The sequence below is a fragment of the Dyadobacter sp. genome, assembly GCF_039919315.1.
In the GTDB taxonomy this organism is placed as follows: domain Bacteria; phylum Bacteroidota; class Bacteroidia; order Cytophagales; family Spirosomataceae; genus Dyadobacter.
Genome location: NZ_JBDSFX010000001.1, coordinates 1 through 115,343 on the forward strand (window position 1 = coordinate 1; position 115,343 = coordinate 115,343).

Annotated in this window: 112 protein-coding genes (1 of these 112 running past the window's edge); 41 read left to right on the plus strand and 71 right to left on the minus strand. The window is 45.3% G+C overall.

The genetic code is table 11. The annotated features are described in order from the left end of the window. The 5 genes from tsf to ABIO93_RS00025 form a co-directional block, all read right to left on the minus strand. On the minus strand, positions 1-688 hold a 688-nt coding region (gene tsf, locus ABIO93_RS00005; RefSeq protein WP_348063387.1), incomplete at its 3' end, for a translation elongation factor Ts. A gap of 187 nt (positions 689-875) precedes the next feature. Beyond that, a complete protein-coding gene (rpsB, locus tag ABIO93_RS00010) occupies positions 876-1,709 on the minus strand; it encodes a 30S ribosomal protein S2 (protein WP_348063388.1) in 834 nt (277 codons plus the stop codon). Positions 1,710-1,901: 192 nt separating this feature from the next. Beyond that, positions 1,902-2,288: a 30S ribosomal protein S9 gene (rpsI, locus tag ABIO93_RS00015; RefSeq protein ID WP_026631735.1), complete on the minus strand. Its 387-nt coding sequence runs from the start codon at positions 2,286-2,288 to the stop codon at positions 1,902-1,904. Between the two features lie 3 nt (positions 2,289-2,291). Further along, on the minus strand, positions 2,292-2,735 hold the full coding sequence (gene rplM / locus ABIO93_RS00020; RefSeq protein WP_348063389.1) for a 50S ribosomal protein L13: 444 nt from the start codon (positions 2,733-2,735) through the stop codon (positions 2,292-2,294). Between the two features lie 125 nt (positions 2,736-2,860). Further along, positions 2,861-3,562 carry a hypothetical protein gene (locus ABIO93_RS00025; RefSeq protein WP_348063390.1) on the minus strand — a complete coding sequence of 234 codons (702 nt, stop codon included), beginning with the start codon at positions 3,560-3,562 and terminating at the stop codon, positions 2,861-2,863. A gap of 16 nt (positions 3,563-3,578) precedes the next feature. Between ABIO93_RS00025 and ABIO93_RS00030 the strand changes: the two genes are divergently transcribed. From ABIO93_RS00030 to ABIO93_RS00045, 4 genes are all read left to right on the plus strand, one after another. Continuing rightward, complete coding sequence (locus ABIO93_RS00030; RefSeq protein ID WP_348063391.1) at positions 3,579-4,361, plus strand: DUF1080 domain-containing protein; 783 nt, start codon at positions 3,579-3,581, stop codon at positions 4,359-4,361. A 55-nt stretch (positions 4,362-4,416) separates the two neighbouring features. Next, on the plus strand, positions 4,417-5,220 hold the full coding sequence (locus ABIO93_RS00035; RefSeq protein ID WP_348063392.1) for a Rossmann-like and DUF2520 domain-containing protein: 804 nt from the start codon (positions 4,417-4,419) through the stop codon (positions 5,218-5,220). Between the two features lie 64 nt (positions 5,221-5,284). Further along, the gene (locus ABIO93_RS00040; protein WP_348063393.1) at positions 5,285-5,806 is read left to right on the plus strand and encodes an HAD hydrolase family protein; all 522 of its coding nucleotides are present in this window, start codon (positions 5,285-5,287) and stop codon (positions 5,804-5,806) included. Positions 5,807-5,839: 33 nt separating this feature from the next. Further along, positions 5,840-6,955 (plus strand): acyltransferase, encoded by a 1,116-nt coding sequence (locus ABIO93_RS00045; protein WP_348063394.1) that lies wholly within the window; start codon positions 5,840-5,842, stop codon positions 6,953-6,955. Positions 6,956-6,967: 12 nt separating this feature from the next. Here ABIO93_RS00045 and ABIO93_RS00050 read toward each other — a convergent pair whose 3' ends face one another. Continuing rightward, a complete protein-coding gene (locus tag ABIO93_RS00050; RefSeq protein ID WP_348063395.1) occupies positions 6,968-7,792 on the minus strand; it encodes a polysaccharide deacetylase family protein in 825 nt (274 codons plus the stop codon). Between the two features lie 45 nt (positions 7,793-7,837). On the opposite strand from ABIO93_RS00050, the gene sbcD reads away from it, so the two are divergent. Next, positions 7,838-9,064: an exonuclease subunit SbcD gene (gene sbcD / locus ABIO93_RS00055; protein ID WP_348063396.1), complete on the plus strand. Its 1,227-nt coding sequence runs from the start codon at positions 7,838-7,840 to the stop codon at positions 9,062-9,064. Positions 9,065-9,176: 112 nt separating this feature from the next. On the opposite strand, the gene ABIO93_RS00060 is transcribed toward sbcD, so the two are convergent. From ABIO93_RS00060 to ABIO93_RS00080, 5 genes are all read right to left on the minus strand, one after another. After that, positions 9,177-9,563, minus strand: coding sequence for a TraR/DksA C4-type zinc finger protein (locus ABIO93_RS00060; RefSeq protein ID WP_234606066.1), 387 nt, complete (start codon positions 9,561-9,563; stop codon positions 9,177-9,179). 199 nt (positions 9,564-9,762) lie between these two features. Next, on the minus strand, positions 9,763-10,743 hold the full coding sequence (locus tag ABIO93_RS00065) for a pyruvate dehydrogenase complex E1 component subunit beta (RefSeq protein WP_348063397.1): 981 nt from the start codon (positions 10,741-10,743) through the stop codon (positions 9,763-9,765). 199 nt (positions 10,744-10,942) lie between these two features. Next, positions 10,943-11,818 (minus strand): transglutaminase family protein, encoded by an 876-nt coding sequence (locus ABIO93_RS00070; RefSeq protein ID WP_348063398.1) that lies wholly within the window; start codon positions 11,816-11,818, stop codon positions 10,943-10,945. After that, positions 11,808-14,345, minus strand: coding sequence for a circularly permuted type 2 ATP-grasp protein (locus tag ABIO93_RS00075; RefSeq protein WP_348063399.1), 2,538 nt, complete (start codon positions 14,343-14,345; stop codon positions 11,808-11,810). The genes ABIO93_RS00070 and ABIO93_RS00075 overlap by 11 nt, the downstream gene beginning before the upstream one ends. Before the next feature lie 46 nt (positions 14,346-14,391). Continuing rightward, entirely contained in the window at positions 14,392-17,814 is a 3,423-nt protein-coding gene (locus ABIO93_RS00080) for a transglutaminase family protein (RefSeq protein ID WP_348063400.1), read from the minus strand. Positions 17,815-18,168: 354 nt separating this feature from the next. On the opposite strand from ABIO93_RS00080, the gene ABIO93_RS00085 reads away from it, so the two are divergent. The 3 genes from ABIO93_RS00085 (at position 18,169) to proC (ending at position 20,964) form a co-directional block, all read left to right on the plus strand. Further along, positions 18,169-18,696, plus strand: coding sequence for a hypothetical protein (locus ABIO93_RS00085; RefSeq protein WP_348063401.1), 528 nt, complete (start codon positions 18,169-18,171; stop codon positions 18,694-18,696). Between the two features lie 23 nt (positions 18,697-18,719). Further along, entirely contained in the window at positions 18,720-20,081 is a 1,362-nt protein-coding gene (locus tag ABIO93_RS00090; protein WP_348063402.1) for a hypothetical protein, read from the plus strand. Positions 20,082-20,160: 79 nt separating this feature from the next. Beyond that, complete coding sequence (proC, locus tag ABIO93_RS00095) at positions 20,161-20,964, plus strand: pyrroline-5-carboxylate reductase (protein ID WP_348063403.1); 804 nt, start codon at positions 20,161-20,163, stop codon at positions 20,962-20,964. Between the two features lie 30 nt (positions 20,965-20,994). On the opposite strand, the gene ABIO93_RS00100 is transcribed toward proC, so the two are convergent. Continuing rightward, the gene (locus tag ABIO93_RS00100) at positions 20,995-23,178 is read right to left on the minus strand and encodes a DUF2231 domain-containing protein (RefSeq protein ID WP_348063404.1); all 2,184 of its coding nucleotides are present in this window, start codon (positions 23,176-23,178) and stop codon (positions 20,995-20,997) included. A 173-nt stretch (positions 23,179-23,351) separates the two neighbouring features. Here ABIO93_RS00100 and ABIO93_RS00105 point away from each other — a divergent pair, with 173 nt between their 5' ends. Further along, positions 23,352-24,263 (plus strand): DUF1338 domain-containing protein, encoded by a 912-nt coding sequence (locus ABIO93_RS00105; RefSeq protein WP_348063405.1) that lies wholly within the window; start codon positions 23,352-23,354, stop codon positions 24,261-24,263. On the opposite strand, the gene ABIO93_RS00110 is transcribed toward ABIO93_RS00105, so the two are convergent. The 3 genes from ABIO93_RS00110 to ABIO93_RS00120 all read right to left on the minus strand — a co-directional run bounded on the left by ABIO93_RS00110 (position 24,264) and on the right by ABIO93_RS00120 (position 27,089). Then, positions 24,264-24,587: a hypothetical protein gene (locus ABIO93_RS00110; protein ID WP_348063406.1), complete on the minus strand. Its 324-nt coding sequence runs from the start codon at positions 24,585-24,587 to the stop codon at positions 24,264-24,266. A gap of 267 nt (positions 24,588-24,854) precedes the next feature. Then, positions 24,855-25,094: a hypothetical protein gene (locus ABIO93_RS00115; protein ID WP_348063407.1), complete on the minus strand. Its 240-nt coding sequence runs from the start codon at positions 25,092-25,094 to the stop codon at positions 24,855-24,857. A 57-nt stretch (positions 25,095-25,151) separates the two neighbouring features. After that, entirely contained in the window at positions 25,152-27,089 is a 1,938-nt protein-coding gene (locus ABIO93_RS00120) for an SGNH/GDSL hydrolase family protein (protein WP_348063408.1), read from the minus strand. 97 nt (positions 27,090-27,186) lie between these two features. Here ABIO93_RS00120 and ABIO93_RS00125 point away from each other — a divergent pair, with 97 nt between their 5' ends. Then, positions 27,187-27,474 (plus strand): hypothetical protein, encoded by a 288-nt coding sequence (locus ABIO93_RS00125; protein ID WP_348063409.1) that lies wholly within the window; start codon positions 27,187-27,189, stop codon positions 27,472-27,474. Positions 27,475-27,552: 78 nt separating this feature from the next. On the opposite strand, the gene ABIO93_RS00130 is transcribed toward ABIO93_RS00125, so the two are convergent. The 4 genes from ABIO93_RS00130 to ABIO93_RS00145 form a co-directional block, all read right to left on the minus strand. Continuing rightward, entirely contained in the window at positions 27,553-28,431 is an 879-nt protein-coding gene (locus tag ABIO93_RS00130; RefSeq protein WP_348063410.1) for an NAD(P)-dependent oxidoreductase, read from the minus strand. 27 nt (positions 28,432-28,458) lie between these two features. After that, complete coding sequence (locus ABIO93_RS00135; protein WP_348063411.1) at positions 28,459-30,072, minus strand: acyl-CoA carboxylase subunit beta; 1,614 nt, start codon at positions 30,070-30,072, stop codon at positions 28,459-28,461. Between the two features lie 130 nt (positions 30,073-30,202). Further along, the gene (locus tag ABIO93_RS00140) at positions 30,203-31,168 is read right to left on the minus strand and encodes an MlaD family protein (RefSeq protein WP_348063412.1); all 966 of its coding nucleotides are present in this window, start codon (positions 31,166-31,168) and stop codon (positions 30,203-30,205) included. 148 nt (positions 31,169-31,316) lie between these two features. Next, positions 31,317-32,114: an N-acetylmuramoyl-L-alanine amidase gene (locus tag ABIO93_RS00145; protein WP_348063413.1), complete on the minus strand. Its 798-nt coding sequence runs from the start codon at positions 32,112-32,114 to the stop codon at positions 31,317-31,319. 75 nt (positions 32,115-32,189) lie between these two features. Between ABIO93_RS00145 and ABIO93_RS00150 the strand changes: the two genes are divergently transcribed. Beyond that, positions 32,190-35,093 carry a putative LPS assembly protein LptD gene (locus tag ABIO93_RS00150; RefSeq protein WP_348063414.1) on the plus strand — a complete coding sequence of 968 codons (2,904 nt, stop codon included), beginning with the start codon at positions 32,190-32,192 and terminating at the stop codon, positions 35,091-35,093. Positions 35,094-35,158: 65 nt separating this feature from the next. On the opposite strand, the gene ABIO93_RS00155 is transcribed toward ABIO93_RS00150, so the two are convergent. Further along, entirely contained in the window at positions 35,159-35,560 is a 402-nt protein-coding gene (locus ABIO93_RS00155; RefSeq protein ID WP_348063415.1) for a DUF1573 domain-containing protein, read from the minus strand. A gap of 207 nt (positions 35,561-35,767) precedes the next feature. Between ABIO93_RS00155 and ABIO93_RS00160 the strand changes: the two genes are divergently transcribed. Genes ABIO93_RS00160 through ABIO93_RS00175 form a run of 4 tightly spaced genes read left to right on the plus strand, consistent with a single transcriptional unit; the run spans position 35,768 to position 40,504 of the window. Next, the gene (locus tag ABIO93_RS00160; RefSeq protein ID WP_348063416.1) at positions 35,768-38,176 is read left to right on the plus strand and encodes a thiamine pyrophosphate-dependent enzyme; all 2,409 of its coding nucleotides are present in this window, start codon (positions 35,768-35,770) and stop codon (positions 38,174-38,176) included. 12 nt (positions 38,177-38,188) lie between these two features. Further along, positions 38,189-38,788 carry a sugar transferase gene (locus tag ABIO93_RS00165; protein ID WP_348063417.1) on the plus strand — a complete coding sequence of 200 codons (600 nt, stop codon included), beginning with the start codon at positions 38,189-38,191 and terminating at the stop codon, positions 38,786-38,788. Further along, positions 38,785-39,378 carry an acetyltransferase gene (locus tag ABIO93_RS00170; RefSeq protein ID WP_348063418.1) on the plus strand — a complete coding sequence of 198 codons (594 nt, stop codon included), beginning with the start codon at positions 38,785-38,787 and terminating at the stop codon, positions 39,376-39,378. The genes ABIO93_RS00165 and ABIO93_RS00170 overlap by 4 nt, the downstream gene beginning before the upstream one ends. A 7-nt stretch (positions 39,379-39,385) precedes the next feature. Then, positions 39,386-40,504, plus strand: coding sequence for an aminotransferase class I/II-fold pyridoxal phosphate-dependent enzyme (locus ABIO93_RS00175; RefSeq protein ID WP_348063419.1), 1,119 nt, complete (start codon positions 39,386-39,388; stop codon positions 40,502-40,504). 62 nt (positions 40,505-40,566) lie between these two features. Here the strand turns inward: ABIO93_RS00175 and ABIO93_RS00180 are convergent, their stop codons facing one another. The 4 genes from ABIO93_RS00180 to ABIO93_RS00195 form a co-directional block, all read right to left on the minus strand. Continuing rightward, on the minus strand, positions 40,567-41,421 hold the full coding sequence (locus tag ABIO93_RS00180; RefSeq protein ID WP_348063420.1) for an FKBP-type peptidyl-prolyl cis-trans isomerase: 855 nt from the start codon (positions 41,419-41,421) through the stop codon (positions 40,567-40,569). Positions 41,422-41,495: 74 nt separating this feature from the next. Further along, positions 41,496-42,158, minus strand: coding sequence for an endonuclease III (gene nth, locus ABIO93_RS00185; RefSeq protein WP_348063421.1), 663 nt, complete (start codon positions 42,156-42,158; stop codon positions 41,496-41,498). Between the two features lie 140 nt (positions 42,159-42,298). Continuing rightward, positions 42,299-42,547 carry a hypothetical protein gene (locus ABIO93_RS00190; protein WP_348063422.1) on the minus strand — a complete coding sequence of 83 codons (249 nt, stop codon included), beginning with the start codon at positions 42,545-42,547 and terminating at the stop codon, positions 42,299-42,301. Beyond that, positions 42,522-43,121 (minus strand): RNA polymerase sigma factor, encoded by a 600-nt coding sequence (locus tag ABIO93_RS00195; RefSeq protein ID WP_348063423.1) that lies wholly within the window; start codon positions 43,119-43,121, stop codon positions 42,522-42,524. The genes ABIO93_RS00190 and ABIO93_RS00195 overlap by 26 nt, the downstream gene beginning before the upstream one ends. A gap of 383 nt (positions 43,122-43,504) precedes the next feature. Between ABIO93_RS00195 and ABIO93_RS00200 the strand changes: the two genes are divergently transcribed. Next, the gene (locus ABIO93_RS00200) at positions 43,505-44,200 is read left to right on the plus strand and encodes a YjjG family noncanonical pyrimidine nucleotidase (protein WP_348063424.1); all 696 of its coding nucleotides are present in this window, start codon (positions 43,505-43,507) and stop codon (positions 44,198-44,200) included. Positions 44,201-44,216: 16 nt separating this feature from the next. Here ABIO93_RS00200 and ABIO93_RS00205 read toward each other — a convergent pair whose 3' ends face one another. From ABIO93_RS00205 to ABIO93_RS00225, 5 genes are read right to left on the minus strand one after another with little or no spacing between them, the layout of a single operon-like run. Further along, positions 44,217-45,041, minus strand: a complete 825-nt coding sequence (locus ABIO93_RS00205) for a phytanoyl-CoA dioxygenase family protein (protein ID WP_348063425.1) — start codon at positions 45,039-45,041, stop codon at positions 44,217-44,219. 52 nt (positions 45,042-45,093) lie between these two features. After that, positions 45,094-45,981: a trypsin-like peptidase domain-containing protein gene (locus ABIO93_RS00210; protein ID WP_348063426.1), complete on the minus strand. Its 888-nt coding sequence runs from the start codon at positions 45,979-45,981 to the stop codon at positions 45,094-45,096. A 30-nt stretch (positions 45,982-46,011) separates the two neighbouring features. Next, on the minus strand, positions 46,012-46,554 hold the full coding sequence (locus ABIO93_RS00215; RefSeq protein ID WP_348063427.1) for a DUF2911 domain-containing protein: 543 nt from the start codon (positions 46,552-46,554) through the stop codon (positions 46,012-46,014). Positions 46,555-46,559: 5 nt separating this feature from the next. After that, positions 46,560-47,240 carry a DUF6089 family protein gene (locus ABIO93_RS00220; RefSeq protein WP_348063428.1) on the minus strand — a complete coding sequence of 227 codons (681 nt, stop codon included), beginning with the start codon at positions 47,238-47,240 and terminating at the stop codon, positions 46,560-46,562. Between the two features lie 33 nt (positions 47,241-47,273). After that, positions 47,274-48,284, minus strand: a complete 1,011-nt coding sequence (locus tag ABIO93_RS00225; RefSeq protein ID WP_348063429.1) for a DUF6089 family protein — start codon at positions 48,282-48,284, stop codon at positions 47,274-47,276. 164 nt (positions 48,285-48,448) lie between these two features. Here ABIO93_RS00225 and ABIO93_RS00230 point away from each other — a divergent pair, with 164 nt between their 5' ends. The 3 genes from ABIO93_RS00230 to ABIO93_RS00240 are packed head-to-tail and all read left to right on the plus strand — an operon-like array spanning position 48,449 to position 50,843. Beyond that, on the plus strand, positions 48,449-49,075 hold the full coding sequence (locus tag ABIO93_RS00230) for an ATP-binding cassette domain-containing protein (protein WP_348063430.1): 627 nt from the start codon (positions 48,449-48,451) through the stop codon (positions 49,073-49,075). Between the two features lie 13 nt (positions 49,076-49,088). After that, positions 49,089-50,330 carry an FtsX-like permease family protein gene (locus tag ABIO93_RS00235; RefSeq protein WP_348063431.1) on the plus strand — a complete coding sequence of 414 codons (1,242 nt, stop codon included), beginning with the start codon at positions 49,089-49,091 and terminating at the stop codon, positions 50,328-50,330. Between the two features lie 60 nt (positions 50,331-50,390). Next, positions 50,391-50,843, plus strand: a complete 453-nt coding sequence (locus tag ABIO93_RS00240) for a DUF3299 domain-containing protein (RefSeq protein ID WP_348063432.1) — start codon at positions 50,391-50,393, stop codon at positions 50,841-50,843. 24 nt (positions 50,844-50,867) lie between these two features. Here ABIO93_RS00240 and ABIO93_RS00245 read toward each other — a convergent pair whose 3' ends face one another. Next, positions 50,868-51,953 (minus strand): complex I subunit 1 family protein, encoded by a 1,086-nt coding sequence (locus ABIO93_RS00245; protein WP_348063433.1) that lies wholly within the window; start codon positions 51,951-51,953, stop codon positions 50,868-50,870. A 48-nt stretch (positions 51,954-52,001) separates the two neighbouring features. Then, positions 52,002-53,012 (minus strand): gliding motility protein, encoded by a 1,011-nt coding sequence (locus ABIO93_RS00250; RefSeq protein WP_348063434.1) that lies wholly within the window; start codon positions 53,010-53,012, stop codon positions 52,002-52,004. 19 nt (positions 53,013-53,031) lie between these two features. On the opposite strand from ABIO93_RS00250, the gene ABIO93_RS00255 reads away from it, so the two are divergent. Then, on the plus strand, positions 53,032-53,910 hold the full coding sequence (locus tag ABIO93_RS00255; protein ID WP_348063435.1) for an NAD-dependent dehydratase: 879 nt from the start codon (positions 53,032-53,034) through the stop codon (positions 53,908-53,910). A 69-nt stretch (positions 53,911-53,979) separates the two neighbouring features. On the opposite strand, the gene ABIO93_RS00260 is transcribed toward ABIO93_RS00255, so the two are convergent. The 3 genes from ABIO93_RS00260 to ABIO93_RS00270 form a co-directional block, all read right to left on the minus strand. Continuing rightward, positions 53,980-55,071, minus strand: coding sequence for a TlpA disulfide reductase family protein (locus ABIO93_RS00260; RefSeq protein ID WP_348063436.1), 1,092 nt, complete (start codon positions 55,069-55,071; stop codon positions 53,980-53,982). Positions 55,072-55,167: 96 nt separating this feature from the next. Beyond that, positions 55,168-56,664, minus strand: a complete 1,497-nt coding sequence (gene gatB / locus ABIO93_RS00265) for an Asp-tRNA(Asn)/Glu-tRNA(Gln) amidotransferase subunit GatB (protein ID WP_348063437.1) — start codon at positions 56,662-56,664, stop codon at positions 55,168-55,170. A gap of 91 nt (positions 56,665-56,755) precedes the next feature. After that, complete coding sequence (locus tag ABIO93_RS00270) at positions 56,756-57,307, minus strand: hypothetical protein (protein ID WP_348063438.1); 552 nt, start codon at positions 57,305-57,307, stop codon at positions 56,756-56,758. A gap of 276 nt (positions 57,308-57,583) precedes the next feature. Between ABIO93_RS00270 and rpmG the strand changes: the two genes are divergently transcribed. The 6 genes from rpmG to ABIO93_RS00300 all read left to right on the plus strand — a co-directional run bounded on the left by rpmG (position 57,584) and on the right by ABIO93_RS00300 (position 61,782). Further along, positions 57,584-57,766 carry a 50S ribosomal protein L33 gene (rpmG, locus tag ABIO93_RS00275; RefSeq protein WP_026632037.1) on the plus strand — a complete coding sequence of 61 codons (183 nt, stop codon included), beginning with the start codon at positions 57,584-57,586 and terminating at the stop codon, positions 57,764-57,766. A gap of 104 nt (positions 57,767-57,870) precedes the next feature. Further along, a complete protein-coding gene (locus ABIO93_RS00280; RefSeq protein WP_149639761.1) occupies positions 57,871-58,023 on the plus strand; it encodes a DUF4295 domain-containing protein in 153 nt (50 codons plus the stop codon). A gap of 90 nt (positions 58,024-58,113) precedes the next feature. Next, positions 58,114-59,076 (plus strand): signal recognition particle-docking protein FtsY, encoded by a 963-nt coding sequence (ftsY, locus tag ABIO93_RS00285; protein WP_348063439.1) that lies wholly within the window; start codon positions 58,114-58,116, stop codon positions 59,074-59,076. 100 nt (positions 59,077-59,176) lie between these two features. Further along, positions 59,177-59,785: a hypothetical protein gene (locus ABIO93_RS00290; protein ID WP_348063440.1), complete on the plus strand. Its 609-nt coding sequence runs from the start codon at positions 59,177-59,179 to the stop codon at positions 59,783-59,785. Between the two features lie 136 nt (positions 59,786-59,921). After that, the gene (rimO, locus tag ABIO93_RS00295) at positions 59,922-61,232 is read left to right on the plus strand and encodes a 30S ribosomal protein S12 methylthiotransferase RimO (protein ID WP_348063441.1); all 1,311 of its coding nucleotides are present in this window, start codon (positions 59,922-59,924) and stop codon (positions 61,230-61,232) included. A 73-nt stretch (positions 61,233-61,305) separates the two neighbouring features. Beyond that, the gene (locus ABIO93_RS00300; RefSeq protein ID WP_348063442.1) at positions 61,306-61,782 is read left to right on the plus strand and encodes a DUF4293 domain-containing protein; all 477 of its coding nucleotides are present in this window, start codon (positions 61,306-61,308) and stop codon (positions 61,780-61,782) included. 143 nt (positions 61,783-61,925) lie between these two features. On the opposite strand, the gene ABIO93_RS00305 is transcribed toward ABIO93_RS00300, so the two are convergent. Further along, on the minus strand, positions 61,926-62,900 hold the full coding sequence (locus ABIO93_RS00305) for a KpsF/GutQ family sugar-phosphate isomerase (RefSeq protein ID WP_348063443.1): 975 nt from the start codon (positions 62,898-62,900) through the stop codon (positions 61,926-61,928). Between the two features lie 93 nt (positions 62,901-62,993). Here ABIO93_RS00305 and recQ point away from each other — a divergent pair, with 93 nt between their 5' ends. The 9 genes from recQ to ABIO93_RS00350 all read left to right on the plus strand — a co-directional run bounded on the left by recQ (position 62,994) and on the right by ABIO93_RS00350 (position 71,824). Further along, entirely contained in the window at positions 62,994-65,207 is a 2,214-nt protein-coding gene (gene recQ / locus ABIO93_RS00310) for a DNA helicase RecQ (protein ID WP_348063444.1), read from the plus strand. Positions 65,208-65,261: 54 nt separating this feature from the next. Then, complete coding sequence (gene purD / locus ABIO93_RS00315; RefSeq protein ID WP_348063445.1) at positions 65,262-66,551, plus strand: phosphoribosylamine--glycine ligase; 1,290 nt, start codon at positions 65,262-65,264, stop codon at positions 66,549-66,551. A 114-nt stretch (positions 66,552-66,665) separates the two neighbouring features. Beyond that, entirely contained in the window at positions 66,666-67,757 is a 1,092-nt protein-coding gene (gene ricT, locus ABIO93_RS00320; RefSeq protein WP_348063446.1) for a regulatory iron-sulfur-containing complex subunit RicT, read from the plus strand. Positions 67,758-67,834: 77 nt separating this feature from the next. After that, the gene (locus tag ABIO93_RS00325; RefSeq protein ID WP_348063447.1) at positions 67,835-69,028 is read left to right on the plus strand and encodes an anhydro-N-acetylmuramic acid kinase; all 1,194 of its coding nucleotides are present in this window, start codon (positions 67,835-67,837) and stop codon (positions 69,026-69,028) included. Positions 69,029-69,117: 89 nt separating this feature from the next. Then, complete coding sequence (gene lhgO, locus ABIO93_RS00330) at positions 69,118-70,317, plus strand: L-2-hydroxyglutarate oxidase (protein ID WP_348063448.1); 1,200 nt, start codon at positions 69,118-69,120, stop codon at positions 70,315-70,317. A gap of 128 nt (positions 70,318-70,445) precedes the next feature. Continuing rightward, positions 70,446-70,628: a hypothetical protein gene (locus ABIO93_RS00335; RefSeq protein WP_348063449.1), complete on the plus strand. Its 183-nt coding sequence runs from the start codon at positions 70,446-70,448 to the stop codon at positions 70,626-70,628. Beyond that, positions 70,594-71,166, plus strand: coding sequence for a DUF6169 family protein (locus ABIO93_RS00340; RefSeq protein WP_348063450.1), 573 nt, complete (start codon positions 70,594-70,596; stop codon positions 71,164-71,166). Before ABIO93_RS00335 ends, ABIO93_RS00340 begins: the two co-directional genes overlap by 35 nt. A 52-nt stretch (positions 71,167-71,218) precedes the next feature. Then, complete coding sequence (locus ABIO93_RS00345) at positions 71,219-71,428, plus strand: hypothetical protein (protein ID WP_244822503.1); 210 nt, start codon at positions 71,219-71,221, stop codon at positions 71,426-71,428. A gap of 174 nt (positions 71,429-71,602) precedes the next feature. Next, positions 71,603-71,824, plus strand: coding sequence for a hypothetical protein (locus ABIO93_RS00350; protein WP_348063451.1), 222 nt, complete (start codon positions 71,603-71,605; stop codon positions 71,822-71,824). A gap of 119 nt (positions 71,825-71,943) precedes the next feature. On the opposite strand, the gene ABIO93_RS00355 is transcribed toward ABIO93_RS00350, so the two are convergent. The 6 genes from ABIO93_RS00355 to ABIO93_RS00380 form a co-directional block, all read right to left on the minus strand. Beyond that, positions 71,944-73,401, minus strand: a complete 1,458-nt coding sequence (locus ABIO93_RS00355) for an amino acid permease (RefSeq protein WP_348063452.1) — start codon at positions 73,399-73,401, stop codon at positions 71,944-71,946. A gap of 122 nt (positions 73,402-73,523) precedes the next feature. Continuing rightward, on the minus strand, positions 73,524-76,496 hold the full coding sequence (secDF, locus tag ABIO93_RS00360; protein WP_348063453.1) for a protein translocase subunit SecDF: 2,973 nt from the start codon (positions 76,494-76,496) through the stop codon (positions 73,524-73,526). A gap of 111 nt (positions 76,497-76,607) precedes the next feature. Continuing rightward, on the minus strand, positions 76,608-77,000 hold the full coding sequence (locus ABIO93_RS00365) for a hypothetical protein (protein WP_348063454.1): 393 nt from the start codon (positions 76,998-77,000) through the stop codon (positions 76,608-76,610). A 185-nt stretch (positions 77,001-77,185) separates the two neighbouring features. After that, on the minus strand, positions 77,186-78,091 hold the full coding sequence (locus tag ABIO93_RS00370) for a type VI secretion system baseplate subunit TssG (protein WP_348063455.1): 906 nt from the start codon (positions 78,089-78,091) through the stop codon (positions 77,186-77,188). A gap of 7 nt (positions 78,092-78,098) precedes the next feature. After that, positions 78,099-79,886, minus strand: a complete 1,788-nt coding sequence (locus tag ABIO93_RS00375; RefSeq protein WP_348063456.1) for a hypothetical protein — start codon at positions 79,884-79,886, stop codon at positions 78,099-78,101. A gap of 126 nt (positions 79,887-80,012) precedes the next feature. Further along, positions 80,013-80,441, minus strand: a complete 429-nt coding sequence (locus tag ABIO93_RS00380; RefSeq protein WP_348063457.1) for a GPW/gp25 family protein — start codon at positions 80,439-80,441, stop codon at positions 80,013-80,015. Positions 80,442-80,521: 80 nt separating this feature from the next. Between ABIO93_RS00380 and ABIO93_RS00385 the strand changes: the two genes are divergently transcribed. Continuing rightward, positions 80,522-81,289 carry a TssN family type VI secretion system protein gene (locus ABIO93_RS00385; RefSeq protein WP_348063458.1) on the plus strand — a complete coding sequence of 256 codons (768 nt, stop codon included), beginning with the start codon at positions 80,522-80,524 and terminating at the stop codon, positions 81,287-81,289. Positions 81,290-81,305: 16 nt separating this feature from the next. Here ABIO93_RS00385 and ABIO93_RS00390 read toward each other — a convergent pair whose 3' ends face one another. From ABIO93_RS00390 to ABIO93_RS00530, 29 genes are all read right to left on the minus strand, one after another. Next, positions 81,306-82,025, minus strand: coding sequence for a hypothetical protein (locus ABIO93_RS00390; protein ID WP_348063459.1), 720 nt, complete (start codon positions 82,023-82,025; stop codon positions 81,306-81,308). Positions 82,026-82,058: 33 nt separating this feature from the next. Then, positions 82,059-82,949, minus strand: coding sequence for a hypothetical protein (locus ABIO93_RS00395; protein WP_348063460.1), 891 nt, complete (start codon positions 82,947-82,949; stop codon positions 82,059-82,061). Positions 82,950-83,015: 66 nt separating this feature from the next. After that, entirely contained in the window at positions 83,016-83,432 is a 417-nt protein-coding gene (gene tssD / locus ABIO93_RS00400) for a type VI secretion system tube protein TssD (protein ID WP_348063461.1), read from the minus strand. 44 nt (positions 83,433-83,476) lie between these two features. Beyond that, positions 83,477-85,315, minus strand: a complete 1,839-nt coding sequence (locus tag ABIO93_RS00405; protein WP_348063462.1) for a phage baseplate assembly protein V — start codon at positions 85,313-85,315, stop codon at positions 83,477-83,479. Beyond that, complete coding sequence (gene tssD / locus ABIO93_RS00410) at positions 85,316-85,816, minus strand: type VI secretion system tube protein TssD (protein ID WP_348063463.1); 501 nt, start codon at positions 85,814-85,816, stop codon at positions 85,316-85,318. A 2-nt stretch (positions 85,817-85,818) separates the two neighbouring features. Next, a complete protein-coding gene (gene tssD / locus ABIO93_RS00415) occupies positions 85,819-86,226 on the minus strand; it encodes a type VI secretion system tube protein TssD (RefSeq protein WP_348063464.1) in 408 nt (135 codons plus the stop codon). Positions 86,227-86,373: 147 nt separating this feature from the next. Further along, positions 86,374-87,750, minus strand: a complete 1,377-nt coding sequence (locus ABIO93_RS00420) for a DUF5458 family protein (RefSeq protein ID WP_348063465.1) — start codon at positions 87,748-87,750, stop codon at positions 86,374-86,376. Positions 87,751-87,988: 238 nt separating this feature from the next. Then, on the minus strand, positions 87,989-88,438 hold the full coding sequence (locus ABIO93_RS00425; protein WP_244822523.1) for a hypothetical protein: 450 nt from the start codon (positions 88,436-88,438) through the stop codon (positions 87,989-87,991). Between the two features lie 46 nt (positions 88,439-88,484). Next, positions 88,485-88,784 carry a PAAR domain-containing protein gene (locus tag ABIO93_RS00430; protein WP_348063466.1) on the minus strand — a complete coding sequence of 100 codons (300 nt, stop codon included), beginning with the start codon at positions 88,782-88,784 and terminating at the stop codon, positions 88,485-88,487. A gap of 135 nt (positions 88,785-88,919) precedes the next feature. Continuing rightward, positions 88,920-89,927, minus strand: a complete 1,008-nt coding sequence (locus tag ABIO93_RS00435; protein WP_348063467.1) for a hypothetical protein — start codon at positions 89,925-89,927, stop codon at positions 88,920-88,922. Between the two features lie 28 nt (positions 89,928-89,955). Beyond that, positions 89,956-91,254, minus strand: a complete 1,299-nt coding sequence (locus ABIO93_RS00440; RefSeq protein WP_348063468.1) for an OmpA family protein — start codon at positions 91,252-91,254, stop codon at positions 89,956-89,958. After that, the gene (locus ABIO93_RS00445) at positions 91,251-92,369 is read right to left on the minus strand and encodes a hypothetical protein (RefSeq protein ID WP_348063469.1); all 1,119 of its coding nucleotides are present in this window, start codon (positions 92,367-92,369) and stop codon (positions 91,251-91,253) included. Before ABIO93_RS00445 ends, ABIO93_RS00440 begins: the two co-directional genes overlap by 4 nt. Before the next feature lie 9 nt (positions 92,370-92,378). Beyond that, positions 92,379-93,203, minus strand: a complete 825-nt coding sequence (locus ABIO93_RS00450) for a fibronectin type III domain-containing protein (RefSeq protein ID WP_348063470.1) — start codon at positions 93,201-93,203, stop codon at positions 92,379-92,381. Between the two features lie 60 nt (positions 93,204-93,263). Next, entirely contained in the window at positions 93,264-94,406 is a 1,143-nt protein-coding gene (locus tag ABIO93_RS00455) for a hypothetical protein (RefSeq protein WP_348063471.1), read from the minus strand. 44 nt (positions 94,407-94,450) lie between these two features. Further along, complete coding sequence (locus ABIO93_RS00460) at positions 94,451-95,287, minus strand: hypothetical protein (RefSeq protein WP_348063472.1); 837 nt, start codon at positions 95,285-95,287, stop codon at positions 94,451-94,453. 21 nt (positions 95,288-95,308) lie between these two features. Continuing rightward, positions 95,309-97,801 (minus strand): ATP-dependent Clp protease ATP-binding subunit, encoded by a 2,493-nt coding sequence (locus ABIO93_RS00465; RefSeq protein ID WP_348063473.1) that lies wholly within the window; start codon positions 97,799-97,801, stop codon positions 95,309-95,311. A 67-nt stretch (positions 97,802-97,868) separates the two neighbouring features. Further along, positions 97,869-98,819 carry a hypothetical protein gene (locus tag ABIO93_RS00470; RefSeq protein ID WP_348063474.1) on the minus strand — a complete coding sequence of 317 codons (951 nt, stop codon included), beginning with the start codon at positions 98,817-98,819 and terminating at the stop codon, positions 97,869-97,871. A 120-nt stretch (positions 98,820-98,939) separates the two neighbouring features. Beyond that, a complete protein-coding gene (locus ABIO93_RS00475) occupies positions 98,940-100,106 on the minus strand; it encodes a hypothetical protein (protein ID WP_348063475.1) in 1,167 nt (388 codons plus the stop codon). A gap of 21 nt (positions 100,107-100,127) precedes the next feature. Continuing rightward, the gene (locus tag ABIO93_RS00480) at positions 100,128-100,310 is read right to left on the minus strand and encodes a helix-turn-helix transcriptional regulator (protein ID WP_244822534.1); all 183 of its coding nucleotides are present in this window, start codon (positions 100,308-100,310) and stop codon (positions 100,128-100,130) included. Positions 100,311-100,449: 139 nt separating this feature from the next. Next, positions 100,450-101,100, minus strand: a complete 651-nt coding sequence (locus tag ABIO93_RS00485) for a response regulator transcription factor (RefSeq protein WP_348063476.1) — start codon at positions 101,098-101,100, stop codon at positions 100,450-100,452. Between the two features lie 311 nt (positions 101,101-101,411). After that, positions 101,412-102,530 carry a P1 family peptidase gene (locus ABIO93_RS00490; RefSeq protein ID WP_348063477.1) on the minus strand — a complete coding sequence of 373 codons (1,119 nt, stop codon included), beginning with the start codon at positions 102,528-102,530 and terminating at the stop codon, positions 101,412-101,414. An 89-nt stretch (positions 102,531-102,619) separates the two neighbouring features. After that, positions 102,620-103,549, minus strand: coding sequence for a DUF4249 domain-containing protein (locus ABIO93_RS00495; protein WP_348063478.1), 930 nt, complete (start codon positions 103,547-103,549; stop codon positions 102,620-102,622). A 44-nt stretch (positions 103,550-103,593) separates the two neighbouring features. Next, positions 103,594-105,966 carry a TonB-dependent receptor gene (locus ABIO93_RS00500; RefSeq protein WP_348063479.1) on the minus strand — a complete coding sequence of 791 codons (2,373 nt, stop codon included), beginning with the start codon at positions 105,964-105,966 and terminating at the stop codon, positions 103,594-103,596. 284 nt (positions 105,967-106,250) lie between these two features. Continuing rightward, on the minus strand, positions 106,251-106,742 hold the full coding sequence (gene folK, locus ABIO93_RS00505; RefSeq protein WP_348063480.1) for a 2-amino-4-hydroxy-6-hydroxymethyldihydropteridine diphosphokinase: 492 nt from the start codon (positions 106,740-106,742) through the stop codon (positions 106,251-106,253). Positions 106,743-106,831: 89 nt separating this feature from the next. Next, on the minus strand, positions 106,832-107,071 hold the full coding sequence (gene rpmB / locus ABIO93_RS00510; RefSeq protein WP_031528537.1) for a 50S ribosomal protein L28: 240 nt from the start codon (positions 107,069-107,071) through the stop codon (positions 106,832-106,834). Positions 107,072-107,162: 91 nt separating this feature from the next. Beyond that, complete coding sequence (locus tag ABIO93_RS00515) at positions 107,163-107,849, minus strand: response regulator transcription factor (protein ID WP_348063481.1); 687 nt, start codon at positions 107,847-107,849, stop codon at positions 107,163-107,165. Positions 107,850-107,853: 4 nt separating this feature from the next. Further along, on the minus strand, positions 107,854-109,098 hold the full coding sequence (locus tag ABIO93_RS00520) for a HAMP domain-containing sensor histidine kinase (RefSeq protein WP_348063482.1): 1,245 nt from the start codon (positions 109,096-109,098) through the stop codon (positions 107,854-107,856). Positions 109,099-109,161: 63 nt separating this feature from the next. Further along, complete coding sequence (locus ABIO93_RS00525; protein WP_348063483.1) at positions 109,162-110,013, minus strand: N-acetylglucosamine kinase; 852 nt, start codon at positions 110,011-110,013, stop codon at positions 109,162-109,164. A 56-nt stretch (positions 110,014-110,069) separates the two neighbouring features. After that, positions 110,070-110,306 (minus strand): cytochrome b5 domain-containing protein, encoded by a 237-nt coding sequence (locus ABIO93_RS00530; protein WP_348063484.1) that lies wholly within the window; start codon positions 110,304-110,306, stop codon positions 110,070-110,072. A 135-nt stretch (positions 110,307-110,441) separates the two neighbouring features. On the opposite strand from ABIO93_RS00530, the gene ABIO93_RS00535 reads away from it, so the two are divergent. From ABIO93_RS00535 to ABIO93_RS00545, 3 genes are all read left to right on the plus strand, one after another. Further along, positions 110,442-110,897, plus strand: a complete 456-nt coding sequence (locus tag ABIO93_RS00535) for a hypothetical protein (RefSeq protein ID WP_348063485.1) — start codon at positions 110,442-110,444, stop codon at positions 110,895-110,897. A gap of 84 nt (positions 110,898-110,981) precedes the next feature. Then, complete coding sequence (thiL, locus tag ABIO93_RS00540; RefSeq protein WP_348063486.1) at positions 110,982-112,001, plus strand: thiamine-phosphate kinase; 1,020 nt, start codon at positions 110,982-110,984, stop codon at positions 111,999-112,001. Between the two features lie 131 nt (positions 112,002-112,132). Then, complete coding sequence (locus ABIO93_RS00545) at positions 112,133-112,993, plus strand: hypothetical protein (protein ID WP_348063487.1); 861 nt, start codon at positions 112,133-112,135, stop codon at positions 112,991-112,993. A 58-nt stretch (positions 112,994-113,051) separates the two neighbouring features. On the opposite strand, the gene ABIO93_RS00550 is transcribed toward ABIO93_RS00545, so the two are convergent. Continuing rightward, complete coding sequence (locus ABIO93_RS00550) at positions 113,052-113,882, minus strand: aminotransferase class IV (protein ID WP_348063488.1); 831 nt, start codon at positions 113,880-113,882, stop codon at positions 113,052-113,054. Between the two features lie 157 nt (positions 113,883-114,039). On the opposite strand from ABIO93_RS00550, the gene ABIO93_RS00555 reads away from it, so the two are divergent. Together ABIO93_RS00555 and ABIO93_RS00560 are read left to right on the plus strand one after the other, a co-directional pair. After that, complete coding sequence (locus tag ABIO93_RS00555; protein ID WP_348063489.1) at positions 114,040-115,014, plus strand: polyprenyl synthetase family protein; 975 nt, start codon at positions 114,040-114,042, stop codon at positions 115,012-115,014. A gap of 25 nt (positions 115,015-115,039) precedes the next feature. Further along, positions 115,040-115,343, plus strand: partial view of a rhomboid family intramembrane serine protease gene (locus ABIO93_RS00560; RefSeq protein WP_348063490.1) — the beginning only. The gene runs 317 nt beyond the window's last position; 304 of the gene's 621 nt are visible here — the first part of the coding sequence; it begins with the start codon at positions 115,040-115,042; its stop codon lies off the right edge, out of view.

Genomic DNA, 115,343 nt, shown 5'->3' on the forward strand with positions numbered 1-115,343 from the left:
GAGCAATTTTTTCAAGCATTGCTTCTGGCTTGCCTTCCGCACGTGCCTGCTCCTTACCCACTTCGATTTCACGCTCCACAGTCGCGGAATCAACTTCATCCTTATCCAATGCGATAGGTTTCATGGCAGCGATCTGCATGGCCACGTCTTTACCAAGCTCGTTCACGTCCGTTCCGTTTACACCATTGAATGCAACCAGTACGCCCAATTTACCATTGGAGTGAATATAAGGAACAACCTGATCAGCAGTTACATTTTCGTAAGCAGTGATTTCAAGTTTTTCTCCCAATTTACCAACCAGGTCAATGATGTGCTCACTTACCGGACGACCATCCGCCAATGTAGCTGAAAGCAAAGCTTCTTTATCAGCAATATCATCTGCTACTGCTTTGTCCAAAATGCTTTTCGCCAGATTTTTGAAATCTTCAACGTTGGAAACCGGTTCAGTTTCGCAAGCAAGTGCAACAAGCTTTCCGTTTGTTCCGTCAGCACTGATCTGTACTACTACTGTTCCTTCGGAAACTGCATTGTCAGCGCGTTTTGCTGCTACTTTCTGTCCTTGTTTACGAAGAATATCAACAGCTTTGTCAAAATCACCATCAGCTTCCTGAAGTGCTTTTTTACAATCCATCATGCCCGCGCCAGTCATTTGGCGGAGTTTATTTACATCTTGTGCGGTAATTGCCATGATCTTATTTAATAAATTTTTATTACTGTTTTGAAAGAAACTGACCTGTTACCCTTGAATGATCAAATGGTTAAGAAATCCGTTTCAGATTGAATTTAAAAAAACTGTAGCCCATAGCAATTAGGCTATGGGCTACTTTATCTGTTCAGACAGGAGTCGGGTTCAAGCCCGGTCCATATCGCCCTGATTACTCTTCATCACTTTCAGCGACAGCTGTTTCTGCGGCTACTTCAGCACGAGGTGCAGCAGCTGCGGCAGCCTCTTCATTGCCTTTGTCAACCTGACGTTTCGCTTCTTCCTCCTCTACCAGACGCTGATCGTCTTTATCTTGTTTGCGTTCCATCAAACCTTCTTCGATTGCTTTTCCAATGGCCAAAGTGATCAACGAGATAGCTTTGTAAGCATCGTCATTACTTGGGATCGGGAAATCAACTAATTCGGGGTTAGAGTTTGTGTCGCAGATAGCAAAGATGGGTATGTTCAATCTTTTTGCTTCTGAAACCGCAATGTGCTCGCGTTTTACATCAACGATGAAAAGGGCAGCAGGAAGGCGGGTCAGGTCAGCTACACCACCCAACACTCTTTCCAATTTATCCTTTTCACGTGTAAGCATCAGGCGTTCTCTTTTCGCAATATTGCTAACCGTGGTTTCGTCTTTTAGCATCTTCTCAAGAGTCTGCATTTTTTTCAAAGACTTGCGAATCGTACCGAAGTTTGTAAGCATACCACCTAACCAACGATCAGTTACGTAAGGCATTTTAAGACGTTTCGCCTCTTCCGTTACGATTTCCTGAGCTTGTTTTTTAGTAGCAACAAACATGATCTTACGTCCTGAACGAACGATCTGCTTCAAAGCGGCTTCAGCCGAATCGATGCAGCTCAAAGTCTTGTTCAGGTCAATGATGTGGATCCCGTTCTTCTCCATGAAGATATATGGAGCCATACGTGGATCCCACTTGCGGGTAAGGTGACCAAAGTGGACACCTGCATCCAATAGTTCTTTATATTCTAATTGTGCCATTGCCAATTTAAATTTAAAATGTTTTTGAAATTACGCAGCACAAAGCATCGGGCACGATAAGCAATGTCTGGACAATTTTTTTGTCATTTCTAGTCAGGTATTGTTTTGAATTAAAAAAGAACAATAAATGACCGTTCATGACTACACTTGACAATTGCATGACCATTTCTGACCACACATGACAGTGTAATATTAACGTTTCGAGAACTGGAATCTCTTACGAGCCTTAGCGCGACCGTATTTCTTACGTTCAACCATACGAGGGTCACGGGTAAGGAATCCTTCTTTTTTCAACGCACCACGGAATTCTCCGTTGTACTCGCAAAGCGCTCGGGAAACAGCCATACGGATTGCTTCCGCTTGTCCTGAAATACCACCACCTCTTACATTCACTTTAAGATCGTAACCATTGCCACCGCTGATCACTGCGAAAGGCTGCTGAAGAACAATTTGGTGAACTTCAAATGGAAAGTATTCTTTGTAATCGCGTCCGTTTACTTTGATGTCTCCTTTACCTGGCGTCATATAGATACGAGCCACGGCTGTTTTTCTTCTACCTATTGTGTTGATAACTTCCATGAATTACAACTGGATTTCTTTTGGTTGCTGTGCGCTGTGCGGATGTTCCGGCTTAGCGTAAACAAACAGATTAGTAAACAAACGACGTCCCAAACGATTTTTTGGAAGCATACCTCTTACGGCTTTCTCGATTACACGTTCTGGGTGTTTTTCGAGCAACTCACGGGGAGTTTGAAAACGTTGACCTCCTGGGTAGCCAGTGTGACGAACATAAACTTTGTCGGTCATCTTCTTACCTGTCAACTTGATTTTATCGGCGTTGATAATGATAACATTATCACCACAGTCCACGTGAGGAGTGTAACTTGCCTTGTGCTTGCCTCTGATAATTTTTGCAACTTCACTGGCCAAACGACCTAAAATTGCATTCTGAGCATCCACAACAACCCACTCCTTGTTCACTGTGTTTTTGTTCGCCGAGATGGTTTTGTAGCTTAACGTATCCACGATTAACAAAAATTTAATTGATTTTCAATAAATTACACTGTAACAAGACAGTCCCATCGCAAAATGGGAGTGCAAATATAGAGTTTAACAAATTGAATTACAAGTATGTTTGGGAAATTCCTTTATCAATCATTGATTGAAAATGACAAAGCAGCATATGGTAAGCCATAAACCACTGAAACATGGCGCTGCTTGTTGTCCAGATAAACATTGAAGTCCTTTGACTTACGGGTTGTATAAGTCGTTCTTCCATACAGATACCCAAGCTTTATTCCCACTTTCGGACTGAACCTGAAACGTACAAAAGCTTCGGATTGTCCACTGTTTTTATTTAATACCAAAGGAAGTGCATTGAATATAGTAGGGTGTGTAGGCAGCCATCTGTTATAATTGGCCTGCCCGCTGCCCGGGACCTGCGTACTTTTTTCATAAAAAGCATTTCTTTCCGAACCGAAAGCCAATCCAAGTAAGTCAGTATCAATGCCAAGGTCAATTTTCCAGAATACAATGTTGAGTCCAGCAATGACGCTCAGTCCGTTTACCGACACATCCCGGTATTCTAAAATCTCTGTTGAATTCCTAATCACCGCAGATTCCAGGTTTGTTCTGCCCGCGTAGTACCCCCACGCCCTGAACCCCAGCCCTGCCCGCAGCCAAGGTAGTTTTCGAGATCCTAATTCTTCATGATATAAAATGGAAGGTGCCCATGAGATGCTACCTACCCCTGTTCCCACGTCTACTCCGGCACTGATGGGAGAGGTATTCTGCGCCCATCCATTGCCAGCTTTCAGTAATAAAACAAAAAATAATACTTTTAATACTTTCATGATAAAATTCAGTTCGATGAGAAATGTAAAATCCGATGCTTCGGATCATGCTGTCCTAAATATAGCATCCGATATTTTTAACAAGATATTCCCTTTGCTACAATCTATGACAATATGCTACTTATTATGCATATTTAGTAACCAGGCATTAGCCCAGGGTACCGATCAATTATCCTTCGCGCCATTGTTCAATGGTAAAAACCTGGACGGATGGGTCGATGTGAACACTTCAAAAGAGACCTGGAAAGTAAAAAACGGCACGCTCATTTGTTCCGGAAAACCCATCGGCGTGATGCGGTCCGACAGGCAATATGAAAACTTTATCCTGGAAGTGGAGTGGAAACATATGGAAGCCGGCGGCAACTCGGGCATTTTCATATGGAGCGAAGGTACTCCCCAGGAAAATGATCCCCTCACCAAAGCCATTGAAGTACAAATGCTGGAACTTGACTACGCCAGGCAACACAATGCAACCGAAGACTACGTCCACGGCGAATTGTTCCCGACCATGGGTATGACGGCGATTCCCGACAATCCCAGAGGCCCAAGAAGCAAGTCGCTTGAAAAAAGGTGCAAAGGCAAGGGAGAATGGAACAAGTATGTGGTGGTATGCGTCGATGGAACCGTCAAGCTGTCTGTGAATGGCAAGTTTGTAAACGGACTGCGCAATTCGGAGCGCAAAAAAGGCTATATCTGCCTGGAAGCAGAAGGTGCCGAGATCCATTTCCGCAATTTCAGAATTCTCGAATTACCCTCAGGAATTACCTCAACCGCACAAACTGCCCCTTTGGTCAATTGATTGGTGAAGTAAACTTTCTACTATAACTTAGGGACAGATATTAATTCTACTCCGCATGAAAATCTCCTTCGTTGGCTCTGGGAATGTGGCCTGGCATCTCGCTCAGGCTTTTGAAGATGCTGGTCACTGGATTTGTGAAGTGTATAGCCGCGACACCCAAAAGGCACGTCAGCTGGCTTCCTCTTTATATGATACCAACATCCAGCCCGACCTTAACTTCTCGGAAAGTGAAGCCAATGTGATTATTATTGCGGTTTCTGACGATGCCATCGAGAGTATCATTCAACGCATTGTACTGCCCGAAGGTGTGATATTGGTGCACACCTCAGGTACCCGCTCGCTGGCAGAATTTCAAAACCTGATCGAGATTTACAGTGACGTATATGTCCATACCGGTGTTTTTTATCCACTTCAGACTTTTACCAAGGGAATTGAAATGGATTATAAGTCCCTACCCTTCTGCATTGAATCCAAAAACGAACTGATTGAGAACAAACTGATTCTACTGGCCCAGAGCATTAGCGATAATGTGAGCCGGATGGACTCGGACGAGCGGTTTATACTACATGTTGCAGCCGTGTTTGCAAGCAATTTTACCAATTACCTTCTTACTATTTCCCACGATATGCTGGATCGGGAACAGCTGGATTTCGAACTGCTCAAACCATTGATCCAAACCACTATTGAAAAAGCATTGGTATCTAACAATCCGGCCGTAGCCCAAACCGGCCCGGCACGTCGCGGGGACTGGAAAACAACAGGCCGTCATTTGGAATACTTGCAGGAAACAGATGAAGACTGGACTGAAATTTACCGGCTGATGACAGACAAAATCAGGAACTTCTATATTTCAAAATAATAAGAACCCGTGCCGTCCGGAAAAAAGTTAGGCTATATTTGCAGGATTCACAATAGATCTTTTCATGAATTCTACATTAACGGACCGTTTCAAGCGCATTACCACCTTTATTTTTGATATTGACGGTGTCATGACCGACGGAAGTGTGATCGCTCTCGAAACCGGCGAGCAACCCAGGATTTTTAATGTAAGGGACGGCTACGGCATCAACCGGGCGGTCAAAATGGGTTATCGGGTCGCAATTTTATCTGCACAAAACCAGGTAGGTGTTCGTAAAAGGCTAGAATATTTGGGTGTAACAGACATTTTTATTGGCACATCACCAGACGGCAAACTGCCTGTTTTCAAAAAATACATTTCAGAAGCAAATCTTACTGAAGATGAAATTGTCTTCATGGGAGACGATCTGCCCGATTATGAAGTAATGCGTACCCATGTTTTAGGAGCATGCCCGGCCGATTCTGCCGATGAAATCCTTGCCATTGCCGATTATATATCACCAAAAAATGGTGGCCGGGGCGCAGTACGCGACCTGATTGAACAGGTGATGAAGGCGCAGGGAAAGTGGATGACCTGGTTTGAATAAACGACTGACGAAAGAAATACGGAGCAGAAATCTGTGGAAAAAAAGCGTTACTTCCCTAACCTGAATGGCATTCGCTGCATTGCGGCACTTTTGGTAGTTTTTCACCATTTGGAGCAAGCCAAGCATGCACTGGGAATTTCCAATATATATGAATGGCCCATTATCCAGCATGCGGGAAGGCTCGGTGTAGGCTTATTCTTCGTATTGAGCGGCTTTCTCATTACCTATTTATTATTGGAAGAAAGAGGCCGGTTTGGGAATGTCGATGCCAAAAAATTCTATTTGCGCCGGGTTTTCAGGATATGGCCGATCTATTTTCTCATCATTGGTTTGTCTTTTTTTGTCTTTCCACATTTAGAGTTGCTAAGCTACCCTGGCGTTGAAGAAAAGCTGACCGTCGATCTGCCTGAACGTTTAGGACTTCTTTTGCTGGTACTTCCCAATTTTGCATTTGTACTTTATGATCTGCCTTACTGGTGCGCCCAAACCTGGTCCATTGGTGTAGAAGAGCAATTTTACTACCTCTGGCCCTGGCTGATCAAATACCCAAAAAGGCGTATCCCTATCATTATTTTCTTTCTCGCGATCACAGCGGGGATTTTATATCTTGGTTTACAAATGGTCAACCCATCCGAAGAAGTCAAGGATGAAATGATCACTACTTTCCTGGGGCAGTTCCGCATTCAGACCATGGCGCTCGGAGGATTTTGCGCGTGGCTGGTTTACAAGGAAAAAGAGAATGTTCTCAAAGTCGTGTTTAGAAAAGACTTGCAGATCGCTGCCTATACGATTCTGATGGTTTTGTTTCTATCCGGCGTTCATTTCACCGGATTTTTGGAGGTATACGCAGTCTTCTTTGCCTTTTTTGTGTTGAATGTATCCTGCAATAAGGACACCATTATCAGTCTGCAAAATCCTTTTATGGACTATATGGGCAGGATTTCATACGGTCTTTACGTGTATCACGTGTTTGTAATTGTATTGATCGTCAATATTTTGAACAAATATCTGCCTGAATGGAATGGTACCAGCTACCAGATCGGTCTTTACATTTTGTCATTTATTGGATCAGTGGCGGTAGCGTCTCTCTCTTATTCTTATTTTGAAAAACCCTTGCTCGCTTTCAAAGACAGACGTTTCGGGCGGTAGTCATTTCAATGCTTAATTTTTGGGCAGTTCTGCCATCGTGTAGAATCTCAACTTCTGGCGCTGGGCCTCCTTCAATACTTGTTCCAAAAACGCCACATTGAAACCATATGCCCCGTTTTCAGGTGCTACATGCAATGGTTGGTGACCAAACAACATCAATGCAGTACCAGTCTCTTTTGCTTTGCCAATTGCATCCTGCATTTCGCCAATAGTCAATCCTGCGTCGGTATCGATCAGAAGTGCGTCTACTATTTTTTCTTTATCAAATGGATAAAAAATGTGGCTCATAAGCCTGGGTGCCAATGCATAAAGCTGCACTCCGAACATCCTCCGTCTTGAAATGGCCACGTCACGAAGGATTTTAAAACCACTCGCCAACAATACCGAATCGACTTGGTCATTATGATCGCCACCGGGATGAGCATAGGATTCCGGCACAAAACCTGCCAGTTTCATATAATGTAAGCCAGGCGTTAATTCGGTTTCCGCATATTTGGCCGGCCCGAGAGCTGCTATTGTTTCCGTGGCCTTACCATGTACCGTCCCGTGAAACCCTATTTCATGCCCGTCGCTTTCCAATTGTTTGAGCTTCGCAATTTCATCTGCGGTCAAAGTATCACCGCAGGTAATGAAGAATGTAACCTTTGCATTGTATTTCCGGAATAATGGCCGTAACGCATACCAGTCGTTGATAAAGTGATCGTCAAAGGAAATCGCTATCCCGGCTTTTTGGTTGTTTTCAGCTGTATTCGAGCAAGCTGACATGAAAATGATCAACAGTAGAAAGGCAATCGCAATGCCTGGACGGAATGTGGGTCTTACGGTTGAATATTTCAATACTTCCGGGATGAAATGTTATTTTCGCTAAATTAATCACTGCAGATGAAAATTCTCCATACCGCTGACTGGCATATTGGCAAAAGGCTTGATAACTACTCCCGTCTGGAAGAACAGCGGCTGGTGCTGGAAGAGATATGCGGGATAGCCGAGCGGGAAAATGTAGATGCTATTATCGTTGCAGGCGATCTGTTTGACAATTTCAATCCATCATCAGAGGCTACGGAGCTACTATACAGCACATTGCATCGCCTTTCCGCGAATGGAACGCGCGCAGTGGTCGCTATCGCTGGCAACCACGACTCCCCCGAGCGCATACAGGTACCGGACGCGCTCGCGAAAGTTTGCGGGATACTATTTGTGGGCTTTCCCAATACAGAGATCAAGCCTTTCTGCACACAGGGTCAAGTGGAAATCGTACGGACAGCCAAAGGTTTTATTGAACTTACATTGCCCAATGCCGACTTTCCACTGCGCATTTTGCATACACCTTATGCCAATGAACAGCGACTAAGAACATTTCTGGGTATAGAAGAATCGGAAGAAGCGTTAAGGGTTCATTTGCAGAACCATTGGCAAGAGCTGGCTGATCTGTATTTGGATGACAAGGGTTTCAATTTACTAGCCACGCATTTGTTTGTCATGCAAAAAGGCGGCCCAATGCCCGAAGAGCCGGACGACGAGCGCCCTATCCTGCATATTGGAGGCGCTCAGGCTATTTACACTGAGAATTTCCCTAAGCAAGTGCATTACATTGCGCTCGGCCATTTACATCGCTATCAGGTGGTTGATAAATATCCAGCCCCGGCCATCTATTCCAGCAGTCCGCTGGCGTACAGCTTTTCCGAAGCCAATCAGACCAAATATGTGGTTTTGATTGAGGCCGAGGCGGGGAAACTAGTCAGTTACCGCCCGATCGAACTGACGAAAGGGAAAAAACTGCGCCGTAAAAGCTTTCACAACATTGATGAGGCCATAATCTGGCTGGGCGAACACAGCGACGACCTCATTGAACTGACCATTATTTCAGACAATTACCTGGAAGCAGCCGACAAAAAGCGGCTGACAGAAGCGCATTCAGGTATTATCCAAATCATTCCACAAATCAAAAGAAGTGAAGAGTCGGAAGCCGCGTCAGAAATTGATCTTTCGCTCAGCATTGAAAAACTCTTCGGCGAATATTTCAAAACCAAAAACAAAGGCCAGGAGCCATCAGATGGGTTAATGGAGGTTTTTCGGGAAGTGCTTGGGACTGAAGAGGAAAGCGCTTAGAGTAATCAATTTACATCCTAACTACTCACAGTCAAAAAACCGGAGGTAAAACAAAAGCGACAAACAATCCTCAGACCATTTGTCGCTCAATATTTGAATAAACTATGATTTGTTAGCTAGCGCGTCTCAATTTCGCTTCAATGGTCTGCTGAGTGTGCGGTACGATCCTTAGTCTTTCCTTAGGGATCAATTTGCCTGTGTCAATGCAAACGCCATATGTTCCGTTTTTAATGCGAACCAATGCATTTTCAAGCTGGATAGAATATTTTTGCAAACGGGCAGCAAGCTGGCTTAGGTTTTCACGCTCACTGGCATCAGCGCCGTCTTCAACTAATTTGGCCGAACCGGCGGTAATGTCTGTCCCACTATCGTTTTTTTTGCTCAATCCTCCTTTAATATAATTAAGCTCGCTCATGGTCGCCTCCAATTTTCCGCGGATGAGCTCTTCAAATTCCCTCAATTCTTCCTCTGAATATCTTGTGCGTTCTTCTTGCATAATCTTAGTTGATTTTGTTAATCTAGTATGAAGGAGCGTTTCAAAGTACAAAAGTACTAGTATTCTGCCTATTTCGGAATTATGATATAAATACTATTTTCTAAAAGAATTCAATTATCAACGATATCAGAGCGTATAACGTAACAAAGCCACAACCTTTAACAGGAAATGGCTTTGCTTGGGTTTTTGCATGGGTTTCGGGTTACTTATAAAGAACCGACTTAACTGCCTCAACTACCCGTTTCACGCTTGGCAAAATTTCTTCGATCAATGTCGGAGCATAAGGCAGTGGCACATCACGGTTAGTAACCCGTATCACCGGCGCATCCATAAAGTCGAATGCATGGCGCTGGATATGGTAAGTGATTTCTGTTGAAATAGACGCCAAAGGCCATGCTTCTTCTACTACCACACAACGGTTTGTTTTCTTCACAGATTCGATGATAGCAGGGTAGTCGATCGGACGAACAGTTCTGAGGTCGACCACTTCAACGTCAATGCCTTCTTTTTCCAATTGCAAAACTGCCGGCATCACCACACGCGGGATCATTTTACCAAAAGAAACAATGGTAACATCTTTTCCCTGACGTTTTACGTCTGCTTTGCCCAGCGGTATCAGATACTCCTCTTCAGGAACCTGCATTTTGTCGCCGTACATGACTTCCGATTCCATGAAAATAACAGGATTGTTATCACGGATGGATGATTTCAAAAGTCCTTTTGCATCGTAGGGGTTCGAAGGAACCACAACTTTCAGGCCCGGTGTATTGGCAAACCAGTTTTCAAAATTTTGTGAATGCTGTGCTCCTAGTTGTCCCGCATTTCCTGTTGGGCCACGGAATACGATCGGGCAGCCATACTGTCCTGCGGACATTGAAAGAATCTTGGCAGCACTGTTGATGATCTGATCGATCGCAACCAGAGAGAAGTTGAATGTCATGAATTCAACAATCGGGCGAAGACCGTTTCCGGCAGCTCCTACTGCTATCCCTGCAAAACCAAGCTCTGCAATAGGTGTATCAATTACGCGCTCAGGCCCGAATTCGTCCAGCATTCCCTGACTGGCTTTATAGGCGCCGTTGTATTCCGCAACTTCCTCACCCATCAGAAATATACTCTTGTCAAGGCGCATCTCTTCCGACATAGCGTCGCGAATGGCATCTCTAAATGCTAATTCTTTCATTCGTAATTTTATAATTATTTAATTCTTAGAAGAAACCATCGCAGAATCTTGAAATCTTTCTTGGATTTGACCTGCGCGGTTACATAAAAAGACGTTTTGTATACTTATTTCAAAATGATCTGGTAAAATTAGAGAAACAAGGTCAATTCTCAAATTCTTTCAAAGAACCATTGCGTTAAAAATACGCGTAATGATGCGATTATAATGGGATCACATCTACTTCCACCTTAAGCGTATGTTTTCCGTAGCTGAATATAATTCCTTTCAGCGGCGGCACATCGCTGTAATCCCTCCCCCACGCCGTCACAATGTGCCTTTCACCGGGTACAATATTGTTGGTAGGGTCAAAATCACACCAGCCATAATCAGGAATAAAAACGGAGATCCAGGCATGGGAAGCATCCGAACCCTGCAGCTTCGGCCGTCCGGGCGGAGGAAGTGTTTCCAGGTAGCCACTGACATAGCGTGCAGCGAACCCAAAACTACGGATACAGGCAATCGCCAAATGTGAAAAATCCTGGCAGACCCCTTTTTTCGCAGCAAGTACTTCCTTGATCGGCGTATTGACCGTCGTAAAATCGGGAACAAAGTCGAATTCGGTATAGATCTTCCTGCAAAGCGCTTTCACACATTCGTAAAGGGGCATATCATCCCGAAAACAATCCTGCGCATAGGCCTTGATTTCAGCGTCCCATTTGACTAGTGGACTCGGAAGTACGTATTCCAGCACATTGATTTTCATTGCCCTGTCACTCTTCAAACGTTCACGCGCCGCGCGGCAGGTTACTTCGGATGGAATAAAAAGAGAGCCGGTCGACTCCGTCAGTATTTCTACGATGCCCGTGGTGAGTACCGTGAGGTTTTTGTGAGGCGAATGCAGTGAAAAATAATGCGTGGTATTACCGTAAAAATCAGTTCTTTCTATGAGTTGTGACGGCTCTGGCGTCACTTGTATCGTGAAACCCTGGCACAACTGGTTTGGCAATGTCCGTGGAGCAAGGCATAGCAGGCTGTGATAATTATTTACGGCCTCCGCGTACTTATATTCCGTTTTATGGATCAGTTTATATTTCATCCGTATCGTAATCCGCAGGTTCAAAAAATGAATGATGCATCAGCGTATGACTGAAATACATATTCGTCAGGTTCGTAGAAACCGAGCTGATCAGCCTGGAAACTTCGGAAAGTAGATTAAAAAGCTCCACCCGCTCCGAGTCTGCGTTGCATTTACTCAAATCCGAAATATCGGCCAGCTTAATCAATGTGGACGCTTGCAAAACAAATTTTTGAGCATCATTCAATCGCTTACCCCGGGTGGTGGTAGGAAGTTTTGTCAGGTTCTTTTTAAGCTCGTCCACCATATACACTAATGAATACGGCAAAGTTTTTTCCAACAAAACCATGTCCAGCATCGCTTCCACACTCAAATGTGACTTGTATATCTGCCTGTAATTAACCAGCAAATGATGGTTAATTAATGTTGCCTCTATCAACTCATTCTCAACAGCTTGTGCATTTTTAACACCAAAATTAGATTGTATTACACTGATTCTGGACAAAATACGTTCGATCAGCTTCCCTGTTTCAAGCAATAAAAAGCTGTTGTCGCGCGGCATGCTTTCGGCGATTACGCCCAGGAAAGTAAACATGTTGTTGAACAGCCCGTCCAGCGTTTTCTGAATATTGTTGCTGTTCATCGTCGACGCATTCCGTATCTCATGGAAACCATTGTCGACCAGATCCACGATGCGCCATATTTCCAGGTCCCATTGGTTACGAACAGCTCCCACAGCATTCAGGAACAATCCAATGTTCGCCGATACGGTACCGGGCCGCGCTGTGTTCGAGATGAGGTCGATGATTTCTTTGTAAGGATCTGCAAGTGGGTCTTCTTCTTCCAAAAATCCGGGATAGGTTGCTGAAAGGTGCGTCAGCGATTGCAGCAAAACCTTAATGTGTTCCTGCTTGGCCGGGCCGCCAAAATTGCGGTCAAGGTTCAGGACATTAATGGTCGTGTTCATGAATTTGATGATTGACATGGCTCTTTCGCAATATCGGCCCACCCAAAACAAGTTCTCAGCGCTCCTGCTCGGCAGGGATATGTGTTTATTGACAGCAGCCAGGTTCGGCAGCGTGATTTTCTCCTGCAGCTCCTCGGTTTTATCCGAAACAATCCAAGTATCCTTCGACAAGCCCCCGTGCTGATTAGAGATTACAAATCGGTCTTTCACCGGCGAGCTTCTCGTCAGGCCGCCTTGCATGACGTGGTAGCCATTTTCATCGGCAACCATGAACGCACGAAGCGCTGCATAACGCGGCACAATGTTGCCATCAATGAGTGAAGGTGTCGTCGATAAACTGACCTCCTGTTGGGCGATAAACTCATGAGGACGCTGGGTGATCATGCGTTTCAACTCTTCCTTTTCATTAAACGAAAGAAGCCGCCCATATATCGACCTGAACCTGGTCTTACGATTCGCTTTCTTGATGATCAGCTCGTCGATATGTTCCATTACATAATTCAACTCTTTGGCGTGCCCGCACCACCAGGTGGCCACAGAAGGCATCCGCAGCTTTTCACCCAGAAAATACATGCTAATGTTCTCCATAAAGGCCAGAAAAGCATGATTTTCCAGTACACCGGTGCCCGGAGGGTTCAGTACCTGTACATTACCCATGCGGATTGCCTGCAAAAGACCGGGTACGCCCAATCTGGATCCCTCATGGAGTTCCAGCGGATCGGACCAATCGTCATCAATGCGCCGAATGATCACATCCACTTTTTGAAGTCCGTCAATGGATTTGAGCCATACACAGCCATTTCTGACCAGCAGATCATCACCTTGTGCGAGCGTGTAACCCAGGTAGGAAGCCAGGTAAGCATGCTCGAAGTATGCTTCGTTGTTGGGTCCTGGCGTAAGGTAAACAATATTTGGAGCGTCTTTACTTTTATCCGAAAGCCGCAAAACAGTATTCTGGACGCTGTTAAAGTAAGGCGACAGTTTGCTGACATACATTCCGTCGGCCAGTTCCGGCAGCAGCTTGCTCATCACGACCCTGTTCTCCAATGTATAACCAGAGCCAGACGGTGCCTGGGTGCGGTTATCCACAATCCACATTTGCCCGTCCGGGCCACGGGCCATATCGGCAGCGAACAATGTGAGCTGCCTGCTGGCTGGAAGCTTCAAATCAACACAGGGCCGAAAAAAGCCAGTGTTATCATAAACAAGCTCCGCGGGAATAATGCCGTCCTTCACCAGCTTCCTCGGGCCGTAAAGGTCTCTCAGGATCATGTCCAGCAACGTAGCGCGCTGCTGTAATCCCTTTGCAATGCCATTCCATTCTTTTTGTTCAATCAAAAAAGGAATGGGGTCCAGCTGCCAGGGCCTGTTGAGGCCGTCGGGGGTACCATAAACATTGTAAGTCACGCCATTTTCGCGCAGCTTATTAATGATCTCCTGATTCCTGTTTTTGAGTTCGTCAATACCGAGTTTTTCCAGTGTCGAAAAAAGTGCTTTCCAATGCGGCTTTATATTTCCGCTCATATCCAGCACTTCATCATAGGAACTAAGTCCACTTTGGTAGGATTGTAATAGATTCACGGAAGCCTCGGTAAGCATAATTCAAAAGTAGGGTTACGCTGTCAATCTATTTTGATTTCCAGTATTTACGCAAATCCAGCGTATTTGGGTACTCTGGATTGATTAATTCAATGGGTGTGTCGCTTTTCATTTCTTTTTTCGTTTCTGCTACAAACCTGGAAACGCTACCCGAATTTTTTTCCAAAATCGGTACTTCCTGCTTAGCAGAAGGCGTGTGCCCAAATCCCTGGAACAGGCTAATTTTCCGCGATTCTGCTTCAAAACTATTGACAGGATAAGTATCAAAACTCCGTCCTCCCGGGTGCGAAACGAAATAGGTACAACCTCCCAATATACGGTTATTCCATGTATCTACAATATCGAAAACCAATGGTGCGTCCGCCCCGATCGTCGGGTGCAATGCCGATGGCGGATTCCAGGCTTTGTACCGTATTCCAGCCACAAACTCGGCTTTAATACCCGAGCTGCGAAGCGGTACACGACATCCATTACAAACCAGAATGTGCCTTCCCTCTACAAACCCGCTTATTTTTACCTGCAACCTTTCCAATGAAGAATCTACAAAGCGGGCGGTACCCGAGTTCGATAATTCCTCCCCGAGTACGTGCCAGGGCTCAATACCCAGTCGCAAATCGAGCTGAATGTTATCCACTTTAATGCCTCCATAATGTGGAAAACGGAACTCAAAGAATGGGTCGAACCATGAAATGTCGAAGTTATAACCTGATTCTTTCAGGTCATTCACCACGTCCACCATATCCAGATATGCAAAATGCGGCAACAGGAAGCGGTCGTGCAGCTCGGTACCCCAGCGGATCAGTTTGTGTTTGTAAGGTTCCTTCCAAAATTTGGCGATCAGTGCGCGAACCAGCAGCGTTTGAACCAGGTTCATGTGCTTGTGCGGCGGCATATCGAATGCACGGAACTCTAATATTCCCAGTCTTCCCGTTGAGGAATCCGGCGAATACAGTTTGTCCATACAAAACTCCGAGCGGTGGGTATTACCGGTAATGTCGACCAATAAATTCCTGAAAATACGGTCCACCATCCAGAATGGCACTTCGCCGTCTTCCGGAATCTGGTCAAAAGCTATCTCCACTTCGTAAAGCCGTTCGTCACGACCCTCATCAATGCGCGGTGCCTGACTCGTAGGGCCGATAAATGGCCCAGCAAACAGGTAACTCAATGCTGGGTGATGCTGCCAGTAAGTAATCAGACTTCGTAGCAGATCGGGACGTCGCAGGATTGGGCTATCAGCAGGTTTTGCACCGCCGATGGTCACGTGGTTACCGCCACCCGTTCCGGTATGGCGGCCATCAACCATAAATTTATCAGTACCTAATCTTGAAAAGAATGCCTCCTCGTACAATGCACTGATATTATCGACCAGTTCCTGCCAGTTTTTAGCAGGGTGAATATTTACTTCAATCACCCCCGGATCCGGCGTAACGATCAGCTTTTGCACGCGGTGATCGGATGGCGCCGGATAACCTTCGATACGGACAGGCATTTTTAGTTTCTCAGCCGTGGCCTCAATGGAAGCCATCAAATCCAGGTAATGTTCCAGGTAATCGGTAGGAGGCAGGTAAATGTAAATAATACCGTCCCGTTCTTCTACGCAAATCGCTGTTTTGATAATGGGTACCTTGAAAAGCAATGGATCTTCCTCCTCTTTTTCCAGCACCTTTTTATCGTCTTCTTCTTCCTCAATCTTGGGAGTTACAGGTACCTGATACGCAGGCGCAACGCTCCCATATCGCGATTCAACGACTGGTTTATAGTCAATCAATTGCGGCAGATCTTCAAATGGACTGCGATCTACTGGTTGCTCACGGTTCTCTTTGGCAACTTCCGGTAGCGATTTCAATGGTAAACGGAAACCTATGGCCGAATTACCCGGCACCAGGAAGCAATGGTTACGACGGAATTGCCAGGCTGTACTCGCCCAATGTTTTCCTTTTTCTTCCCATTTAATTGGCAAAACAAAGCCCGCGGGATTATTAAGCCCTTTTTCAAGAAGCTTAGCCAGCGTCCTTCTCTCAATGGAATCTTTGAGATTGACTTTCAAAGGATCCACATTGACTGGTACTTTTCCCTCTTCCAATGCCCAATAAATCGGGTCTTCATAGGCAGGAGTAATGTTATTAATATCAATACCGAGGTATTTGGCCAATTCGGTAGTGAATTGCTCGGCTTCGCGGAAAGTATATTTGGTTTGCCCCTCTTTGGTCACGAGATCATCATTGCGCCACATCGGTACGCCGTCATTTCTCCAATACAGCGCATATTGCCAGCGCGGAAATGGTTCGCCCGGGTACCATTTGCCTTGCCCGAAATGTAGCAGACCTCCATGGGCAAACCTCTTCTTCAGCCTCAACGCGAGATCATAAGCAAGTTGCCTTTTCAGCGCACCGTCAGCGGCAGTGTTCCATTCCGGCGATTCGAAATCATCAATGGATATAAATGTAGGTTCGCCGCCCATGGTGAGCCGGACGTCACCGTCTTGTAAATCTTTTTCAACATCGTAGCCGACCTGCATTACCGCTGCCCATTGCTCCTCTGTATAAGGCTTGGTGACGCGGGGATCTTCGTGGATACGGAAAACTTTGTTGTCAAATTCAAATGTTACCTCACAAACGTCCGTCGCACCCGAAACCGGCGACGCACTTTCATAATCCGGCGTACAGCAAAGCGGAATGTGTCCCTCACTTGCGAAAAGCCCCGAAGTGGCATCGAGACCGATCCAGCCCGCGCCAGGCACATAAGCCTCCGTCCAGGCGTGCAGATCGGTAAAATCTTCTTCGGGGCCCGAAGGACCGTCCAGTGATTTGATGTCGGAAGTAAGCTGCACGAGGTAGCCCGACACAAACCGCGATGCAATACCTAAGTGCCTCAAAACTTGAACAAAAAGCCATGCAGAATCACGGCAGGAGCCACTTTTGATGTTTAATGTATCCTCGCAGGTTTGCACCCCGGCCTCCATTCTGATGTTATAATGGATCGCATTGTATATTTTCTGATTGAGATGGACCAGAAAATCGACAATCTTAATCTTGTTATCCAACTTCGCCTCTTCCACCAACTGCATGAGCCGGGGACCAAATTCCCGTGGTTCCAGATACGGTCCAAGTTCCTTTTTCAATGTAGCGTCGTAAGCAAATGGATACATTTCCGCATACTCTTCCACGAAGAAATCGAATGGATTAATAACCTGCATTTTAGCGATCACTTCCACTTCAACACTTAGCTCAGTAGTTTTTTCAGGAAATACAACCCTGGCCTGGTAGTTGCCAAACGGATCCTGCTGCCAGTTTATAAAATGGTTTTCAGGTAAAATCTTTAAAGAATATCCTTCGATAGCAGTTCTCGAATGAGGGGCAGGGCGAAGACGAAAAATATGAGGCGAAAGTGAAACACTCCTGTCAAACTGATATCTTGTTTTATGCGAAATAGCAACTTTTATAGCCATAGTTGGAGTATTACAATAATATTAAATAATTTGGTAGTAGTGGGAGTGTCTGGGCCTAAAAAAATGTATTATACTTATTTTTCAAAATATATCATTGCAATAAATAATTTACACGAAATATAATTTCAACTCACGCTTATTACTATTGTGCCGATGTAAAAGTACCTCTCCGCTGAGACTACATGTTCATTTGCCAAATCGTTCATTCCTAATTTCCATGAGATATCATCCGCTAAAATCACGACTATGATAGTGATGGAAAACCTTCTGCTAATTCCCACATAACGATCACTCATTATTTTCTTCCTCGTTTGTTAGTTTGACTTGGTTTGCCAAAAACAGTTGGTGAATCACATGCAAAGAGACGAAAAAACTACCCAAACTAATCAACTATCGGAGACGTATACTACGAAAGCACTCCTAACCATCGCTTCATTCGCGTTGTTCCTTCTCGTGCAAGGCTATTTCGGTAAGGTCGTTTTCGAGCGGGTCAAGGGATACAAACAGGAATATCGTGCCTATCCGATTGCTTATGACTCACTCATGGCCAGCAGGTTTGGGCTGGACTATATCCTACCAAAATACATAGTGGGATTTATGAAGCCCAAAAAAGCTGTACTACTAGTGCCTCCCAAGGATTACATTACTAAGTATGTTAAACACACTTCAACATTCTCGCTGACTAACCCTATCTACATGTTCTACATGAACACTGAAATCAGGATCGTCCACTCTGATTCTCATGATTATAACAAAGCCAACTGCACCATTTTAATCGATCAGCAGGGCCAATGTTATCCGATGAAAATAACTACGGGACAAGAGCTCGAATCGGTTATACAGTTGTTTAAAAGCGGAAAAGCATACGCTCCGTCCAAATAGTTGTTCACCTTACTTTCCATCCAATGATTTTCACCACCATATTCCTGCTTCAATTCCTGATTGGTTTTGGATTAGTTGATCGGTTCGGAGTTATTAATAAGCTTGGTCAAAAGATCTCCCTGTCAATATTGCTCGGATTCTTTGTTTCGTCCGTAGCCGTTTTTGCACTAGAGTTACTCCACATTAAGCTGACCACATTTTCCATTTTATCAGTACTTGCATTAGCTGCGCTGATCATTAATTTCAACCTGCCACATCTGCTTAATCGCCTCCTTGGGGCATTTACGGAAAATCGTGATACCGTCCAAGTTTACGAACTCGTATTTTTTTTGGCCGCAGGCTATCTACTTTTTTACAGCGTATGGCGATCCTATTCAATTCCAGTGACGCCCTACGATTCCATTGTAGGAATAGATTTGGTTGCAAAGCAAGCGATTAAGGAAGGCCACATCGTTTCCTCTATCTTCTACCGCCCCGAATTTCGGCCATACCTATCGACCCAACCTTACTATGCTCCGTTTACAATGCTTATGCAGGTTATTTATCGATTTGCAGGGTTGCCTTTCGGCCAGCTTTGGCTGGGAATACTGACTGTCTCATTTTTTGTGTTCGCTTACAGTAAACTTTGCGAAAAAATCCATCCGGTCATTGCTGGTTTTTTTGTGCTGCTTTTCATTACTGTTCCTGAAATGTATGCCTATACCTTCTTGCTGCAAACGGACTTTTCCAATGCAGTATTCTTTTCTGTCGGAATGATTTTCACAATAGAATTTCTGGAATCAAAAAATATCCGCTACCTATTCCCTGCCGCAGTATTTATGGCTGCGGCTTGCTGGTCAAGAACAGAAACTATTATTTTAGTGATCCCGGTTGCCTCCATTATTCTGGTACGGCTCTCTTCGGGACGCTCTTTCAAATTGATTTTACCGGCATTTTTCTACTTCGGGTTTTGCGCTCTTTTCAACGTTTTGTGGAACGTGATTTTCTTCAAGCTTTATTTCCCGGTAGTGCCAGAAGTAAAAGATCAGATCAATTGGAAGGGCGTGTATTCGTGGGAAAAATCAAGTGAAATTTTGAATGGAATGAATGCATTCTTTTTTAACGCGAATTATTGGGGTTATTCCATTCATATCTTTCTCACATTATGGCTGATCAATATGATATTCAGTCGCAGCAAGAAAGTAATGTCAAATTTGGCGTGGATTGCACTATTTTACCTGTGCTTTTTCGTCATGTTGCACCACTTCACACTTATGAATATCGAATATACTTTCCGGAGAGCTGTGATGAAATTTCTCCTCCTAATGTGCCTCTTAATGAGCCGGTTTCCACTTTTGCAAAGACGAATAGCATTACCAAAAATCAAATCGACTAATGAAAGCTGAATAATCCTGCCAGTTCAGGAACCAATATTCCGCGAAAGTTGCGTAATTCGCCGTCTCCTTTTCACTATCTTGATGTAAAATGAAAATTGCAATAATTGGCTGCGGCAACATGGGAATGGCCTTTGCACGCGCCTTTCTGAAATTTGACCTGGTACGAAAAGAAGATTTTCTGATGGTCGAAAAGAGTGCCGACCGGATGGATAGCCTCAACAGTTTCCAGCCCGGCGTCATTACCGGCATCATTGGCCCTCAGGTAAGTGAATACGACCTGATCATTCTTTCGGTGAAGCCGCAGGATTTCATATCCGTGTCGGAGGCGTTGCGCGAAGTGGTCAAACCGAACCAGGTAGTATTGTCGATCATGGCCGGCGTCACGATCCAGATCATTCAGAATGCACTAGACCACAAAGCGGTGATCCGTGCGATGCCTAACACCCCTGCCATGCTGGGAATGGGCATTACAGCTTATTCTGCGTCCCCTGAGGTGGAAATTAATCAATTGCGCAAGGTGGAAAACCTCATTAATGCAACCGGACGCTCTGTATTTTTGGAAGATGAAGAACAGTTGAATGCGGTGACTGCATTGAGCGGCAGCGGGCCGGCTTACTTTTTCTATGTGGTAAAAGCGATGATCGAAGCCGGCAAACAAATGGGTTTTGAAGAGTCGGTAGCAGCATTACTGGTGAAGCAAACCATGCTGGGCTCTTTTCATTTGATCAATACGGCTGATAAATCGCTCGATGAACTCATTAAAGCCGTCGCTTCCAAAGGCGGGACTACCGAGGCTGCATTGCGGGAATTTGAAGCAGGTAAGCTGGATGAAACTTTAAAACAAGGCATTCTCGCAGCACAAAAACGGTCTTCTGAACTTTCAAAAGGATAAAAAATATAAAACTAGCGCGCGACCGACGCGCTAGTTTACCAATACTTCGTCTATAAAAACCCAGGCTTTTTCTCCTTTTCCCGGATGCCAGGCGGGAAGTTTGCCCAACGGTTTTGCAATGATCTTGATGCAACTCAGTGGCTGCTGCGGGAAATCCGCCTCGAACACCAGGTCTTCATTATTAGTAGTCGTTTTATCCGGCATGGTAGGGTTGATCACCTTCAAAAGCTTCATTGACTTTTCATTTGCACCGCCCCACACTTCCATGTGAACTGGTGGAAATATATATCCGCCCACATTACGCCACATACTGATCGTCACGCTACTGGCATTCACCGGCTTTTTGAAGAAAAAATACGATTGGAAATCGGTGTCCCGATACCCCAGCCACTTACCGCTCCCCTGCTCTCTTGCACTTTTTATCCCGTCGGCCAATGTAATGTCGCCTTTACCTTTATACTTGATGTCTGGCTGCGAGATTAACCTTACACTGTCAATATGATAGGTTGATTTCAGGAAAAACCGATCGACCTGTTTGCTGCCATACCAACCCATTTTGAATGCTTTTGCCGTAAGTTTGGTACTTTTAACAATGGATAGTGGCTTACTGTAAACCGGCGAAGTAATGCTGTCAGGCACCGTACCATCCACTGTGTAACGAATGATCGTACCCGGTATCTGATGTTTCATTTTGATGCTGGCATTGCCCGAAATAATCTGCTCCTCGTTTTCAATGATCGGTGGATTGAGCGCAAGGATGACGGTATCACTGCGGAAACCGGTTTCAAAGCTGATCTTTTTTATTTTTTTCAAATTAGCTAATTCCTCCGTCGAAAGTCCGGTACTCCACACGTACACTTTTTTGAGGGAAGGCATTTCTTCCAATACTTTTAACTGGGCCATTTTTACGGCTGTTCCGCTTAGCGACAGTTCTCTCAATCGGGTCAATTTTTTCAGTTCTGACAACGAGCTACCCTGAATGTCTGTAAAATTGAGCAGCAGTTTTCGTAGTTCAGGGAACTGAGCAATGGCTTTCAGGTCTTCATCCTTCACAGGCATCTTGCTAAGATCCATCGCAACGATCTGCTCTTTCAGCGGCGCAAGCTCACTGATATCACTGCCTTTGAATGCTGCACGATTGTAAAAATTCACAAATAATGCAGGAGATTCGGCAGAGTAGGATTTAACGAGGCGGTAGGTAGTGTTCAGTTCCTTTATTTTGTCAGCGTCAGCAGCACTGAATTCATATTGCTCCCCGCTACGATCGCCGCCGAAAATATTTTGTGCATAACTGTAAACCGGGCTTTGAGGCGAAAGCGAACTTACCTTCATGTCGAAACTCGAACCAGTTTTGATCCATTCTGCCATTAAAACCACTTCCTCGTCCGTCAACTGTACTTTTCCACGAGGTGGCATATGCTTTTTGTCATGTACTGGTAAATGTACCCGGGTCAGCAAAAGGCCCAGATCCGCTTTGGTAGTATCCCAGAGCACACCATTTTTTCCACCTTTTACCAATAATTCCTTGGTCTGCATTTGGAGGTTGCCTTTCGATTTCTCCGCATTGTGGCAGGAATAACATTTTTGCTGCAATACCGGCTGTACCAGATCAGCATATACTTTGGCTTCTTCAAATGCGACTTTATTGACGGGCTCATCCGAAACTTTGAGAGAAGAAATCAGGAAATCTTCTCCGTGTGTGAGATTCCCGCCCAAATGCCCCCCTATCAACAGCATTATTGTGAATGCGGCTGCTACCAGCTTCGAAGGTAATTTCCACGGATCCAGGTACTTGTTTACACTATACCAAACGGCGCTGCCAAGTGAAATACTTACGCCCAGCCATTTATGCCAGAAAAGCGTATCGGCCTCATAGCCTTCTTCTTTTGATAAAATAAACCCCGAAAATGCAGCCAGAGTCGCCGTCAATGTGCCTATCAGCAATAATGTATCCGCCAACTCCGCATTCCAGCGCGTCGATTCGGGCTTTTCAACAATGATGGTCCAGAATGAAAAAAGCAGTAGCACTACCAGCGGAAAGTGCAGTACCAGCGGGTGCATCCGGCCAATCGGCAGCATCCAACCCGGAACATTGAAACGCTCTTCAAAAAATAGCAGAAAAACGAGCAGCCCATTCAAAAAGAAGGCAAGGTTGTAAACCAACCTTTTCCAGTCAGAAGTCAATCTTGGGGAGGGTTTAAATTTTGAATACATTTAAGCAATAATACCTTTGATCTGACTCTTGTTACTTATAAAATTTCTTATTATTGTTATAACAAAGTTAGTCGCTGACAAATATCATCAACGCAGTCATTAAAGCAAGCTATTTGGTCGTTTCTATTCATATAGCGTTAATTTAATGTTTTTCCCTTTCAAACTTTCAGATTATGAGCGATATATCAGGCAGATTGGCAACGTTGGACGTGGTTATGGACGGACTCATGCGCCGCTACAAAGAGCGTGTTCCCGATGTGGGAATTATTTTGAATGCGATGGTGCAGGAAGGTATTGTTGATAATATAAAAGACATTGAAAACGATCACATTGCATTCCGAACCATAGGCGTTCCTCAACTCGGGGTTCAGTCATTTGAAAAAATATTTTTGCATTACGGCTACGAAAAGCGCGACCATTATTTCTTTGAAGGAAAAAAGCTGGATGCCTGGTGGTACAGCCCGCCAAGAGAAACCGATCCCCGCATTTTTGTGAGCGAGTTACGGGTTGGAGATCTGTCTGAGGAAAGCCAGCGCATTATCAAAAGTTACACTGATGAGGTACCCAATGATCCTGCCGATACGCTCGACCTGGACAATGGCGCGGAAGTAGATGCTTTTCTTCACAAACCACTGTGGAGAACGCCAACGGTGTCCGACTATCAGACTCTGTTGAAGGAAAGTGAGTACGCAGCCTGGGTGATTTACAATCGGTACTATCTCAATCATTTCACGATCAGCCTGCATAACCTTCCGGAAGGCTACAATACAGTCGCAGATTTCAATACTTTTTTAGAAAAAATCGATATCCGGCTGAATACTTCCGGTGGGAAAATAAAGACAAGCCCGGATGGTGGCTTGCTGCAAAGCGCTACGGTCGCCGAAATGCTGGATGCTGAATTTGCAGAAGGGGAAAAATTGCGCATCTCCGGCTCGTATGTTGAATTCGCCGAGAGAAAAGTTCTGCCAGCGTTCAAAGATCTTCCTGCTTCCGAAATCAAAAGAAAACACCGCCGCGACGGGTTCGAAGCTGCTAATGCTGATAAGATTTTTGAGAGTACTTACACTACGCAGACTTTGAAGTGATTACTCTAAAACTGACTGCTCGAACAGAACATCGGGGTCAAAATCCAGAGGAGCTGGAATGAAGCTCCCATCATAATCCCTGACTTGGGTCATGTCCTCCCAGTAAATCGTTCTTCCGTCGGTTTTGGCAAGAGAGAACGTATTCTCATTTAAAATTTTAAAATATATACTCTCTTCCTTTTGGAAATATTCAAAGAGAAAAATGCCAAAGTCCGTCATCCTAACCTTACCGTCGCTCCAAAGCGCTTTGATAATGAAAGGTTTGACAGCTACTATCTCTCTTACTCTCGGATTTATTATTCTAGTGGCTTTACCAAAGCTCATGCATTATCGCGGCTGGTGTTTCGAATAGTAAGAACTTGGATCGTTTGATCATTCACTACCTGATAGTAAATGATTGTGTGCTTATTTAGAAGGCATTCCCTAACTCCATTTTTCGTAGCAGAAGCTCTAAAAATATAAGGCATCTCACTAATCAATTTCAATTGATCCGTCAATCTGATCAGAAAATCCAATTTTATCTTTTCAGACCAGTTTTCTGCCAGGTAGCTTGAAATTTCTTCGATATCGCCTCGTGCTCTGTCAGACAGCCTAACGTTCAACGCCATGAGCTGTCTTCATATATTGAAAAAAATCCTGATCACGGCCTTGTGTAAAGTCCGCGAGACCTTCTTCGATCGCCAATTTGGTTTTACTATCAATGGTTTCCCAAAAGTCTTCCTGCGATTTCACTTCACGAGACAATAAAATAAGGTATGCCTGTAAAACAGCAGTATCTTCAATGCCTTCGATCAGTGCGTGAAGACTGGATTTTAAATCATTTTTACTCATATCCTGAAAAGATTGTTATACTAAATTATGTAATTCTTCCCTGAATAAAAACCAACATCACTCATTCACAAGAAAATGAACAATTCGGCATGCATTGCCAATGCTCTTTTCATTTTTATCCAACGAAATGGTCAGGTGTACTTTATGCTTACCAGAAGAAAGCTCGTCTCCTAACATGAGGTACCAGGGCAAATGCAGTTGCGTGCTCCATGGCGTGAAAAGATCCAGCGTCTGAGGTTTTTTCCCGTCGATGGTATAGGTTATTTTTCCTGCATCCGGCCCGGAAATGATTGCTACACCAACTCCTCGTCCTTTAAATTCAAAATCCAGCGATGCATTTGCCTCTTCGCCAACGACCATTGGTACATTTACAAAACCCGGTCTCGTCGAAACTTTGTCGGTCGGTTTCCATTCCGGTACTAGTGCAAAGCCTTTCAGATTTCTGGCTTCTTCCAATGCGCGGTAGCTTGCCTTTTCGTAGGAGAATTTATTGATAGCCGCGGGAATTTTAGTCTCTGCGGTTGGTAAGGTTTCAATTTTCAACAACTCCTTAATCGTCTGAAAATACACTTCCTGGCCATACGGTGACGGATGGAGATCTTTGAAATCGTACTTCCAGCTGAATTCGCCAGCCTTCATGCGGTCATACACTTCACGTGCGAGGTTAATGTAAGCAGCCCCATAATATTTCGCTATTCTTTGGTGTACAGCTACTTCCAAAGGTTCTTTTCCGGCATCATAATCTGCATTCTTCAAGGGTTCCGCAAAAGCCATCAATACTACATTAGCCTTCGGGTTCTTGTAATACATCTGACGCAAAATACCTTCCAATGCTTTGATCTGCGCTTTTTCACTAAAACCATTACCTCTATCATTCACAGCCGCCTCTACAAAAAGCAGATCCGGTGTTCCATGTGCTAACACATCGCGGCTAAACCGAAAAGCATGCGGCGTACTTCCCAATGAAGGAATACCAGCCGCAATGAACGTAAATTCCGTATCCGGAAAATGCTCCTGTAGGTACTGCGACGTTTTGTTTCGCCATCCGGGATTATGCGTAATCGAGCCTCCCAGGAAAGCCACTATCCCTTTTTTTGTTGTCCGAAACTTTTCAAATGCATTCCCCAATCCCTGATTCAGTTCAATGTAAGGCTGGTGAGAAAGTAGTTTTGTGACGGGTACACTATTCTCTTCGACGAAATTGGCAAAGAATTCGGGATGCTCGATCGGAAAATGATGTCCTTCCAAAGTCTGTTCGCCGCGCGTCATGGGGTAAACACTGATCGGCCCGCCCAGTTTCAGATAATTCTGAACGAGTAAATCGTTGTTCTCGGCCACAGGCGCATGCTTATCCTGTAACCCGATGACGTGCACAATCGGCACCTTGAATGAGGCTAGTCCTGCAAGATCATTGAGTGGAATGTCTGTGAATTTCAATGCCTCCTCTTCGGTAACATTGAATATTTTCAGCCAGGCTTCCCAGTCTTTCGCGGATCCTAATCCTTTCCCTTTTCCACCAGGCCAGCTTTTGGGATCACAAACCGGCGCTTCGGCGTAAATGCAACTGACTTTGTCCGGATTTCTTTTCGCCCAGCCGTATACATACAGCCCGCCCCTGCTCACTCCTTCCAATGCGACTTTGAGTGCAAACTGTTTTTGCTTGACCAGATAATCGTAAAAAGCGTCCCACACCTGCATCGCTTTGGGGTGCGCAAACATATCATTGGTGTTGACATACGCGACGTGAAATCCCCTGGCGAGCAAAATACTGTCCATATCCGTATGCCAGGTTGGGAAATGTGCGCGCCATATCCACGGGTTTCCCGCAATCGCTTTTTGGGGCTTTATATACCAGGCATTTCTGTTTTCAAAGGTGAATTCAACCTTTTCAAATCCTTTCCAGGAAGTGACTTTCTCGGCAGTTTGTGCAGAAATAAATGACCCTGAAAGCATTAAAAAGGCCACTAACAGCCCCTGAAAGTTTTTCTTTCTCATAGCTGATAAAGAACAATCAAGGCGGAATTTACCGGTAAGGCACAGCTACTTTGGTATGATATTTTAAGGTTAATGGTCAAACTAGAAATAAAATCCTATGGATAAGATCGAAAAGTTTAAGACCATGGAGAAGATTCTCCGCGAAATTGAAGATTTGAAAAACAGTGAAACTGCGGTGATCAAAAAGATAGGTCAGATCGAAACAGAAAATATGAATGTGAATGTCCAGGGTCTCGACAAAACATTAGGTGAGATTTATGATGGTGTTTACAAAAACCTTCAAGTCGTTGAAGACCTTCAAACCTCCTTCACCGAAACAGTAGCTGACTTTAAGTCAAAAAATAATATTACTGATGAAATGTTGCTTGAAATACATGAGTCGTAATTTATTGCCTTTATTGTCACATTGAGCGGAGTCGAAGTGCATGTGCACTTCGACTCCGCTCAATGTGACAACTATTTTTTACAACCCCGCATCATCCGATGCGCCCATTGCCAGCGCTCCCCAGTCCAGATTATCCCGTCCTTTGGCTAATGCGCTGACAAATCTGTTTTTAATCAGATCAGCCATCGGCATCGGCACATTGACGTCCGACGCGGTTTGTAATGTCAGTTTAATGTCTTTCAGTCCCAATGCTAACCGGAATGCCACTGGTTCGTATGCATGTTGCGCTACTATCCTTCCATAGTTCTGGAATATTGGAGCGGCGAATAATGTCTGCGTCAGCATTTCGTAGATACTCTGGCGCGAAATTCCATTCTTTTCGGCCATCGTAAAGGCTTCTCCCATCATTTCCAGGCTGGCTGCGATCATAAAGTTTCCGGCCAGTTTCACCACATTCGCCGCACCTGGATCGTCCCCGAAATCATATACACCTTTGACGAAAGTTTGAACAATGGGTTTTACAATTTCCCTCGCTTCCGCCTTGCCCGACAAACAAATATTACCTACTCCTGCTTTTACCGCTTCTGGCCGGGCAAAGATCGGGGCCGCAACATAAGATGCTCCGTACCATTCGTGAATTTGGCTTAGCTGGCGCGAAGTTTCGGGTGAAATGGTACTCATAGAAACGTGAATACCTCCCTTACCTAGCTTTTCTACCAGTTCCATGGAAAAAATTTCCTCGACCGCAGCGTCGTCCGCGAGTACTGAAAATACGATACCGCCGGGAGTGATTGCCTCCAATGCGTCTTCAACAACAGTTGCACCCAGTTTCACCAGCGGCTCTGCTTTTGAACTTGTTCTGTTCCAAACGGTAAGTTCATATCCCGCGTTGATCAGACTTTCAGCAATCGGTAATCCCAGGTTTCCAAGACCCAGAAATGCTATTTTTTCAGACATAGTTAAGATTTTTAATTTTTAAAAACATTAAACCTGCATCACACCCACATTGAAAGTTTTTTCAATAGGTGACTGATCTGCGGCTTCAATACCCGTTGAAATAATCCTGCGTGTCTCCGCAGGATCAATGATACCGTCTACCCAAAGACGTGCCGCGGCATAGTACGGCGATAGTTCCTGGTTGTACCGATCTGTAATTTGGCTCAATAATTCCTTTTCGGCTTCCGGCGTGATGGTTTCTCCTTTGGCTTTCAATGTAGCAGTTTGCACCTGCAAAAGGGTCTTAGCCGCAGTAGCCCCACTCATAACGGCCATTTGGGCGGTCGGCCAGGCAAATATCAGTCTTGGATCATACGCTTTGCCGCACATGGCATAATTACCGGCACCGTAAGAGTTACCTACAATGAATGTGAATTTCGGCACTACCGAATTCGCCACGGCATTGACCATCTTGGCGCCGTCTTTAATAATCCCACCCTGCTCTGCTCGGCTTCCGACCATAAAACCTGTCACGTCATGAAAAAACAGTAACGGAATTTTCTTCTGGTTGCAATTCATAATAAACCGGGCTGCTTTGTCCGCTGATTCTCCATAAATCACGCCACCCATTTGCATTTCACCTTTCCCGGATTTGACCATTTTCCGTTGGTTAGCTACAATTCCCACAGCCCAGCCATCGACTCTTGCGTAAGCGCATATGATGGTTTTTCCGTAATCCGGCTTGTATTCGTCGAGTTCCGAAGCATCCACAATGCATTCCAGAATCGGCTTGACATCATAAGGTTTCAGCCGATCGGTGGGCAACAATGTGTAGATTTCTTCCGGGTTTCTTTTGGGAGTTATAGCTATTTTTCTGTCAAACCCCGCGGATAATGGTTTCCCGATTTTATCAATATGCCTTTTGATTGCATCCAGGCAGGATTTGTCATCCGGAAATTTGTTATCAGTCACACCTGAGATTTCACAGTGCATGGCCGCGCCTCCCAGTGATTCGGCATCAATATCCTCGCCGATCGACGATTTAACAAGAAACGGGCCAGCCAGAAACACGGAGCCGGTACCCTCCACAATGAATGCTTCATCTGACATGATCGGCAGGTACGCTCCGCCTGCCACGCAGCTCCCCATAATGGCGGACAGCTGCACAATCCCCATCGCCGACATTTGCGCATTATTCCTGAAAATACGGCCGAAATGCTCTTTATCGGCAAACACTTCTGCCTGCATTGGCAAGTACACGCCCGCACTATCAACTAGATAAATAACCGGCAAACGGTTTTCCATCGCTATTTCCTGGGCACGCAGGTTCTTCTTAGCTGCAATCGGAAACCAGGCGCCAGCCTTTACGGTAGCATCATTCGCGACGATCATACATTGCTTTCCGGCCACATAGCCGAGACCCGCCACTACTCCGCCCGATGGGCAGCCGCCTTCTTCCCCGTACATTCCGTCGGCGACGAAAGCGCCAATTTCAAGAAAATAGGAGTCTGGATCGATCAGATAGGCGATTCTTTCCCGGGCAGTCAGTTTACCCTTTTTGTGCTGGGCCTCCATTTTGTTCAATCCTCCTCCCAGTTTTACCTGCTCATATTTTTGATTGAGGGCTTGGATCAATTGCGGAAGACTGTCCTGGTTGGTCATTGATCAGTAATGAAGATGAAATGATAATTTACTAAACCGGATGCGAATGACTGGTTTATTTTCAAAAATAAAAAGTCGTTTACCGGTAAGCAAACGACTTTAATAATTTGGCGAAAGTACAATTGTACCGTTAGTTGATTTTCGTGGCGGTATCCAGCGGAGATTCAGCCGGGCCTTTATCTTTTTTACCAAAAACAGAAATATTAATGTACCGTTTCGGATGTTCGCGCAGATTGGTCAGCAGCTTGTTCATGCTGACAATGGTGCGGTCAATGTTATTATATAGCGTTTCGTCCTTCACCAATTTTCCCGCCGTTCCTTTGCCGGCTTCGACACTTGCCAGCAATGTATGCAGCTCTGTAATGGTACGGTTCGCATTCTGCATGGTTTCTCCAAGCCTCAAGGCGCTTAGTGAATCTGCCAATGTACCTGTTTTGGCAAGAAGCGGTTTCAGTTCCTTTTCAGTTTCGACGAGCGATGTGGAAAGTTTATTCAAATTAGTGGTAAGTGCAACCAGGTTACCCCGGTTTTCGCTCAACAATCCTTGCAAACTTGTTCCGGTTTGGTTGTAGTTTTTAAGTACCTGATTTAAAATCAAACCCGTTTCCTGAAAACCCGCTACTACCTGATCCAGATTTTTGATCAGCGAATCGGCGTGAGCGACAAGAGGTAATGCTTTTTCTTGTAAAACGGCCGTAATTCCCGACTCTTTTTTTCCTAAAAGCGTATCTCCGTCCAGCATCGCGGCACCGGTACCCATTGCCAAATGGATTACTTTGCCTCCCAGCAAACCTCCATCGGCTAGTACCGCAGCGGTTCCGGTAGGTATCACTATGCCTTTTTGAACATCCAGCGCAACCAAAAGACGGTTTCCCTGATTTTGAAGTAACCGGATTTCCTGCACCCTGCCAACATTTAAACCATTGAGCAGTACAGGATTAGAGGCTGTGAGGCCGTCAATATTGTCATAAACCACGTAATACTTATAGGTTCTTGAAAAAACGTCGGAGCCTTTGAGGATGTGAAAGCCGAAATACAGCATGACGATGGCGAAAAGGGCCATTATTCCGACTTTTGCTTCTCTTGATAATTTCATGGACTAAATAATTTCCCTGCAAGATAGGCAGCAGGCTTAAAGCTGTAATAGATTTCTTTACAAACGGCCTTGATCAACTGGTTTTTATGCCTAACATCAAATTATCAAAAATTGTTTTGACAAATCAAAACATCGGATATGACCTTATTTAACGGTCTATATCTTTTTTGTAGGCCATAAATGCCTGATGGATTGATTCTGCCACTTCTTTTTGCCCGTCCTCGGAGCTTAAATAATCTTCTTCATCAGGAGACGATAAAAATCCGGTCTCGATCAGCACACTGGGCATCGCACAGCGCCATAACACCAGAAATCCGGCCTGTTTCACGCCTCTGCTCTCCCGGTCTGATACGGATTGAAATTTCTTTTCGATCAAATCTGCCAGGCGCAAACTACTGGAAATAAATGCACTCTGGTAATTCGCGAGCATAATGTGGGCCAGCGGAGAGTTGGGGTCGAAGCCCTTATATTTTTGCTTATAGTTGGTTTCTTGCAAGATTACGGAGTTCTCCCGTTTCGCAACTTCGAGGTTACCTTCTGTTTTATGCAAACCCATTACAAAGGTTTCGGTACCGTGAACTGATTTTGATCTCGGAGTGGCATTGCAATGTATCGAGATAAAAAGATCGGCGTTATTACGATTGGCAAAAGCCGAGCGCTCACCCAATTCTATAAAAACATCAGTGGACCTGGTGAATAAAACTTTGACGTCGGGCGTCTCTTCTTTGATCTTGCGGCCGAGTTCAAGCGCGACACTTAATGCCACGTCTTTTTCTTTGGTATTGCGCCCCCTGGTACCTGGGTCTTTGCCTCCGTGACCTGCGTCAATGACAACTGTATTAACTTTACTACTTGACTTATAGGCAACCGGCTCCTGCTTAAAAACAAACGCTAGGCTTACTAGCAGGGAACTGGCTACAAATACCAATTTAAGAACTTTTAACATTATTTTTTAATTGGGGCGTTACTCGTTAGATGTTTCTCTGCTAATTTTGAACTTCGTTATGCAAAAATACTCTATTTGTTAGAACTGAAAAGAAAGGCGATTATTATATCGTCAGTAGTTGTGGCGTTTCTCCTGTTCAGCACTGTAGCATGTGTGCAGCAACGCTCCAAGGGATCCGGGAAAAATAAGAGTAAGCAGAAAGTATCAACTTCTGCAAAGCAATCAGCGGACTCTCTTCTTACAGCTAAACAACAATCCCGTACCGATACGTCGGGTACAGGCAAGTCTCGTACGTCCCAATTAAAACCGGGAGTAAAAGGTGATACCACACTCACTAACAATGGATTAACATCAGATTCCACTGCGGTTGATTCACTATCCAATCCCGACGATCTTCAAAATACAGTTCAATATACAGCGGAAGATTCCACCATTATGGATGCCGTGCTCAAACAGGTCCATTTATATGGCAATGCCGAAGTGAACTATGGTACCATTAATCTCAAAGCCAGTTACATTCGGCTGAACTGGGTTACCAACGAAGTTTATGCGATTGGCACATATGATTCAACGGCAAAAAAAATGGCAGGCGAGCCTATTTTTCAAGATGGCGGGGAAACTTATAATACCAAAGAAATCCGGTACAATTTCAAATCAAGGAAGGCATTGATCCAGGGAATCGTGACTCAGGAGGGCGATGGTAACATCCGGGGTGAAAAAGTCAAAAAAGATGCGGACGGGAATTTCTACATCCGCCATTCTATTTACACAACTTGTAACCTGACTCACCCGCACTACTTTATCAATGCCCCGAAGATCAAGATGGTGAATAAAAAGCAGGTCATTTCGGGACCATTCAATCTCGTGATCAGCGATGTTCCCTTACCAATTGCTTTACCATTCGGCTTCTTTCCTTTCCCTAAGAAAAAAGAAAGCGGCACCTCAGGAGTAATTTTCCCAACCTATGGAGAAGAACCGAATGGACGTGGATTTTATCTGCGTGACGGAGGCTATTACTTTGCGATCAGTGAATATGTGAATGCGAAGGTAACCGGGCAGATCTATTCGACGGGCAGCTGGGGAGTGGGGCTTTCCTCTGCTTACATTAAGAGGTATCAGTACAGCGGTAATTTTGCATTCAGATTCAACCGGAATAAATCTGCGGATGAGATCGATAAATTGGTGGGCCGTGGGATTACCAACGATTTCAGCCTTGTGTGGTCACATGCGCCGCGGGCGAGAGGAAATTCTACTTTTTCCGCCAATGTTAATGTAAGCAGCAACAGCTACAATCAACAACAAGAAACGAATAACCAAAGATACATTTCCAATGTCGCGAGTTCTTCGGTACAGTATAACCGTACTTTTGGACAATATATGCGCGCGGCGGCCAGCTTGCGTGTAAACCAGAACTTCGGGCAAATTAGTCCGACTACTCAAAAACGTGAGGGCGGTAAGACCAATGTATCTTCTGATTTTAGTTTCGGAGTCAATCAGATCGCGCCATTCGCACTAAAAGGTGGTCGTGGACGCTGGTATGAAAGCTTCCGTCTCGGCCTTGATTTCAGTGGTAATTACACGTTGACCAACTCACTGAACGCTATTGACACATCATATAGCAGCCTTGGTTTTGAAATTTCAAATGCTATTGATACTACAAGGCTCAATACAGTAAAAGTGGTGCCATTCAATGTGGGTAACCTGCCTGATATGTTGAAAGACGCCCAATTCACGGGCCGGTACAGCTTGCCGATTTCGCTTCCTAACTTTAAGGTTTTACGTTTCGTGAACATTACGCCCAGCTTGTCCTTGCAGGGTGAGGTCTTTACCAAACAATATAATTACACGGTCGACAAGGAAAACAAAGTTCGCATTGATACATTAAAGCAGGCCGGTACCGAGTATTCGTACAATTTCGGAGCCGGCATGAACACGCGTTTCTACGGCACTTTCTTCGTGCGAGGAAAAAGACTGGAAGCGATCCGGCACACAGTTATCCCTTCATTATCATTCACATACACACCGGATTTTACAGGAGATGCTTTTGGTTTTTACCAGAAACTCACGGTAGTAGACCGGAAAGGCGAAAATAAGGAGCTCTCATTATCCAGGTTCCGGGGCGTGGGATCGGGCGTAACCAATGGGCGTGCATCCAGTGTCGTTTCATTTAGTTTGAACAACTCATTTGAAATGAAACTGAAAACCAAAAGCGATACCGCAGCGACACAGTTTGAAAAGGTTTCGTTATTGGACAATTTGAGTTTGGGAGGAAGCTATAACCTGATGGCCGATTCGCTGAACCTATCCAACATTACGGTTAATGCGAATGCAAGGATTGGTAAAAACCTGAACCTTAATTTCAACATGAACCTGGATCCGTATGCTTACCAGGCAAATCCGAATATTCTAAGCAACCAGGTAGGGACTAAGATCAACAGATACGCTATTGCCGCGGGACAGGGCATTGCTAATCTGCAAAATCTGGGTTTTACAATAGGTACCAGTTTTGCTCCCAAGACGGCGGATAAAACGAAAACGGCACCGACGCCAGGTACGACAACGACCTCAACGGTAACACAGGAACAACGTGAATTTATCGCGCAAAACCCTGAAATGTATGTGGATTTCAACATTCCCTGGAATGTGTCCCTGAATTACAACTTTGGCTTAACCAAACCAGGTCTTTCAAAAGCACAACTGATCCAGGCAGTGCAGGCAACGGGCGACCTGAGCTTATCGAAGAATTTTAAAATCAGTATCAATACCGGTTTTGATTTCACAGCTTTCAGCCCGACCATTACTTCACTCACATTGTACCGCGATCTTCATTGCTGGGATATGAGTTTCAGCTGGACGCCTTTTGCTGGTAACGCCGCCCGGGTGAGTAATTACAGCTTCACATTAAAAGTAAAATCAGCGATTCTGCAGGATCTGAAAGTAACACGCCGCCGCTCGTTCTACGACAGGGCCGCTTATTGATCTGCATTAAAACAAAAAAATGGCTGTCCCGAAGAACAGCCATTCCAATATCATGCCGATATTAATTATTTTGACGAAGGCTTAGAAGCCACAGTTTTAGGAACTACTTCACCATTCAGGTATAAAGTAATAGAACCGCCTTCTGTGTTGCTGAAAACAGTAACAGGCTTGTTGAACGGACCGGCAGCAGCAGCATTAAAAGTAGCTTTTACCGAACCCGTTTTGCCTGGTAACACAGGATCTTTTGACCAAACCGGAGTGGTGCAGCCGCAAGAAACAGTAACGTTTGAAAGAACAATAGGATCAGTACCTGTGTTCGTAAACGCAAATTCGTGCGTAACAGGAGTGCCTTGTGGTACTTTACCAAATTTGTGTGCTTCTTCTTTGAATTTCAAAACACCTTTTTGTGCAAAACTAACGGTGGTCAGGCCTACCAGTAAAACCAACGCTGAAAAGAATACTTTCATAATGTGACTATACATTAAGTGGTGAAAAAACATTTTAGAAAACAAGATTAACGTATTAAAGTCAAATTTAATAATCGTTAACCAATATTAACAATGCAGTATAAAGTTGCTGTCGGAAGTAGGATGATTATTATTTTCCTGCATAATTTTGGCGTGCATTCAAAAAAACGTAATTTAACTACGGATTCAACCCCGTAAATTTTGCTTATGCTTCCAAATGATAGTTTGACCGGTTCCGGTGTTTTGAGTAAAGAAAACATTACCAATGATTATCGTCTCGCGTGCGAAAGTCGGCAGGTAAGTTTGCTGGGAAGGAAGGATACCATGGGAGGTCGTTCTAAATTTGGCATTTTCGGAGACGGTAAAGAAGTGGCTCAGATAGCGCTGTCCAGGACTTTCCGGCAAGGAGATTTTCGTTCGGGATATTACAGGGACCAGACTATTGAAGCTGCGTTGGGTAACCTTACCTGGCAACAGTTTTTTGCACAAATGTATGCGCACGCCGATCTCGCGCACGAGCCAAGCACCGGCGGAAGGTCCATGAATGGACACTTTTCGACCCGCTGGCTTGACGATGACGGGCAATGGCTCGATCAGACCAAGCTTTTCAATTCTGTCTGTGACATTTCATCCACGGCCGGTCAGGTTCCCCGGGCGTTAGGATTGGCTTATGCCTCCAAATTATACCGTGAAAACAAAGACCTGCAATACCTGACCCAGTTTTCAAATCACGGAAACGAGATCGTGTTTGCGACCATAGGCGACGCATCTACGTCTCAGGGCATGTTTTGGGAAGCCATGAATGCTTCGGGCGTACTGCAGGTTCCAATGCTCGTTTCTGTCTGGGATGATGGTTACGGGATATCAGTCCCTATTGAGTATCAGACTACCAAAGGCAGCATTTCAAAAGCATTAGCTGGCTTGCAGCGCAATGAGGATGAGCCTGGAATAGAGATATTTGTAGTAAATGGCTGGGATTATCCCGCTCTTTTGGAAACTTATCAAAAAGCGGCAAAAATTTGTCGGGAAGAACAAGTACCTGTGCTGGTGCACGTGACCGAAATGACCCAGCCGCAGGGCCACTCGACCTCCGGATCACACGAACGCTATAAAGCCAAGCAGCGCCTGAAATGGGAAATGGAACACGACTGCAATCTGCGGTTTCGGGACTGGATACTCAAAAACGGATATGCCACGGATGAAGAACTCGAACAGATTGAAGCCGAAGCGAAGGAAACCGCCAGTACTTCCCGTAACCAGGCTTGGCAGGCTTACCGCGTGGACCTCGATCGGGAATATCTGGAAACCATTCAATTGCTTCAAAACGCCGGTAAGGAAAGTAGTTTCTCCACAGAGTTGAGCAATGTTGTTTTAGAGCTTTCCAAAACCTATCTGCCTGTTCGCAGAGATATGATTTCCAGCGTTCGCAAAGCGCTCCGAATTCTCGGAAAAGAAAATAACTCGTTCAAAATTACTCTGCAGGACTTTTTACGCAAAAGTCTGGAAGAAAATAAAGAACGCTTCAACTCCCACCTTTACAGCGAAACCGCCGATTCTCCATTGCATGTGAAAGCAGTAGATCCGGTTTTTTCAGAAAGCAGCCCGACTGTGGACGGAAGAGAAGTGATACGTTCGTATTTCAATGCGCTTTTCGAAAGAGAGCCAAGGGTGGTTGCGATCGGTGAAGACATTGGCCTGATCGGAGATGTGAATCAGGGATTTGCAGGCTTGCAGGAGAAGTACGGTGAACTCAGGATCACTGATACCGGAATACGGGAGACCACGATCGTTGGCCAGGGAATTGGTCTGGCCATGCGCGGACTGAGGCCTATCGTTGAAATTCAATACTTTGATTATATCTATTACGCGCTTTCGACGCTGACCGATGATCTCGCATCATTGCGTTACAGGACTGCGGGTGGGCAGAAGGCGCCCCTGATCGTCCGTACACGCGGGCACAGGCTCGAAGGGATCTGGCACTCCGGATCGCCGATGGGAACCATGCTCAGCAGCTTGCGCGGTATGCACGTGATCGTGCCGAGAAACTTTACACAGGCAGCAGGATTTTACAATACATTATTGAAAGGTGACGATCCTGCGCTGATCGTTGAACCCCTTAATTCTTACCGCCAAAAGGAAGTTTTGCCAGACAATGTGGGCGAAATTTGCATCCCTTTGGGTCAGCCTGAAATAATTCGTGAAGGAAATGACCTTACTATCGTTACTTATGGCTCCATGTGCCGTATAGTAATGGAGGCCGCTTCTCAATTGCAAAGTTCAGGCATAGACGTCGAAGTGATCGATGTGCAAACACTTTTGCCGTTTGATATCAACAGCAGCATTGTAGAGTCCATTAAGAAAACGAGCAGGGTCATTTTCGCCGATGAAGACATGCCTGGCAGCGCATCGGCTTATATGATGCAACAGGTGGTAGAAAAGCAAAATGCATACCGCTGGCTTGATTCGCCGCCGGTAACGATCTCTGCCAAGGATCACCGCCCGCCTTACGGATCGGACGGCGATTATTTTTCGAAGCCCAATATGGACGATATATTTGAAGCAGTTTACAAAATCATGCATGAAGCGGACCCAGATCGTTATCCGGAGCTGTTTTAATGTATTGATTCCATGTACAAACCAAGAGGTAAAAGAATTTTTGATCTTATTGTTGCGGTGACGGGCTTAATTGTCCTGTCACCGCTTTTTGTTGTTATTTCAATCGTATTGCTATTTCAGCATCGTGGCAAGCCTTTCTTCTGCCAACCGCGGCCAGGCCTGAATTGCCAGATATTTACACTGTTCAAATTCCGGACCTTCAATGTTCCGGATTCTTCATCTCACTTTTCACAACCCCAGGAAATATCGGTCATAGGTAAGTTTTTGCGCAAAACTTCACTGGATGAAATCCCACAGCTATGGAATGTAGTACGCGGTGAAATGAGCATTGTAGGCCCCAGACCATTGCTCGTGGAGTATCTTGCATTGTACAATGCAAGACAAAATCTACGGCACAACGTACTGCCCGGATTGACGGGCCTGGCGCAGATAAATGGCCGGAATCTTTTGAATTGGGAAGAAAAATTTGAGTTTGACATCTTATACGCGCAAAATCAATCTTTGAGAATGGACATTAAAATTCTCCTGCATACTTTCAGAATAGTGATTGGTGCTGGGGGAACTTCTATCCCACTTAAAAAATTCAAAGGACTGCAATCCATTCTGTTATGATCATTTATGGTGCGGGTGGTCATGCGAAAGTGGTTTATAGCATTTTGGCAGATTGCGGTAAACGAGCGACCATTATTTTTGATGATGATGCATCTAAAGTGACATTCAATGGAATGCCGACTGCCGGAAGCTACCAGCCAGGATTATCGGCAGAAGAACCGATCATTATTGCAATTGGAGACAATGCAAACAGACGTTTGATTGCACAAAACGTAATTCATCAATTCGGTAATGCAGTTCATCCAAGTGTTATCATCGATCCTAGTGTTATACTTGGAATTGGGTTGGTAATCACGCATCGTACAGTAATTCAAGCTGGTACCATTCTTGGAAGCCACATTATTGTCAATACCGGCGCTATCGTTGACCACGACTGTATAGTGGGCGACTTCGTTCACATAGCACCCGGAGTGGTAGTTTGCGGAAATGTGCGGATTGGAGAAAATACATTGATAGGAGCCGGTAGTACGGTTTTACCAAACCTGGAAATTGGGAAGAACTGTATCATTGGAGCTGGAAGCATCATTACCAAAAATATTCCGGACGGCACGACCGTTTGGGGCAATCCCGGCAGAATAATAAAACCTTAAACACACTATGAAAGAAAAAATCTGGCTTTCTCCCCCGCACATGAGCGGGCGGGAGATGAAGTACATTCAGGAGGCATTTGACGGCAACTGGATCGCGCCCGTCGGGCCTAATGTTGATGCCTTTGAAAATGAGTTATGCGCCTATACCGGAAGTAAATATGCTGTGGCACTTTCATCAGGCACGGCTGCGTTACATCTGGCTCTAATCATTCTCGGCATTCAGCAAGGAGATATTGTTTTATGTCAGTCTCTTACGTTTGTAGCCAGTGCCAATCCCATTGTCTATCTCGGCGCGACGCCGGTTTTTATTGACAGTGAGCCCGTTACCTGGAACATTTGTCCGGATGCGCTTGAACGTGCAATTAAATATTACGTCAGAATCGGGAAGAAGCCCAAAGCAGTTATCATTGTTCATCTATATGGAATGCCGGCCATGCTGGATGAAATTATGTATCTGTGTAAGAAATATGACATTCGACTGATCGAAGATGCGGCGGAAGCACTAGGTTCAGAATATAACGGCAAGAAAGTAGGCACATTTGGGGACGTTGGTATTCTTTCCTTTAACGGAAACAAAATCATTACCACATCGGGCGGAGGTGCTTTTTTGTCCGCCATTAAAGGATACGCAGAAAAAGCAAGGTTTCTCGCAACCCAGGCCAGAGATCCCGCATCACATTACCAGCATTCAGAAATCGGATACAATTACAAACTGAGCAACATTTGTGCTGGGATAGGACTAGGGCAAATGGAAGTTATTCGTGAAAGAGTTGCGCAACGGAGAGAAAACTTCCGGCTATACCAGCAGCATTTGGGGTCATTGCCAGGTTTAGCATTTCAACCCGAACTCCTCGGATCATTCTCTAACAGATGGCTTACTGTGGCGTTATTTGAATCAAATGGACAGAAGTCGTCGAAAAAAATCCGGCTTGTCCTTGAAGAAAATCATATCGAGTCTCGACCACTATGGAAGCCTTTGCATATGCAACCAGCTTTTGAAAATACTCCTTATTTTGGGAGTAATGTAGCTGAACGCCTTTTTTTGAATGGTTTATGTCTGCCTTCCGGATCGAATTTACCTCCTGAATCAATTGATTGTGTATGCCAGAAAATCGTAAACCTGTAAAAAAGATAAACGGCAGCACATGATTGTCATACGCTGCCGCTTTTTAATTTTCAGCCGAAGTTTTAAAGAATTTCAAGTTCAAATTGAAGTACTGTATATGGTGGTATTGTCTTGTAACCCGTCGTTTTGTAGCCAAGCGGCGAAGGGAATACAACAATCGCTTTTTCACCTTTCCTCATTTTTCTAACTGCCTTGTCGAATCCTGGGATTACACTTCCGGCACCTGTTGTCAAGGGGATTGTGCCTTCGTCAAATTTTGTATCGCTCAAAAACTTGCCTGTATATTTCACGTTAACTGATTTCCCCACACCAGTTGTGTCCCCGGTCACAGTATTTGTGCGGATAATGACCAGATTTTCCGCCGTTCTTTCCGAGACCTTAAAGCCTTTTTTAGCAATGAAATCATCGATCTGCTGAATTTCTGTACGAGTTTTTATCAACTCAATTTCCAGTCTGATCGCTGAGTAGGCAGGAATATTAACTCTTTCGATCTGTCCGAAAGCAAGATAAAACGGCAATAAAAAGGTTGCCTTTTCGCCCGTTTTCATCAAGAATGCCGTACGCTCAAATCCGGGCAAACCTGTCGCACCACCACCCACAGGAAAGCTGAAAGAAGAATCTCCCGGGATAGACAAAACTTTGGTGTTGTTGGCCAAAAGATATCCTGTAAACTTCACAGTCGCGGCATCCCCAAGTTTGGGGCGCAAGCCATTCGGGTTTGCCTTTCTGGTAATATAATACAGCCCGATACTGTCTCTGATTGCCTTGCTCGCAAGGCTATCTGCTTTAATATACGCCTCAATGGCCGCCTCATTTTCAACAATTTTCTGCTCATCCTGGTTATCGTCATTCATACAACCTGACATTCCAACAGCCAATGACAACAAAAAGCACAATGCTAAACTAATACGCTTCATTTTGATTTTTCCTTTCTAATTAATGGGATTTACACTTTTTCTAATAGACTCAACGAAATGTATAATGGTTGCAATCAGGAATGAAAAACATCGATTTTCACATTTGTCTCAAAATACCTGCAAAATGGTGACAAAGGGCATTGGAAGCATTGCGGATTCCTGGCCATACAAACGTAACGTCCGTGTAATATCAACCAGTGATGAGCCTTGTGCACCAGCAATTTAGGTATGTATCGTAACAAACCCTTCTCAACTGCCAGAGGTGTTTTGGCTGTTAAAGGCACCAGCCCAATGCGCCGCGAAACACGAAAAACATGTGTGTCAACTGCCATCGCCGGTTGGTTAAAAATCACAGATGCAATCACATTAGCTGTCTTGCGACCTACTCCCGGAAGTTTTTGCAGATCATCGACAGACGTAGGGATTTCCGAATTGAACTGCTCAGTGAGCATTCTTGCCATTCCCACCAGATGCTTACTCTTGTTATTGGGATAGGAAATAGAGCGAATGTAAGTAAAAACCTCCTCGGCATTTGATGCTGCCAGCGACTCGGCATCAGGGAAGCGTTCAAATAGCGGCGGCGTGACTATGTTTACCCTCTTGTCGGTACATTGTGCCGAAAGTATAACCGCCACTAGTAGTTCATAGGGACTGGAATAATGTAGTTCAGTTTCGGGCTCGGGAAAGTTTTTGGTAAAATAATCCATAAATAAGTTAAAACGCTGTTGTCTTTGCATAGATACATATACTCATTTTGCGCATGAAGGGATTATTCCTCACGGCAATTTTATCTGACTTAAAGAGGGATTTTCAATTTTCTTATAACAAAAATACCCAGCTATTTTAAAAATAGCTGGCATAAAAAGACCTGCCGCTCTTAATAAGAAAGAGCAGCAGGTCTTTTAGAAGAGAATTGCCGGGAATATTTGAAAACCTCCGCCACTGTCCGTTCCGAGGGGATACGTACAATTTTGTCCATCTGGCTCTGAATCTCTAAAGAGTCGAGATAAAAGTTCATCAAATTATCGTCAAGCGCTAGGGCCTCAACAATCAGCACATTTTCATTTTCTGTTGTCTCGGCATATAAGTACCTTACAACGTCATCGTAAGTAAAAGTTTTTGTCATACTGTGGGGCACGTTGGTTAAATTGCTTACGCAGGTTTATCAACGCGTAACGCATTCTTCCCAATGCCGTATTAATACTCACGCCGGTAGCATCAGCAATTTCCTGAAAGCTCATGTCCTCATAGTGGCGCATGATCAGTACTTGCTTTTGCACATCCGGTAACCGCTGGATCATCTCCCGCAGTTGCTCATGTGTTTCCTGACGAATCTGGATCGACTCAACGGAATCCTCCGCAAAATCCAGCGTATTAAAAACACTGCTTCCATCTTCGAACACTACATTGGGGTAGCGTTTATCGCGTCTGAAATAATCAATGGCTAAGTTGTGTGCAATACGTATGATCCACGGCAGGAACTTGCCCTCATCATTGTATCTACCTCCCTTTATCGTGTCGACTGACTTAATAAATGTATCCTGCAATAAATCTTCGGCTACATATTGGTCCTTGACAATCAGATAAATAGTGGTGTATATTCTTGATTTATGGCGCTGAACAAGCTTTTCGAATGCTTTTTCATTACCGCGGATATACAATGTTACCAACTCACTGTCGCTAACTTGGACTTTCTCCATTTTTACTATTCGATTTAGTTAACGTAGAGCGGTTCGTCGATATTGTTTCTCCTTTCTGTTTGGTGAAAAAAATGAAGTGTCTTTTCTGTATTTTGAATTATACGAATCAAAGAAATGGATTTGCAAAATGATTTGCAAATGTTTGCGTTTCTTTTTTCAGCAATTTATTTTTCGTTAACACATGTTAACAACTCCGCAACGTTTTTTGCAATATTCTAACGTTGAGCAACTTCTCTATCCCTATTGTAACAAATAATAGAACTTATCAAATAACATACGATGGATCTGTACCAAATGGATCATTTTTCCCTCCCGGGCGTGTGAAATTTTTGTCGCCATGTAGTAATTTCACTTTTTTAATAAAAATTGAACTTTTACCAGATATGAAATATAAACATCTTTTCTTTGATCTGGACCATACACTGTGGGATTTCGAACGAAATTCTTCGGAATCTTTGACAGAAGTATTTCATCAAATGGCCCTGAGTGATCACGGAGTGTCGTCTCTGGACGCATTTGTACAATCCTTTTTAAAAATCAATACCGCTCTATGGGATGCATTCGACCGTGGAAAATTGCACCATACCTATATACGTGAGAACAGATTCAAAATGGTTTTCGAAGAGCTGGGAACCGAATGTCCGCCCAATCACACCGAAATAGGAGAATTTTACCTGAATTCATTACCTACCAAAAAACATTTACTGGCAGGAGCATTGAATCTTCTCAATCATACTTCTTCTGCTGGCTACGGCATGCACATTATCACCAATGGTTTCAATGAAATCCAAGCCAAGAAAATTGCCAGTTCAGAGATCGGCCATTTTTTTGAGCACATTATCACATTTGAAAATGCGAATGCTAAAAAACCGGACCGCAGGATTTTTGAATTCGCATTGGAAACTGCTAACGCCACACCGCAGGATAGTCTGATGATAGGCGATAACTGGATTGCGGATGTAATGGGAGCGAAACAGGCCGGTATGGATACGGTTTACTATAACCCCGCCGGATTGCAGTTCGACGAGTCACCTACTTATGATATCCGTCGACTGGAAGAGCTAATGCTGATCTTATAGGGCCAGTTTGCTACATCTAATAAGAAAAAAGCAGTGGGTTAAGGTCGCTGTCGGCTGCACCTCCGATGGGTTTGGATAGCAGCCAGGTTTCCCAGTCCGCCTGCTGATATTCATTTCGGGGCTGCACTATTTTCTGAGCTTCGTCCATATAAATCATGGTCATAACCTTCCGCGGATGTCCGGATACATTCGCACCTGCGCGGTGAAACAACCAGCCTGCATGAAAGCTCACCTCGCCCAGTTCGAATGGCGTTTCGTTCAGGTCGAATTGCTTCAGCTGCTCGTTCATCAGCACCTCGCTTTCGTCACTGATTTCCAGATCGCGGCCAATTTCAACGTGGTGGCTCTTTTCTGCAAATGCCAGTGGCCCCATTTCCATCAAGGTTTTTTGCAAGGGAATCCAAACTGTAACCGTCTTTGGAGAAGACAGAGGCCAGTAAAACTGGTCTGCATGCCAGGGAGTTATACCTCCCGCCGACTCTTTGTACAGGGCCTGATCATGGTATAATCTCACTCCTTTCACTTGCAGCAGATCGGTCGCTATTTTGGCAATTCTTTTTGAGAATACAAATTCTTTCACTTCCTCACTTTCCCGCCAGAGATTCATCACCTGAAGAAACGCCCGCTCGTAGGTCGTCCGCTCTTCCATCGGTTTGGTAAGCTTGTTGAGTTTGAAAACCAGATCAGTTATCAATGAATCGTAATGTGCGAGAATGGATTCGCTCAACACATCTTTGAGCTTTACATATCCGTAAACATTGAAATGTTCAATCGCAGCGTCGGAAAGTTGGTAGGGCTCGGATAGCTCCTTCTTAGTCAGGTCAGTCTGTGGGTCGGTCATAAGCTTTCTCTTTTCAGAAAAAAAAGATTTCAACAACCAAAAACTACCCAACTTATTCACTCTCATAAAAAGCAATTTTCTTTTCGCGGAGAAATTGCTTGATCACATCCACATGCACACATTGCCCCACATTGAGGAACGGGTAATTGGAAACTCTTTTCCGGTGTCCTTCCGTAATCACTTCCCGGTTGATCTGATCGAAACCTAAATGCAGGTGCCTGGTCGCGCTTTGCATACCATAAATAACCCCATTTGTATCGAATAATGGTCCGCCACTCTGGCCTCTCAAGCCCGGCGTGCTCATTTCAATCCCTACCACCTCATTACTACCTCCAATGTGCCGGGTAATGATCCCGTCGATGGGGAAACTGGGCGTGTTAATGCGTCCACCTTTTGTCCATTCGATATCGCCGGTGTTTTTATTATACTGATAATTAGAGAATTCAGGAAAAGGATAGCCAAGCCTGCACAAGTACCTGCCTTGCTTAACGAGCCTCGTATCTTTCAGAAACTTTGCATACCTCTGATACTGCTTTGTTTCAAAATCACGGAATTGTATGATGGCAAGGTCCTGCGTAGGGTGCAAATGAATGGTCAGGCTTTTGTACGCAGTAACACATTGAATGAAGTTGAAAAGTATCCTGATCGGATTATCTGCATTGATTTTGTATTTGGATTCCAAAAATGCCTTTTGAGTCTCAAAAGCGGGATCTTTTTCGAATATTCTGAGTTCACCCTTAAATTTCAGATAGTTCTCGTAGATCGAATTGGCGTATAAAATTTGCCGGGCTACATGTCGGCAGGTGATTGCAAAACCATCTTCATTTACAAAAAATAATGTGGCTGTACCGGGCACAATGTCGCTGCCGGTGTAGTATCGCAATATAAAATGGACGGGACGAGTGTACTGATCTACTTTTTCAATAGCTTCAACGAACATAAAAAGAAGGCTGGAATTATTCTGAGAAGGCTATTGATTGGTGAAAGGCACCAGCGCTTCAGTCTGGTCCCAGCTCAGCACCATATTGGCACCATTGGGAATTTCTTCAAAATAAATCAGGAACAATTCCTGAACGGAAGGCCTGATGCGAATGGAAACTTCAACGCTTAAAATGTCTTTTCCATCATTGTATTCGGTGCCCCACTGCCCCGTTTCTGAATTAAGGATGATCTTCCAGCTGCTTTGTCCCGGCACGGAATACAGCGAGTATGTGCCTGCTTTGACCAGTTTTCCCCCTAGGTAAACATCCTTCTCTAATTCAACTAGCGTGGCCTCATTGGCTCCGGTTCGCCAAACTTTTCCATAAGGCAGCAATGCATTATCCTGCTCGCGTCCAAAGATCAGCCTGCCTTTTTTATTGGGTCTACTGTAAATAACCTTAACGTTGATGCCGTTGGCAGAACTCTCCGCAACAGATTCCGGGCTGAATGATTTGGTATATTTTCTGAATCCAAAAAAACCCGCAAGCGCAACTAATATGATAACTGAAACAATGAGGAGAATTCTTTTCATAAATTTTACGGACAAACAATTTTGTAAAAGGTATAGCTTACCGAGAGCCGCAAATAATAATAATTATCTTTCAGTGACGGATCGCCTTGTTGCAGCTTATCGGTTGAAGTCGGTTCTCCGCCCAGATTGTCGAGATAGTCCGTAAACGTTTTTCTAGCGCCATATTCTATTCCGATATTCCAAGGACGACGGATCTGATATTTGATCCCTACACCATAAGGCAATGTAAATGAGCTCGTTTTATAGGCGCTCGTCTGAACATTCGGGTTGAACTTGGAATAACCGATACCGCCAAACACATACGGGCTCCAATTCACTGCAAATCTTCGCTCCTGAAAATTAAGGAAATTATATTCAGCAACCGCACTTCCTTCAATGATCCTTGTGGTGAAGGACAGGTTTCTTTGTTGCTGAAATGGATCTTTACTATGCTTATCAGCCGCTCCGATTACCCCACCGGCAACCTCCGCACGAAGGGACAATGCCTGGCTGGGATTGTATCTGAAAAACAAGCTCCCCGCTGGTTTGAAAAACCTGGCCCGTACCGACGGTGCAATGTCCCCTTTGTAATTAAATCCGCCTAACCCGGCTCCAATCTCAATTTTTTGAGCAAAAAGCGCAGTACCAGACGTTACAAAAAAACAGATACCTGCCGCCAAAGTGGGCAGCAAGTATCTATGATTCAAATTTTTTATAAAATACTTCAACGTAACCGTCAATTATCTTAGTGGAGGACATTTGATCTGCGAAGGAAGCATATAGTTGATATGAATCATACCAAACCAATAGTTATCCGTGTAAGTCGGGCTATTCCCCCTTGCTGTGCCGGGAGCCCCAAAGCCAGTGGTTGGCAATGCTGCCAGCGGGTCATTAGTATCGAGAGAATAATTGACCTGAAGGAATTTTTTCAACGCTTCCGTTCTATCTGCTCCTTTACGAACTGCTAACTGGTTCGTGGTTCTGTTTGCCAGTGCCAGTGCTGTGGGATTGTCGGCAAAAAGTGCAGGATCAGCATAGTTTCCGTGCGCATCATCCAGGTAATCGGTAAAGGTTTTCCTGAAACCGATTTCTGCGGAAATGTCAAATTTATCATTGATTTTGTACCTAACCCCTACACCAAGCGGTATCGCAAATTGTACCAGTGAATAAGGTTTTTCGTAACCCTCATTCCCCTGACCCTCAGTACCTAGTGGCTGCAATTTAACCCAGTCACCTTTTAATGAATCCAATGCTTTTGGATTGTGCGCGGTTAGGGCAACGCCGGCAAAAAGATAGGCTCCAAATTGTGGTCGTCTGTCGTAGCTGCGATTGTCGGGGATCAACTTGTAAATACCCTGAACAGAAAACTCTTTCAGGTCATTGCGAAAATGCAGGTTTCGGGCATAAAAAACGTTCGTTTCATGCTTTGAATCCCTGTTCATAATGTAATCATCCCCTGCGATTCTGGCGTAAGTAAAGCTGGCCCTGGCTCCCAGGCGTGGTGTAAAGTGGCGTGTGTAATTACCTCCGATGCTCCATCTCATCATTTTAAACATGGATGCAAGCGGGCGTCTGTAAGGAGCAAAATCTCCGAAATAACTGGAAGTTCCAATTCCAAAACCTGCCGTAGAATAAGGAACAAAGATGCCCCGGCTCTGTGCCTGGCTGTCTCCGCCCGTCAATAAAAGCCCAAAACTTAAGATCAACGTCAGCGCTCCCGATACTCTTTTCAATTCAAAATTTCTACGCATTTTTAGATCGATTTTTTTGCAAAAATAGAATAGTTGTTGGTTTTCTTCAGGATGTATCACCTTTTCAACGTATTTCCCAATGATTTATTTGTACCATGGATATTTTTTAGGGACTAGATAGGAAATAACTTTACTATCATTGTGTTCCGAAAAAGCACTTTAAAATGATTACGAGCAAGAATCTTCGCTTTGCGTACTCTCCCCTCAAAAAATTCAGTTTCCCGGATATTACCTGCAAGGATAAGGAAACATTACTTATTCTGGGCCAGTCGGGAAAAGGAAAAACTACACTGCTGCACTTACTCGCCTTACTCCTTACCCCGGATTCAGGTGAGATCGTGATCGCCAACAAACCTGCTACTAGCCTATCTCCCATTCAAGTGACCGAAACACGGGCTAAAAGTATCGGCATCATTTATCAGCGGCCGCATTTTGTAAGTTCACTCTCAGTGATGGATAATATTCTCTTATCCAATTACTTGGCGAATGAAAAGCAGGATCGGTTCAAGGCAAAACAATTGGCCGAGCAACTCGGATTTGCGGAGCATTTATCCAAAAAAACATCACAGCTGAGTCAGGGAGAGCAGCAAAGAGTAAGCATTGCGAGATCCTTGATGAACAACCCGAATGTGATCCTTGCCGATGAACCTACTTCCAATCTCGACGATAATAACTGCCAGAAAGTGATAGAGCTTTTGAAAAAACAATCGGCATCCATTGGGGCTAGCCTGGTGGTGGTCACACACGACCAGCGGCTGAAAGACGAGTTCTCCAATCAGGTTTTTTTGTAAAATGACTAATAGAATGAATCTTTTCAACATAAGTCTCGCTAATCTGAAAGAGAAAAAACTCAACAGTTTTTTAAGTGCATTGCTTCTTACACTGGGAATTGGCATGATCTCCTTGCTGCTATTGCTTAACAAACAGCTGGACGAGCAATTTCGGAGAAATATCAGGGGCATTGATATGGTGGTAGGAGCCAAAGGAAGCCCGCTGCAACTTATCTTGTCCAGCATTTACCAGATCGACGCGCCGACGGGCAATGTACCGCTGGCGGAGGTGAATGCATTGCGTAAAAATCCTTTTGTCAAAACGGTCATTCCGCTTTCCATGGGCGACAGCTACCAGGGATTCCGGATTGTTGGCACTACTCCCAAATACATTGAACATTTCCAGGCTAAACTAGCTCAGGGACAGGTATATAATGCTTCCATGGAAGTTACAATCGGCAGCAAAGTTGCGCGCAATACGCAGTTAAAAATCGGGGATACATTTTCCAGTGCTCACGGGCTGGATTCAAAAGGTGAAGTCCACGGAGACAAAAAATACAAGGTTACCGGTATTTTCGAGACCAGCGGAACTGTGGTAGACCAGCTCATTCTCACGCGCCTGTCTAGTGTATGGGATGTGCACGATCATTCGGGAGGTGATCACGAAGCACATGATGAAAGTGTGCACAAAATCGGTCCCGCAGGAACAGATCCTGAGCCGGACGAGGAGGGTAAGGACGTTACCAGTGCGCTCATTCAGTTCAGAAACCCTATGGGCCTGATCACCATTCCAAGACAAATCAATACCAATACTTCCATGCAGGCTGCGCTGCCGAGCATTGAAATAAACCGCCTGTTTTCACTACTTGGCGTAGGGATTGAAACCCTTCGAACCCTTGCATTGATCATTATCAGCATTGCCGGCGTGAGCGTTTTTATCTCACTATATAACTCATTGAAGGAAAGAAAATACGAAATGGCATTGATGTTATCCATGGGTGCTACCCGTTCGAGACTTTTCCTGATGCTACTGATCGAGGGGTTAATGCTGGCCGTGATCGGCTTCTTTTCGGGAGTAATTTTAAGTCGTGTCGGTTTGTGGCTTTTTTCTCGGGCTGCGGAAGAGGATTTCCATTATTCGCTCAAACAATTCACCATCTTACCAGAAGAAATCCTCTTGTTTTTCGGCTCACTGGCGATCGGGCTCATTGCAGCCGCGCTTCCTTCACTAGGCATTTATAAACTGAATATATCCCGGACATTGGCAGAGGAATGATATTCTGTGTAAATTTGTTAATCTGGTTAAATCCTTATTCAGTCAAAATTTGAGGTTCTGATGAAATCTGCAAAAGCGCTTGTACTATTAATTTGTGTCACCTCCCTGTTTGCGTTTACACCGAGCAATAACCCTGTCAAACTAACCTGGGAGATTTTGCGGGACGTTACATTCAAAAAGAAATGGTATGCAGAGGAATCGATTTACATGCTCCACCCTACTTTCGGGCCGAGCGTTCAGAAGCTGAAAAACCAGCAGGTTTCAATCACGGGCTACATTCTCCCGGTCGATCTGGATGCAAACTTATATGTACTGTCTGCATTCCCTTTTAGCGCCTGCTTTTTCTGCGGAGGTGCTGGTCCAGAGACGGTTATGACATTGAATTTTAAGAAAAAGGATGGTAAGAAGTTCAAAACGGATGAGCGCCTGACTTTTACAGGTACATTAAAACTCAATGCAGATGACATTTACCAGATGAATTACATCCTTGACGGCGCAGAAATTACAGACTAAGAACTGCTTTTTCCCTCGAAAAAATCAGATCCCAATCAGCCGCCAAACTCCTGAAATAAAGAAGAGTACCAGCCCGACAGGTGTCAAAACCTTCCAGCCGAGGTACATGAGCTGATCCACACGCAGACGGGGCAATGTCCAGCGTGCCCACATTTGCACAAGAATCCCGAACATTGCTTTACTCAAAAGCCAGAAAGCGCCGCTCAGGTATCCAAACCATGTTCCCGGCTCCCCACTCGTCCAATCAGCAAGCCTTACTGGCCCGATGTTTGGAAAAGGTGTGTTCCAGCTTCCGAGAAAAAGGATAGCACCCAGCAAACATACCAGCAACATCATTCCATATTCGGAAAGCATAAAAAGTGCCCAGCGCATACCGGAATATTCTGTGTGAAAACCAGCAACCAGTTCCGATTCACCTTCTGGTAAATCAAACGGAGCACGATTACATTCGGCTAGCGAAGCGATAAAAAACACTACATAAGCTAGCAAGAGAAATGGATTGCGCACGATATTCCAGGACAAAAATCCGCCGATATGAGTCACATCCACACCCAGCTTTTTAATCCCAAACAGGTAAACTGTTTCGGGAGCGTATATGCCCTGTTGAAAGCTTATTATTTGAAGATCAAGTGTTTGGGTAAGCATTACTACACAAAGTATGGATAACCCCAGCGGAATTTCGTAGGAAATAATCTGCGCTACAGCCCGCATCGCGCCAAACAATGCAAACTTGTTATTGGAACCCCAGCCAGCCATTAGCAAACCGATCACGTCGACAGAAATAATGGTGAGCAAGAAAAAAACGCCAACTGCCGCCCCGGAACCCGCCAGATCCGGCGCTAACGGTACTACTGCAAAACCCGCGAAAACCGAAATGAAAATAATGAATGGTGCGATCAGGAAAAGTTTTCGATCAGCTGCCTTAGGAACGATATCCTCTTTTTGAAGTAATTTGAGTAAATCGGCAAAAAGCTGTAATAAACCCCATTTCCCCACTTCCATCGGCCCCAAGCGATCCTGGATGAAAGCTGAAACCTTACGTTCCAGATACACGCCAATGACCACAAAACCGGGAACGAGAAGTAAAAAAATGATCAGTGTAAACGGCATTAACAGCTCTTTGAAGTACGCTAGATGCCACAAAAGTAAGTAAAAAACTCACTCCTCTTCGTCAGGCTCGCCTTTATATCCTGATTCCTGCAAAATCCTCGCAGCATTATCGATCTCCATCAATTGCGGCAAAGTAACATCGGGATTCTCGGCCATAAAACGGTCAACAATTCGCCAGCCTACCCACCTGGCGATAGCGCCTGGCACCTTTTCTCCAATTTCCGTAGTAAAAGGCCTTTCGTCAATATATTTCTTCTTTTTAAGATCACTTTTTTCATAAAGCAGTTTACCCGCGATAAAGTACGCCCATATCGCGTGCTGGCTAACATTGGTCCGTTTCAGATTTGCTTCCGAATAACCAAAAATCAAACTGTCGGGTGTTGAAGGCATGACTGTTTTCACGAATTCGTAGCCTTTTCCATAGCCGATCATGTCGGCGAGTAACGTCTGATCGCCTGCCCCCATGCGGTTAAAACGGTTTGATTCAAAAAATACAATGGATGGAACAATGTACTCCTTTTGATAGCGACGCAGCTGATAATCAAACACATTCGGGCGAAATTGCGCCTCAGGCCCTCCGAAATAATCCAGCCCGATAATGATCAGAGAATCTGAAATGTAGAGATCGTCACCCGTGAAACCCGTGATCATAAACTGTACTTTCGGCGCATTGAATGCAGGGTAATGATACTTGATCTGCTTAAAAGCTTTCGTCAGCGAATCAATAATTCCAGTCTGCCGATCGCCTATCAATGTATCCAGCTGGTTTTTGAACGTCTGGAAAGCATTGTTTTGCAAAATATTAAACAGATGCCCAGCCAATTGGCTTGGTTCCACCGGGGCATTCGTGAAGTAAACCTTGGTCAGGTAAGCATGTTTATCAAGAAAATTTTGTATTTCTGCTACCGATTTACAGGCAAAAAGCTCCTGATCCAGGTTCTCGGCAACGATATTAAACTGCATTGAACTGGTATCTGCTTCCTGCTTTTTATCGGTTTTACAAGACCAGGAAATGGTCGTAATGAAGAAAATGAGTACAAATATTCTTGAATAATGCATTCTTGAAAAAAGGAGTAACATGTTAGACAGAGAGTCAAAATTAAAAAAAAAAAACATAAGCATCCTGGGATGTGGCTGGCTGGGATTTCCACTAGCTCAACGTCTGCAGCGTGATCATATTACATCGGAAACGAAAGGCAGTACCACTTCTCCCGACAAACTGGAAAGTTTCGAGAAGCATGGAATCAAGGGTTATCTGCTGGATTTGACTCCTGGTTTTTCAGACGATGCCGCCTTGGTGCCTTCGTTCTTCGATTCTGATTCCCTCATTGTATCCTTGCCGCCACGGCAGGGGAAAAATGAGCCCGGTTTCTATGTCAAACAAATTCAGTCGGTAGTAGCCGAGATCAGAAAATCTCCGATTAAAGAAGTCATTTTCATCAGTTCAACAGGCATTTATCCTGAATTGAACAGGATTGTGACAGAAGAAGACGTCAATGTGCCGGAGCAATCTGCTTCGTCAGAAATGGTCACTGCCGAGAATCTTTTGCAATCATTAAGTCCTGAAATTACGGTCACTATTCTCCGACTCGGCGGACTGATGGGCTATAACAGAATCCCCGGCAAATATGTAAAAGGGCAAAAAAACATGATTACGGGTGCTATTCCCGTTAATTACATTCACCGGGACGATGCCGTCAGGATCATTATCGGAATATTGGAACAGGGCTTGGTAAATGAGACTTTCAACATTGTTTCACCCATTCATCCGGTCCGCCGAGACATTTATATAGATTCTTGTTCGAGGTTCGGCTGGGAAGCTCCCACGTTTACCGAACCCGAAGTAAGTCCTGATTTTAAAGTGATTTCAGGCGAGAAATTCAGTAGTACCTATTCTTACCATTTCATTTTCCCTGATCCAATGCAGTTTTATTACAGTCTGGAAAACGAAATGTGAGCATTTGGGCATAAAAAAATCCGCCGGATCAGTCCCGCGGATTTATATGATTATTTAAACCAAAAAGAATTATTGAGCTCCTAACAACTCCGTCAGCTTGGTTTCCAAAGCAGCTCCCCGCAGGTTTTTAGCGATAATTTTACCGTCTTTATCCAGTAAATACGTCGCCGGAATTGCATTGACACCATAAGTCTGAGCGACTCCTGAATTCCATTTTTTCAATTCCGAGCCGTGCTGCCATTTCAGTTTATCTCGCTCAATGGCCGTTTTCCAAGCCTTTTCATTGTCATCCAGTGACACTCCGAAAATATCGAATCCTTTGTCTTTAAACTTGTCATACATCCGTACCACATTCGGATTTTCCATCCGGCATGGGCCGCACCAGGATGCCCAGAAATCTATTAAAACAAATTTACCGCGCAATGATGACAATGCTACCGGCTTGCCTTCGGGGCTATTCAATGTAAAATCCGGAGCTACTTCACCCACAGCCAGGCCTGCGATCCTTTTGATTTGACCAATAAAACCCTTGGCTAATGTCGGAGTAGGCTGTACCTGATCATACTGTTCTGCCAGCTTTTTCAGCACGTCGAGATCATTTTCAGGGGTAAGAAAATTGTTAGCTGTGAACAGTGCCACTAATGATGTACCCATTTCCGGTATCCATTTTTTAATGGTGCCCAGTCTTTCCTGCTCTGCTTTTGCAAAATTCTGCTGTATCTCCTCAATTTTCTTGGTATCTTTTTTCTCCTCAGCCTTGACATACTCTTCATTCCAGACGGTCACTTTGGCTGCGAAAGCCTTCATTAGCTCATCCACCTGCGCATAGTATTCCATGTTTTTGGATCCGGTCACCTGCGCTTTTCCGCCATTGCCTTTGCTGTCTTTTCCCGTTCCGTCGGCGAGTACATTAAATTGTTCGCCCCCTTCAACGAGTAAAATCACTTTTTGTCTGTCAGCAAGATTCAGAGAAAAAAAGCTTCCTCTGTCCAATTCTGTACCCTTTATCGAAAAACTGCCATCGGCCGCGATTACTGTAGAATCCAGCTTTATAGAAGATCCATTGGCCGACGATTTCAATAGGATCACTTTTTCTCCCTTTGCACCATTTTTCACCTTACCAGTAACCGTAAAGTCTTTGGGTGCTATTTGCTGGGCCATTGTCGAAACGCCTAGACATGTCATGCTCAAAACTAAAACACTTCGTTTCAATGATCCCTTCATAATTTCTGCTTATTGTTATCTCTAAATGTGTGACTATTGAAGCTTTTTCGCAAGTAACTGGTTGACTAGCTTGGGGTCGGCGGTGTTATTCGATTTTTTCATGATTTCACCCACAAACAACCCAATCAAACCTTTTTTACCCTTTTTATAAGCTGCTACCTTGTCCGGCATGGAGCTAATTACCTCATCTACCAACGATTCAAGCTCGTTTGTATTGCTATTTTGAAGCCAGTTATTTGAGGAAGCAATCTCGGAAGACGTACGGTGTGGATCTGACAAAAGAACCGGGAAAATTTTCTGAGAAGCCACAGAATGGCTCACCACGCCTGATTCATTTAGCTCGATCAGATCCGCCAGCGCTTTTGCACTGATCGGGAAGTGTTCTATATTTCCTTCGTGGTCATTGAGGTAGGACTTCACTGGGCCCATCAGCCAGTTGGAGGCAGCTTTGTAGGCTGACGTATTAGCACAAACTGCCTCGAAATATTCCGCAATTTCCCTGGTATCCGTCAGTACCATGGCGTCATAAGCAGGAATGCCATATTGATTCACAAATTTATCGCGAAGCTCCTGCGGTAATGCAGGCATTTTGCTTTTAATATCTTCCAGCCATTCCTCCGAAACCACGACCGGACTTAGATCAGGATCAGGGAAATACCGGTAATCATTCATCGTTTCTTTCACCCGCATTCCGTAAGTCTGTCCACTTTCCACGTCGAACATCCTGGTTTCCTGCTGAATGGGCTCCTCATTTTCGATCATTGCAATCTGCCTTCTCTCTTCAAAACTGATGGCACGCATCATATTCCTGATCGAATTCATGTTTTTGATCTCTACTTTGGTGCCCAGTTTGCTTTCACCTTTTTTACGCAAAGACACATTCACATCGCAACGGAGTGAACCTTCTTCCATATTACCATCACTAATGTGTAGGTACCTGACAAGCCGACGTATCTCGGTAACAAATGCACCTGTTTCTTCCGCAGAACGCAAATCGGGTTCGGACACCATTTCAACAAGAGGCGTTCCGGCGCGGTTGTAATCCAGTAATGTTTCGCTATGGCTTCCGTCGTGAACAGATTTTCCGGCATCCTCTTCCAGGTGAATGTGGTGGAAACGAATTGTTTTTTCAACCGTTTTACCTTCTGCATTTTTGACAGAGATATTAACCCCGCCATCCAGGCAGATCGGTTTTTTATCCTGAGATATCTGGTACCCTTTTGGAAGATCCGGGTAAAAATAATTTTTCCGGTCAAAGATCGTCCTGCGACTGATCGAGCACCCACAAGCGAGTCCCAAACGGATTGCAAATTCCACCGCTTTATGATTGATTTTCGGTAAAGTACCGGGTAATGCGAGTGTAAGCGGACCGATATTAGTATTCGGTTCGGTACCAAAGAGATTACGGTCCTGTGCGAATAATTTTGATTCCGTTAAGAGTTGACAGTGTACTTCCAGGCCTATTACAGTTTCATAACTGGCCAAAAGTTCGTCTGTGATGTCAGAGGGGTGAAGCGCGTTTTGAGTCATATTTATTACAAATGCTTTCGCAAAGATACGAATACGGGCCGTCCATAGCATGAACGGCCCGTATTTTCTGGGTGTAAGTAACTTTGGCTACCTATAAGGCGTTAATCCAATTTGCTATCACGATAATGTCAGCCTTTGGAACGTGGGCCAGAGGAGCCATCGGAGGATAACCTGGCCAGTGCTCAGGTTTCGGGTTGTGTACCAGCTCCACGATCTGATCTGGCGTATATTTTTTCTTAGCTACTTCTGAATAAGCAGGCCCGATTACCTTGTCATAAGCCTGGTGGCATGCGAAACAAGCGTGCTTGTTAAGCAACGCAGAAACGTCTGCTGGTACTGGTTTACGTTTCGGTGCAACCGGAGCTGCTGGTGCTTCCGGTGCAACTGCTACTGCCGAGCTGTCAGCCGCTTTTCCAGAATCCGGCGCAGCAGGTGCAGGCGTCGTAGCCGCTGGTGCTACCGGTGCAGCTGGTGCATTTTTTCTATCGTTTTGAAGTTTCACGAGAGCCGTTTCTTCCCTTACTTTGCTTCCCGATCCGTAGTAATGGTCATATTTGTCACGATCTTCCTTGGAAGAACAACCGATGCAGAAGGAAACTGCCAGGGCAATAAAAGCCAAAGAAGTACTTTTGTTAAGTGTCATTGTTTTCAATTTTTAAGAATTTCCGCCAGATTAAGGTTTTGATACAAAATCATCACACGAAGAAAGCAAGTTTGCACTAGATTTCCTGCATATCGGGAATACAAATTACCTTTAAATTCAATATAAATAGCGCATAGCAGGTTGTTCACCAATTCATTAGCCGTCCATTACCCGGAAGAAAATCAATAAAATTTCTTCTTTATTTAAAAGATAATATTGTGATTAATATTAAATGTTATTACTTTTGCAGTCCTATTTGTAAAACGATGTAAAGTAATGGCTAAGAAAGGTAATAGAGTACAGGTCATATTGGAATGCACAGAACAGAAAGACAGCGGTGTTCCAGGAATGTCACGTTATGTGACTACAAAAAATCGGAAGAATACGCCTGGCCGTATGGAGCTGAAAAAATTCAATTCTTTCCTGAGACGCTATACAGTCCACAAAGAAATTAAATAAGTTCGATGTTATCCGTTAACTGTTATGTGGTTTAGAACATCAATGGTTCGACGGTAGTCTCGTAACAGTTAATTATTAACATATAAACTTAAAAATATACAGACATGGCAAAGAAAGTAGTTGCTACCCTGAAAAAAGAAGGCGGTAAATCATTTGCCAAAGTGATTAAGGCCGTAAGATCTCCTAAAACAGGAGCTTATACCTTCAAAGAAGAAATCGTACCTCTTGACGGTGTTCAAGGTGCCTTGAAAAACTAAGGTTATTCAAGCTTTTGATATTGAGTTATTAAAAAGTCCCTTTTCGGGACTTTTTTTGTTTTATTTTTGGGCCATAAACATGCTAGCATTATGAGTTTATTTGGTTTTTTTTCAAAAGAGAAAAAAGAAACATTAGATAAAGGCCTTGAAAAAACCAAAGACAGTTTCTTTGGAAAGCTTTCCCGAGCCATAGTCGGTAAAACGACTATCGACGAGGACGTTCTGGATGAATTGGAAGACATTCTGGTTAGTTCCGATGTCGGCGTGGAAACTACCGTAAAGGTGATCAAACGTATCGAGGAGCGGGTAGCAAGAGATAAATACGCCACTACTGCCGAGCTGGACAGCATATTAAGAGAAGAAATCGCCGCACTGCTTACCGAAAACAAATCCGTTGACATTCAGGATAGTTTTGAAACTGAACATTTACCAAAGCCATTTGTGATCATGGTTGTTGGCGTGAATGGTGTCGGCAAAACTACCACGATCGGAAAACTGGCACATCAGTTTCATCAGCGCGGGCATAAAGTAGTGTTGGGTGCTGCTGATACATTCAGGGCTGCGGCTGTAGAGCAGCTGAAACTTTGGGGAAAACGGGTTGACGTACCTGTAATCGATCACGGTATGAACACCGATCCCTCGGCTGTGGCATATGATGCGTTGAAAAAAGGAATAGAAACCGGTGCTGATGTGATCATTATAGACACGGCTGGGCGTTTGCATACGAAAGTCAATCTGATGAACGAGCTTTCCAAAATCAAGCGTGTTATGCAAAAGATCATTCCTGACTCTCCCCATGAAGTACTGCTGGTACTCGACGGAAGCACAGGCCAGAACGCCGTCATTCAGGCAAGAGAATTCACCAAGGTTACTGAAATTACAGCTCTTGCTATCACGAAACTCGACGGAACTGCCAAAGGTGGCGTCGTGATCGGGATTTCAGATGAATTTAAAATCCCTGTCAAATACATTGGCGTCGGTGAAAAAATGGACGATCTGCAGGTGTTTGATAGAAGCGAATTTGTGGATTCCCTGTTCAAAAAAATCGGGTAAAAAGCACATTTATCCGACTAAGTCACCGATCTTCATTTAATTGCTGCCAGGAATGGATATATCCTAACTTTGGGAACTGCGTATCAAACAGTTCCCTATTATGGATACATTTTTGATCTTCGTTTTTGTCTTCGGAATCTTCGGGTGGTGCATATGGAAGCTGCTGAATTACACCAAAAATACAATCGGTGACAACTCTCCCCTGAAAGTCGTAAGGGTTTATCAGATATCAGAATTAGGCTATTTTTTGAAACTTGAGAACCTGATCATTTATTACATTCTTCCGCTCGGTTTCATGTTCATTAAGGCAGCATTTACTGTGGTTTCGTCAGATATCTCTCTGCCACTGACGCGGCTCCTGCTTTTTGGACTTAGTTCAATGGTATTTTCAGCATGCGCACTGTATCTCATTTTAGATATCAACCATTGGAAATACGTCCGCAATGTAACACTCGAAACAAATCCTACCGCACACGAGCTGTATTTGCACTTTCCGGATTACACGCTAACCCTTCGTGATGGAGACATTGAAAGAGTTATAATCACATCCAATGAGGCGAAAATGAGAATTAGCTATCTAACTTACTTCCTCAAAAACGGAGAACAATTTATCCTTTCCGACAGAACGCCGGGAATTGAGGTAATTCACGAGTATTTTAAGAAAATTCTCATCGAATATCGCAAAGAACGATTTCCCTATATAAAGTAGACTTCCTGACAATTTTTCCCGAACTTTGCAGCCCATTTTCCCGTCAGTATCAATCACTTTGCCTGATACAAATGGTAATTTTTTAATATCAATCATCGCTAATAGCTAACAGCAGATCGCTGGCAGCTTATCTTCAATGAAAACCAAAGGAATAGTCAAAAACAAAGTCAATATAGTGACGCTGGGTTGCTCCAAAAACCTGGTGGATTCGGAAGTACTTTACACGCAGCTCAAAGGAAACGGGTTTAAAGTGGACCACGAATCCAAAAAAGATGATGCTCAGATCGTTGTGATCAATACCTGCGGATTCATCGACAATGCCAAGGAAGAATCGATCAATACCATTCTGCGTTATGCCGACGCAAAGGCAGCCGGAATGGTCGATAAAGTATACGTAACGGGCTGTCTGTCTCATCGTTACAAAGATGAGCTTTCCATAGAGATACCCACCGTTGATGCATGGTTTGGAACGAATGAGCTTCCGCGCCTGCTCAAAACATTGAAAGCTGACTATAAGCATGAATTGGTTGGCGAGCGCTTACTTACCACCCCCACACATTATGCTTACGTCAAAATCGCGGAAGGTTGCGACCGCCCGTGCAGTTTCTGCGCCATACCGCTCATGCGCGGCGGACACATTTCACGTCCGATCGAAGAGTTGGTAAAAGAAGCAAAATCCTTGGCGAAACGCGGAACAAAAGAATTGATCCTTATTGCCCAGGACCTTACCTACTACGGTCTGGATATTTATAAAAAAAGAAACCTATCCGACCTGCTTGCGCAACTTTCTGACGTTGAAGGCATTGAATGGATCAGGTTACAGTACGCCTACCCGGCTGGCTTCCCTATGGATGTGTTGGACGTTATGAATGAGCGGAGCAATATCTGCAAGTATCTCGATATGCCGCTTCAATCAGGATCGACAGAAATGTTGAAATCGATGCGGAGAGGTATTACTCGCGAAAAAACGGAAGCATTGATCAACACGATCCGTGAAAAAGTACCTGGTATCGCGTTACGTACTACATTGATCGTGGGCCATCCGGGAGAAACAGAAGCGTTGTTCGACGAAACTTTTGAGTTTGTAGAGAAAATGCGTTTTGACCGTCTCGGTGCATTCCAGTATTCTCATGAGGACAATACACATTCCTACACCATGCCGGACGATATCCCGACCGAAATCAAGCAGGAACGTGCAGACGCAATCATGGAATTGCAGCAGGGCATTTCGTATGAACTGAACCAGAACAAAATTGGTCAGACTTACAAAGTTTTATTTGACCGCAAGGAAGGCGGACATTTTATCGGCAGGACTGAATTTGATTCCCCGGAAGTTGATAACGAAGTACTTGTACCGGCTAGTCAGTTTGTGAGGTTAGGGGATTACGCGCATGTAAAAATCACTTCGGCAGAGGAATTTGACCTTTACGGGGAAGTGATTTCTTAATTTGCTTTCACAGCTCACCGCTGCTTTGTTAAATTTGCACTTTTTATTGACCAGGAATAATATTTAAAAACGCATGTTACAACGAATTCAATCCATTTTTTTAGCCATTGCAATCATCGGAATGGGCATTTTCCTTACTTTTCCTATATGGACCAAAGTGTCTGTTAGTGGTGAGCAGAGAGCTGATCTCACAGCCATTAAACTGACCCACCAGATCAATGCTGTGCAATCTAATGTCCAGCCGGTGTACTACCTGACGATTCTGGCGCTCCTGGTTGCAGGGGTAGCAGGTTACGCCATTTTTCAATTTCGTAACCGGGTTCTACAATCCGCTTTGTGCGCTGTCAATTCCATCATCATGACGGTTCTGATGGGGTTGGTTATTTATTTTACCTTTTACAAAACAGCCAAACTATTTGATCCTGAACTTCCTGGCAAATATGACATTGGTTTTTACGGCATGGTTGGCGCGATGCTTGCGAACGTTTTCGCAAATCGTTTTATCCGCAAGGATGAGCGTGCCGTTCAGCAATCCAAAAGATTCAGATGATTATCTTGTCACGTTGAGCGCCGTTTCGACCGCAGCGGCGGGCGCTCCGCTCAACGTGACAAATAGGATGCGCTCAACTTGACAAGTAGACTAGGTCCGATGTGACAATAGACAATGCTTGGCAATAGACAACTACTTTCCAATTACACCAAGCCTTCCCGAAGCAGGTCGTGCAAATGTACAAAACCGAGTACTTTGCCCTCTTCCACCACAACGACCTGCGTAATACTCCGTGACTGCATAATTTCCAGCGCATTGACTGCGTAATCATCAGGCCCGACCGCGATGGGTGAAGTGGTCATGATATCGCAAGCTTTCAGATGCAAAATACCCGTCCCTTCATGCTCATTTAGCATTCTCCGTAAGTCGCCGTCTGTGATAATACCGGCCATTTGGCCGTCATCATGCTGTACCGCAGTGGCTCCAAGCCGCTTGGAAGTCATTTCTAGGATCACCTCATGTAAAGTGGCATGCGACGATACAACCGGCAGGGCATTGTTCGGGTAAATGTCACATACTTTCAGGTAAAGCCGCTTGCCTAATGATCCTCCCGGATGAAATTTTGCAAAATCATCATGCGTAAATCCGCGGGCCTCCAGCAGGCATACCGCCAGCGCATCGCCCAGCGCCATGGTCACTGAGGTACTGGTTGTAGGTGCCAGATTCAATGGATCAGCCTCTAAAGGGGCAAATGCGTGAAGAATAAAATTACTGTTTTTTGCGAGGTAGGAATCCCTGTTGCTCACCATCGCGATCATCGTCACACCGGTGCGTTTGAGCAGTGGGACGAGCACTTTTATTTCAGCTGTATCCCCGCTTTTTGATATAACTATTACGACATCATTATCCTGAATCATGCCCAAATCGCCATGTATAGCGTCTGCTGCATGCATAAACAATGCTGGGGTACCCGTCGAGTTCAATGTCGCCACAATCTTCTGGCCTACGATCGCACTTTTACCCACACCGGAAATCACAACACGCCCGCCGGAGTTGAGTATAGCATATACGCAGTTTTCAAATTCATCATCAATCAATTCAATCAGATTACGCACTGCTTCTGCCTCCTGCTGTAATACTTCTTTTGCTATTGACTGAATATTTTTTATTAATTTCAAATCTGAAACACAGTTTAAGGGGACACTATTGTCGATTTTCATTTCAAAAAGCAAAGATATAGAAGTTTGGGATAACCATTTTGTTAACAGAGTATGGTAAAGCAGGTAGATACAGTCGTATTAGACACGTTAAAAGACAGACTTAAAGAAATATTTGGATATAGTCAATTCCGAGGTGAACAAGAAGTAATTATTCAAAACATCCTTCTTGGTAAAAATACTTTTGTAATTATGCCGACGGGGGCTGGCAAATCACTTTGCTACCAGTTACCTGCCCTGGTCAGTGACGGCCTGACGATTGTGATTTCACCGCTTATCGCCTTGATGAAGAATCAGGTTGACCAGTTAACAGCATTCGGCATCAACGCTCAATTCCTGAACTCCACGCTTACCAAGGCTGAAATGACCCGGGTTAAAAGCGACGCCTTGGACGGCAGCCTTAAACTACTCTATATCGCCCCTGAGTCGCTTACGAAAGAAGACAATCTGGATTTCCTTAAAAAAGTAAAAATATCCTTTGTAGCAATTGACGAAGCCCACTGTATTTCTGAATGGGGCCACGATTTCAGGCCTGAATACCGTCGCATTTATGGTATCATTGAGAATATAGGAAGGCTACCCATTATCGCGCTCACCGCTACTGCTACCCCAAAAGTTCAGCAGGATATCCGTAAGAACCTTCAAATGGAGGAGGCTGAGACATTCAAATCCTCTTTTAACAGAAAGAACCTGTATTACGAGATCCGTCCCAAAAAGGATGTTAAAAAACAGCTGATCCGCTATGTGCGAAACAATAAAGGCAAGTCCGGAATTGTATATTGCCTGAGCAGAAAGACGGTGGAAGAAGTAGCTGAATTACTGAAAGTGAATGACGTTCGCGCTTTACCATACCACGCTGGCCTCGATAGCAACACGCGTATGGCCAATCAGGATGCTTTCCTGAACGAAGAGGCTGAGGTGATCGTAGCCACCATTGCATTCGGAATGGGGATTGATAAGCCGGACGTGCGGTTTGTAATACATTACGACGTTCCGAAATCACTGGAAGGCTACTACCAGGAAACTGGCCGGGCGGGCCGCGATGGACTGGAAGGAAACTGCCTGATGTTTTACAGCTACGACGATATTCAGAAGCTGGAAAAATTCAATAAGGATAAAACCGTTACAGAACGAGACAATGCGCGGCATTTACTAAACGAAATGGTCGCCTATTCAACCCTGGGCGTTTGCCGCAGAAGACAGTTGCTGAGCTATTTCGGTGAATACCTGGATAAGGATTGCGGCTTTTGCGATAACTGTATCAAACACACAGAAAAAATCAAAGTGCAGGAGGATGTAATCCTGATACTGAGAGCTGTGCAGCTGACAGAACAGCGCTTTGATGCTGACCACATTGCAGATGTGGTAACCGCCACTGAGAACCAGTACGTGAAGAGTTACGAGCATGACCAGCTGGACGTTTACGGCAAGGGTACCGAACTGAATGAATCCCGCGATTACTGGGTTTCTGCCATCCGTCAGCTTGTGATTTTCAACTACCTCGAAAAGGACATTGAAAACTACGGTATCATCAAACTGGGAGACAAAGGCGCCAACTACCTGAACGACCCCTACGTGGTTACCCTTCATAAGGACCATAATTTTGAAGAGGAGGAGATCAAAGCAGAAGATGATGACAAGGACTCAGCCAACGGAAGCGGTAGCGCACATGCTTACGACGAGGCTTTGCTAGGACTGCTCAAAGCGCTTCGTAAAAAAGTAGCGAAAGAGAAAAACCTCCCTCCGTATGTGATTTTCCAGGATCCATCCATGGAAGAAATGGCCACAACCTATCCTACTACCCAGCAGGAAATGGCACAAATTAATGGTGTCGGCATGGGTAAGGTGCAGAAGTTCGGCCGACAGTTTATTGAACTCATCACACGCTATGTGGAGGAAAACGAGATCGAAACTGCCAAAGACGTGGTCATCAAGTCCACGGTTAATAAATCAAAAATTAAGATTTTCATCATTCAACAGGTTGACCGCAAAGTGAGCCTGGACGAAATCGCGGAGGTTAAGGACCTGGCCCTGGCGGACGTCATTGAAGAAGTGGAGCACATTTGTTACTCCGGAACCAAGCTTAACCTCGATTATTATATCAATCAGGTGATTGACCGTGAAAGACAACAGGATATTTACGACTATTTCATGACGGCAGAAACGGATAATATTGCCGCAGCATTGGATGAATTTTCAAATGATGAAATCAGTGAAGAAGAATTGCGGCTGGTGCGTATTAAGTTTTTATCCGAATTGGCCAACTAACATTGCCAGACTTAATTATCCGTATCAGTATTTAGTGAATTTTTAAAACCAATTATGAACATACTTATATTGGGATCAGGCGGAAGAGAACATGCATTCGCCTGGAAGATTGCCCAAAGCCCTCTTTGTGACAGCTTGTTTGTAGCTCCCGGAAACGCCGGGACGGCAAGTGTAGCAACCAACCTATCTATTTCTTTTAATGATTTTGATGCGATTGCGAATGCAGTTTTAGAAAATAATATCGAACTGGTGATCGTAGGGCCGGAAGAACCGCTGGTTAACGGCGTTGTTGATTATTTTGAATCAAGGGAAGACCTGGCAAAAGTGAAGCTGATCGGGCCTAACAAAGCAGGTGCGCAGCTGGAAGGAAGCAAGGATTTTTCTAAAAAATTCATGCAGAAATATGCCATTCCAACTGCTTCTTCACAAACGTTTACAGCAGAAACCCTCGCCATCGGGCTGGAATACCTTGAAAGTCATCCGCTACCCATCGTTCTGAAAGCAGACGGCCTTGCAGCAGGCAAAGGAGTGATCATCGCGGAAAAGCATGCAGAGGCAGAAATAGCATTTAAAGAAATGCTTTTGGATGGAAAATTCGGAAGCGCAGGCAACAAAGTCGTAGTAGAACAGTTTCTGAAAGGAATAGAATTGTCCGTTTTTGTACTTACTGACGGAGAGCACTATAAGATCCTGCCGGAAGCGAAAGATTACAAACGTATCGGCGAAAATGATACCGGCCTTAATACCGGAGGTATGGGCGCAGTATCCCCCGTAGCATTTGCCGATGCTAATTTTTTGAGGAAAGTTGATGAAAAAGTGGTCAAACCCACATTGAATGGCCTGAAAAGCGAAGGCATCAAATACGTCGGTTTCATTTTTATAGGTTTAATGAATATTAAGGGAGAGCCGTTTGTCATTGAATACAATGTGAGAATGGGCGACCCCGAAACAGAAGTGGTTATTCCGCGCATCCAGTCGGATTTCGCCATGTTAATGGCTTCTACCGCAAAAGGAACGCTGAATGATTTCGATATGCAGATTTCGCCTCAGGTAGCCGTTACCACTGTTGTTGTTTCAGGAGGTTATCCCGGAGACTATGAAAAAGGTAAGGTTATTACAGGTAGTGATAAAGTAGAAGACGTGTATTTATACCATGCTGGCACTACTTTTAATGGAAACACAGAAGTTGTGACGAACGGAGGAAGGGTAATGGCCCTTACAGGTCTTGCCAATTCCCTTGAAAATGCGGTACATAAGTCGCAGCGTGCCGCTCAGGCGGTACAGTTCGAGGGCAAGTACTTCCGTCACGACATTGGTGTGGATTTAATTCGTTATAACGATTGATGAAGGGGAGTAATTATGGGATGTGGATCATGTTCATCCGGCGGATGCAGTACTAGTGGATCGACTGCCGGATGTGGAAGTAGCGGAGGCTGTAGTACGGGCGGATGCAATAAAATGAATGTCTTTGACTGGTTGAGTCACATGGATGTGCCTACCGGACAGCGTTTTGATGTTGCAGAAGTCAAATTTAAAGGAGGCAGAAAAGAATATTTCCGCAATATAAATCAGCTGGAATTTGTAACAGGCGACTATGTCGTTTGTGAAATGGCCTCTGGCCAGCATATAGGAACTGTGTCCCTGCAAGGCGAGCTGGTAAGGCTTCAAATGAAACGGAAAAGCGTAGTCATTAGTGACGACATGCACGTTATTTACCGGGTCGCGACGGAGAAAGATCTCGATAAGCATACCCAGGCCATGGCCCGAGAAATGCCGACATTGTACCGTACCCGCGAAATTATCCGGGAAATGAAGCTCAACATGAAATTGTCAGATGTTGAATTTCAGTCTGACAATACCAAAACGACGTTCTATTATTCTTCAGAGGAACGCGTCGATTTTCGTGAGTTGATCAAAATGCTGGCTTCGGAGTTCAAGGTGAGGATAGAAATGCGGCAGATCAGTCTGCGCCAGGAGGCAAGCCGATTAGGCGGGCTGGGTTCCTGCGGACGTGAACTTTGCTGCTCTACCTGGCTTACCGATTTCAAGAATATTTCAACGGCAGCAGCACGTTATCAGAACCTGTCGCTGAATCCTGCCAAGCTTTCGGGACAATGCGGACGCTTGAAGTGCTGTCTGAACTACGAATTGGAAACCTACATTGATGCGCTTCGGGACATTCCGACTGTGGATGCGCCTTTGAAAACCAAAAAAGGGGTTGCCACTTTGCAGAAGACCGACATTTTCAAGAAGATCATGTGGTTCGGGTTTGATAAAGATACCAACTGGTATCCCGTCGCGATAGACAAAGTTTTGGAAATCATTGAATTGAATAAAAAGGATATCATTCCTGAGTCATTGGAAATTCTTACACCTCAGGCTGATAGAACTCTTGATAAGGTTCCTGGTAAGCTGAACAGCGATCTGGAAAACTTGGATAGGAAATACAGCGAGGAACAAAAGAAGAAGAAAAAGAAAAAAAGCAGATCGGGGAAAAACAAGAATAATCAGAACAAACCCCAAGCTTCGACTTCTTCACCGCAACAGTAACTAGCGAATAAAAGTCGTTCAATATAAATGGAAGTCAAGTTGTAAAAGCTTGGCTTCTTTTTTTACGAATTTCACCCGTGAAAAAGCACATAGACAAACTTCATAAAATAGCTCACCACAGATCCAGAAGGATCATTGGGCTGATGTCGGGCACATCGCTGGACGGGCTGGACGTAGCAGTATGCCAGGTAGAAGGAGGAGGAACTGACACCAAATTGACGCTCGAAAAATTCACTACTGTACCTTATGATGATGATTTCAGAGAAGAGATTCGGAAGATCTTTGCCAAAAGGGAAATTGACTTTCAGCAACTTTGCCTCCTGAATCCTTACATTGGCACACGTCACGGACAAATGATTCTCGACTGCCTGGCCAGCTGGAACATTCCGACTGAAGACATTGATCTGATTGCAAGTCACGGGCAAACGGTTTTTCATGCGCCCAAAAAGCAGCACAAACTGGCCGGCTTTCCCAATGCTACCTTGCAGATTGGTGACGGCGATCACATTGCAGTTAAGACAAACATTATCACGCTCAGCGATTTTCGTCAGAAACACATTGCAGCAGGCGGCGAAGGTGCCCCGCTGGCGGTTTACGGCGATTATTTTTTATTTTCCAAAAAAGGAGAAAACAGGATACTACTGAACATGGGCGGGATTGCAAACTTTACATTTTTACCTGCTAACCAAGATGCCGATGCTGTTTTCACGACGGATACAGGTCCCGGAAACACATTATTAGATGCCTACACCCGCCGTTTTTTCCACAAACCATATGACAAAGACGGTGAAATCGCCGCCAGCGGCAAAGTAAATGCCGTTTTGTTGGAAGAACTTAAATCACTTTCTTTTTTCAAATTACCATACCCCAAAACCACCGGTCCGGAGGTATTTAATTTCTCCTACGTTGAATCGGCGATTCAAAAATCCAAATTAACTTCGCTCACCCGCCAGGACATCATTGCCACGCTGACCGCATTGAGCGCCGACACGATTTCGGATGCGATTCGGAATGTCATGGACGCTGGTGAAGCATTCACGATTTACGCCAGCGGCGGCGGCGCACATAATGCCGTTTTGATGGCTCGAATTAGCGAAAATCTAGGTGCAACCGTGAAATTGATCGATGAATTGGGCATTTCAGGGGATGCAAAAGAGGCGGTACTATTTGCAGTTTTAGCAAATGAAGCGATTGCCGGGACGGACTCTTTTTTTGGTGAAAAAGATGGCGTTCCAGGCGTTAGTATGGGGAAAATTTCGTTTCCGGGTTGATGGCAGCGGGAACAAGACTTGCCAAGTTTCGAAAACTTGGTAAGTCTCGTCTCCAACAACGCCAACGATAAAAAATAATCAAGAATAACATGTACGACATTACTATTATCGGCGGGGGCATTGTAGGCCTTGCCACGGCGCTGCGGATCAAAGAGCAAAAGCCTGCCCTCAAAGTCCTGCTGCTTGAAAAAGAAAACGAAGTTGCAAAACATCAAACCGGCCACAACAGCGGCGTAATCCACTCCGGGCTGTACTACAAGCCGGGAAGTTTGAAAGCGACCAACTGCATCAGGGGATACGAGATGTTACTGGACTTTTGCAAGCGCGAAAACGTTCCTTTTGATCTATGTGGTAAAATAGTAGTGGCTACGACCGAGGAACAAAAACCATTGCTCAGCAACCTTTACGAAAGAGGACTACAAAACGGTTTGACCCAAAACCGGATGATCACCGCGTCGGAAATCCGCGAAATCGAACCGCATGTCAAGGGTTTAGAGGGTATTTGGGTACCATACACCGGCATTATTGATTACAAAGCAGTCTCTGAAAAATACGCAGAATGCATTCAAAAATTGGGTGGAGAAATTCATTTTGAAGAAAAGGTCATTGATATTAAAAACCGTAATACACATTCGGAAGTTGTTTCTGCAACTGGTAAAGTATTCGAAACACGACTGGTAGTAAACTGCGCTGGTCTATATTCCGATAAAGTGGCCCAACTGACACAGCCTGAAAATATCAAAGTAAGGATCATTCCTTTCCGCGGCGAATATTATAAGATCAAACCTGAAAAGCATCATTTGGTCAAAAACCTGATATATCCTGTCCCCGATCCTAATTTCCCGTTCCTGGGCGTACATTTCACGCGGATGATCGAAGGCGGTGTTGAAGCGGGACCTAATGCAGTTTTTGCTTTCCGACGTGAAGGTTACAACAAGCTGGATATTAATGTGCCGGAACTCATGGAATCGCTGGCGTGGCCAGGGTTCCGAAAGGTAGCTGTCAAATACTGGAAAACAGGTATGGGAGAATATTACCGCTCATTCTCCAAAGCTGCATTCACCAAAGCATTACAGGGCCTCATTCCAGAAATTCAAAGCGACGACCTCATCCCCGGCGGTTCAGGCGTACGTGCACAAGCATGCGACTATGACGGCGGCTTGCTGGACGATTTTTCGATCATTGAAAACAAAACAGCCATTAATGTCTGTAATGCACCGTCACCGGCTGCCACCTCTTCTCTATCGATCGGACAAACTGTTTCCGAAAGGGTTTTGGCCAGGATTTGACAGAAAATTTGGTGAAATTTTAAAAAATAGAATCTTTTCCCTATTTTTATCCACATTGATAAGCTCCCTGAAAAGACTTGTCGCCCATTACTACGTTCAAAAAAGTCAAAATCGAAACCAAAAAAACCATGAACAAAACAGCAAACGCGCCTGTGGCAGAAGCTGCCAATGGTGTAAAGAAAGACGATCGATTGACTCGATTCATTGAAAAAGTAAGGGCGGACCAGGAATCCGTTAATTTGTATTACGACGGAAAAATAACAAGGGATGAATTACATGCGAGAGGAGTTAGGTTCGTTAAGGTCTTATGAGTATACGGTTGAATATCGTGGTGAGGAGGAAGAGTATTTTTTTAAAACTGACTCAGGTGCCTTCTACTCCTGCTACTTTTTAAATGGTTCCGGGTATTTTGATGATTATCCACTAATAAAAGGTGATATCTTAACCTTTGGATTAAGGCGAATTAGTCGATCCGAAGGTTTTTTTGTGGACAAGCATGACGCGAGAATCAAAGAGACAGTCATCCATATACTGGCGCAGACTTTTGAAGCAAACCCAGAAAGATCATTGTTTGTTATGTACGAAACAATGGATGGCAGACAAAGGAACAGAAAAATCACATTTGCTCGCTGGTATAATGAAGCTTGTAAGTTGGTAAGCAAAGAGGTTACCAGAATCACTATTAGCGGAGCAAGTATGTGGACTGCTGACAGGTTCGATATGATGCTGCTCGTACCCAATACCTGCTCTAAACTCGAACAAATAAAAATTACTGCTATTGAAATTAAAGACGACTTGATTTCAAAGGGTTACCCGCCTTCTCTTGAATGTCGGATCGAGTGCAAATAAATATTCTAGTTAAATTTGTGGAGTTTTACATAAAACTCTTAACATTTGAGAAATGAAAACGTTCAGCTCGATAGAAGAGGCATTTGATTGGTGGGTGAAGAATTTATATCCTACATTGACCCCGGAAATGAAGAAAGGAAAGGCGGTTCAGGCAATGCAAGATTATATATATGAGCGAGGTATTTCGGAAAAAAGAATGAAGGAAATACTAGTGGAATATGGGCATTTTGAAATAGAAACAATAGTAAGATATAAGCCTTAAATGGCTTTTTATTTGACCTAAATTTATGTAAAACTCCGTAAATTATAGAAAGAAAAAACCCGGATGATTCGGTCGCGAAACTTCATCACCCGGGCCAGTTTAATCAACTAACAATCAAACTTTCGTAAATGTATGAACACACTTCAAAATTCCACAAACCAATTAACTAACGGTATGAAAACAGATTTATCGCAAAGCGAACAAATACTTGTGCGCGATGTTCGTAATTTTTTCCTTACTGACAGCTGCGCAGAAATTGTAGGATCAATGAATGCAATGGTCGAATCGTTTCTTTTCAGTGCAGACCTGGAAAATGTTACTACCGAGATGAAAGGTGACATTGTGAATCAGCTTAGGGTAGTGACGTTGCTTTCAAAACTAAATGAAGCCTGTTAGCTGTTAGCTGCTAGCTGCTAGCTGCTAGCTGCTAGCGACAACAAAAAGGTGCGGTTTCCTATTTAAAGATACCGCACCTTTTTTATAAATAATTTCAACGCCGACAGCCGAAGTCTCCTCTACTCCTGCTCCTTCCCTAATTTGCTATTCTTCTTCCCGTAGCCGAAGTAAACTGCAAGTCCGATCGCCAGCCATATCGCTAGTCGGTACCAGCTTTCTATCGGCAGGGAGTACATCAGGTAAAGACATACTACAATCCCCATAATAGGAACAAATGGCACAAGCGGTGTACGGAACGAACGTGGAATGTCGGGTCTTTTCACACGTAGCATCCAAACACCCACGCATACCAGACAGAATGCAAACAATGTTCCGATACTCACCATGTGCCCCAGGTCACTTACCGGCACAAGACCTGCAAAAATACTCACAAAACCCATGAAGAATAGGTTCGTTTTGTAAGGCGTGCTGTATTTAGGATGTACCGCGCCGAAAAACTTAGGCAGCAAACCATCTCTGCTCATGGAATAAAACACGCGGCTTTGCCCCAAAAGCATCACCAGCATTACCGAGGTGTAACCAGCAAGGATAGCAATGATCAATGCTGTTTGTAAAGAATCATAACCCGTTTTCGCGAATGCGGTTGCAGCCGGTTTGGCATCATTGGCAAATTCAGTATACTTCACCAAACCAGTCATTACGTGTGCAAATAGCACATAAAGAATAGTACAAACGACAAGGGAACCAAGGATACCGATCGGCATTCCTTTCTGCGGGTTCTTGGCTTCCTGTGCAGCCGTGGAAACAGCATCGAAACCGATAAATGCAAAGAACACTACTGCCGCACCGGTCGCAATACCAGTCCAGCCGAAGTTTTCATAATTTCCTGTGTTCTCAGGAATATAAGGTACATAGTTCTGAGGATCGATGTGGCTCCATCCCAGCGCAATGAAGGTTATTACTACTGCTACTTTCAAAACAACCAGAAAGTTGTTTAAAAAAGCAGATCCCTGTGTTCCGCGGATCAGCAGCAACGATAGCATACATACGATGAAGATGGCAGGCAGGTTAACAATACCATTGTCAATGACCGTACCGTTACTTAGCTTCACTACTTCAAAAGGTGAGCATACTAACTGGGTAGGAAGGTGTATATCAAATTTGCTCAGGAATTCGAGCAAATAGCGGGACCAGCTCACCGAAACCGTGGCAGCTCCTAAAGCATATTCTAAAACAAGGTCCCATCCAATGATCCAGGCGACAAATTCACCCATAGTAGCATAAGAATAGGTGTAAGCGCTACCAGCGATAGGAATCATGGAGGCAAATTCAGCGTAACAAAGTCCGGCAAATCCGCAGCCAAGGGCTGCCAATATAAATGAAATGGTTACTGCCGGTCCCGAATGTTCCGCAGCAGCAATCCCGGTTAAAGAGAAAAGTCCCGCCCCAATGATCGCGCCGATTCCCAGTGCCACCAAACTGGTTGAGCTTAAAGATCGTTTTAATTGGTTTTCTTCTCCTGTTGATTCTTGTAATAATTTTTCAATAGGCTTTTTAACCCACAATTGATTTGCCATAAAGCTCTTTGTTGTAGTTATAATAACATGTTATAAAACTAGAAAGAAAATTTGCTTTTCACGTATATACACAAAACAAAAAAGGGGAAAGTATAATACTAACCCCTTTTTGTTCTTTAAAATTATGCTTTTACTTTCTTAGTCGCTACCGCAGGTGCCGCCGCGTCCGCTACTGCTAGCGGTTCCTTATTTTTCTCGCGTTGCAGAAGGTCAACCACGATCGGTGCTGCTACGAACAGAGATGAATAAGTTCCTACAATAACCCCCAGCAACATACAGAATGTAAATCCACGGATTACCGCACCACCAAAGATCATCAGCACGATCAGTACCAGGATAACAGAGATACCTGTTACCGCTGTACGGCTCAATGTACTGTTCAATGCATTATTGATAACTGTGGACAGGCTTTGTCCACGTGCTTTATCGTCTGCCAGGTAATCACGGATACGGTCATAAATTACAACGGTATCGTTCATTGAATATCCGATCATCGTCAGGATCGCACCGATGAACGCCTGATCAATGTCAAGCGACCATGGCAACCAGCCGTTAAACAATGAGAAAATCGCAAGGATAATGATAACATCGTGGCCCAACGAAACGACAGCGCCATAACTGAATGCCACTCTTTTAAAACGAATCAGGATGTAGATAAAGTTGGCTGCCAATGCAAGCAGGATCGCGTACACAGCCGACCATAACGTATCCTTCGCCATAGTAGGTCCTACTTTATTTGAGCTTACAATTTTAGCAGGATTACCGGCAATTTTCTTAACCGCCTCCATCACCTTCGCTTCCGCCTTCTGATCTGCCTCGGGAGTCGTTTCCTCGATCAGGTATGCAGTTGTGATTTTTACCTGATCCTGGCCACCGAAAGTTTTCACCTCGGTAGTAGAACCAAGCACTTCATCCATGTTAGTACGAAGCTGATCAGCATCCACCGAGTTCTCAAAGCGAATTACGTAAGAACGTCCGCCTTTGAAATCTATACCCAGACCAAAGCCTTTGAAAATAAACGAGCCTACTCCGATTACAATGATGATCGAAGAAATAATATAGAAACGACGACGTTGGGAAACGAAATCGAAGTGATTGTCTTTAAACCAGTTTTTGGTTAATCCGGAATAGAAATTGAATGTCTTACCATTCTTGATCTGCTGTTCCAGCAAAAGACGAGTAATGAAGATCGCACAGAATAGAGAAGTCAAAAGACCAAGTACCAGCGTTGTTGCAAAACCCAAAACCAAACCTGTTCCGAATGTGTAAAGGATAATACCGGTCAGCAGGGTCGTTACGTTGGAGTCAATGATCGCTGTTAATGAGTTTTTAAAACCCTCTCTAACCGACTGCCCAAATGGCTTGCCAGCTTCCAGTTCTACCTTGATACCTTCGTAGATCAGTACGTTGGCATCCACTGCCATACCGATAGAAAGTACGATACCCGCAATACCAGAAAGGGTCAGTACCGCTCCCAATGATGCCATAACTCCCAAAAGGAAGAACAAGTTGATCAACAACGCGATGTCAGCGATCCATCCAGCTTTGCTATAATAAGCAAACATGAAGACCAAAACGATCAGCAAACCTACGGCAGATGACCAGATACCATCCTGGATAGCCTCAGCTCCCAGCGAAGATCCTACAACAGCTTCTTCAACAATGTGCGTTGGAGCAGGTAACTTACCCGCTTTCAACACGTTAGACATATCCTTAGTCTCTTCTACTGTGAAGTTACCGGTGATACTTGAATTACCGTTAGGAATTTCACCCTGTACGGTTGGTGCAGTGTAAACCAGGTTATCAATGATGATCGCAACAGGGCGTCCAACGCTGCGTGCAGTCAATGAGCGCCATTTACGGGCACCTTCGCCATTCATTTGCATGGTTACCTCCGGACGACCACGTTCGTCGTAGTCGTGGTTTGCATTCACGATTACGTCTCCTTCCATTGCCGCTTCACCATTTGCTTTCTTAATGAAATACAATGGCAGGATCAGCTGGTTGTTTCCCGCTTCGGATCCCTTACGGTCCCACATGAAAACCAGGTCAGCAGGGAAAAGTGACCGTACTTCCGGGCGGCGCAGGATTTCGCTTGCACGCGCTGTATCTTTCAAGTATACGCCAAGACCTTGTGGCATGGGTACAAATAGACTTGTCAAAGCTGCACTTTGCGCCGCGATTGAAGCCGAATCAGTTTTCGTAGAATCGCCTTTTTGTTCCAACTGAGCAGCCAATCCACCAGCAGCTGGTTTCTTGGTAGTGTCCGTAGCAGCAACAGTTGCGGCAGGTTTTGAGCTTGCCTTCTCGATTTCAGCTTGTTTGGTCAGGTATTTGCCTAGTCCGTCCAAACCGGCAGCCAGTTCATTGGTCAGGTATACTTCCGAAAATTCCAGTTTCGCAGCACCCGATAGCAAACGACGTACACGCTCAGGATTATCAACACCCGGAAGCTCTACTAATATCCGATTCTGGCCGGGTAGACGTTGAATACTAGGGTTGGTAACCCCAAATTTATCAATACGAGCTTGCGTGATCTGAAATGCACGATCGATAGAACCATCCATCTCCGTATTAAGCATCTTGATCACATCACTCTCGGAAGAATTGCCGCTAATCTTGCCGCGGTTTGCACTGGTAGCAAACACAGACGCGAGACTTGTATTCGGCGCTGCATCTTTATAAGCAGCAACAAAGCGATTGATAAAGCCGCTGTTGCTGGCAGCTTTGTCTTCGGCAGCTGTTTTCAATGCTTTCTGGAATGCTACGCTGCGTGCGTTTCCGCCTGCCATTCCTTTCAGAATGTCCGCAGGAGCTACTTCCAAAACTACGTGCATACCGCCTTGAAGGTCAAGCCCCAGGTTCAATTCACGCTCCATTACCTCTTGCAATGTATGTCCCAGATACACATCCTCACGCCACAACGAATCGATGTAGCGTTGTTTCTTTTTCATATCTACCTCACCTTTTACATCGGTGGCGTAGGTTACCGCCTTACTTTTGATGTTTCTGGAAACAAAAGTGAAGGAAAGGTAATAGACGCTAATAAGGGCAATCACAATGGTTAGCCCTATTATTCCATTTTTATTGGTCATTTCTTTAACTGTAAAAAATTAAATGATAATCTGAAATTTAAAATACTGGAGAAAACTGCCCTGAATTCAGGCCATACGAAGTTCCAACATAAGGTAGCCGCGAAGGCGACATTACGGGGCGTTGGTGACTATAAACCTTCCGAAAATTCTGTGGAAATAGGAGAAAAGGAAAAACGATTCCTTGAACGCAATGCGGACAACCAGCTGACTGGATGGAAAATACCAGACGGGTTGTGGTAAAAAATAGAAGTAATGAGAGAAGTCAAATGAAATGGCCGGTGTGATCACCGCGTCCAGCGAAAACGTGCTTACTTTCGCCTGCTCTGCCTCATTTGATCTGGAAGTAGCTGCCTTTTTAGAAAGATCCTTGTTGATCTCTTTGGCCTTTGAATTGTAAATCCCCTGAGTCGAATGTTCAGACCATGACCTCGCTCCTGCCACCATCAAAAGCATGACGGCTAACATTAAGCTGATTGTCTGGTTGATAACTCTTACGGTTTTCACTTAGAGGAATGGGATTTCAATTAAACCGCAAATTTTGTTTTAAAAAATTACAATCGCAAACTATTTTTTCGAACAATCCTTTGTTACTATTTTGATAATAATTTGCATATATTGTTTTTGTGCAAAAACTAAATTAATGTGCTACTCGGATTCTTTGCAAGACAACTCCTGAAATTGAATGCAGCTTAGCCTACCGCCAGTTCCGAATAGCCCAGCCTACTCGAAATCGATCCTTCATCCGCCAGGCGAAATACGGAAGCGCCGGGTTGTAATTTCAGCTCCGCGGAATAATCGCATTCCACCGGAATAAACCACCCCAAAAGCCAGTTCAATAATGTATCGAAGTCTGCATTGTTAATACATTCTTCCAATGCAGCTTCGTCCGGCAATTCTATTATGACGGAAAGTGCGGGCATGTAAGTTTCCAGCTCGCCCCCAAACATCGTGTCCATTCCCAGGCGTGCATCGGTCAGCATTGCATTGGAGTTCAGAATATGTTTTGTCCCAAAAACCTCATTGATCCGGACCGGCAAATGAAGTACTGTCGATAATATTTCAGCCGCCATTTCCATATTTCCCCTGTTTTCAGAAATGAATGGTAACACTGGCAACAATCTGACAAAGGTTTTCTTGGGGATTGATTCAGGTGCCTGCCAGAATGTTTTCAGCTCATTGAGTAGTTCAGAATCGGGATCCAGCTCGCAGGCGCGCTGTTCAAGCTGAGCCAGGCTTACCCGGTTTAGAAAGAATTCCTGTTCCAGCGGCAAAAAGAACAACCGAGATTGTTGTTCCTTTTCACGCTGCAGGCGGATTTCGTCTACTTTCTTTTTTAATGTATTAATGGAGTTGGACGTAGGCAAATGAAAAAGTTGCTCCGGTAGATAATCATAGATCCCGCTCCGGTTCGACTCAATCACCTGGCCTTTGAAATTACCCAATTCCAACTCCGCCACCGTTTCCACATCCCGGTGACTACGTCGCTTGAATGCGCCCAATGACCGAAACAGGATCTGATCGGAAAGCAGGCCGTCTTCCAGCCATGAGCTGGCTATGAATTCAGCGGTGAGATCGGCTTTTTGTTCGGCTATCATCTGTGATTTAATTCAATGTAATGACCTGGACCGGATACATACCTGTGGATAACTTCCCGATTTTCACCTGAAGAAGCTCACATGCTCTTTGCCAGTCTGCGTCAATTCCCGCACTTGACGTCGGAGTGAGCCCAACCTGCAGGCAACGCACGAAACCCTGCCCGGGCATATTGCTTTGTATAAAATGCGGCTTCACCTGCACCCGCCTTAGTCTTGCTCCCAGTTCTGCTGCACAAAATGCTTTGATATCTTCCAATGTGACCAGTCGGTTGCGGGTAATGATGTTCTTTCGCAGCTGCTCTACATACTCCATTTCGTCGGGTTTCGCCTTGCCGTCGAGCGACCTTGTCAGCAATGTCACGTCGGCGCCATTGATAGCGGAAGCTGAATAAGGTTGTAATCTGGATCCTCCCGCCAGTCCGTTCGCCGCCTCTGAAACGGTAGTCCAGTAGGAAATGAAAAGAACGTCGGGGTTTTTCTCTCCTTTGATCACCAAAAAAGGCTGCGCAGTGGTTTCACTGGCTTTTTTCACACCCAATTTCTGTTCAACTCTGGCCATATTCTGCGCAATTTCCCGCAGTATCGAGGCCAGAAAATCTTCCCCGATCGCATTGAAAGCTGTTACTTCGTCCCGCAACAATTCCATTAACTGATACAATACCGATTTCGCATTCCGCTGATCAAATCGGCCAATACCCTGTTGCCGGAGCGTATATATCCTCGCAGAAGTTTCCTCTTCCGCATACAGATTTTTTTCAGTGGGTGTATAGGATTGATTTTTTTGATTCACAACAGCATGTACACCCAAAAAAGCATCTCCAGAAGGTAATGCGACACCATTCAGCCCGGATTGTAGCCGGTATGTCAGCTTGTGTAGCTGCTTGTTCAATACCGGGAATGCATTGAGCGCTACGGTCAAATTTTCAAATCCCGATGCGGGAAAAGCTGCGGGCCATTTTACTTTCAGCCACACTAGCGGCCGCTTCATCATTTGCAATGTACGGTTGTCGAACAAGTTTTCGAAATCTGGCGGGTAGGCGGATGTCGCAAGTTTTCCCTTTTCCCAATGGTCGGTACTGGTTATTCTCACAAAATTATCATTGTAAATCAGCACCTGGTCATCACTATCCTCTTCTTGAATACCAATTTTGGAGTCGAGATCCTGCCGGTTTCCTTCCCAAACGGTGGCGGGGAGAAATGCGCGGTAACCGAACTGCCCTGCGTCATTGATCCAGTCAAAATAGAAACGAAAGCCATTCCACGAAGTTATCCCAGGGTCAACCTCCATGCCTATCCACATGTTTTGGGCTCCTCCCGGCTGCGGCCTGGTGTTAGCGACCATAGTTTTAACCCCTTTTTCAACGACATATAGAGCCGAAGGCGTAGCATACTGCACCACAGCCGCATTAACAACCGGGTATCGCGCTGCCGATGAAAAAAAGATCTCCGCCGCCTCTCCTTTTCTGACATTGGTACGCTTACAAACCAGCTGATTTTCCGGTTCGATCCAGGCCATCGGTTCCAGTGACCGGGCCTGCGCGACAGCACTCGCGGGTTTGGGATTATTGTGCGTTTCGGGGGATAAGATCTCAGCCAAACGGGTCATTAAACGCAGCTCGGTTTGCTGGATCTCCTGCCCTACCTTTTCAAATTCAACCGAACAGGCTTCCACCAGTAACCTCACCAGCGGGTCGAATTGGTCCAGCTGCGATTCATCATAACCCCACAGTTCCGCGGAGCGCTTCAACAGCCTGCGGGAGATGGTTTCTTTTGTGTAATGTGCGGTTGCGTTCATAGTTGGTCAAGTGTAATGCTTGTCACACTGAGCGGAGTCGAAGTGCACATGCACGCTGCAAAGGCGCAGTTCCAAGTGAGAAACGACCTTCGACTCCGCTCAGGTTGACAAAGCAAATGTCAGTACTTATTCAATCGACAATGGTGATATAAAAATGCGTTCGAAGAAAACGAATGGTTCATTGGTGCGCCGGATCGTGGCCTTTACTTCTATTCCCACACGTTTTCGGACGTAGTTATTGGTTTTTGTTAATACTTCAAATTCCTCTACTTCCACACGGATTTTGGGATTACCGAGCCGCGGCTCATAGCGCACGATGGCCTCTTCCAGCGATTCTCGGATCAGGTCTTTCCATTTAATTTGAGATAATACAGAAAAATCGTGCTCCCACAGTGCGCATCCGTAGCCGCTATCGAACCGGCTCTCGTCGAAATGGGTAACCATTAAAAGATACAAATGCTGGTGTATGGCCTCTCTGTCAGCACATTTGGGGTGAGGCAACCCGGCCACGATGCGGTCGAGCGAGAGCGGCAATGCATAGTTTTGATCTTCCATTCCCGTGTTTGATAAATTGTGGTTGTATTAATGAAAGTGTATCTTATTTTTGTCGGGTATTAACAGTCTGATAGCACTACATGAACATTCCTTTTCTAAAAACCCCTCTGCAACGACTTCAGGTACTTTATGCGATTGTATTAATAGCGGTGCTGTCGGTTGTGGGATCACTCGGTTTTTGGATTGTCGATTATCGCGATGCTTACCCGATGGCCATGAGCAGTTACCTGATCCTGGGCATTCTTCATGTTTATCTGATATCCCAATGGTTTGATTCCCTGTTCAGTAACCGTTCCGCCAAAGCCATCGGTTTTACATTGCTGATCAGCTTGCTTACTGCTTTGCTGGTTATATTCCTTTATCACAAACTTGTTCAGGAACTGACTAAAGGAGTCGGTATGGCTACTGCGCTGGTAGGTTTTCTGTTCCCGATTTTTGTGGCCAGAGTATATCAGAATTACCTGGAAATCCCGCTCAAAGAATATAAAAGATGGTACTACCCCGTCGGCCAGCCATTGCCTGATATGGATTTGCTGGATCTGTCACGGGTGCTCGTCATTCAGTTTGAGTTTACCAAAAAGGCCAATGAAAGTGATTTTACAAACTTTCGGGCCAAGGCTCCCAACGCCATGCTCTTTGGCGAGCTCTTCTTTATTTTTCTCAACGACTATAACGACCGCAATCCTGCCAGCCCGATTGAATATCTTTCAGTCACTAGCGAGCCTTATGGTTGGCTGTTTTACAAAAAAGCGCCCTGGTACAAACGCCGCCAGTATATGGATCCCGATCTGACTTTCCAGGCCAATCACATTGTCGATAATGAAACCATTGTCGCGGTTCGCGGCTAGCATTAAACTTACATCCTTACGGATCAGGAACCAGCGGGCCCGGTATCATCGCAACGCATTCGTCCGAATGTGAAAAGAAGTATTTCACCGGATTGAATAATCCGTCATCCTTACGCACATAGTTCTGTATCAGGAAGTAATCCTGAATGATCAGATCGTGGATAGGTTTGGCGTGGTTATTTTCATTTTTGAAAAACGTATCGCTTTGCGATAGTGACTGAGGAAGTGTAGTAGCACCGTGATCTTTTCGCAGTACCGTTTTCTTCTTTGCAGAAGCATAGATATTCGTCAGCAGTATCGCGACAAATTCCTCAAAATTGTCATAGTTAAATTTAGGAGCAAAAATGGGCGCTTCTTTGACCAGGCCGTGTCGAAGCTGCCGATAGGCGTGTATCAGTTCGTGTAACAATGCCTCATCCGGCGTGAAGCCCGGACTGGCACAGGTACTTTTACCAAAAACCAATGGCGAGTAAACGATCTCGATTTGGTTCGCACTTTTCCATGAGGGCAAGCCTGCACTCGCATTACATCTTTGACTGAAATTGGGCGTAATGATCACTTCTTTGCCCCTCATTTCGGAGATCAGCAGGATAATGCCATAACCTGTCCAGTTATTTTTCATGATTTCAAGCAATGCATTCAATGTGCCTTGCTCGTAGGCCACGTAGTCTTCATTGCGTAAATACTGGTTACCACCGGCCACAATGATGTTCCGTGCATATTGAAATGAGGTCATAACTTTCTGGTTTACAAGTAAAAATCAGCACCATCAAACAAACGTCAGTTTCATCCGATAGCCCATTTCATTGGGACAATGATAGCTGCTCTCGTCATTATCCCACATCACAGGCAGGATGAAATTGTTGGGCAAACCGCCATTCCATTCTTTGTTAAATTCCTTCGCCCATGCATTGGTCGCGCCCGTGGCACTTACAAAAGATTCATCGTCAACCCTCGTGTGACCGTCAATATCCCTCACATCGATAATAATCGGACTGGTAATGTTACCCACTTTGGGCTGCTGGAAAAATCTCCTTCTCGTATTGGCAGTAGTGGCCCTGCCAGAAGAAAGTCCGCTCATACTTTGTCCTCGCGCAGGCAGGTGTGGTCTGATCCTCAAAAAGAACATTCTGCATTTCGGCGCGGAGATCATCATACTTCCAAAAGCGAGCTTATACGCTTTCAGCATCGTTTCATTGGCTCCGATATTGCAGCCTCTGATCAGCACGACCATTTTCTTTTTACGAAGGCTCACCAGTTTTTCAGCAATGCGTACCACCACTTCGGCTCGCACGCCCATTTTGAGTGCCGCGTCTCTGACCAACGGGTTATCGTTCGGCAAATGAGCCCTGCCCAAAAGGAAAAATACCGAGTCATGCGCCAACTTGGCCAGGTCCTGCATCATCGCCCCGGTTGCATTATGGCTTCCGCCCCTCACAAATGGTGTTAATAAGCCGTGTGTGCTGGAACCGTGTGAAACAATGATCTGGTAGTACTCGTCGCGGCTTATCATATGATCGATCAGTTCTTCGAATGAAGAAAAATTAATGATACGACCTGTTGTGATACGTGCCGGGCCCATTACATCCAGTCCGCAACGCTGGTAATACTCGGCCGCCAACTGCATGTTTGCTGAAACATGCACCACTGCATCTGCCATAAAATATTGATTAATGATTAAAAAGGCCGCCTGCCGAGCGCCGACGGCCGGTCCCCGTCGGCCGCCCTACCAGCGATTGGTATGTGGTGTGCCAAAAAGCTTCACTTCCCTGGCCGATAATGTCAGGCTGGTGGTCATTGGCATAGATCCTGTTTCGATGAAACTTTCGCTGTACTGGACGCAGTAGACGTCAGTGAGTTCCAGTTCCTTCTGCGTTTGTTCCTCATCCACATTCTTAAAGACAATTTTGGCCGAAGCTTTCTTTCCGTCCGGGTCCACCATCCATTCCCAAAGCCCCTGGCTATCGGAAGCACTGGATGAATCCACCTGGATGAAAATAGTACCTCCATATACTTTTGAAGAAACGCGGCCTTTATCGTCTATGGATTGTGACAAAGAATAGTTGCATGAAATGACGGCAATCCCGTCTCCTGAGGGACCTCCGTCCCAGGTAAAGTACGCGTCAAAACTTGAAGCTGGCATAGTTGTAAGTGTTTAAAAGTGAAAAGAATAGATTATGGATATATTTAGTTTAACATGATAAGTGCTCCCTTAATGGTCGTTGGCCCGCTGGCTTTGAGTTCCGCCATGGCGTCCCCTTCCACGGTAACCTGCGCCCCTTTGAGTTTGGCGCTTGCCGTACCTTCTGCATTGATTTCAGTACCAGCCTTAATGTCGGTGGATGTACCACTTTCGATTTTAATGTCCTGATCGGCCTTAATGCTAATGCTGCCTGCCTGCACCTCAAAACTCGAGCTCGCTTTCATCGAGATGTTATTGGACGCCTCAATACTGACATCCTTTGACGTGAGATGGATCAGCCCGTTTTCCACCTGCATTTCAATCAATCCGTCGTCCTTAAAGCTAAATTTCAAATTAGTATCCGTCTTATTGCGGTTGCTGATCTGGATCTGGGCATCGCCGTCTTTATCAATAAAAACCAGCATATTTCCCGACCTCGTGGCAATGACTTTGATATCGTTTTCGTCGTTCGTATAGCTGATATCTTCCTCTGGTTTAGGATAAAGGCTCGTCATCACAAATGGATTTTCGGCCAAATTTGCCTCATAACCTACCATCACCATCGAGCCAATCTCCGGCACAAAATTGGCTCCCCTGCCCTGTGAGTTATGGAATGTCCCTACGCGCATCCATATTGACTCCTGATCCTGCTGCCGCGCCTGGCTCCAGAAGAATTTGACCCTTACCCTTCCCAGACTGGCATCATCGTCATTCGCGATCACTTCCGCCTGCTCCGTTTCGCCCAATGGATTTTTGACATAAGGATTATTAGGCGGATGCTGCGCGGACTCGGGAACTGCATTGAATGAATTCTGATAACTCCCAGCAGTATTGATCTCGTGGCGAATGTGTACCACCCGGTATTTTCCAAAATTTTCCTCATACTGCTCCCCGCGCTCATTCAGCCGCTGTCCTTTCACCACCAGCACCGTCCCGACACTGATCGTAGGCGTTTCGCCGGTACCTCTGAAATCGACCATGGAAGTAACCCTGGCGGAGCGTTCCATTTTTGTCAGCTCATCGATTTCACTTTGGTCGCCAATGATTTCAGGCGACGGTAACAATGAACTCTGGGCAAAAAGTGTGTCCGATTGGTCCAATGCGAACTCGCTTAATGACGTCAGTCCGTCCACATTCTGCTGGGCAGATTCTCCCGTGTAAGTTTCAGGAACTGTATAATTGTATCCCGCCAGACTAAAAACCGATGGATGCAGTGTCAATGCTACGTCGAAATTTTGCAGGCCATCGACCAGGAAATCTACCTCCTGCGAATTCCCGTGCCCCAGCACCAGCTCGCGGCCATTGTAATAAAACCATTCACAGCAGCGGTCCGCTACCCGGCTCAAAAATTTGTAATTGCTCTCATTGTATTGGGTAAATGGCACTGCCCTGCCGCCATTTTGAGGATTAAGCTGCTTCCTCAGTAGGTTTTGCGGATAGGGCTGCAACACTGTGTTAAAAATATCCTGCACCGTTCCTCTCAGAAACGACCGCCGCTGTACCGAGTCTTCGAGAACAATGGTCGGGCTGTATCCTTTCAACACAAAAGCGCTGCTCATATCACTCAGGCTGCGTAGCCGTATCTCCGTCACAATCCCCTGGAAAGTGAAATCGAATGATTCCTGCCCGAGCCTCGGACTGAATGAGAAAGTGATTTTCTTGCCCATGACCGCCCGGTGCGACCGGTTAAAAAAATGCTCGCCTTCATCTTCCAGCTGATCAAACGGTACCAGCAGCTCAAACCAATGATGTGCAAAAAGATCTTGCTCGATCACCAGGCCCAGATGTCGTGTTATCTGAGTCCCGCCTTCAATTTCAATGGAAGTATTAACCTGTCGTGCCATTTAGCTTGTGATCTCAACCGATCCTATTTTGACTTTTTGCGGTAATAGTACCAGCTCGTAAACCAGTGCAATGCTGCTGTCTCTCAGGAAATAATCTTTTCCCCTGTGCTGCGGGAGATAACCCTTCGTGTCCGGTACATGCGCCAGCTGGTAACCTCTTATGGTGGACTGTTTGGGAAGAAATGACTCTCTGAAACCCACACAATAAGCGTCTTCAAACTCCATTTTTCGCAATACCTGCGAATCGTTGTCGTACTTAAATTCAATCTGTCCGCTCAATTTCCGGTCGTTTTTAAATGCCCAGTCGTAAAGCAATGCGAAGTCATCGTTTTGCGTAGGCGTAATCATCATTCTGATCAGCCGCACTTTCGGGGCGTCGGTAGGGCTCCCGCGCTCATCCGCATTACGGTTACAGCCATACGACACCTTTTTGACAAGAAATGCTTTGCCGTCCAGTGTAAAATGCGCTTCCACGCCAATTGTAGCATCCTGATCTGCCATCGTTAAAAATTCTCCAGTTTGGCTTCGTTAATCTCCACACTCGATGCCGTGATCGTGAGGCACGTGATAAAGTTCTGCAGCCGGTTCGCCAGTGCCTTATCCAGATCATCCAGACCATCGTCGAACATTTCCACGAATTCAATGCAGACCGCTTCTTTAAAACTCAATGTCTTGAAAGAACCGTTTTCTCCGAATTGCTCCACCGTCAGGTCGTACTTTTGAGAGGGCTTGTTCGCCCATTCGATCAGAAAATCATCCAGTACCATTTCCAGCTCCAAGTACAAATGCGACCATTGAATGGGCGACGTGATGGACATAGCATCGTCCACCGTCTGATGTAACTCAAACCGCATGAACATGACACTATATTCATGCTCCCCGTCTATTTTTAAGGTACTTGCGAAGGACATTTTTTCAATTTTGAACGAGTTAATGAGTGAATGGGTCGCCGGAGCGATGAGTGAATATTTTTAATGATGGAATTACTAAGTAGGTGAGCGAATGTAACTTTGACCGGCTCTCATTCATTCATTCACTCATTCATTCACTCATTGAAATCATTGTTGCGCATACTCAGCCGCCCATTCAGCCGCATCCAGGTCATCGCCTTTCTGACCGGTAAGTGCGATCATGAAGTTCTTGGCTGGGAAATACGGTACCATGTGAATGTCCAGGTATACCTTGTCTTTTTGGTTCTTATCCTGTTCAAAACGCATGACACTGAATTTTTCAATGAGTTTTCCAGGCCCGGTAACACTGTCCAGAAATTTGATGATCTGTTTTTTCAGGTCATTTTTTGTATTGTAATCAAAATTTTCAAATGCCCGTCGGTTCAGAAAATCAATGAGTACTTTGGTGATATAGTCAAAAACCCGAACGACCGAGTAAGTCTGCAAACCCACATTATCGCCATTGAACAATGTTTTGGCAGAAAAAGCCATCACTTTGCTGTACTCGTTCACCATTGGGATCAAACCCATTTTTTCAAGATCCGCGATCTCTGATTTTTTCAATGGAAACCGAACACCATCCACCTCGCTGAGCGTTCCGTGTTTCTTGCCCGCCGCTACCTGCGACATGAGCGTTTTGTAAACATTCCCGGCCAAAGCGGTCGATGGCGGAATGTACAGATCGTCTTCCTCACCGAGGTCGTCATATTTTGCCCGGCCCACGAGCCAGTTACAGGTCATCATCACATTACTCAAATGCGCCGCTCCACCGGTCAGGTTAGCCGACTCGAAAAGCTCCATAACGTCCTCAGGAGCATCCAGGTGCATGAAATCCGTGAGTAACATCGTTTTGTTTTTATGAGCCATTTTCGCCCATTTGTCCACTACTTTGCCAGAACCCAGGTAACCCGGTACATTCAGGATCGAATAGTTTTCACGAAGGTCAAGCCGGTCAAATTTCGCCGCCAATTCTTCGCCGACCGCGTCAATAAAGGTAGTCACGTCCAAATCCTGTAATTGATCAGGCGTAGCATTCAGGAACGTGACATTCTTTACCTTATCCAGCTCTGTATTTTTGAAAAACATGGCAACCGACCGGTACGATTGTTCGAGCGGACGCATCTGCTCCATTGCTTTGCCCAGGTTTTCTTTCAGTGATGCAAATGCCGTATCGGCCTGCTTCTGACCAATTTCGATCATTTCGGGCACAGTATCAGCGCTACTCAGCAGCTCCGACCAAAGTTCAAGGCGCTTTTTCAATTGCTGCCTCTCCTTCTTTTTATCAGCCTCGGTAAGGAATATTTTCTTCCTCGCTTTTTTCTCAGGGTTAATATTGGCGGCACCCTCAATGATGGTTTCCACCAGATCGTAACTTCCGTATTTGGCAAGAAGAGGAAGGCCTGCCTCCAATGGTACCGCTGTGCGTTCTTTCAAAGCGCCCTGGGCCGGAGACGCTTCGTCACTTAATTTTGATTCGTTTGCCATGATTTTAATTTTGAATTAGTGAATGACTGAATGACTGAATGGACTTTAATTTTGAATGATTGACCGGGTCGCCTGGGGCGATGACTGAATAAATTCTAATTTTGAATGATTGAATTAGTCGCCTGGGCGATGATTGAATGTTAAAATGAATCCTAAGCAAAAAGCTAATTCACAAGCCTACTCATTCATTCATTCATTCATTCAATCATTCACTCATTCAATGATTCAATCATTGGATTCAGCCCGCTTCCTCCAGCTCGTTGATCAATGTTTGAAATACACCAAGCAATGCGGCTTTGGCTTCTGGTTTTTCCAATGCGGCTTTCAGTATTTTGTTTACTTTCAAATGCCTCACTACCTGTTGGTAAGCTTCATTTCTTGCGTCAAGATCCTGTAAAAACGCACTCTGCGCGATAACGCCTTTTTTACCAAAATCTCCCAGGTTTTTGAAGCGAAGATTTTCATTGATAAAGCTGCCGTCGGATGTGATAAACTCTACTTCTGCTTCCGGTTGATAATGGGCAAAAACCTCTTCGGTTGTTTTCAGATCGTAAACCATTTCGGGCCGCGGCGACGGTTCGCCGGTCAAAGTAGTGGCAAATAGCGTCCTGTTTTGCGGGATATCTGCGATCCCCTCGCTGGACTGGTCGATCTTGCGCTCATTCCCGCCTATTCCGTAATTGAACATAGTAGTATATGGTTAAGAATAAATGTTGTTGGTTACTATTTGTTAATCAGCCGATTAAAACCGTGGGGCATCCTAATACGATCGTCCCGCCATGCGCGGTGCTATCGCCCATTCTCGCCGCTGGCTTTCCCCCGATCAGTACCGTCGTCGAGCCCACTGCAATGACATCCGGTGGTCCCACGCATACGCACATATCGCCCACGCCCGCCGCTGGCTGCCCACCAATGAGCACTGTCGGCGCTCCTGGCGGCAGTACCGGCCCGCCCACGTGTGGGATTGGCGGTGTGCCTGGTGTCGCCATCGGGCATACATGCATATCTCCGACTCTTGCTGCTGGCTGTCCCATTTCTTTGGTTTTTAGCTGTTGGCCTTTAGCTTTTAGCGTTTAGCTATTAGCCTTTTTTTTCTTAATGTTCACCTGTATAGTCAACTCGCAACTTTCGTAGCTAAAAGCTAATAGCTAACAGCTAATGGCTTTTAGCTACCTCCCCTTCGCCGCCTTAAAATCAAAGAGCGAACTTAGCGATACACCTATACCCACTGCTGCCGCGCCTACTGAAATGTAGATTCCCGGCTTGGCATAGCTCATAAGCCCTTCCGGGTTATCAATGCGCTTTTTGTAATCCTTATAATCCTTGTTCAGCATGCTGTAAGTGACCGCCCCAAACGCAAGCGCAGCAACACCGGCACCCAGTTTGATAGCGCCCCACTTTCTCGCATTCTGTATTGCAGCCTCATTCGGCTTGTTCAATTCTTTGAAAACCCGCTCTCCTTCCTTGGTATCTTCCGGAGTAGCAACCGGCTTTTTATCCGTTGCTTTGGCCACGACCGGCTCCTTTTTACGCTGGAGAGAATCATAGGTAGCGGAAGGCTTAGGCGTAACCGGCACGGCCTTAGCATTATCGGATGAATTGAATGCTACCCTCGTCAGATACACGATCCAATCATTGCTTGCCGATTTGTCAGCGCGAAGCTCGGCAACACGTGCAATCGGCTGGTACACAGCATTATCCTTGTTGCTTTTACCCTTAAAATGCTGGGTATAAAAAACTTTGACAAAAGGATACTTATCTACCTTGACGTCAGACACCACCAGGTTTGTGAATTCAATGGTATTGGTCTCCGTCTTGGTGTAAAAGAGATCGAAATTGCTCAGATATTTTTCAATGGGTGTATCGAGGCCAGGCGCGCTCATTTTGTGCTTTGGGTCGATATCGTCTTCAATAATCACACCGTCATTGACAAAAATCTGGTCATTACTCGGCATGTAGCTGTTCATCATCAGGTACCGGCGCTCGTAGTTGCTCAGATCTTCGTTTGCGATGGCATTGAGAAGATCATTCAACCCCTTCACCTTTTCGCGGGCTAGCACCCGGATTTCATCTGCATCTTTCCGGCTGATCACCTGCGCATCCGACTGGCTGGTTATCGCCAATCCTGCCCAGATTCCTAGCATAATTCCCCATTTCAGATTTGTAAAATTTCTCATCACCTGTATCATGATTTCAAATTACTTTTCATTGTAAATCAACTATTTGAACCTCCACCCGTCTGTTCATCCGTCTGTTTTCTTCGGTATCATTGGGCCTCACCGGATGCTTGCTTCCAACTCCGGAAGCCACGATCAACCTTTCGGGAACGCCTTTGCCAACCAGGTACCGGGATATCACCCTCACCCGGTACTCCGATAACGTGAGGTTCAGATTCGGGTTGCCAACATTGTCCGTGTGGCCTGTTATACGCAAACTTTTGTTTTTATTTTCCAGGATAAATACGGCGACTGAATCGAGATAAGTCCTGGATTGCAATGGCAACTTGTAATCGCTTCTTGGAAAGTATAATGTCTTGTCTGAGGCGGTCATCGTGCTTTTATTTACTTTTTCAACCGGCGCGGCTGGTAATTCTCTGTCCGGCAGGCGGAATGATTTCAATGTCAACCCTTCTTTCAAAGACGCTATGGCTGTCGCAAATTCTTTCTGGTCCTGCCCGCCCGATATGGCAAACCGGTACGATTTTCCCGACACCAGTTCCGCGTAATAATGTCCGTCATTAATGCGGTTCATTACTACTGCTTCCTTGTTTTCTTCCGTCAGCTGACATTGAATGCCTGTTTTTGCATTGATAATGTTGACCGATAAGATGGTATGCTGCCTGTTCAGTTTAATGATGTAAGTCCTGGGCTCGTCGTCTGTTTTGTCCAGGATCAGATTGCCGTTGTAAGCCTGGTAACCAGCAGCCTTCACTTCCAGCGCGACAATGTCTTTTTCAGTAAAAATCACTTCGACAGTTGGCCTGGAATTTGTCAGACTAAAACAGTCCCTTTTCTGCTTTTGGGTATAATAAAGGCATATTTCGGCAGGCAATGATTGATTTGTCAATGCATCTTTTACCTCGAACCGCCTCACAATGGAAGTCAATACTTTGGTACTGTCTTTTAATTCAAAATGCGTTTGCTCCGACTGTGCATAAGGTTCGTCGCTGGTTTGCTTGCCCTGCGGCATCATCGCGATCGCCACAAAAAAGGTACCTTCCGCTTTGCCATCGACATTGACCGGAATATGTAACGTCTGGTATTTCAGAGATTCAACCGTCAGCTCTGAAATGTGACAAGGCATTTCCACATTGAACACACCCAGACTATCCGTTTTTCCCAAACGAACCTTACCCTGGTCTGTTTTGGCCGACAGACTTGCAATGAGCGACGTCGATCCGGACATGTCCGTGACTTTACCGGCCAGGAACCCACATTGAGCGCGGAGCAATGTCATTGTTACAGGAAACAATAACAGGGTCATTAAAAAACGTTTGTATTTCATTGTCCCTCGTTGGTTTCAACACCAATATTTCCCAGCAAAACTTCCCAATTTATCGTATCCTTGCCATCAATGGTTTTTTGATACGATTCCAGTTTTACGCGGATATTTTTCTTGGTAATATCCCCGTAGGCTACTTTTCCATTGGCCGCAAATCCTTCGAAAACCTGCTGCCCGGCAATAATTCCGTAGTAATTTCCGTCTGCCTCCTGTTTCAGTTCACTCACGTATTTGACCTCATTCCAGGTAATATTGATCTTGCTGTAAGGCAGCAGTTTTAGTCTGTTCAGATATTCCTTTACAGGATATTTTTTAACTCCTTTCGCAGAACTTACAGCAACAGTTGCCTGTGGCTCAAATAGGCTCAGCGCCTGCAATACCGCCTTATTTTTCTCTTCCGACTTCATGCTTTTATCGCCGATGATGCGCAGGTAGGAAGTAAATTCATCCACGCGCCGGATACCTTTTTCGCTGTATTCCTTGTATTCCGTGTCTGATAAAAATGGCTTTACAGGCTCTTTGGCGATTTTCGGTTGCTCTTTTTTAACCGGTTCCGGTGTTTTCGGTTTCTCCTGATCGCGCCGGGCGATCTCCATTTCTTTTTTCTCAATTTCTTTGTGTGCCAATGCAAGCAATGGAGCCACATCCACCACATCTCTCAGTATCTCATGACGCCCGTCGCGGTAAATGACAGTCGCTACCTCTTCCTTGTTAATGGACGCCGGATTTCCCTCCGTGGTCATGTAATTGATTACTTCATCACTTTCGTACGATATAGTCCCTGTAATGACGGCCAGTGGAACGCTTTTCACGATAATATCCTGACTCACCGTTCTTGGCGGCGACTTGTAAAATGCCTCGATCTGGGTTTGGGCTTTGGATGAACTCTCATTTAATTCCGAAATCACCATAAACTGCCCGCTGGCTGCAAAAACCACCAAAAACCGTTTTCTATGGTAAACACGGGGAATTCCGTCGGCCGCAATCCATTCCAGTTTGCTATCCATCGCCCGGCTCAATTTCGCCTGAACCGGATTGCCATTATCCAGCCAGATGCGGTCCTGCGCAAGGCAAGGCATCGAAAGCAGAACAAACCAAAGTAGAACAATCTTCTTCATAATCCAGGGTTAGTTTTCGTAAGAGACCAGGCTCATTGTCAGTTCACTACCAGTCAGTGATTCAAGTCTCCATTTCCCATATCTGCCACTTTTCGTCTTGAAGGCGATCACGGTATTTGCGGCATTAGCGTTCATGATCACCGAAACACCGTCAGGTGAGTAGCCCGTTGTATTGAGCAGGCCTAGATATGTAATCGCATTAAAATCAATGATACCCAGGTTTTTAAAGATGGCACCGTCAGTCGCGGCGATGGCCAGTACCGTACCTCTGCCGGAAATCGTGAATATATCGACACTGATATCTGCCTGCGCATCGCCCTTGGGCACCAGTTTACCTTCGTCGAGATCATAGTAGGAGCCCCCGGGCATGGTCACTTTGACTGACACTTTACTTGTGAAAATACCCGGCTGATCCACCGTTTTTACATTCACGATCTCGCTGTAAGCCATTCCACCACCTTCATTTCTGGCATAAATCGCCACATAGTATTGGGTATTGGCAACCAGCCCGCTGATATTCTGATTTTGGATTGTGATAGGCAACGTGCCTGTCGTCCCAAGCTTCACCACCCTACCGGACTCCATATTCAGGTTCTGATTGGTTCCATAAACCAGCCCATACTCTATGATTTCACCACTTTTCTTTTCCTGCCGGTCGTTTTCGAAATCAGGCTTATTGATGCTGCCGCTCACCGTGATCTCGGTCCGCCGGATCGCTACAATTTCCAGTTTAGAAATCGCAGGCGCGAGCGGATCCACCGGCCCGAAAACATTGCAGGAAAGCAGCATTCCCGGCAGCAGAAACAACACAGCACGAATGTTCATCTTCTTCATATCATCAGGGTTTTCCCTTACTGGTTTTTAACCGACGCGTACCTATATACGCAATTGATTTTAATCGTTATTGTAAGTCGTAATGGACACTTCCATATTTCCGGAATACACGTCTGTATCCGATCGGTCGGCGCCTTTTGAATTGATGCGCATCTTGCCATAATGCCCCACATTGGTCACATAGGCCACGACGGTGCCATTCGAAAGCTTATTATTTTTGGTTGTGTAACTGCCATCTATAAAATCGACGGAGTATTTCAATCCTGTCAGGTCGCTATATTTCAGATTTTTGAAATCAGTACCGGACGGCATGACTACGAATTTGGCACCGTTTTTCGGGTAGATACCTGCGGGTTGCCCGTAAGGGTACCAGTACAAATCTTCCGTTCCATTTCGTGATTGAATGTCCCCGGTTTCAAGATCGTAGGTATTCGAATAATTCATTACGAAAGTCGTGTCCTTCAGTACCGCTGGCTGCCCTGCCGTAAAAGTGAGCACATTAGCATAGGAGATCCCGGCATTGGTAGTCACATAAGCGCGGGCAAAATAAACGGTACCCGGAGCAAGATTGGGCAGGTTAGCCACATAGGAGCCCGTTTTGGCAGTTCCCGTAACCTGCACTTTCAGATCATTCACCGTGGGGGCCTGGTTGGTACTGGAATAGCAGACCCCGTAGTTGGAAACCGTTGCATTACTGTTGGCCACGGAGATCGTATAATTAATGTCGGCAGAAGTCTGTTTGATGCCTGAGGCACTGACTGTTTTGAGCGTGGGAAGTACGAAATTTCCTGTTGTAAAGCTGGCAACCGGCCCGTAAATGATGCCTCCGCCCTCATTCTTGGCATAAACACGGATGTAATACTTTTCCTGGGACGAAAGCCGTGTGATCTGGTCTTCCCAGTTGTAAGGAGAACCGGTGATCGTTTGCCCGCCCTGTTCCACGTATCCGTTTTCTATCGTAGGCTGATCGAGAATGCCGTAAACGAACCCGAAATCCTGGATCTTGCCACTCTTCTTTTCCTGGCGGCTGTTTTTGGCATCAGGATCGGCTACCTGTGCACTCACTTTCACTGAGGTGTTAGTCACCGCCAGAATGGCAACTTCCGAGACTTGCGGTACCAGCGGATCTACCGGTGCAAACAAATTGCAAGCCGCCAGCAGAAACACGAGCCCGAAAACGATAATACTGGTTAACTTTTGCATTCCTTTGATTTGGCTAATATGCAGCAATGGAAATCCTGAATGTGTTATGAAGCAGTTGTTGTCGGCTGCCAGTCATTATCCCAATATTCAATCAGCTGAGGAGTAGCGACCCGTCCTGTGAATTGAACCGTGGTATCGTAGTGCGTTCGCGGGAGCGCGTGAAATCTCATTTGCCGGATCCAGGGTTGTGCGTGTCTTCCCGTTAGAAATCCTCCCATACCCATTTGATTTTCACGCTGTTCCAATGTCACACCGTAATGCGAATCGCCATTTCCAACGCCGTTCACGTGATCCAGGCCTAATGTGTGCCCGAATTCGTGGTTAATGGTGGTTTGTAGAAAGTCAATGCTATGCGTGGCGGCACCAACTCTGGTGGTTGTGAAATTCCAATGTGATTCCAGGTCCCGATGTGTGAAAAGGCCTGAGCGATTGGCTTCTTCCACATAAGCGCGGAAACCGGTTTCTCGCGGATGGATGATGCGAAAGGTCTGATGTGCCTGGGCAGCGGTGTCCACCAGTTGGATGGACAGGCCACATTGGATCGTGGCTGAATTACGGGCACTTCCTGCTCTTGGCGTGTACCAATCTTTATTAGGAGTTAAAACAAACTTGTCACTCCAATGCCGCTGCACTACCTGTACAAACCTCCGTTTATATTCTTCCCAATCACGATCAACCCAGGCATCGAGGTTAAACGTACCGTAGAGGTCGTGTAGAATTCCATTGCCGGTAGCATGAGTGTCCGGCCTGAAAAACCGGGTCGTAGGTTCCACGCGTACCAGATGGACTTTGAATTGCAGTATCAGGCCAAAGGTGGTATCGTCGATTGGCAAAAGGCACGAATCCCAGCGCCTTGCGTTTCTGAATAAATGAATGTGCATAATGTTTGAAATTTTATTGCTTTAAGAAACTATCGTCTCCACGTCCGCCTTTTCAGTACTCCAAATCACTTCTTCGCCATCTCCCAGGCTCAGGCTGATTACCGATCCTTTACCAATCTCACCCGAAATGATCATTCTACTGATAGGCCTTCGTAGTATATTTCGGATCACTCCTTTCAATGGCCGCACACCATATCGTGGCGTAAAACCCTGCATAGCAATGTGTTTTCGGGCCTCCGGGGTCAGCTGTAAAGTGATACCCTGCTTTTCCATCAGATCCGTGAGCCCACGTAAATGAATGTCGAAGATCTTCACTACATTTTCCTCAGATATCGGCGCAAATGGAACGATCTCAGTTAGTCTTGCTAAAAATTCAGGACGAAAATACTTGGCCATGATCTCCATCAGATCCGAAGATTTAGGAATCCCTCCCTTATTGAATTCCTGAACAATGTGTTCCTGACCAATGTTGGAAGTAAACAAAATCACCGCATTAGAAAAATCACCCTCTTTCCCCAGCCTGTCGTGCAACTTACCTTCGTCCAGAATTTGTAGAAAAAGATCAAAAACTGATGGATGCGCTTTTTCAATTTCATCGAACAAAACCACTGAGTAGGGTTTCTGGCGAATTTTGTTCACTAACAAGCCTCCTTCCTCATAGCCGACATATCCCGGAGGTGCCCCGTACAACAATGCGGCCGAATGTTCTTCCTTGAATTCCGACATATCAAACCGGATCAGGAATGACTCATCATTGAACAGAAAATCTGCCAACGCTTTCGCAATTTCAGTCTTACCGGTACCAGTCGGCCCAAGCAGGAAGAATGATCCGGTGGGTTGTCCGGCTTTGATCAGCCCCGAACGTGATTCCAGGATCGCCTCGCTTAATGCTTTCACCGCTTGGTCCTGGCCTACTACCCTTTTCTTTAAAACTTCATCAATTCCGAGCAATTTATCCCGCTCAGAACTTTGCAGCCTACCCAGCGGAATCCCTGTCTTATGGGAAATAACCGCCGCTATTTCGTTTTTACCCACACTATCAGAGCGTTGGGTAGCCAGTTGTTGCAAAGCAGCCAGCTTACTGCTCAAATGGCCGTGAATACCTTCCGCCGTTTCGAAATCTTCTTCGCCATCCTGTTCGAGTTTGCCAATCAGCAATGGACTCAGGCGGTTCGGCAGCTGCCTGGCAAACCATTTTAATTCATGCATTCGCTCAGCCTCATCGGTTGCCAGCAATGCATCGAGGTCAGTTTGTAATGAGGTCAGCTCGTTTTCTGACACTTCATCCATCAGGCGCATCGCTGCCATAGTCCTGTCCAGCAAATCCAGCGCAACATCCGGCAAGCGGCGCTCCTTCACATATCTTTTGGATAATTTAACTGCTTCCGCTGCTGTACCGGCTGCAACTTTCAATCCGTGATGCGCTTCATAAACCGGCAGGATATGTTCGATCATCCGCGTGGCCGTAGCCTCATCCGGCTCTTCTACGTGCAGGACTTCAAACCTGCGGGAAAATGCTTCGTCCTTTTCAATGTACTTCCGGTATTCTTCCGGCGTGGTCGCACCGATCAATGTAAGCTCGCCTCTGGCCAGTTCGGGTTTCAGCAGCTGAGCTACCCCAGCGCCTACCGAACCCTTCGGATCAAGTAAAACATGTATTTCATCAATGAACAAAATGGCTTTGTCAAAAGCTTTTATTTCATTCAGGATTCCTTTCAAACGTTCCTCAATTTCACCTTTGTAGGACGCACCAGCTACTAATGCGCCTGTGTCCAGTTCCAGCAATCTTGCATTTTGAAGAAGCTGAGGTACTTTTTTTTCGGATATCAATTTGGCAAAACCTTCAACCAATGCAGATTTCCCGACTCCCGGCTCGCCGGTGAGAATGACATTGGGCTTACTTCTCCTGCCCAGTATCTCCGCCATTTGACGGATCTCCCGATCGCGGCCAATTACTGAATCTGTTTTGCCATCCGCAGCTCTCTGGGTTTTGTCAGTAGTATATTTTTCAAGGTTACTTGTTCCTGTTTTAGCTGTACCAGTCTGTTTAGGAGCGCTCTTACTCTCCTCGGGAGCTCCGTTTTGACTCTGCGTCCCCGATGTCTGCCCGCTCATGGCAAGTACCTCCTTCTGAGTAATCGGCAGAGATTTCAACTGGTCGGCTGAAAATCCGACCCCAGGTTTCAAAACTGCTGCCAGTGTGCATAGCGGATCAGTATCTGTGTTCAATTGTAGGGCAATCAGTTCGGCCAATTCCAGACATGACGCAGCCTGGCTGTCGGGCAACGGAGCTTCGGATACTTTCACTGATTTAGGACTTTCTTCCAGTCTTACCTCCGCCCAGTCTCGCAGGTAGGGCACATCTTTCCCTGCCATAACCAGTTCAGAAGCCAGCCCAACATCGTTATGTAGCAACCCCATTAATAAGTGGGCCGGGCCAAAACGTTCCTGCCGGTATTCCCGCGCGAGTGACCGCGCAACATCGATTGCGTATCTGAGAGCTTCGGTCTGCATTGAAATGAATTAATAGAAATATGAAAACATTTTCCGTTCATGTGTGCCTGGTAGCACTATCCTTCATCTAAGGCTGATTCTTCTGTAAGCTGATCAGCCTTTCCGTTGCTTTTGACTTCATTTCCTTACTCGCAGTCGAAAGCTGCAGGCCATCAAAAATCTGCTTGGCCTGATCGTAATACACTTTTCTGTCGTTTTTCCTGAGATTTCCTTGGGTAAGCAACTGATAATATCCTTCCGCTTCTGAGTATCGAAGCCATTCCCGGTATGTTACTGCCGTACCGTTTTTCGCGGCAAGACATTCATCCAGCTGCCTTTGAATCGCTGCCGCATCCCCGCCGCCGCCACCACCCGGTTTGGCTGCCTTGCAATTATCGAGATCACGCTGCAAGGTCGTAACCTTGGTCTGAAGTTCCTTCGCAGCCGGATCAGCCCCACCACCACCTCCGCCTCCTCCACCCCCACCACCAGCGAGTAGTTGGCGTTCCATACTCTTGATTTCCAGGTCTTTCATATTGATCTGGTTCCTTAGGTCATTGACAACTTGTACGTCAATCCCTTTGCTATCAAGTGTTCGGCGTAATTCACCAATGGTTTCGCGGTACGTTACCAGCGCTTCGGTGAGTTTGGCTATTCCTGTCGAAAGCCTCTTATTTTGTTCATGGATCGCCGTCGCTGACAATGTATTGAAATGACTCATGATACTATTGATCCGGCTTTCAATGTCGACCAGCTGGGTCCTTGCGGTCGCCTTGCCCATCTCATCGGTGGCACTGCTGTATACGCCGTCCAGCTGGATCAATCTTCTTGAAATAAGGCTCAGTGTGTCTGTATCCACCAACATAGGCGTCTGCTCCTCCACAATCTGGCGATACCTTTTGGCTTCGGCCGCTGACACTGAATCAGGCACCCGCAGCAGGAGGTATACCGCGGCTATCGGGAATGTCAGGGATAGCATATACATGCCTACGAACCTTCCTATGGCTGTTTTTCGCTGATTTTTGTTGACGGGTTCCATTGGCTGGGGGTGGTTAGTGGCTTTGTGCTGCCCAGGGCTGAAGCCCTGGGTTGGGTCGTGTGTCTGGGTCCGGTCCCTGGGTATACGCTCATGGTATATGCCCAGGGCTTAAGCCCTGGGTTAAAGGGGGCTCCATCGGGATTTTGTTTTTTCGGGTTGTACTGGTGGTTCGTGTACTGGACTTTCTATGATGAAAACTTGCTGGCCTTTTCTCTTTCCGATGAATTCCAGCTGACTTAGTTTCAGGAACAATGCGGTCCACATACTGTAAAAACTATCCACAATCCTGAGACAAGGCAACATTTCATTATGATTGTAAGGAACCTGGATAACCGACAATATCTTTTTTTCCAAACTTCCCGGCGAATCATCAGCCCATTCGCCCAGGTAACCCAGCAACTCTTCTTTTTCCCTGTCAGTCAGGCATTCCAGCGAGGTTCGAATACTCTGCGCGACCTGGATCAGGCACACGACCATGTGGATCGGCGGCTCGTAAGGTACCAGTCTCTGGTAGGAGACATTGGCCGTTGCAAACACATTGACCAGTCTTTCCACCAGCATCTGGACACTGTCGGATAGCGTACTTTTCTGGCTTTTCGTCTTGATTTTCTGCATGATGCGAAAAGAATACATTTCAATATCATTCAGATAGCCACCAAATCTGTTGTACCATTCCCGTAACCCTTTGTGGCTTTTCACCGCTCGGCACGCCGGGATAAAATCATGCAGGACCCGCAGCTCGGAGTTATTGTATTCTATTTTTCCAATAATTAATCCTGCCCCGCTCCATTGCTCTGTATTGATCAGTTCCGAGGGAACGAGCTTGATTTTGTAAAAAGGTAGTGTGTGCGGATGCCTGACCGGTATTTCTGAATCCAACGGGGTACCTACCTGCCGTCTTTCGAATAAGCCAACGTTGACTACTATATATATTTCAAGACTTTGAGCTGCCGGCAAACGATACTGTTCTACAATTTCTGCCAGCGAAGTATCCAGTTTGAGTTCGTCTTTTTCGGTTATTTCCAGCAAGCTACCGTCCGGGCAAATGCCTGAAAAGTGGTCAATTTTAACTCTGATCTGCTGACTTGCATCTCCTAGTACCTGCATTTGCAGGGAATCGCCGCTCTCTTTTGGAATCAACAAACCGTAGGTCAGAGGTGTTTGAGAAACTGCCTGTGCCTTGCGAACCTGATCAGTGTGGTACTCATCTGTTTCAACAAAATGCTGTCGTGAGATTTTCATCCCATCCACCCAATTCACTGCCATGCGGCGGATATCTGCCATCATACTGGATTCAATTACTATGTGCTACATTTTCATTGCTGCCTTCACCAGGCCGATCACTGAGCGTACCCCAAACTTCCTGAACAGGCTGCGGCGGTAAGCTTCCACGGTGGAAATACTCACCTGTAGCCGCTCGGCTATCTCTTTTGAGCTTAACTCATCCATGATCAGATCCAGGATCTCTTTTTCGCGCTTCGTCAGTTCCATAATTAAAATACTTAGACAAAGTTGCCCATTCGGAAGCGCTATTTCAATCGGCAAATACCCTGAAATCCTCTGCTGTTTACCCTGAAATTCAATGTGGTTTTTTGTAGGTTTTTTAAGGGTATTCCATGAATTTCGAAAGTTAGACAACACCCATTCTCACCGCGATCTTGGTAAGTCCCACAGCGTTTTTTACGCCCAGCTTTTGAAACAGGTTTCTACGATGTGTCTCAACCGTTTTATCGCTGATACACAACTCATTAGCAATTTTATTGGTAGAATATTCACTGGCCACCAGCCGCAATATTTCCACTTCACGCTTGCTCAAAAAATCCCTGGTGGTAGGCGTCGGCTCGGAAATGAATGTATCCACGGAAGTTTCGGCCAGTTTCATCATTACTTCCTGGCCGTAATAAACTTTCCCTTCCGATACCGCCCTGATCGCCCTTTCCCATTCATCCAGTTCGGATTCAAAGACAATGTAACCGCTCACTCCAGAGCGCACTACCTCTCTAACTGACTCAACTGACGGACTGGGCGCGAGGAGTAAAAATTTGAGACGGGGATACAATTTTCTGATTTTAAGTATCTGGTCTGCCGTCTTTTCGGTGTTATGAGCGAATACTACCGCTATGTCGACTTCTTTTAAGTAGGGTAACTGTGTGATCTGATCCAGGTTATTGCATTTTCCGACCAACTCTATATAGGACCTTCTCCTGAGCCATTCCGCAACCGCTTCGCATTCCAGCGGATGGGGATGAACCAAGCACGCGTGTGTAGTAGGATGTTCCATAATTTTTCCGGGGATGAGTATCTGAATTGTGGTTTCAAAGGTAGGCTTTTGATATAGCTACCGTCAATACGTTAAACTACAGGAAAATCTAGGTAGGATTACTTGGTTTCGTAATTACCTGATAACGAAGTACATTTCGGCCACTTTTCCCAAATTGAAAGCCTTAGTGGTCAACTATAAGGGAAGCCCTTAGAGGTTAACACTGACTTTATGCTATATACGTTTCAAGAAAAGTCAGGTTATCCCTTAGTTTTCAAGTAAAAGCACGTCTTATCTCAGGTAATACAACCTAATGTACCCGAGACCACCGGTTACTCTTTTAATCTTCCGTATTTTCGCATGATTTCAAGTACCTTTTCTTCCGGAAGTTCTTCTACCTGATGACCTTGTGTGCCGTCGGACGTTTTGGCCATGAAAAGTGAATTGACGATTGCCTCTTCCGTAGATTCTATCGCCGCGAGGAAAAGCGGAGAAACGTAGTCATTATGCAGAAATGTTGCACTCAATGTAGCTTCTGCTGTTTCGTGCAGTACTTTGTTTGCTGTTGAAAATGCAATGACATAGTCGCCACTGCCATTGGAGGCGATCCCGCCCGTCTGCGCCATGCCGAGCATGACCCTTTTGGCAAGTCTTTTCAGATTTCTCGCATCGAGCGGAGCGTCTGTAGCGATCACCATCATGCAGGAGCCGTCGGCGGATTTATCAATAGATTCTTTAAATGCGTATTTGCCAAGTTCCTCTCCCACGGGAACACCATTGACTTGGAGTACCCCACCAAAATTAGTCTGAACCAAAACTCCCACTGTGTAGCCGCCCAGTTTTTCAGGCAGCTTCCGGGATGATGTGCCAATACCACCTTTCCAGTTAAAAGCGACCGTGCCCGTTCCGGCGCCTACATTTCCTTCCGCAACCGGGCCATTTTCGGCCTGGGCCAATGCATTCAGAACATGGTCTTTCCGTACATGCCGGCCACGAATATCATTCAGGAACCCGTCATTGGTTTCACCGACTACGGGATTGACCGATCTTACATTTTCATTTCCTTTTTGCCCGAGTGTCCAGTCAATGATCGCGTCGGCCGCTGTGGGTACGCTTAAAGTATTGGTCAAAACAATGGGCGATTCCATAGTGCCCAGCTCCTCGACCTGGGAATAGCCGGTCAGTTTTCCGAATCCGTTTCCGATATACATGGCCGCCTGTACCTTTTGTTGAAACAGGTTTCCATCGTGCGGGATAATGGCCGTAACACCCGTACGAATGTCGGCGCCTTCGACGAGCGTAACCTGCCCCACTTTGACGCCTGCTACATCCGTGATGGCATTCATGGTACCGGTAGGGAGCACGCCGATTTTGATACCCATTTCGCGCGGGCGTTTCTGGGCAGCGAGCGAGAGTGGCAGCAAGAGCAAAAGTGACAGTATATGCTTCATAGGTCGGTTCAATTCGGGATGAAATATAACAAAAAATCCACTGGGAACGCGGGCGCTCCAGTGGATACATTTGCTGTTGAAGTGTAATCTTATTCGTCGTCGGGACGGGCTTTTTCAGGATCGATCACCGTTTCCTTGCGGCTTACCGCCGATGTGCTGAAAAAACCAAGCGCTTTCGGGCCGTTCGGATCGGCATTGATGACGTTGGACCGGACGTTGGCGATGGGTGTTGCGAACAATCCGCCGTTTGCAGCCTGCTCGCTCACTTGTTTAAGGAATTCGAATGCCTCGTAGGTAATGCTATGCAGCTCGACGCCCACCTCGGCCCCCGCAGAATACAGGGAATCCGTCGTGATCGATTCGCGCAGGGGCAGGATAAATATCAACCCATCGGTAGGGGCACCCGCACCGAATGCAGCATCATAAGCGATTGAAATGTTTTCCCCTTTGTCCACTACGGCTTTGCCACGGATCACCGGTTTGATCCAGTAAGTATCACCCACACCTTCGATGTCACGGGCGTAAAATTGGGCTACATATCCTTCGCGAGGTCCTTTATCAGGCTCGAAAGGAAATTTCTCGTGCCGGTACACCACCGAATCCACAGTAGGAACGCGTTTTAGTTCCGATTTGGAAGTGAATGTGTCTGTACCACTCTTGATTTTAAGCGAATAGGTACGGCCCACATGCCCAAGCGTATCCGCACTGGTTTTGCCCCACACATATTTACCGTCGCCATCAGCGTCTTCGAAGTTATATACTTTGCCCTGATCGTCGGTAACCGTCACCGTTGCACCTGTGACAGGCTTCGGCGCACTGTTATCGAAGTAGGCGCCCGACCATGATAATGTAATGCTTTGTTGTCCGGCCTGGTTGTTCAGCCAGCCGTCTACCACGAGCTGGGGAGTTCCGTTAGCTGTTTCGAGATCGATTACATCCTCGCAGCTTGTGAGCGCCAGCGCTGCAAGTGCGAATAATGCGGGGAATTTGAGGTATTTTAAATTGATAAGATTTTTCATTGTTGCTGTTTTCAGGCGTAATAATGATTTCCGTTGGATTGCTCTTAGAATTTGAAGTTGTAAGTGATGGCAGGAATGAAGTTCCCGATCACCGAGTAGCGTACAGCCTCTGCTTTAAGCGGATTATCCTCATTGATCCTTGTGTAGACCGAGAAAGGGTTACGGCGGTTGTAAACATTATAGACCGAGAATACCCATTCGCCTTCACCCACCTTGAACAGCTTCTTTTTGGCTTTCAATGTCGCAGCCAGGTCCAGGCGATGGTAGGACGGGATGCGGCTGTTGTTCCGCAAGCCGTTGTAATTATTTCCGATCACAATCCCCCCCACGGTGTAGCGGTTGGTCGGGAATGTCGCCGGAGTACCGCTTTGAATGGTAAAGTTTGATGACAATGTCAGTCTTTTTGTCAAATCATAAATCGCCACGGCGGTAAAGTTGTGGGGCTTATCGAAGCGTGCGGGAAACCAGTCGTTGTTGCTGACGGACTCTACCAAGCGCTCCGTTCTTGACAGCGTGTAGCTAACCCAGCCCGTCAGACGGCCTTTGTTTTTCTTTAAATAAAACTCCGCTCCATAGGCCCGGCCTTTGCCAAAAAGCAAGTCGCCGGCGAAATATTCATTCAAAAGCAGATCGGAAGCGGGCACATAGTCGATCTGATTATACATTTTTTTGTAATACACTTCAACCGAAGCCTCATAAGTATTGTCCGAGAAGTTCTGGAACCACCCTAATGCAACCTGGTCGGCTTTTTCGGGCTTGATATTAATCCCGCTCAAAGTCCACACATCCAAGGGCGAGCTCGCTGCGGTATTGGAAAGCAAATGCAGGTATTGCGATGTGCGGTTATAGCTTGCTTTAATGGAAGCATTGGAAGTAATACCGATATTCAACGCGGCGCGGGGTTCCAGGTTGCCATAGCTTTTGATCACATCACCTTTTTTATATTCTGTACCCGGAAAAATCGGCTCTTTGCGTTTGCCTTTCTCGGTTTCGGCATACAGATATTCGGTACCCGGTCCGAGGCTGCGGAAATAGGAATACCTCACGCCATACTGCAGCGAAATGCGATCGCCAAATTTCAGCTCATTACCCGCATACAATGCAGATTCGTCGGCATAGCGAGGTTCGAGGCTGATGTCTTGCATATCGCCTTCCGAAACGAAGGTCGCTTTGCCAGGGCGTGTATCATAATAGATATACTGGCCACCGAACGTCAGCTGATTGTTGGGCGTAATGTAGAATGTAAAATCAGGCTTGATACTGGTACTGATGATCTTGGATTTCCAGTCGAACTTGTCCTTGGCGTCGGGCTTGTTCTGGTTCTGTCCCAGGTTATAATCATAGTTACTGTAATAACCCGTCAGGTTCATGAACAGCTTGTTGGAGAAAATGTGGTTCCAGCGAGCCGTCGCCGTAGCGTTGCCCCAACCAAACCCAAAATCACCGCCTCCGAAAACGTCTTTACCAAAATAACCGGAAGCATAAAATGTATCCTTATCTCCCAAACGGTAGTTCACTTTGGCAGTAAGGTCATAGAAATAGAACTTCGAATCTTTCAGATCTGAATTCAGAAAAGGCTTGGCGAGTACATCTATATAAGACCTGCGACCTGCCACGATAAAAGACCCTTTTCCTTTGGCAAATGGCTGCTCATAAGTAAGTCTTGAAAAAATAGACCCAATCCCACCATTGATCTCGCGTTTCTTGGCATTACCTTCTTTCATACGAACATCCAGGATCGACGATATCCTTCCGCCATATTGTGCAGGGATACCACCTTTGATCAGTTTCACATCCTTTACAGCATCGGGATTGAACACCGAAAAGAAACCGAAAAGGTGAGAGGAATTGTAAACCGGCGCCTCATCGAGCAATACCAGGTTTTGAGAAACATCACCACCACGAACATTGAACCCGGAAGCACCTTCTCCTACCGTAGTCACACCCGGTAATAACTGGATACTACGGATCAAATCGACCTCGCCGAGCAATGCAGGCATTTTTCGGATGGTTTTCATCTCCACTTTATTAACAGACATTTCAATACCGCGCACGTTTTCATCTTCTTTTTGTGTTGAAATCGTCACTTCGGAAAGCTGGTTACTTTCGTCAGCCAGTTCAATGCTAATAGTCTTGTCAGCATCGAGCGTAAATTCCTTCGTAATTTTCTGATAGCCAATGTAGCTGAATACCAATGTGTAGGAACCGTTTGGAAGGGTCAGGGAGTAAAAACCGTAAGGATTGGTTACCACGCCGGTTTCAGCTTCCCGCACATACACGGAAACACCGATCAATCCCTCTCCATTGGACTGGTCCTTTACAAAACCGCTGACCGTATGCCGGTTTTGAGCCAGTGCCGGTACAGCCGTACCAAAGAGTAACAGAAGAAAGCAATAGTGAAGTAGTTTGTTTTTCATGGGCTTAATTTTCATGTCTTACTAATTTAACGCCGGAGCAAATGATGTGGATGGGAACGTTTTCAGATAAAATATCAAAATTGAATTTTTCCTTTTTGATATGACAACTCAAAAGCAGCTTCCCCTTTTTATTTGTAAATAAAATTATTGGCGCAGTGACTTAACTGCCGACAAAGCTGGTGCTAATCAGGGTAATATGACAGAAAAAAATGATGAACTAGCTAAAAAAGGGAATAAGTGGCCAAACCATTAAAATGAAGTTCTTCTATCAGAATAGTATTATTTTATGAAATTTTTGCCACCTCGCTATCATCGGTACATTCTTCGAACAGTTGAAGTGATGTTTTTCCAAACAATGGGTGAATGAGATCCGGGGCGATTTCGACGAGCGGGGCCAGGGTAAATCGCCTGTCCTGAATTCTGGGATGGGGTAAGGTAAGTCGGGCGGTATCCTGAATGATACTCCGATAAAAAAGCAGGTCGATGTCGATCACCCGCGCGCCCCAGCGTACATAACGAACGCGGCCCAACTCGTGCTCGATGTCGAGAATGTGGCGTAAAACTTCTTCCGGGGCTAATGTTGTTTCTATTTCAATGACCTGATTCAGAAAAGCAGGCTGATCCAGAATCCCCCAGGGCTCGGTTTCGTAAATGGCAGATTGCGCAAGTATCGCGCCCACTTTTTCTGCAATGAGCTCACGCGCGGATTGCATAACCAGTAACCTATCTCCCAGATTGGACCCTAATAGAAGATATATGCCGCCGGGAGAATCCATAAAGAATGGTTAATAAACTGGTAAAATCCACGAAAAAAAGGACTTCCCGAATAGAGAGAAGCCCTTTTCCAATAAATTCGTAAACTTTTTTAGAACGTAAGCGTTCCTTTGTCGTAAGCCTTTTGTATGGTTGCTTCAATACCATTCTTGTTGATGGTGCGAAGCGCAGAAGTTGCTACTTTTAACGTAACCCATTCTCCAGACGAAGGAAGGAAGAAACGTTTCTTTTGCAAATTCGGGAAGAATTTACGTTTTGTTTTATTGTTAGCGTGAGAAACGTTATTTCCAACGCGAGTTCTTTTACCTGTAATTTGACAAACCTTAGCCATAAACTTGCAATTTTTCCAAATGAGGGTGCAAAGATGCGTAATTATTTTTTTTTAGGCAAGTAACAGTAAAACAAATTTTAAAAAAATAAGCTCACCACCTGATCCTGAACCCTACGCCGTGCACATTATCAATGCGTATATCGGGGTCGGCAGACAAGTATTTTCGCAGTCTGGAAATGAAAACATCGAGGCTGCGGCCCATAAAATAATCGTCGTCTCCCCAGATCGCTTTCAGCAATTCATCCCGTCGGATCACCTGATCGGTTCGTTCGGCGAGGTATTTCAACACTTCTGCCTCCCGGAATGTCAAATTCTGAATGCTACCATTGATTGCCAATGTAAGTTTTTGAAAATCAAATGTGTAGCTGCCCACTTTGTTCGAATCGGCCTTAATAGGAGCCGACTGGTCGGATTTGCTCCTGCGCAAAAAGACATCGATCCGAAGCTTTAATTCTTCAATACTGAATGGTTTGGTAATGTAGTCGTCCCCGCCCAGTTTCAGACCTTTGATCTTATCTTCCTGCAATGCCCGCGCAGTGAGAAACAGGATCGGTACCTGACTATCAGATGCCCTGATTTTTTCTGCGAGCGAAAAGCCGTCCATTTTGGGAAGCATCACATCCAGCACGCAGATATCGAAATGTTCCTTCCCGAAAATCTTCAATGCTTCTGCCCCATCCTTGGCGTGTACTACTTCGTAATCGTATTCTTCCAGATTATCCTTCGTAGCAAATGCCAGGTTGGGATCATCCTCTACATATAGAATCTTCTTTTTCATTTACTTATTTCTGTGGAATAGTGATCTTGAATGTACTCCCTTTGCCCAATGAGCTTTCCAGGTCCAGCCGCCAGTGATGTGCACGCGCGATCTGCTTCACATAGCTGAGCCCGATCCCGAATCCTTTCACATTATGTACATCGCCATAAGGGATCCGGAAAAACTGATTGAAAATTTTCTTCTGGTACTCCGGCGCAATGCCAATTCCCTGGTCGCGGACCGCTATTACGAGGCATTTACCCTTACTATAAGCTTCAATCACCACGTCAGGGACGTCGTCGGAATATTTCAGGGCATTATCGATCAAATTATTGATCATACATCTGAAATGGAACGGGTCGGCATAGATCATGTTATTTTCAGCCCGGCATTTGAACTGAATTTTGTCTTCAAAAGGCAGCAGGATAGATCTGATCATTTCTTCTGCATTGAGCATTTTCTTTTCCAGGGTCAGCGCATTCCGTTCAGCCTTTGCCATGGATAGCACCATTTCAACCTGTCCCTGCAACCTCAGAATCTCGTCCTGCACGATCTGTACATACCTTTTGTGCCGCACCGGCTGGGCAACGATGTTGTCGGAATTCAGTACATCCGCTGCGATTCGGATCGTTGAAATCGGCGTTTGCAGCTCGTGGGTCATGTTATTGACAAAATCCCGCTGTACCTCTGACAGTTGCTTCTGCCGGAGAATGACAAATAAGGCATAGGCAAAAAATGAAACGGCCACCAACACCAGTATCGACGACCAAATGGCTCCATTGATGCTACCAGCGAAATAGGTTTCCTGCTGCGGAAACCTTACTCCGAAATAGTACGGGTACTTATCGGTTTTGATCCAATTGGTCGTTTTGGTAGGAATTTTATCATTGTTTTTGGTACTCAGCGACATGCCGTACCGCATTCTGTTGGTAGTGCAATCATAAATCCCCACTTCAAAATCTGTAATCAGGTTGTGTTTCTGAAAACTGTCTTTGATAAAATGTTCCAGCAAGTCAGGCTGGGTGGTGGAATTAGTATTCACCAGAAAATACTGCGGTGACAATTGTTCTACCGGATTGGAAGTCTGCATTACCCCATTCACGGACGCCAGTTTTCCCGCGACGTCCTGCAATGCAACATGCGCATTCTGGTTAAACTGCCGGTGCCGCAAGTCAAGCGCTTGTTTCACCCAGTAAATCTGCGTGATCACAACCCCGATAATGAGCAGGGCCGAAAAAACAGTGAGTGATTGAATGGTACGTCTTGACATTTCAAATTGATCTGAGAGCTAAGTTAAAGCCATTCAGGGATAAAATTCTGATCCTTCATACTTTCAGGAATAATATTGTACCAAACCTTCCAACGGAGATTTTAGTATCCCGCCAGCTTTTAATCCTTTCTTTTTCAATATATTTTTAAGAATATCCTGATAATAGAATGCGATGGACCCGGTAAAATGTACCGGATAATCCACAGCATTTTCATGTTTCAGAATGTACTTTTCAATAAACAAACCAAACGCATTCTCCACCAGATTATGCATAAAGGGATGTTTTATATTTTCCGCAATGAACTGGGAGAATGTAGCGAAATAGCGGTTTGGGTAAGGCTTTTTGTAAGCATGATCCAGCACATTCAACCGGTTGATCTCGGGATATCTTTCGGCAAAATCAGCGTGTAAGTCAGCAGGTAATTCATTTTGAAGGTAATGTACCACCAATGTTTTCCCAAGATATGACCCGCTGCCTTCATCGCCCAGCCAAAAACCGAGCGACCCGATAGAACGTACTATGTTCCTGCCATCATAAAAAGCATTGTTCGCGCCCGTACCTAATATACACGCAAGCCCCGGCGTATGTCCGCACAGCCCACGCGCCGCACCCAGCATATCCGACGCCACTTCAATGGTACTGGCAGCTGGGAGACAATGTGACAAAGCATTTGTTACCGGTCGGCTTGATTTTTCATCCGCACAGCCAGCGCCATAAAAAAACACCTTTTCTACTGCGCCTCCAAGGTGAGGCATCACCTGTGTTTCCAGCACGGGAATGATTTCTTCGACCGTCTGGTAAAAAGGATTGATCCCTGCCGATTGAAAACTTTTCGTTTCCGCTCCCGGACTAATGATTACCCAGTCTGTTTTGGTAGAGCCGCTGTCGGCGATTAAATAGGAATTTGCAAGCATAAATGGCTTTCGGCTGTCAGCTCTCGGCTTTCGGCCATTAAATAAGTTGGTTATTTTCAATGTTCCTTTTGTAGCTTCCCGATGGCATTGAAACGCTCGAAAACGCGCTCGGTATGCGGGGCATCTCCCAGTTCTTTGGTAAGGTCCTGCCCGGCCCAATGTTCATAATGGTGTCCGTTGCGCCACAATCTTGATGTACCAACGTCGTAAATTATTCCTTTATATGCACACCAGATTTCCTCGCGGTCCTGTCCGTTGCGAAGCGCCAGTTGTGCTCTTGTGTATTCCTTCATTTTAAACTTTTAGCCCGCAATTTAATGATAACGGTCATTCAGCAGAAAATTAAAATGAACTTCCGGGAATATTTTGATAATAAGACTAAAAAGTAGGAACTTGGCGTTTTGTTAAGACATTCATGAAAAATTGATATGAAAAAAAGTTACTCTCTTCTTTGGTGTACGATACTGGTTCTCACATTGGTCGCAAGCGGATGTAAGAAAAAAGTAAAGCCGGTATCCGAGCGCATAGCAAAGGCCTGGACTGCAGAATCTGTGAAACATGGAAATGATGTCGCTTACACCAGGGGAGGATCTGCGAATCAATTTCCTGCTTATTCAGGGTTCAGACTGACATTAACCAATGCTTCCGGTGCTAAAACCGTATCGTTTACCGATGTTGACGGAACTACATTTACCGGAAACTGGGACCTGGATGGCGATTCAAAATTGATCCTGAAAGACTTGACACCACCGCCCACAGCGAGCGGAGGTACGCTTGAATTTACCATTACCTCACTGGATGATGCCAAATTGGTATTAACGCGCCTCAAATCAAGCCCGAAAACAGGTGGTACTATCAATGAATATACATTGACCAATCCATAAGAAGAATCTAACTCTTTATATATTTCAAAAAGCGAAGCCATTTCTTTCGGGAAGTGGCTTCGCTTTTTTGTCTAATTTTGTACCATGGAAACAAGAACTGAAATAAGCAGCCTCGGAGAATTCGGACTGATTAAAAGAATAAATGAAGGAATAAAAATTTCTTTACCTGATACCATTAGGGGAATAGGCGACGATGCGGCGGTCATTGATACCGGTGAGGAATATGGATTGCTCACGTCGGATATGCTGCTGGAAGGCGTTCATTTTGACCTTGCATTTTTCCCTCTGAAACACCTGGGTTACAAGGCAATCGCCATTAATGTGTCCGACATTGCTGCAATGAATGGTACTCCACGCCAGGTAACTGTCAATCTTGCATTGAGCAACCGTTTTTCTGTCGAGGCCATTGATGAACTTTATGACGGCATGAAAGCGGCCTGCAAGGATTTTAATGTGGACCTGGTAGGCGGTGATACTTCTTCTTCCAGATCCGGATTATTGATATCCGTTAGTGTTTTTGGTAAGGTCAATAAAGAAAAAGTTACTTATCGCAATACCGCCAAACCTAATGATCTGATCTGTGTGACCGGGGACCTGGGTGGGGCTTATCTTGGGTTACAATTGTTGGAAAGAGAAAAACAGGTGTTTTTGGTAAACCCTGAAATGCAGCCTGAACTGGACGGAAAAGACTACGTCGTACAGCGTCAATTGCGTCCGGAAGCCAGAATGGATGTTGTTTATGAACTGGCAGAGGCCGGTGTGGTACCAACAGCCATGATCGATGTCTCTGACGGACTGGCTTCGGATCTGATGCACATTTGCGCACAATCGGGCGTGGGCGCAGTGATTTTTGAAGAAAGACTTCCGATCGACGAGCAAACTTATCTTGCGGCCTCTGAGCTGAACATTGGCCCCGTGACTGCTGCGATGAATGGCGGAGAGGATTATGAGTTACTGTTTACAGTGTCACAAGCCTCTTACGAACTCATTAAGAACAATCCCAAGATCAGTTTTATTGGCTACACCACGGCCAATAAGGAGGAGATCGTACTACATACGAAAGGCGATAGCCGGGTGCCGATCACGGCCCAGGGTTGGAGCTAAAAATTACATCATCTTCGTTTTTGGAAAGCATAACCCACCCGGTTATGCTTTTTTGTTTGGCGCGCAACCATCAGAATGTTTCGGTCGTATTCACAACAGATCAATTCATCTCTAACAAAATTTTGAAATCCATGAAAATCTTTTCTGTTTCCCGCATGCTATTTGCACTGGGATTTTTGATGACCGTCTCGATCTCCTGTTCCGATGACGACGAACCTACTCCCACACCGGTTATCCCCAACGATATTCAGTTAAAAGAAACCACCACAGCAGGTAAGGTTTTGACTGACAAAGACGGTAAGACACTTTACTTTTTCACAAAAGACGTTGCTGGCACTTCTGTGTGCTCAGGAGGCTGCGCGACAAAGTGGCCTGTATTTTCAGTAACTGATTTAGCCAAAATGAAATTAGACGCAAGCTTAACTGCAGCCGATTTCGGAACAATCACCAGAGCTGACGGAAAACCACAAACCACATACAAAGGATGGCCTTTGTACTACTACCAGGACGATGCCGCCGCAGGCGATGCGAAGGGCGAAAATGTGGGGGGAGTTTGGTTCGTAGCGAAGCCAACGTACTCCATTATGTTGGCAAATGGCCAACTGGTGGGCAATGACGGCAAGTCTTACAAATCGGATTTGACGGAGGGAACTGGCGATACGCAGTTCTTCGTAGATGCAATGGGCCGCACGCTTTACGCTTTTGCGAAAGATTCCACAAACAATAACAACTTCACTACCAACGATGAGAAACACGACGCATCGTGGCCGATCTATACTGCTGAAATCACCGATATTCCGTCAGCAATCGACAAATCGTTATTTGCAACGATCGATGTTTTTGGTAAAAAACAATTGACTTACAAAGGATGGCCATTATACTATTTCGGACCGGACGGTACTACCAGAGGCGCTACGAAAGGAGTAAGCGTTCCAAAACCGGGCGTATGGCCAATCGTTAACAAGGATTCACCTAGTGCACCGAAAAAGTAAATCGGCTTATTACAACGTATTGCAAAAGTGGCTTCCCGTTTGGAAAGCCACTTTTTGTTTATTTACCCCATTTAGCAACCAGTTTTTCAAATAGTTCCTGCAAAAATAAGGTACGTTTTCCAGCTAATCCGTTACCTACCGGCACATCACCAATCTGCACCACCGGCATGACCCATTTAGTAGTACTGGTTGTAAAAGCCTCATCGGCGGTAATGACCTCTTTATAAGAAACTTGCCTCACTTCTATGTCAAAATGGGGCTTGGCCAGCTCTATCACCACACGTCGGGTTATCCCGTTAAGTATATTCCTGTCTGAGGTAATGAGTTTATCTCCGATAAAAATAAACACATTGCTCCTCGTAAGCTCGCTTACTTCGCCGTCTTTATGAAAAAGTAAGTCCGCTGCCTGCTGACGCTTCAATTCGTCGGCCATGAGCACCATATGCACATAGTTCGTGGTTTTCACCTCCGGCAGATCGCGTACATATTCGTACGGTAACACTTTGATCCCTTTCAGTCGCCCGGCAGGATTATCCTGCGGCAACGGTTCGGTACGGATCAGGAAATTGGGCTGCACCACGTGTACGCTATCCGGCGCGTAACCGCCCGTGAGTACAAACCTGAATGCTACTTCCTGTTCGCCTGACATCGCATGCAAATCGGCAAGTGCTTTTTCTGTATCCTGCTTTGACACCGGCAATTCTAATTTTAACAATCTGGCTGAATTTTCGAACCGCTGCCAATAATCATCCCACCGGAACGGAACTCCGTTATAGGTTCTGAAATAGTCAAAAAGGCCATAACCCCGCAACAATCCGAGGTCATTGGTTTTAAAAACAGAGCTTTCAATATCAATAATGTCTCCGTTGAAATATTGGTGAAAAGGCATGCTGAAGTGTTTAAGGAATACGATTCATTGAGTGCCAAAGGTAGGGAAATGTAGCTTATTCAGTGATATTTCCCTACTTTGCATACATCTCCGGACAAACAAAAACGTTACAATATAATCTGAGGCCTGCGACAGGCAGGCTGCTATTTTACTGCGAATGATCAAACCCGAACAACTCCTTCAAACACTTCAAATTGAATTTGACAAACATTCTTACGGAGAAAATCCTGCGGAATTGTACGATCCCATACAATACATTATGGCATTGGGCGGAAAGCGTTTTCGTCCGTTATTGACATTACTTGCTGCTTCCATCTATACGGAGGATTGGGAAAAAGCGATCAAGCCCGCCATGGCGGTGGAAGTTTTTCACAATTTCACATTAATGCATGACGATATCATGGACCGTGCGCCGCTCAGACGAGGTAAACCGACGGTTCACGAAAAATGGAATGCGAATACCGCAATATTGTCCGGCGACGTGATGCTGATCCGGGCTTATGATCTGCTGCTGGACATTCCAAAAGATAAATTACGCCTGGTGTTGGCCCGTTTTAACCAAACCGCTGCGGAAGTGTGTGAAGGACAGCAACTGGATATGAATTTTGAAACCAGGTGGAATGTTACCGAAGAAGAGTACATTGGAATGATCAGGCTGAAAACTTCCGTACTCCTGGGATTTGCATTGGAACTCGGCGGTATCATCGGAGGCGCAGACGAGGATGCCATTCAACTGCTTTATTCTGCCGGTGAAAACATGGGCATTGGATTTCAGCTGAAAGATGATTTGCTTGATGTTTATGGAGATCCAACCAAGTTTGGAAAGCAGGTGGGCGGAGACATCATTGCCAATAAAAAAACTTTCCTGCTCATTGAAGCATTGTCCAAAGCGGAAGGTTCGGTGAAAGCAGAGCTGGAAAAATGGATTGAAATGAAAACTTTTGACAATGATGAAAAAGTGAATGCGGTCCGGAATATTTACGAAACACTGGACATACGTACATTCACCGAGCAAAAAATCAATGCTTACTTTGCCAAGGGACTGGCAAGTCTCCATGAATTAGGTATCGAAAAGTCCCGCAAGGAACCGTTACTGCAATTTGTGCAGCAGCTTGTGGAGCGGGAGAAATAATTTTAAACATTACATTCAAAATACTATGTCGATTACCCTCATACTAGTCATTATCACATCAGGGATCAGCTATTACGCTTTTAACAATTACAGCCTGATGGATAAGCTGATCCTGAATCCTTACCGGGTCACCAAATATAATGAGTACTACCGCTTTGTGACTTCCGGCTTCGTTCACGCCGATTTTGGTCACCTGATCTTCAATATGCTCAGCTTATGGTTTGTCGGTGAAGGTATTGAAAGGCTGTTTTCAATGCTCTTTGGGCCAAGCGGGACATTTTACTATCTGGTTTTGTATATCGTCGGGATCATTGTTTCAGATATTCCCA

Excerpts from the sequence above, each read along its gene's own strand:
- rpsB (WP_348063388.1), bottom strand. The coding sequence starts at position 1,709 with ATGGCACAATTAGAATATAAAGAACTATTGGATGCAGGTGTCCACTTT.
- rpsI (WP_026631735.1), bottom strand. The coding sequence starts at position 2,288 with ATGGAAGTTATCAACACAATAGGTAGAAGAAAAACAGCCGTGGCTCGT.
- ABIO93_RS00025 (WP_348063390.1), bottom strand. The coding sequence starts at position 3,562 with ATGAAAGTATTAAAAGTATTATTTTTTGTTTTATTACTGAAAGCTGGC.
- ABIO93_RS00030 (WP_348063391.1), top strand. The coding sequence starts at position 3,579 with ATGAGAAATGTAAAATCCGATGCTTCGGATCATGCTGTCCTAAATATA.
- ABIO93_RS00035 (WP_348063392.1), top strand. The coding sequence starts at position 4,417 with ATGAAAATCTCCTTCGTTGGCTCTGGGAATGTGGCCTGGCATCTCGCT.
- ABIO93_RS00040 (WP_348063393.1), top strand. The coding sequence starts at position 5,285 with ATGAATTCTACATTAACGGACCGTTTCAAGCGCATTACCACCTTTATT.
- sbcD (WP_348063396.1), top strand. The coding sequence starts at position 7,838 with ATGAAAATTCTCCATACCGCTGACTGGCATATTGGCAAAAGGCTTGAT.
- ABIO93_RS00065 (WP_348063397.1), bottom strand. The coding sequence starts at position 10,743 with ATGAAAGAATTAGCATTTAGAGATGCCATTCGCGACGCTATGTCGGAA.
- ABIO93_RS00070 (WP_348063398.1), bottom strand. The coding sequence starts at position 11,818 with ATGAAATATAAACTGATCCATAAAACGGAATATAAGTACGCGGAGGCC.
- ABIO93_RS00080 (WP_348063400.1), bottom strand. The coding sequence starts at position 17,814 with ATGGCTATAAAAGTTGCTATTTCGCATAAAACAAGATATCAGTTTGAC.
- ABIO93_RS00085 (WP_348063401.1), top strand. The coding sequence starts at position 18,169 with ATGCAAAGAGACGAAAAAACTACCCAAACTAATCAACTATCGGAGACG.
- ABIO93_RS00090 (WP_348063402.1), top strand. The coding sequence starts at position 18,720 with ATGATTTTCACCACCATATTCCTGCTTCAATTCCTGATTGGTTTTGGA.
- proC (WP_348063403.1), top strand. The coding sequence starts at position 20,161 with ATGAAAATTGCAATAATTGGCTGCGGCAACATGGGAATGGCCTTTGCA.
- ABIO93_RS00100 (WP_348063404.1), bottom strand. The coding sequence starts at position 23,178 with ATGTATTCAAAATTTAAACCCTCCCCAAGATTGACTTCTGACTGGAAA.
- ABIO93_RS00105 (WP_348063405.1), top strand. The coding sequence starts at position 23,352 with ATGAGCGATATATCAGGCAGATTGGCAACGTTGGACGTGGTTATGGAC.
- ABIO93_RS00110 (WP_348063406.1), bottom strand. The coding sequence starts at position 24,587 with ATGAGCTTTGGTAAAGCCACTAGAATAATAAATCCGAGAGTAAGAGAG.
- ABIO93_RS00115 (WP_348063407.1), bottom strand. The coding sequence starts at position 25,094 with ATGAGTAAAAATGATTTAAAATCCAGTCTTCACGCACTGATCGAAGGC.
- ABIO93_RS00120 (WP_348063408.1), bottom strand. The coding sequence starts at position 27,089 with ATGAGAAAGAAAAACTTTCAGGGGCTGTTAGTGGCCTTTTTAATGCTT.
- ABIO93_RS00125 (WP_348063409.1), top strand. The coding sequence starts at position 27,187 with ATGGATAAGATCGAAAAGTTTAAGACCATGGAGAAGATTCTCCGCGAA.
- ABIO93_RS00130 (WP_348063410.1), bottom strand. The coding sequence starts at position 28,431 with ATGTCTGAAAAAATAGCATTTCTGGGTCTTGGAAACCTGGGATTACCG.
- ABIO93_RS00135 (WP_348063411.1), bottom strand. The coding sequence starts at position 30,072 with ATGACCAACCAGGACAGTCTTCCGCAATTGATCCAAGCCCTCAATCAA.
- ABIO93_RS00140 (WP_348063412.1), bottom strand. The coding sequence starts at position 31,168 with ATGAAATTATCAAGAGAAGCAAAAGTCGGAATAATGGCCCTTTTCGCC.
- ABIO93_RS00145 (WP_348063413.1), bottom strand. The coding sequence starts at position 32,114 with ATGTTAAAAGTTCTTAAATTGGTATTTGTAGCCAGTTCCCTGCTAGTA.
- ABIO93_RS00155 (WP_348063415.1), bottom strand. The coding sequence starts at position 35,560 with ATGAAAGTATTCTTTTCAGCGTTGGTTTTACTGGTAGGCCTGACCACC.
- ABIO93_RS00160 (WP_348063416.1), top strand. The coding sequence starts at position 35,768 with ATGCTTCCAAATGATAGTTTGACCGGTTCCGGTGTTTTGAGTAAAGAA.
- ABIO93_RS00165 (WP_348063417.1), top strand. The coding sequence starts at position 38,189 with ATGTACAAACCAAGAGGTAAAAGAATTTTTGATCTTATTGTTGCGGTG.
- ABIO93_RS00170 (WP_348063418.1), top strand. The coding sequence starts at position 38,785 with ATGATCATTTATGGTGCGGGTGGTCATGCGAAAGTGGTTTATAGCATT.
- ABIO93_RS00175 (WP_348063419.1), top strand. The coding sequence starts at position 39,386 with ATGAAAGAAAAAATCTGGCTTTCTCCCCCGCACATGAGCGGGCGGGAG.
- ABIO93_RS00180 (WP_348063420.1), bottom strand. The coding sequence starts at position 41,421 with ATGAAGCGTATTAGTTTAGCATTGTGCTTTTTGTTGTCATTGGCTGTT.
- nth (WP_348063421.1), bottom strand. The coding sequence starts at position 42,158 with ATGCAAAGACAACAGCGTTTTAACTTATTTATGGATTATTTTACCAAA.
- ABIO93_RS00190 (WP_348063422.1), bottom strand. The coding sequence starts at position 42,547 with ATGACAAAAACTTTTACTTACGATGACGTTGTAAGGTACTTATATGCC.
- ABIO93_RS00195 (WP_348063423.1), bottom strand. The coding sequence starts at position 43,121 with ATGGAGAAAGTCCAAGTTAGCGACAGTGAGTTGGTAACATTGTATATC.
- ABIO93_RS00200 (WP_348063424.1), top strand. The coding sequence starts at position 43,505 with ATGAAATATAAACATCTTTTCTTTGATCTGGACCATACACTGTGGGAT.
- ABIO93_RS00205 (WP_348063425.1), bottom strand. The coding sequence starts at position 45,041 with ATGACCGACCCACAGACTGACCTGACTAAGAAGGAGCTATCCGAGCCC.
- ABIO93_RS00210 (WP_348063426.1), bottom strand. The coding sequence starts at position 45,981 with ATGTTCGTTGAAGCTATTGAAAAAGTAGATCAGTACACTCGTCCCGTC.
- ABIO93_RS00215 (WP_348063427.1), bottom strand. The coding sequence starts at position 46,554 with ATGAAAAGAATTCTCCTCATTGTTTCAGTTATCATATTAGTTGCGCTT.
- ABIO93_RS00225 (WP_348063429.1), bottom strand. The coding sequence starts at position 48,284 with ATGCGTAGAAATTTTGAATTGAAAAGAGTATCGGGAGCGCTGACGTTG.
- ABIO93_RS00230 (WP_348063430.1), top strand. The coding sequence starts at position 48,449 with ATGATTACGAGCAAGAATCTTCGCTTTGCGTACTCTCCCCTCAAAAAA.
- ABIO93_RS00235 (WP_348063431.1), top strand. The coding sequence starts at position 49,089 with ATGAATCTTTTCAACATAAGTCTCGCTAATCTGAAAGAGAAAAAACTC.
- ABIO93_RS00240 (WP_348063432.1), top strand. The coding sequence starts at position 50,391 with ATGAAATCTGCAAAAGCGCTTGTACTATTAATTTGTGTCACCTCCCTG.
- ABIO93_RS00245 (WP_348063433.1), bottom strand. The coding sequence starts at position 51,953 with ATGCCGTTTACACTGATCATTTTTTTACTTCTCGTTCCCGGTTTTGTG.
- ABIO93_RS00250 (WP_348063434.1), bottom strand. The coding sequence starts at position 53,012 with ATGCATTATTCAAGAATATTTGTACTCATTTTCTTCATTACGACCATT.
- ABIO93_RS00255 (WP_348063435.1), top strand. The coding sequence starts at position 53,032 with ATGTTAGACAGAGAGTCAAAATTAAAAAAAAAAAACATAAGCATCCTG.
- ABIO93_RS00260 (WP_348063436.1), bottom strand. The coding sequence starts at position 55,071 with ATGGCCCAGCAAATAGCACCCAAAGACTTTACGGTTACTGGTAAGGTG.
- gatB (WP_348063437.1), bottom strand. The coding sequence starts at position 56,664 with ATGACTCAAAACGCGCTTCACCCCTCTGACATCACAGACGAACTTTTG.
- ABIO93_RS00270 (WP_348063438.1), bottom strand. The coding sequence starts at position 57,307 with ATGACACTTAACAAAAGTACTTCTTTGGCTTTTATTGCCCTGGCAGTT.
- rpmG (WP_026632037.1), top strand. The coding sequence starts at position 57,584 with ATGGCTAAGAAAGGTAATAGAGTACAGGTCATATTGGAATGCACAGAA.
- ABIO93_RS00280 (WP_149639761.1), top strand. The coding sequence starts at position 57,871 with ATGGCAAAGAAAGTAGTTGCTACCCTGAAAAAAGAAGGCGGTAAATCA.
- ftsY (WP_348063439.1), top strand. The coding sequence starts at position 58,114 with ATGAGTTTATTTGGTTTTTTTTCAAAAGAGAAAAAAGAAACATTAGAT.
- ABIO93_RS00290 (WP_348063440.1), top strand. The coding sequence starts at position 59,177 with ATGGATACATTTTTGATCTTCGTTTTTGTCTTCGGAATCTTCGGGTGG.
- rimO (WP_348063441.1), top strand. The coding sequence starts at position 59,922 with ATGAAAACCAAAGGAATAGTCAAAAACAAAGTCAATATAGTGACGCTG.
- ABIO93_RS00300 (WP_348063442.1), top strand. The coding sequence starts at position 61,306 with ATGTTACAACGAATTCAATCCATTTTTTTAGCCATTGCAATCATCGGA.
- recQ (WP_348063444.1), top strand. The coding sequence starts at position 62,994 with ATGGTAAAGCAGGTAGATACAGTCGTATTAGACACGTTAAAAGACAGA.
- purD (WP_348063445.1), top strand. The coding sequence starts at position 65,262 with ATGAACATACTTATATTGGGATCAGGCGGAAGAGAACATGCATTCGCC.
- ricT (WP_348063446.1), top strand. The coding sequence starts at position 66,666 with ATGAATGTCTTTGACTGGTTGAGTCACATGGATGTGCCTACCGGACAG.
- lhgO (WP_348063448.1), top strand. The coding sequence starts at position 69,118 with ATGTACGACATTACTATTATCGGCGGGGGCATTGTAGGCCTTGCCACG.
- ABIO93_RS00335 (WP_348063449.1), top strand. The coding sequence starts at position 70,446 with ATGAACAAAACAGCAAACGCGCCTGTGGCAGAAGCTGCCAATGGTGTA.
- ABIO93_RS00340 (WP_348063450.1), top strand. The coding sequence starts at position 70,594 with ATGCGAGAGGAGTTAGGTTCGTTAAGGTCTTATGAGTATACGGTTGAA.
- ABIO93_RS00345 (WP_244822503.1), top strand. The coding sequence starts at position 71,219 with ATGAAAACGTTCAGCTCGATAGAAGAGGCATTTGATTGGTGGGTGAAG.
- ABIO93_RS00350 (WP_348063451.1), top strand. The coding sequence starts at position 71,603 with ATGAAAACAGATTTATCGCAAAGCGAACAAATACTTGTGCGCGATGTT.
- ABIO93_RS00355 (WP_348063452.1), bottom strand. The coding sequence starts at position 73,401 with ATGGCAAATCAATTGTGGGTTAAAAAGCCTATTGAAAAATTATTACAA.
- secDF (WP_348063453.1), bottom strand. The coding sequence starts at position 76,496 with ATGACCAATAAAAATGGAATAATAGGGCTAACCATTGTGATTGCCCTT.
- ABIO93_RS00370 (WP_348063455.1), bottom strand. The coding sequence starts at position 78,091 with ATGATAGCCGAACAAAAAGCCGATCTCACCGCTGAATTCATAGCCAGC.
- ABIO93_RS00375 (WP_348063456.1), bottom strand. The coding sequence starts at position 79,886 with ATGAACGCAACCGCACATTACACAAAAGAAACCATCTCCCGCAGGCTG.
- ABIO93_RS00380 (WP_348063457.1), bottom strand. The coding sequence starts at position 80,441 with ATGGAAGATCAAAACTATGCATTGCCGCTCTCGCTCGACCGCATCGTG.
- ABIO93_RS00385 (WP_348063458.1), top strand. The coding sequence starts at position 80,522 with ATGAACATTCCTTTTCTAAAAACCCCTCTGCAACGACTTCAGGTACTT.
- ABIO93_RS00390 (WP_348063459.1), bottom strand. The coding sequence starts at position 82,025 with ATGACCTCATTTCAATATGCACGGAACATCATTGTGGCCGGTGGTAAC.
- ABIO93_RS00395 (WP_348063460.1), bottom strand. The coding sequence starts at position 82,949 with ATGGCAGATGCAGTGGTGCATGTTTCAGCAAACATGCAGTTGGCGGCC.
- tssD (WP_348063461.1), bottom strand. The coding sequence starts at position 83,432 with ATGCCAGCTTCAAGTTTTGACGCGTACTTTACCTGGGACGGAGGTCCC.
- ABIO93_RS00405 (WP_348063462.1), bottom strand. The coding sequence starts at position 85,315 with ATGGCACGACAGGTTAATACTTCCATTGAAATTGAAGGCGGGACTCAG.
- tssD (WP_348063463.1), bottom strand. The coding sequence starts at position 85,816 with ATGGCAGATCAGGATGCTACAATTGGCGTGGAAGCGCATTTTACACTG.
- tssD (WP_348063464.1), bottom strand. The coding sequence starts at position 86,226 with ATGTCCTTCGCAAGTACCTTAAAAATAGACGGGGAGCATGAATATAGT.
- ABIO93_RS00420 (WP_348063465.1), bottom strand. The coding sequence starts at position 87,750 with ATGGCAAACGAATCAAAATTAAGTGACGAAGCGTCTCCGGCCCAGGGC.
- ABIO93_RS00425 (WP_244822523.1), bottom strand. The coding sequence starts at position 88,438 with ATGTTCAATTACGGAATAGGCGGGAATGAGCGCAAGATCGACCAGTCC.
- ABIO93_RS00430 (WP_348063466.1), bottom strand. The coding sequence starts at position 88,784 with ATGGGACAGCCAGCAGCAAGAGTCGGAGATATGCATGTATGCCCGATG.
- ABIO93_RS00435 (WP_348063467.1), bottom strand. The coding sequence starts at position 89,927 with ATGAGAAATTTTACAAATCTGAAATGGGGAATTATGCTAGGAATCTGG.
- ABIO93_RS00440 (WP_348063468.1), bottom strand. The coding sequence starts at position 91,254 with ATGAAATACAAACGTTTTTTAATGACCCTGTTATTGTTTCCTGTAACA.
- ABIO93_RS00445 (WP_348063469.1), bottom strand. The coding sequence starts at position 92,369 with ATGAAGAAGATTGTTCTACTTTGGTTTGTTCTGCTTTCGATGCCTTGC.
- ABIO93_RS00450 (WP_348063470.1), bottom strand. The coding sequence starts at position 93,203 with ATGAAGAAGATGAACATTCGTGCTGTGTTGTTTCTGCTGCCGGGAATG.
- ABIO93_RS00455 (WP_348063471.1), bottom strand. The coding sequence starts at position 94,406 with ATGCAAAAGTTAACCAGTATTATCGTTTTCGGGCTCGTGTTTCTGCTG.
- ABIO93_RS00460 (WP_348063472.1), bottom strand. The coding sequence starts at position 95,287 with ATGCACATTCATTTATTCAGAAACGCAAGGCGCTGGGATTCGTGCCTT.
- ABIO93_RS00465 (WP_348063473.1), bottom strand. The coding sequence starts at position 97,801 with ATGCAGACCGAAGCTCTCAGATACGCAATCGATGTTGCGCGGTCACTC.
- ABIO93_RS00470 (WP_348063474.1), bottom strand. The coding sequence starts at position 98,819 with ATGGAACCCGTCAACAAAAATCAGCGAAAAACAGCCATAGGAAGGTTC.
- ABIO93_RS00475 (WP_348063475.1), bottom strand. The coding sequence starts at position 100,106 with ATGATGGCAGATATCCGCCGCATGGCAGTGAATTGGGTGGATGGGATG.
- ABIO93_RS00480 (WP_244822534.1), bottom strand. The coding sequence starts at position 100,310 with ATGGAACTGACGAAGCGCGAAAAAGAGATCCTGGATCTGATCATGGAT.
- ABIO93_RS00485 (WP_348063476.1), bottom strand. The coding sequence starts at position 101,100 with ATGGAACATCCTACTACACACGCGTGCTTGGTTCATCCCCATCCGCTG.
- ABIO93_RS00490 (WP_348063477.1), bottom strand. The coding sequence starts at position 102,530 with ATGAAGCATATACTGTCACTTTTGCTCTTGCTGCCACTCTCGCTCGCT.
- ABIO93_RS00495 (WP_348063478.1), bottom strand. The coding sequence starts at position 103,549 with ATGAAAAATCTTATCAATTTAAAATACCTCAAATTCCCCGCATTATTC.
- ABIO93_RS00500 (WP_348063479.1), bottom strand. The coding sequence starts at position 105,966 with ATGAAAAACAAACTACTTCACTATTGCTTTCTTCTGTTACTCTTTGGT.
- folK (WP_348063480.1), bottom strand. The coding sequence starts at position 106,742 with ATGGATTCTCCCGGCGGCATATATCTTCTATTAGGGTCCAATCTGGGA.
- rpmB (WP_031528537.1), bottom strand. The coding sequence starts at position 107,071 with ATGGCTAAGGTTTGTCAAATTACAGGTAAAAGAACTCGCGTTGGAAAT.
- ABIO93_RS00515 (WP_348063481.1), bottom strand. The coding sequence starts at position 107,849 with ATGAAAAAGAAGATTCTATATGTAGAGGATGATCCCAACCTGGCATTT.
- ABIO93_RS00520 (WP_348063482.1), bottom strand. The coding sequence starts at position 109,098 with ATGTCAAGACGTACCATTCAATCACTCACTGTTTTTTCGGCCCTGCTC.
- ABIO93_RS00525 (WP_348063483.1), bottom strand. The coding sequence starts at position 110,013 with ATGCTTGCAAATTCCTATTTAATCGCCGACAGCGGCTCTACCAAAACA.
- ABIO93_RS00530 (WP_348063484.1), bottom strand. The coding sequence starts at position 110,306 with ATGAAGGAATACACAAGAGCACAACTGGCGCTTCGCAACGGACAGGAC.
- ABIO93_RS00535 (WP_348063485.1), top strand. The coding sequence starts at position 110,442 with ATGAAAAAAAGTTACTCTCTTCTTTGGTGTACGATACTGGTTCTCACA.
- thiL (WP_348063486.1), top strand. The coding sequence starts at position 110,982 with ATGGAAACAAGAACTGAAATAAGCAGCCTCGGAGAATTCGGACTGATT.
- ABIO93_RS00545 (WP_348063487.1), top strand. The coding sequence starts at position 112,133 with ATGAAAATCTTTTCTGTTTCCCGCATGCTATTTGCACTGGGATTTTTG.
- ABIO93_RS00550 (WP_348063488.1), bottom strand. The coding sequence starts at position 113,882 with ATGCCTTTTCACCAATATTTCAACGGAGACATTATTGATATTGAAAGC.
- ABIO93_RS00555 (WP_348063489.1), top strand. The coding sequence starts at position 114,040 with ATGATCAAACCCGAACAACTCCTTCAAACACTTCAAATTGAATTTGAC.